Below are 113,692 nucleotides of genomic sequence, written 5' to 3' on the forward strand. Positions count from 1 at the left end.
TCGCGGCCACGACCGGCGGGCCGAGCGTCTCGGCGAGCGAGGCGATGCCGAGGACCGTCATCAGCGCCTGCCGGCGCCGGGTCGGTTCGGCCTCCTCCTCGCCGGTGATCGCCGAAAGGCTCGCGTCGACCACCTCCGCGTCCGGGGCCGACAGCTGGGGCTGCCGATCATCAACCGCTCGACGCGGACCTGGAGTTCGGACACAGACCGGGATCTGCTCCCAGCCGGCGAGGACGTCGAGCTTGGTCAGGAACAAGCACAGCGGGTGGTTCCAGATGTTCCGCCATCAAGGCGCGACACCCAGCAAGTTGAGGCATCATTCCGGCCCACTCGTGCACGAGTGGAACGGCCGCCGGGTCAAGGAGACGGTACGGATCCCGGACGGCCCTCAGCTGATCGTCTTCGACGAGAGCCGCCACCAGTGGGAACTCGCCCTCGAACCGCTTCCCGTCTCCGCTCCGCCCCGGGCCCGCTGGTGACTCAGCCGCGCTCCGCCACGGCCGCCGCCGCGCGGGCGTAGTCCCGCACGACGGGGCGCCGGTCGCCGGCGCGCCAGGCGAGGGCGAAGCGGGAGGGGGAGACCCCGTCGACGGGGCGGGTGACCACGCCGTCCCGGGCCAGCAGGGGCGCGTTGCCGGCGGCGACGAGGCAGATGCCGAGGCCGTCGACCAGGGCCTCGTACGTCTCGTCGGTGGAGCCGATCTCGGCGCCGATTCGGGGCGGCCGACCGCCGCGTTCAGGCAAAGCCAGCCAGTCGTCGCGTAGTTGGGGGATGGTGGCGGGCAGGGCCAGGAACGGCTCGTCGAGGAGGTCGGCGAAGGGGATCCGTTCGCGGGCGGCCAGCGGGTGGTGGGCGGGCAGCGCGACCAGACGTGGTTCGGTGGCGACGACCACCCAGTCGTAGCGCTCGGCACCGGCCAGCGGCAGCCAGACGAATGCCAGGTCGCTGGAGCCGTCGTCGAGCCCGGCGCTCGCGTCGTCCCAGCCGACCTGGCGCAGCCGGAGCCGCACCTCCGGACGGCCCTCGGTGAAGCGGGAGCGGATCGCGGGCAGCAGACCGCCCCGGCCGGGGCTGGTCGACATGCCGATGACGAGGGTGGCCGCATGGGCGGTCCGCGCGGCCCGTACGGCGTCCTCCGCGCCCGCCCAGGCGGCCAGTACGGCGCGGGCGTGCGGCAGCAGGGCCTCGCCCACCCCGGTGAGCCGGACGCCGGTCCGGTCGCGGTCGAACAGCGGGGCGCCCAGCTGCCGTTCGAGGGCGCGTATCTGCTTGCTGAGCGCGGGCTGCGACACGTACAGCCGCTCGGCGGCCCGGGTGAAGTGGAGCTCTTCGGCGACGGCGAGGAAGGAGCGGAGTTCGCGTCCGTGGACATCCATGCCCATCGGTTATCACGGCAGGTCTTGGACGATCAACACACCTTCGCCGCAGTCTTGTTGCACGGAACGACGGGATGCCAAGGGGCACCGCGGGACACCACGATCTCCCCCACGAGCCCCCTGACGAGAGGACACCGCCATGAACAAGGTCTGGCTGATCACCGGCGCCAACAGCGGCTTCGGGCGCGCCTTCACCGAGGCGGCCATCGCGGCCGGGGACGTCGTGGTCGCCACCGCCCGGCGAGTCGCCGCCCTGGACGACCTGGTGGCCGCCCACCCCGACCAGGTGCAGGCCGTCACCCTCGACGTCACCGACCACCCGGCCGTCGAGCGGGTGGTGCGCGAGGTCGCCGAGCGGCACGGTCGAATCGATGTCCTGGTCAACAACGCGGGCCGCACACACGTCGGTTCGGTCGAGGAGACCGGGGACGCCGAGCTGCGCTCGCTCTTCGACCTCCATGTCTTCGGGCCTGCGGCCCTCGCCCGGGCCGTCCTGCCGTACATGCGCGCCCGCAGGTCCGGCGCGATCGTCCAGCTCAGCAGCGTGGGCGGGCAGATGTCGATGGCGGGCTTCGGCGCGTACTCGGCGACGAAGTTCGCCCTGGAGGGCATGTCGGAGGCGCTGGCCGCCGAGGTGAACCCGCTCGGGATCCGCGTCCTGATCGTCGAGCCCGGCGCCTTCCGCACCGGCCTGTTCGGCAACCACAGCCTCAGCGCGGACGGCATCGCCGACTACGCCGACACCGCCGGCGCCACCCGCGCCTTCGTCGAGACCGGCGGCGGCGCCCAGCCGGGCGATCCGGCCAAGGCCGCGGCGGCGGTCCTGGCCGCCCTCGACGCCGACGAGCCGCCGCTGCGGCTCGCGCTCGGCGACGACTCCATCGACGCCATCCGGCTGCACCTGGACCAGGTGCGGGACGACCTCGCCGCCTGGGAGAAGACCGGCCGGGACACCCGACTGGACGGCTGAGCGGCGGGGCGGGGAGGGGCGGGGCGGTGGGGCGGTGCGGGGCGGCCGAGCGCTGCCGCACCGCCCCGTACCCGATCAGCCGCCGAGCAGGCCCAGGGCGCGGCGGCTGGTGGGCTCCGCCACTCCCCTCAGCGGATCGCGGCTCAGCACCTCCAGGACGCCGTCCCCATTCGTAGCGATGAGGCGCCCGTGAAGGACGTCGCCCTTCCACTCGAACCTGGCCGGCCGCCTCGTTTCACCCGTCAGCCTCATGCCTGAGCCGTATCGCCGTCGGGTGTGAGTCCTGCCTGGCTGTCGCGCTGGGTGGGTCTGTAGCCGGTCGATAGGCACGGAGCTGCGCGCGTCCGGCTCAGCCAAACGTTCAAGCCAACATATGCCTCAGAAGCAGACAGCAGGTTCGGCTTGAATGGGACCCTTTACGGGGGTACAAATTCCGCTCTTTCGAACACGTGGGGGGGCTTATGGCTCGAAAGGTGCCACCCTCAAGGTTTGGTTCCCCGGCCTCGCATGCCTGGTGTACGTTGCGATCACTGCTCCGAATGAGGTCAACACCTCTACGAGGGGGGGAAATGAATTCCATCGCAGCCCGAATAATGGGCACCAAGGCCGCCAAGGGTGTCGCTGTCGCGGCCCTGTCGGCGGCTGCCATCGGTCTTGCCACTCCGGCGTCGAGTGCATACAACGAGTCCACGTGGTACGGCGGTTGCCGGGGCTACTGGTACACGACGGCCGGTCAGGGCTACTGCTACAACGCGCAGAGCCCGAGCGCGTCCCCCGAGACGTTCCTGATCACCTACGACTGCAACTACGAGCTGGACAAGCAGCGATTCAAGCACGTGAAGAACGGGTTCGTGGGGACGTTCGACTCCTATGAGTGCACGTTCAAGATCAACAGCACTCACGTCAAATCGTAGCCGAGGAACGCTACGGTGGGTCCGCCACCCAAGCGGACCCACCGTTCATTTCGGAGAGAAACCATCTATGGCGTCTATTCCTGTTGCCCGATTGACGGCCCTCACGCAGGGATATGGCGGTCGACGCATCATCGAGGATCTCAACCTGTCCATCCAGCCTGGTGTCACAGGTCTGTTGGGTCCTAACGGTGCGGGCAAAACCACGCTGTTCCGTACCCTCGCCACGATCGCTCCGCCGCGAAGCGGGGAACTGGAACTGTTCGGAAAGCCTGTCGCAAGCGAACGGGATGCCCGGCGAGTCCGTCGCCGGATCGGCTACCTTCCCCAGGACTTCGGCTACTACCCGGCATTCTCCATTACCGACTTCGTTCGTTACTGCGCCTGGCTGCGTGAGGTTCCCTCCAAGGAGGCCGGGCCGGCGACCGAGAAGGCGCTGGCAGCGGTCGGGTTGACCGACCGGGCCGGCGACCGCATGAAGTCCTTGTCCGGCGGCATGCTCCGACGGGCCGGCATCGCGGCGGCCATCGTCGGCTCGCCTTCCCTGCTTCTGCTTGACGAGCCCACCGTTGGACTCGACCCGGCGCAACGCCTCGACTTCCGCGACCTCATCCGCTCCCTCGCTCGCTCAGGGACAGCCGTCGTGCTCAGCACCCACCTGGTAGAGGACGTGGGCGCTGCCTGTGACACCGTCCTCGTACTGAGCCAGGGGCAGGTGGTCCACAGCGGTAAGCCACAACAACTGGCGGAACTGTCCACACCCGAGGCCCCGGGGGACAGCCCGCTGGAACGCGGCTACATGACTGTTCTGGGCAGCCGCCGGCCGACCGAGGAAACGGCATGCTGAAGACCTACCGCATCGAGCTGCGACGTTCCCCCCTGCTCACCGCCTTCCCCGTGATGATCGCCGTGGACCTGGCGGTGCTCTTCGGGCGCTCCCAGTACTGGATAGGCGTCTGGCCCGAGGCGAGCGTGGCGGCGCAGATCGTCACGCTCTTCCTGGGGCCGGTGCTCGCCGGAGTCTCCGCGTGGCAGGCCGGACGCTCCTCACGGTCGGGGATGCCCGAGTTCCTGCTCGCGGCCGCCCGGCCCGGCTGGCGGATCGAGGCCGAGAGACTGGCCGCCACCCTCACACTCGGATTCCTCGCGTACGGGATCGGGTGCCTCACCGCGGCAGCCGTCTCGTTCAAGGATGCGGGACCTGGCTTCCTATGGCCTTCGTACCTCCTGCTGGGCGCCGCGACTCTCACCATCTTCGCGTCGGTCGGGCACCTGGCCGGTCGCTGGTGGCCCTCGCCTGGATTCACGCCCGTCGTCTGCGCGTTGGGCTGCTTCATCAGCATGCTCGGCCTGCCGTTCAAGTTCAACGTCCTGGCCGGGCCCCCGGACACTCACGTGAGCCTGCCGCCGCTCGTCGTTCGCCTGCTCCTGGCCCTTGCCCTCGCCACGCTCGCCGTGACGGCACCACCGCGAACGAGCAAGGCCGACCGTGAGATGCCCCGCCGGGAGCTGCCACGACACACCCGCGTCGTTGCCATCGGCTCGGTGCTCTGCTCCTTGTTCGCACTGGCCGCGGCCCTTTTCGCCGGCGAACTGCGCGTGGAGCGGCCGGCTTCGGCGACCGAACCGCTGTGTGACCGCGCCGACGAGAGTGCCCCGCAGGTCTGCGTATGGCCCGAGCACCGGAAGTACCTGCCATTGCTGACCGAGATGGCTCAGCGCCTCGACCGGCCCGGTCAGCCGTGGGTCAAGACGCCGAGCGAGTTCTACGAGGTCGGACTGCGGCGAGGTCAATGGGGAGATCGAGGATTCGACATAGCTGAGGGGCATGTTCGCACCGCGGCGATCGCTATGGCCGACCAGGTGTTCACCACGTCACTCGGCCGCTGCGTTCCCCCGCTCAAGGAACGCCGAGCGTGGCAGGCAATCGACAACATTCACCTTTGGCTGGAGTATCAGGCTGTGGGGCAGGATCCGGCAGCCGCAGACGAAGGGCTGCACCTCACCGGTGTCACGACCGCCCAGCGTGAGGCCACCGAAGCGACCCGGAAGACATCGGCCGAGCAGGAGAAATGGATCGCGCAGGAGCGCGGTCGGCTCGGCGAGAACCGCTGGTGTAAGCCTGATGACTGGCACTGACCTGCTCCGCTACGCGAGAGTCCACCGGGCCGGAACCATTCTCGCCGGAGTCACGGTCGTCGCCCTCCTCTCGGCGTTCTTCGGTGGCACCCGCATCGCGCTCCCGTCCATCGGCAGCGCGAGCCTCTCCACGGCCGTGCCCTACCGGCAAGAGCTTCCGCTCCTGTCGGCCGTCTTCCTCACGGCAGCATTCGGCGGAGCGATGTCGGCCCACGAGGAGACCGGCGCGCGCACCATGCATCGTCTCCACAGCGCGTACTGCGTCGCTCTGACTCTGACGACCTGCGCTCTCTCCTTCGGCACCGAGGCTCTCGCCGTCGGACCGGAGCACGGGGTCGTCTTCGTTCGCTCCGTGCTGATCTGGCTCGGCCTCGCTCTGCTGTCGATCAGGCTCCTCGGACAGCAACTCGGATGGGCCCTCCCCACGGCCTCGGCCTTCCTTCTGATCTGGTACCCCCTCAACTGGTGGGACTGGACGGTCAATCCGGCCACCGACCTCCTCAGTTGGGTTCTTGCCGCGACCGCGCTCGCCGTGGGAGTCGTCGCGACCGCTGCGACTCCCTGGCGAAGGCGGGTTCTCCTCCTCAGGAGGAGATGAGCAGACGGTCGGCGCCGCACCGGATGGTGTGGCTCGTGACAGCGTGGGATTGGGCTCGCGCTCGGCGACGACTCCATCGACGCCATCCGGCTGCACCTGGACCAGGTGCGGGACGACCTCGCCGCCGGGGAGAAGACCGGCCGGGACACCCGGCTGGACGGCTGAGCAGCGGGGCGGGGCGGGGAGCGGCGGTGCGGGGCGGTGGGGCGGTGGGGCGGCCGAGCGCTGCCGCACCGCCCCGTACCCGATCAGCCGCCGAGCAGGCCCAGGACGCTGCGGATCGCGGCCACGACCGGCGGGCCGAGCGTCTCGGCGAGCGAGGCGATGCCGAGGACCGTCATCAGCGCCTGCCGGCGCCGGGTCGGTTCGGCCTCCGCCTCGCCGGTGATCACCGGAAGGCTCGCGTCGACCACCTCCGCGTCCTGGGCCGACAGCTGGGGCCGGAGTTCGGCCAGGAGACGGACAAGTTCGCCCACCGCTCGCGCCAACTCCGGGTTTTCACCGGCCGCATTGACGTTCTGCGACTGGACGACCATGCCGGTGTTGCCCGAACCCCCGTGCATGTTCACGGTGTTGCCGTAGAAGAAGTTGTTGCCGCTGCCTTCGCTCACGCCGCCATCCCCACGTTGCCCGAACCGCCGTACATGTTGACCGTATCGCCGAAGTAGTAGTTGCTGGGGCTACCGATCATCAACCGCTCTACGCGGACCTGGAGTTCGGACTCGGGGTGCTCGATCGCGTGGGCGATCGAGCCGACGAGACGATCGAGAGTGGCCGGATCCGGTGCGGTGACCAGGGCCGTAGACTGGCCGTTCGACTCGACCGCGAGAACATAACGGACGGGAGCGGTCGCCACCTTGAGCATGTCGGCGAAGAACCAGAGAGTCGCCGCGCTCGCGGCCAGCCAGACGAAGGTGATCATCCCGCTGGAATCCGACTCCCTCCCGAGGGTGGAGAGCCCGGCGATGATCGTGAGCGCGGTCGCGGCGGCGAAGGTGAGACCCGTGTACATCACGAAGCGCCGCACGGCCCTGCCTCTGCGCGGGCGCAGCATGAACGTGTAGACGCGGGCGATGTTGTGCAAGGGGTACGCCGCTCCGGCGACCCACAGCAGCCGCTTGCTGATGATCAGGTCCACCCCGAGAGCGGGTGGCGCGTGCGCGGGCGGAGGCGGCGCCGGGGGCGCCGAGGGTGCGGGCGGTGGCGGTGCACTCGCCGGCGGCGTGCTCGGTGGTGGCGGCGGTAACGACGAGGGCGGAGTGTGCGGCTGGTCGGGTGTGGTCATCATGTCCCCCTGAGGCCACGTGGACGGGAAGCCGAGACAAGCGAAGTCTCCGCCCGCGCGCAACGCGCGAACAAGCCGTTTTCCCACCGCCCCCACGCGCACGGAAGGGGCCCGCGTCCCGGCCGAAGCCGGGGCGCGGGCCCCTTCTCTCATCCGTGCGCGGAACGCGGATCCCTCGCCGGAACCCGCCCGCCGCGGAACGCGGATCCCTTACAGGAACGAGTTGATCTCGATCGTCTCGTCACGGCCCGGGCCCACACCGATCGCGGAGATCGGGGCGCCGGACATCTCCTCCAGAGCCTTCACGTACGCCTGGGCGTTCTTCGGCAGCTCGCCGAAGGTCTTGGCCTTGGTGATGTCCTCGGACCAGCCCGGCAGCATCTCGTAGATCGGCTTCGCGTGGTGGAAGTCGGTCTGGGAGTACGGGAGTTCCTCGACGCGCTTGCCGTCGATCTCGTACGCGACACAGACCGGGATCTGCTCCCAGCCGGTGAGGACGTCGAGCTTGGTCAGGAAGAAGTCGGTCAGACCGTTCACGCGGGTCGCGTAGCGGGCGATGACCGCGTCGAACCAGCCGCAGCGACGGTCACGGCCGGTGGTCACACCGCGCTCGCCACCGATACGGCGCAGCGCCTCGCCGTCCTCGTCGAACAGCTCGGTCGGGAACGGACCGGCGCCGACACGGGTCGTGTACGCCTTGAGGATGCCGATGACCCGGCTGATCTTCGTCGGACCCACGCCCGCCCCCGTGCAGGCACCGCCGGCGGTCGGGTTCGAGGAGGTGACGAAGGGGTACGTGCCGTGGTCGACGTCGAGCAGGGTGCCCTGGCCGCCCTCGAACAGGACGACCTTGTCCTCGTCCAGCGCGTTGTTGAGGATCAGAGTGGTGTCGGCCACGAAGGGCTTGATCTGCTCCGCGTACTGGAGCATCTCCTCGACGATCTGACCGGCCTCGATCGCGCGGCGGTTGTAGAGCTTGGCGAGCAGCTGGTTCTTGCCCTCCAGCGCCGCCTCGACCTTCTGCTCCAGGATCGACTCGTCGTACAGGTCCTGGACCCGGATGCCGACGCGGTTGATCTTGTCGGCGTAGGTCGGGCCGATGCCGCGACCGGTGGTGCCGATCTTGCGCTTGCCGAGGAACCGTTCCGTCACCTTGTCGAGCGTGACGTTGTACGGCGTGATCAGGTGGGCGTTTCCACTGATCAGGAGCTTGGAGGTGTCGACGCCGCGCTCGTTCAGTCCGCTCAGCTCGGAGAGCAGGACCGCCGGGTCGACGACGACGCCGTTTCCGATGACCGGGGTACATCCCGGGGAGAGGATTCCGGACGGGAGAAGGTGCAGCGCGTACTTCTGGTCGCCGACGACGACCGTGTGGCCGGCGTTGTTGCCGCCCTGGTAACGCACTACATAGTCAACGGACCCACCGAGCAGGTCGGTGGCCTTTCCCTTGCCCTCGTCACCCCACTGAGCACCGAGCAGCACAAGTGCGGGCACAGGCGTACACCCCTTCCGGGCGGGGCATGTCCAAGGTCAGGGGGCCGAACGCCGCCTCACCGGTGTGCCCCGGAATAGACGAAGCCCCTGGCGCAATAGCGCAAGGGGCTCTTGCACAAAGAGACTACCCGAGGAAGGACCGAGGTGTCGGATCACGACCAGCTACTGGTCCTCGTCGACCCGGTCGCCCGCCGTGTGGACGGCGAGTCCGTACGGATCGCGAAAGACGTGCTGTCAGCGGGTGCGGACACGAAGATCTGCCTGCCACAGGGCCCCCAGGAATTCGCCCGCGCGCTGGCCCGGCGCGGCCACCGGCGCCCCGTCGTCGTCGGCGACGACCGTGCGCTGCTGCGCCTTGTGACGCTGCTCCAGCGCGAGCGGGACGGCCGCGACTCCACCCTGATGGCCGTCGCGCCGATGGACGTGCCGGAGCCGGACACGGCTGTGGCGGTGGTGCCGATCGGGGCGCCGGACGGGCTGGAGACGACCCGGGCGCTCGGGGTCCCGCAGGGCGCGGTGGGCGCGGCGCGGGCGGTGCTCGACGGGGTGGTGCGGCGGCGGGACCTGCTCGTGGACGATGTCGGGGGGATCGTCCTGACGCGGCTCGACGTACCGGCCGCGCGGGCCCTGGTCCCGGCGCAGCCGACGGTCTGGGACACCTGCCGCTCGCTGGTCCGCACCCTGGTGCGGCCCGCCCCGGCGCCGGCGGGCCTGGCGGTGGGGACGCACCGGCTGCGGATCGAGGCGGACGGGGTGCTGCTCTGCGACCTGGACACGCCGCTGGAGGGGCTGAGCGCGACGGACCTGGGCGACGGGACGGCGGCCCTGACGCTGGTCCCGGCCGACGCCCCGGCCGTCCACACCTCCGCCCGGATGCTCACGGTCACCGGCCCGGACTTCCGCTACCGCACCGACGCGCTGGTGGCGGGGCCGGTGCGGCGGCGGACCTGGACGTTGCGGGAGGGGGCCTGGGGGCTGATGGTTCCGGCCCCCTCATAAGCTCCGCCTCAGGGACCGTTTCCGCAGGTCCCATGAGGCCTGGGGGGGCTTGATGACGGAAGGAAACGGTCAGACGCGCGCGGCGACCGCGCTCGATCTGCCGGCGACGAGAGACGCGCTGACCGCGTACCGGGCACGGGCCCGGCTCTGGTCGGGCAGCGGGTTGCTCGCCTTCGTGACCGGGGTGGTGCTGTTCGGTGTCCTCAGCGGCGAAGGGCTGGCCGAGGACATCGCCGGCGGGTGCGTGATGGTCGGCCTGTGCGCGATGGTGCTCGGGCTGTCGGGGATGACGGCGGGGCGGCGGATGCGGCGCGCTCTCGCCGCCGGGCCGTGGACCGCGCATTCCGCCGTCACCATGCCGCGCGGGATGGGGTCGGCGAAGATCGTGCTGAGCGACCCGGCGACCGGGGAGGCGTTCGCCCAGGTCCTATGGGCGGTCGAGCCGCGTTTCCACCTCGCGCAGCCGGACGCGAGCGGCGTGATGTGGTGGTGCGGCGATCCGCTCCGGGGCGGGGTGCTGTCCCAGCCGGGCGGCGGGTCGCTGATCTGGACGGCGCGGATACGCAGCGAGGGGATCCGACGGCGGGCCGTTGCCAGGGCGATGGGCGGGGCGGTGGGCGGGGGGCTGCTCGGCCGTACGGCGGAGGGTCGTACGGCGGAGGGCCGGCCGCAGGGCGGGGCGCTGCCGCAGGGTGGGGCGCTCTCGTACGACGGGTCCGAGGCGAAGGCTCGGCCTTCGGCGTCGCGGCGGCGGGTGGGGGTGTGGCGCTGGGTGATCCTTGTGGGCGCGGTTCTGCTCGGTATCACCCTCTGGTTCGATCAGGCGGCCCAGGACGATCCGCGCATCGACGTCTTCATCACCAGCATGCGGCCTGACCACAGCTGCACGGTCACCTGGGAGGACCCCTTCGACGGGGAGAGCCGGACCGGGCCGTTCCGCTGCTCGGACGACGCGGACCCGGCTTACTCCATAGACGAGCGGGCCTATGTCGTCTCGTACGGGCCGTGGAAGGGCGAGCTGTACCCCGTGCCGGAATCGGGAGACGGGCCGGCCGTCGCCGACCATGTCGTGTTCATGGGAGTCTCCGGGCTGTTCGTGCTGTTCGTCGGGCTGGTGGGCGGCACGGTGGGCTATGTACGGCGGCTCCGGCGGGAGGAGCGGCTTGAGGAGGCGTACCTCGGCACTCCCGCTGTCGGCCCGGCGTACCCGGTGCGCCCGGCGGCTGCTGGAGGCAAGGGCGGGGGCGTGTCCGGGGGCGGGGGCGGATCTGCCGCCGAGGTCACGTACGCCCGGATCGCGGCCCGCGCGTGGACCGGCAAACTGCCGAGCCCGCCGCGCCGCCCGGAGCCGGACATCCGGCAGGGGGTGCCGTGGTGGCGGATCCCGGGTCTGCGGCGCCTCTCCGGGCTGCACGCCCTCCTGATGAGCCTGGCCGCGACGGCCGGCTTCGTGACGATGTGGCGGCTCGGCTTCGGCGAGGTGTGGTTCGGCGGGCTGTTCACGCTGGTCGTAAGCGTCGTCAACGCCACCTGGTTCGTACGGTGCGGCCTCCCGGTCGCCCGTGTCCTCGCCCGCGCCGCGAGCGCGCCCGTTCCCGTACCGAAGCGCTATGTGCTGCTCGGCCACTTGGGCGGCACCGCGCCGGTGCTCGTCGTCTTCTCCGCGCACGGCGGGCCCGACGACCGGCCCGAGGGGCTGCTGCGGCTGCTGCGGCAGAATCTGCCGGACGCGCCGACCGGCACGCTGGAACTGCGGGGCTGGCAGGACGTGGGCGTGGACGGAAGCCCGGCCGTCGTGGCCCGGGCGGGCGACCGGACGCTGTGGCCGCTGGAGCCCTACCTGGAAGCGGGGACGTCCGAGTTCGCCGCGTTCACGGAACAGCTGGCTCTGACGATCGGGGCGGGCTCCTGGACGGCGGAGGGTTCGGGGCCGGCGGAGGGCTCGGGGCCGGGGCTGGCGGCAGCGGCGGGCGCTGGCTCTTCGGCGCCGGTGGATTCGGACGGCTCGGGCGAGCCGGTGGATTCGCCTCGGTAGCCGGAGGTCCGTAGGGAGTCGAAGCCGAAGAGCGGGTCCTATGGGCGGCGTGTCTGGTGGGTTCGGGTGGTGGCCCACCCTCTCTCCGAGTGTGGCCCCCTTCGCCGGGCCCTCAAGGGCGCTCCCTTCGGTCGCGTCGCTGCGCGATGGGCTACGCCCACCCTTGACCGCCCGGCTACGGGAGCCTTTTCACACTCGGAGGGCGGGCCCGGGAAAGGGTCCACGCGACACCGTTGGTTGTTGCTGGCCGTCGTGGGCGGCTGCGGGGTCGGGGGCGGTGGGGTCCGGGTATCGCTCCGGTCGGCCTGATGTCCGTCCGCCGGTGGGGTGGGGCTCGGCTTGTGGCCGGGATGGGTGGGACCGTGTGTCCGCTGGTTCGGGGTGCGCGGTCGTGGAATGGGGCGGCCCGGGCCGTCTCGGCGGCCGGCCGCCGTCGGTTGGTCGGGATTCATGCCCCGCTGGTCACCCTTGGCGGGTGGGGCGGGGGAAACCCCTCTCGCGTGGAGGGAAGGGTCCCTGGAATCGCCTCTGGAGTCACAGGAGTTCACTCCGACCCCATTTTCGGCGGGGATTTCGGCTTACCCATCCGCCGGACGAAGGAACTGCGCACGCGAGCACCCCCGTTCGCCCCGCCGAGGGGCGGAGCGACATCTTCCGCCTGACCGCGCGAGTTAGTGTGCTCGCGAGCGCCCGGGAGGGGTCTCTGAAGTCACAGGAGTTCATAATTGCCCCATTTGGGGATGGAATGTTGGCTTAAGTCGTGCCTTGGTAAAGTGGGTAAAATCCGGGGTCTGGCGATGTGAAGCCGCAGGTCAGCTCCTGTGATCCCCGCGCATGCGGGGGTGGTCCCTTGAAGGTGAGCTGGACGTTCATGACGTCGGAGTGATCCCCGCGCATGCGGGGGTGGTCCCCGGGGCAGCGTCTTTACCACGTGCCGCTCGACGTGATCCCCGCGCATGCGGGGGTGGTCCCTCGTAGGTGTCCAGGGCGTTGGCGATGTCGTCGTGATCCCCGCGCATGCGGGGGTGGTCCTTCGTCGGGTTCCATGCCGAGCTGGCGCATCGTGTGATCCCCGCGCATGCGGGGGTGGTCCCCTCATCCTTCAAAGCCGCATGGACCAACTCGGCGTGATCCCCGCGCACGCGGGGGTGGTCCCCAAGAGTCCGGCGTTTTGGGGAGAGTCCCGAGGTGATCCCCGCGCACGCGGGGGTGATGCCCGTGCGCTCGGCGGTTCTTCAGTGCCACCGGCGGTGACCAGCGGGGCATGAAGCCCAACCCGACGACGGCGGTCATTCGCTGAGCCGTGCCGGGCCGCCCCATCCCACGACCGCGCACCCCGGGCCGGCGGGCACGGTCCCACCGGCCCGGGCCGCGAGCCGAGCCCCACCCCACCGGCGGACGGACAGCAGAACCGCCGGAGCGATACCCGGACCCCCGACCCACCGGCCCGCCGCCCGCCTACGGCGGCCAGCGGACAAGACCGCCCCGCGTGGACCTTTCCCCTGGGCCGCCCTCCGAGAGTGTCTTTCGCGCCTGGAAGCGCCGGGTCAAGGGTGGGCGCAGCCCATCGCGCAGCGACGCGACGAAGGAGCGCCCTTGACGCGGCGCTGGAAGGCACGACTCTCGGAAGGAGGGCGGACACCACGTCACACCCACCCGCACGTCGCGCTCAGACACGTAGGCCCCACCCGCCCCGTGCGGGCTACCCCCGCTCCGCGTCCTTCAGCTCCCGCCAGCGGTCCATGATGCGGGCCATCTCGTCGTGCAGGAAGTCGAAGAACTCGGCCGTCTCCGCGACCCGGTGGCCCGCCGCCGTGTCCGGGCCCAGCGTCTCCGCGCCGTCCCGCAGCATCCGTCCCCACCGGCTGAGCAGCTGGTCCCGGCGGGTGAAGGTCTCGAACCAGACGTGGTTGTGGAGCACGTACCGCTCCCGCCGCGTGCCCGGCACGTGCTCCCGGCCGACCAGGTCGACCTGGCCGAGGTAGCGCACCGCTCCCGACACGGCGGCCGGGCTGATCTGAAGCCGTTCGGCCAGCTCCGCCGAGGTCATCGCGCCGTCCTCGGAGGCGAGCAGCGCCACGAAGACCCGGGACGCCATGCGCTGCATCCCGGCCTGGCTCAGTTCGGACGCGAAGCGTTCCACGAAGCGCCCGGTCTCCTCGGCCCGCTTCCCTGCCTCACGGCCCTCCGAATCCCCCTGGCCTCCCCGGCCTTCCTGGCCCCCCTGGCCTTCACTGCCGTCACGGCCCACGCGGTCGTCTATGCGGTCGGTCATGTCTTCCACTATCTCACCCCCGCTTTTTACGCTTCCTTAACTTCACAAGTTTGTGAAAGAAGCGTACGTTCAGAACCATGACGAAGGCAATCAGCGTCGCCGGACTCCACAAGGCGTTCGGCCGCACCAAGGCACTGGACGGCCTCGATCTCCACGTCGAGACCGGCGAGGTCCACGGCTTCCTCGGCCCCAACGGCTCCGGGAAGTCCACCACCATCCGCGTCCTCCTCGGGCTCCTGCGCGCCGACTCCGGCGCCGTGCGCCTCCTCGGCAAGGACCCCTGGAACGACGCCGTCGAGCTGCACCGCCGCCTCGCCTACGTCCCCGGCGACGTCACCCTCTGGCGCAACCTCACCGGCGGCGAGGTCATCGACCTCTACGGGCGGCTGCGCGGCCCGCTCGACCCCGCCCGGCGCGCCCGGCTGATCGAGCGCTTCGAGCTCGACCCCACCAAGAAGGGCCGCACCTACTCCAAGGGCAACCGCCAGAAGGTCGCCCTGGTCGCCGCCTTCGCCGCCGACGTCGACCTCCTCGTCCTCGACGAACCCACCTCCGGCCTCGACCCCCTCATGGAGGAGGTCTTCCAGGAGTGCGTCGACGAGGCGCGCGAGCGCGGCCGGACCGTCCTGCTGTCCAGCCACATCCTCAGCGAGGTCGAGACCCTCTGCGACCGGGTCAACATCATCCGCAAGGGCCGTACCGTCGAGTCCGGTTCGCTGGCCGAGCTGCGCCACCTCACCCGTACCAGCGTCGTCGCCGAACTCGCCGCCCCGCCGAACGGCCTCACCCGCCTCCCCGGCGTCCACGACCTCGACGTCCAGGGCAGCCGCGTACGCCTCCAGGTCGACACCGACAAGCTCGACGCCGTCCTGCGCGCGCTCACCGCGTCCGGCGTCCGCAGCCTCGTCAGCACCCCGCCCACCCTGGAGGAACTCTTCCTCCGCCACTACACCGACGAGACGGGCCAGACGGAGGAGGTGCCCGCATCATGAGCGCGACCAGCGGCACCCTCCCCCGGCGCCGGCCCGACCACCACCCCCGCACAGGCCCCCTCACCGGCACCGGCCCCCTCACCCGCCTCGCCCTGCGCCGCGACCGGCTGATGATCCCGCTCTGGGTCCTGATCACCGGCGGCATGGTGGCCAGCGGCTCCGGCTCCCTCGGCGCCCTGTACGCGACGGCGGCGCAGCGCGCCCAGCTCGCCGCCTCCATGACCGCGAACAGCTCGATGCGTTCGTTCTACGGTCCGGTCCTCGACGACTCCCTCGGCGGTCTCGTCGCCTGGCGGTTCGGCACCTTCGCCGCCGTCCTCGCCGCCGTGGCGAGCCTGCTGATCGTCGTCCGGCACACCCGCGACGAGGAGGAGTCGGGCCGTCAGGAGATGCTCTCGGCCGGCGCGGTCGGCCGCCGCGCCCCGCTGACCGCCGCCCTCCTCGCCGCGCTCACCGCCAACGCCGCCATCGCCCTCCTCGTCACCGCCGGCCTCGCCGGCCAGGGCCTCGCCGGGGCCCTCGCGCTCGGGCTCGCCATCGGCGGCACCGGGATGGTGTTCGCGAGCATGGCCGCGATCGTCGCCCAGCTCACCGAGAGCGCCCGGCTCGCCAAGGGCGCGACGGGCGCCCTGCTCGGGTTCGCGTTCGTGCTGCGCGCGGCGGGCGACGCCGGCTCCGCCTCCGGCGACTCCGCCCTGACCTGGCTCTCCCCCATCGGCTGGGCCCAGCACGTCCGCGCCTTCGCCGGCGAACGCTGGTGGGTACTGCTGCTCATCGCGGCGGCCGTCGTCGTCCAGACGGCGGTGGCGTACGGGCTCACCGCGCGGCGCGACGTCGGCATGAGCTTCCTGCCCACCCGCCCCGGCCCGGCCGACGGCCGGCTCGCGACCACCGGCGCGCTCGCCTGGCGGCTCCAGCGCGGCACCCTGATCGGCTGGTCCGTGGGCTTCCTCGCCGCCGGGCTGGTCTTCGGCGGGATGGTCGGCGGCGCGGCGGACATCGTCGGCGACAACGAGCAGGCCCGCGAAATCTTCGAGCGGATGGGCGGGCAGAGCGCCCTCACCGACGCCTTCCTGGCGACCATGGTCGGCATGCTGGGCATGATCGCGTCGCTGTTCGCGGTCGGTTCCGTGCTGCGGCTGCACGGCGAGGAGACCTCGGGGCGCGCCGAACCCCTGCTCGCCGCGCCCGTCGGCCGGCTGCGCTGGGCGGCCGGGCACCTGGTGATCGCGTTCGGCGGCTCGGTGGTGATCATGCTGCTCGGCGGGCTCGGCCTGGCCACGACGTACGGGAAGGACCTCGGTCCGATCCTCGGCGCCGCGCTCGTCCAGCTCCCCGCGATCTGGACGCTGGCCGGGCTCGCGGTGCTGCTGTGGGGCGCGTTCCCGAAGGCCGCCCCGGCCGGGTGGGGCGTGGCCGGGCTGTTCCTGGCCATCGGCTGGGTCGGCCCCGCGCTGAACCTCCCGCAGATCGTCCTCGACCTCTCCCCGTACGGGCACCTGCCGAAGCTGCCGGGCCAGGAGATGGCCTGGGGCCCGGTCCTCGCCCTGACGGCCCTCGCGGCGGTCCTGCTGACGGCGGGGCTGGCGGGCCTGCGGCGCCGGGACCTGCGGAACTGACACCACCCGCACCGATCCTTAAGAACGCGAACGGGCCCGAGCCGGGACACCCCGGCTCGGGCCTTCGCCGCTTCGACCTCCCCCTCTACCGAACCCGCGTCAGTCCCCCACCCGCACCAGCCGCGCCTCGTACGCGAAGATCGCCGCCTGCGTCCGGTCCCGCAGCCCGAGCTTCACGAGGACGCGGCTGACGTGCGTCTTGATGGTCGACTCGGCGACGACGAGGTGGTCGGCGATCTCGGCGTTCGACAGGCCCTGCGCGATGAGGACGAGGACCTCCGTCTCGCGCTCGGTCAGTTCCCCGATCCGGGCCGCCGCGGGCAGCCTCGGCCCGTCGCCGGCGGACCGGGCGAACTCGGTGATCAGCCGCTTCGTGACGGTCGGCGCGAGCAGCGCCTCGCCCGCCGCGACCAGCCGGACGCCCTCCGCGAGCTGCCGGGCCGAGGCGTCCTTGAGCAGGAAGCCGGAGGCCCCGGCGCGCAGCGCCTGGTACACGTACTCGTCCAGGTCGTACGTGGTCAAGACCAGCACCTTGGCCTCGCCGTCGGCGGCGCAGATCTCGCGGGTGGCGTCGATGCCGTTCATCTCCGGCATACGGATGTCCATCAGGACGACGTCGGGACGCAGGGCGGTGACCTGGTCGACGGCCTCCCGGCCGTTGACGGCCTCGCCGACCACCTCGATGTCCGGCATCGCGCCGAGCAGCACGGAGAAACCCTCGCGGACCATCATCTGGTCGTCGACGATCAGGACGCGGATCACGGCCGGGACTCCTCGCGCGTCTCGCCGGCCCGTGCCGGTCCGGATTCCGGCCCCGGTTCCGTCCCCGGTTCCGGCCGCTGCTCGGGCTTCCCGAGCTGTACGGGCTTCTCCTGCTTCTCCTGCTTCTCGTGCTTCTCAGGCCGTACGGACTTCCCGGGCTGCTCGGACGGTACGGACTGCTCAGGCTGCTCGGCCTGCTCGACGCGCGCCACCGGCACGTACACCGCGATCTCGTACCCGCCGTCCGCCGCCTCCCCCGCGGTCATCTCCCCGCCCAGCATGGCGACCCGCTCCCGCATGCCGGTGATGCCGTGGCCGGCGCCCGGCGAGGGCTTCGTCAGGCCGCGCGCCGGGCCGTTGACGATCCGCAGGCCGAGGCCGCCGAGCACGTACGAGACCTCCACGGCGGCGGTGGCGCCGGGCGCGTGGCGCAGCACGTTCGACAGGGCCTCCTGCACGATCCGGTACGCCGACAGCTCGACGCCCTGCGGGAGTTCGCGGCGCGCGCCGGTCACCGTCCGGGTCACGTCGAGTCCGGCCTCACGGACGTTGGCGACCAGGTCGTCGAGGTCGGCGAGGGTCGGCTGCGGCGCGTCGGGGGCCTCGTAGTCCTCGGCGCGGACCACGCCGAGGATGCGGCGGAGTTCGGAGAGCGCGGCGACGGCGTTCTCGCGGATGGTGGCGAAGGCCTTCTCCAGCTCGGGCGGCGGGTTCTCCACCCGGTACGGGGCGGCCTCGGCCTGGATCGCGACCACCGACATGTGGTGGGCGACGACGTCGTGCAGTTCGCGGGCGATGGTCGTGCGCTCTTCGAGGACGGTCCGCTTGGAACGTTCGACGGCCGTCACCGTCTGCTCGGCGGTGACCTGGCGCTTCGCGTCGCGGCGGATCTGGACGACGGAGACGGCGAGCAGGGCGAGGGCCGCGAAGAACAGGAACGGCAGGGAGTCCGAGCCGAGCCCGTACCCGAGGAACGTCTCCATGAACAGCGTGGCGGCGGCCGTCACCGTCCACATCCAGGCCGCCACCCGGGGCCGGGTGCGCGCCGCGACGACGGCGAGGACGACCAGATGGGCGGCGAAGGCGTTGCGCGACCAGGGCCAGCCGTCCCAGCCGGTGAAGTACCCGACGAACGGCGCGGCGAGGAGCGAGGCCCAGAAGGCCAGGATCGGCCGCACCAGGGTGAGCAGCACGATCGCGGCCGGCGTGCAGGAGATGAAGAGGGCGGGCACGCCGACATGGCCGGAGGTGACGCCGAACCCGATGGCGAAGACGATCACGGCGAGGAGCGTGACGACCGCGTGTGGGAACAGCCCCAGGTACGTCCGTACCTTCGGCGGGAGATAGCGGGCCGGGCCGGTCTCCGTATCCATGCGCGTCAACGGCCGGTAGGCGAAGGCATTCTGGAAGAGATCGGCGCGCAGCCCGCCGAACGCGTCCAGTGTCAGCCGGACCTCGGGGCTGCGTTCGGCGAGGCCGGAGGGCGGGGCGGGGGCGGCGGATGCGGGGGTGGTCCGGGTCGAAGTCACGGTCCCACGGTACGAAAGCCGTCCGCCGGGGTCGTCCGGCTGTGTACGGATTTCCCGGCGTCCCCCTTGAGGACTACGCGCCCGCCCGCCAGGCCTGTGGTCCGGCCTACCGACCTGGCCTGATGTCCCGTCGGCGGCCACCGGCCACCAGGCACCTCACCCCTGGCTGCCCGGCGCCTCACCCCTCCGCCCGGCGCCTCGCCCGCCGCTACCAGGCGAGTTGGGCGATCTCCTCCGCGACCACCGCGCACGCGTCCGCCGCCGGGTCGATCAGCGGGAAGTGCCCGACGTCCTCCAGGAGCGTGAAGCCGACCATCTCCCCGGCCTCCGCCGCCGCCGTCACGTACGCCTCGGCGACGGCGTGCGGCACGACGATGTCACCGCGGCCCTGGACGACGGTGGTGGCGATGCCGGTCGGCACCAGGACGGACGGGTCCGCGAAGGGCATCCGGTCCGCCAAGTGCCCCTTGCCGCCCAGGAATTCGGTCACGCCGCCACCGCACACGTCCAGCTCCACCGCGCGGCCGAAGTGCGCGATGGGAGCGAGGGCGACGACACCGCGCAGCGCGGGTGGTGCGGGCAGCCGCCAGGCGGAGCCGGCCGGCAGGACGTGCCGGGCGGCGGCCCACAGGGCGAGGTGTCCGCCCGCCGAGTGTCCGGTGAGCACGATCCGGCGCGGGTCGGCCGACGGCAGGTGTGCGGCGGCGAGTTCGGGGATCGCGTCCAGCGCGGTGGCGATGTCGTCGAAGGTCTCGGGCCAGCGCCCGGCGACCGGGGCGGTACCGCCCTGGCGCGGGATGTCGCTGCCGCGCCGGTACTCGACGTTGGCCACGGCGAAGCCGCGGCGGGCGAGGAAGTCCGCGAAGGGGCTGACGTGTTGGCGGTCGTACGGTGCGCGCCAGACGCCGCCGTGCAGGGCGACGACGAGCGGTGCGGAGGTACGTCCGTCGCGCGGCGCGTAGAAGTCGACGACCTGATCGGGATGGTCGCCGTACGCGGCGGAGGCATCGGGGGCGACGGCCGGATGGGAGAGGGCGGACGCCTCTTCGGCTGCGTCGCGCGCGGCGGGGTCCGACATCTGCTCAACCTCTCCTCGGACGGGGCCGATCGGCCCGGTCAGCGGGGACGGTACCAGGCGTACCGTCCCCGTGAGCAGGGGCTCAGGCGTTGGAACGGGCCATGAGCGAAGGGGCGTCGGACCGCCAACAGGCGGTGGTCGGAATCGGGTCCGACTATGCCCGCGGTATGTCCCTCAGCACCTCGCCCAGGACGCGCGCGGCGCGCTCCACGTCCGCGAACCCGACGTACAGCGGCGTGAATCCGAACCGCAGGATGTCGGGGCGGCGCAGATCGCCGACCACTCCGCGCCGGATCAGCTCGTCCATGACGGCGGGCGCCTCGGCGCAGCGCAGCGCGACCTGGCTGCCCCGCTCCTCGTGCGCCTCGGGGGTCACGGACTCGACCCGGCCCTCGGGGGCGTGGGCCCGGACGCACTCCAGGAAGAAGTCCGTCAGGGCGAGGGACTTGGCCCGTACGTCCTCGATCCGCACCCCGTCCCACACGTCCAGGGCGGCCTCCAGGGCCAGCATGGACAGGATGTCGGGAGTGCCGACGCGACCGCGCACCGCGCCCTCGGCGGCCTCGTAGCCGGGCGTCATGCCGAAGGGATCGGCATGCGAATTCCAGCCCGGCAACGGGGAGTCGAAGCGGTCTTGGTGGCGCTCGGCGACGTACAGGTACGCGGGCGAACCGGGGCCGCCGTTCAGGTACTTGTACGTGCAGCCGACGGCAAGGTCCACGCCGTGCTCGTCGAGACCGACCGGCAGCGCGCCCGCGCTGTGGCACAGGTCCCAGACGGCGAGCGCGCCCGCCGCGTGCAGCGCGGCGGTCAGGCCCGGCAGATCGCGGAGCCGGCCGGTGCGGTAGTCGACGTGGTTGACCAGCGCGAGCGCGGTGCGGTCGGTCACGGCGGCGGCCATGTCGGCCGGATCGAGGGGCACGATCCGGTGGCCGGTCAGCCGCGCGGCGGACTCGGCGATGTAGCCGTCCGTGGGGAACGTCGTCGCGTCGACCAGGATCTCGTCGCGGCCCTCGCCCGCCAGCCGGGCACCGGCGACGACGGCCTTGAAGACGTTCACGCTGGTGGAGTCGCCGACCACGATCCGGCCCTCGGCGGCGCCGACGATCGGGGCGATCCGGTCGCCGATCCGCTCCGGCGCGGTCCACCAGCCGGACTCGCTCCAGGAGCGGATGCGCAGCTCGCCCCACTGGCGGGAGATGACATCGGCCATCCGGGCGGGGACGTGCGCGGGCAGTGCGCCGAGCGAGTTGCCGTCGAGGTAGACGGTGTCGTCGAGGGCGAACTTCTCGCGGTGCTTCGCCAGTTCGTCGGACGCGTCCAGACGGGTGGCCCGCTCGGCAAGCGAGGGAGCGGAGTTGGCGGTCCGGGCGGCCGGAGTCGCGGCCGGGGCCGGGGAGGAGCCGGAGGCCCGGTCGGACGCCTGATCCGATTCCTGGCCCGAAGCCTGGCCCGAAGCCTGGGGGAGGTCGGAAGCCTGGGAGGGGTCGGAGGTCGCGGAAAACTCTGTGGTCTCAGTGGTCTCAGACATAACTGCGCGCCGTCCACAGTTCGGGAAACACGTTCTTCTGCGCCCGCTTCTCCAGCCAGGCTACGCCTGCGGAGCCGCCGGTTCCCGTCTTGGCGCCCATGGCGCGCCGAGTCGCCACCAGATGGTCGTTGCGCCACCGCCAGACGAGTTCGGCCACATCGCTCAACACCTCGCCCAGACGGACGAGTTCGGCGTTCTGGTCGGAGTCGGCGTAGATCTCGGTCCAGACCCGTTCCACCTCGGCGGACGGCTCGTAGCGCTGCGAGAGGTCGCGCTCCAGGACCTCGGCCGGCACGGGCAGGCCGCGCCGGGCGAGCAGGCCCAGCGTCTCGTCGTACAGACTCGGCTCCTGGATCGCCTTCTCCAGCTCGGCGTGCACGCGCGGCGCACCGCGGTGCGGCACCAGCATGGACGCGGACTTCTCGCCGAGCAGGAACTCCATGCGCCGGTACATCGCCGACTGGAAGCCGGAACCCTCACCGAGCGCGCCCCGGTAGGAGTTGAACTGCGCGGGGGTGAGCTGGGCGAGCGGGCGCCAGGAGTGGTTGAGCGCCTCCAGCTCGCGCAGGGAGCGCTTCAGCGCGTCCATCGCGACGGGAACGTCGTCGCCGCGCAGGGCGTGGCACGCGGTCTCCCACTCGTGGACGATCACCGTGAACCACAGCTCCATGACCTGGGTGGTGACCAGGAAGACCATCTCGCCCGGGTCGTCGGAGCGCAGGTGCTGGAGGTGCGTGAGCACGTCGGCCTGGACGTAGTCCTCGTACGGGGTCGTGCCCGCGAAGTCGAGGTTCGGCGCGTCGGTGGCGGCGACCGCACCGGCTCCGGAGTGATCGGGGGAACCTGGGAAGGTTGACATTTCTGTCTCCTCGATACGAACTACCGGGTAGCGGTCTGCTCCTCTCGTCCGGCCCGTCTCACGACGTCCGGCCCGGGAGCCCCGGTCCCCTCAGGAGGCGTGCGTCGTCGCACGTGCTCCCACGCGCATCATTACACGGCCGGACCGGTGATGTAGATCCCCTGTTCGGTATACGGATAGGCGTTCGATATGCAGCCATGAAGCCCCTTGATCTGCTGCATCATCACGGGTGCGGGCTTGCCCGGCCCCGGGCAGCCCATGTGCGTCCGGATGCCGATCTCATGGCCGACCTCGTGGTTGATGAGCAGATGCCGGTACTCGGCGGGCGGGCCCGCGAAGTTCGGCGAGCCGGTCATCCAGCGCTTGAGATTGACCACGACGCCTGTGGTGGTCTCGCAGTTCAGCTCACCGTGGGTGTCCAGACCGTTGGCGAGACAGAGCTTGTCGGCGGTGGCGGGCGTGGCGATCCGGATGATGAAGTCGGCATTCGAGGAGACCAGCTGGAACCGGCCCCGGCCGTGCGCGGCCCAGCCGCGCGGGTGCGCCAGGATCGCCTGGATCTCCTGGGCGGCCTCGTGCGCGGAGAGGTCGACACCGTCCTCGACCTGCACGCGATAGCGGCGCAGGGTGCCCGTGGTGCCGACGGCCTCGCCGTCCGCCTGGGCCGTGGTGAAGGTTCCCGGGCCGGACGCCGGCACCACGATCTTCTTCTCGGTCGGCGTGGGCTTCGGCTTGGGTTTCGGCTTCGGCGTGGGCGTGGGCGACGCGGTGTCCGGACCGTCCGCGGCCTTCGGGTCCTTCGCCGTGTCCCCGGTCGGCTCGGCGGCCGCCGCCGTGGCCGGGCCCGTGTGCTCGTGCTGGTAGCGCGCGAGCCCGATGCCGCCGACGAGCGCGACGGCGACCAGGGCGAGCACGGGCAGCGCGCGGCCCCGTCGCGTACGCCGACTGCCGCGCCGCTGGCGGCCGTTGCCCGCGCTACGCCTTCCGGTGGATCCGGTGGATCCGCGGTATCCGGTGTTCCGGCTCTGCTGCCGGCCCCGTCCTCTGGTTCCCACGACGGTTTCCCCCCTGGCTCGCGGTACGGGGGATGGTATCCATCGCTCGAACAACATCGAACATCGTCCCCCCTGTGGGGGAAGGACGGGGTCCCCCGGCGCAAGGTTCCGGCCGAACAGGGGCCGCACAGAAGGGAAATCGGGACGGAAGCGAGGAAGGCGGGCACGGGTGAGACGCCAGAGGTACGGCAAGGGGCGCGGCTCGCGCGCGGGCGGGCCCGTCGCGGGCCGGTGGCAGACTTCCCCCATGACGACCCACACGCACAAGAACCTGCTCGGCGGCCCCGAGCCGACGCTGCTACCCGAGACCCCCGAGTACAAGGACGCCTCCCGGCTGCTGGCCGACGGCTCCGCCACCCCGGCCGAGGTGGCCGGCCGGTACCCGACGTTCTCCCTCGCCTGGGCCACGCTCGCCGAGGACGCCTACGCGGGCGGGCGCGTGATCGAGTCGTACGCGTACGCCCGCACCGGCTACCACCGCGGCCTCGACGCCCTGCGCCGCGCCGGCTGGAAGGGCCACGGCCCCGTGCCGTGGAGCCACATTCCCAACCGCGGCTTCCTGCGCTGCCTCGCCGCCCTGGCCCGCGCCGCCAGTGACATCGGCGAGACGGAGGAGCAGGAGCGCTGCCGGCAGTTCCTGAAGGACAGCAGCGAAGAGGCGTACACCGAGCTGCTGAACGCCTGAGGACCGTCCCCGAGGGCGACGCCCGGTCCACGCCGGCGGCGCCCCGGGGCGCCCGGGCTCGCCGGGCTCCCCGCTCAGGCCGGGCCCGGGGCCGCTGCCGGCCCGCTCGTACCGCCGCCCTCACCGCTCGCCTCGTTCACCCTCCCCGGATCCAGCGGCGGGGCCCCGACCCCGCAGTGCATCTGGCACTCGGGGCGCAGCTCCGGCCGGGGCGGGGTGCGCAGGGTGATCCAGGCCAGCAGCGAGCCCGCCACCAGGACACCCGCGCAGATCACCATCGCCCGCCCGAACGCCGCGTCGAACTGGGTCGCCGAGCGGTACGCCTCCGGCCCCATGCCCGCGAGCAGCGGCAGCGCGGCCACCGCGATCAGGCCCGCCGCCCGGGCCGCCGCGTTGTTGATGCCGCTGGCCAGGCCCGCCCGGGAGACGTCCACGGAAGCCAGCACGGTCGCGGTCAGCGGCGCCACCAGGGTGACCATGCCCAGTCCGAGGACCAGCAGCGCGGGCAGGACCTCCGTCAGATACGCGGCGTGCGGGCCGACCCGCAGCATCAGCAGCATGCCCGCCGCGCACAGCAGCGGCCCGACCGTCAGCGGCAGCCGGGGCCCGGTCTTCTCGCCCAGTTCGCCGGACTTCGCCGACAGCAGCAGCATGAGGATCGTCGTCGGCAGCAGGGCCGTACCGGCGGCGAGCGCCGAGTAGCCGGACACCACCTGGAGCTGGAGCGCGGCCAGGAAGAAGAAGCCGCTGAACCCCGCGTACACGCACAGCGTCACCAGGTTGATCGAGGTGAAGGTGCGGGAGCGGAAGATCGACGGCGGCACCATCGCCCGCTCGCCGCGCCGCCGCTCCGTGAGGACGAACCAGGCACCGACCGCGAGCCCCGCCACGCCCGCCCACCACACCCGGACGATCAGCGCGTACGTCACGAGCGCGAGCCCCAGCGCGCCGAGCACCGCGCCGAGCACGTCGAACCGGCCGCGCGCGGCCCCGTCGTGGGACTCGGGGACGTGCCGCAGCGCGATCGGCACACAGATCAGCGCGAGCGGAACGTTCAGGAAGAACACCCAGCGCCAGCCGGGCCCGTCCACCAGCCAGCCGCCGACGAACGGCCCGATCGCCGCGCCCACTCCGCCGAACCCGGACCACAGGCCGACCGCCTTCGCCCGGTCGTCCTCGTGGAAACTGGCCTGGATCAGCGCGAGCGACCCCGGGGTGAGCAGCGCCCCGCCGACGCCTTGGAGGGCGCGGGCCGCGATGAGGACGCCGCTGGTCGGGGCGATGCCGCAGAGCAGCGAGGCCGCCGCGAACCACACCACCCCGATGACGAACACCCGCCGCCGTCCGTAGCGGTCGCCGAGCGAACCGCCCAGCAGGATCAGGCCCGCGAGGGTGACCATGTAGGCGTTGACGGTCCACTGGAGGGCGGCCAGGTCGGCGCCCAGCGATCTGCCGATGTGGGGCAGGGCGACATTGACGACGGTGGAGTCGAGCATCGCCATGCTCGAACCGAGGACCGTGGTGACCACGATCCACCGCCCGGTCCCGGAGGCCAGCCGGACCCCGCCCGGGAGCGGTCCGGATCCGGGTCCGGGGCCGTGCCCCGGTCCCGGCGCCGGTCCGGTGTTCCCGTGCGGGCCGGGGCCGGGGTCCGGACCCGTGCCCGGATCCGGACCCTTGCCCGCTGCTTCCGCGCCGTCACCCATGGCCATGCCTGCATGCTCCCCCGGACGGCCCGGCTCCGCAGCCGGGCGACACCCTCTCGGGGCGGGGGGCCGCCGTGCCGAGCGCAGGTCCCGTGGCGGGGTTCCCCTTGCGGGAGCCTCCCCGTGGTCGGGTCAGTCCCGCAGCCGCTTCGCCGCGCGGATCAGCGCGTCCACGCCCCGTTCGGCCTTGGCGCGGGTGCAGCCGACGTTCAGCCGGACACAGCCCGGGGTGCCGTACGTGGCGCCCGGCATGATCGCGACCTTCTCCCGGAACACCAGCTCCTCCTGGAGGGCGGCCTCCCGCTCGGGGCTGTCGATGCCCAGCGGGCGCAGGTCGATCCAGGCCAGATAGCCGGCCTGTGGCGGGGTCCAGCCCAGCTCGGGAAGACCGTCCTTCTCGTCCGCGAGCCGGTCCCGGACCAGTTCCAGGTTGCCGGCGACATAGCCGCGCAGCGCGTCCAGCCAGGGGGCGCCGTGCCGGTAGGCGGCGATGTGGGCGGTGAGGGAGAGCACCGCCGGGGAGGCGAGACCCTGCCCGGTCTCCATCCGCTGGACGAACGCGGCACGGTCGGCCGGGTCGCCGATGAAGCCGTACGAACCGGAGAGCGCGGGGAAGTTGAATGCCTTGGTACCGGAGGTGATCAGGGCCCAGCGCCGGCCCGCACCCGCTTCGGCGACCTCGGTCCACGGGAGGTGGCGGTGGCCCGTGCTCGTCAGGTCGGCGTGTATCTCGTCGCTGACCACGGCGGCGCCGTACCGCTCGGCCAGCCGCGCGAACCCGGTCAGCTCCTCCTCGGTCCACACCCGGCCGGTCGGGTTGTGCGGGGAGCAGAGCAGCAGCATCCGGCTGTCGGGCCGGGCCAGTTCGCGTTCCAGGGCCTCCGGGTCGCCGACCGGGACACCGCGCAGCTCGCGGCCGAGACCGGTGACGGCCTTGCGGAAGCCGTCGTAGGTGGGGGTGTGCACGACGACCCCGTCGCCGGGCTCGGTCCACATCTGGAGGAGCTGGGAGAGCTGGCTGAGCACGGAGGGCGCGTAGACCATGGCCTCGGGGTCGACGGCGGCGCCATGGCGGGTCGCGTACCAGTCCCGTATGGACTCCCGGAACTCCCCGAGCCGCCAGTCGGTGTAGCCGAAGACGCCGTGCCCGACCCGGTCGCACAGCGCGTCGAGGACGGCGGGCGGGGACGCGAAGTCCATGTCGGAGATGGTGAACGGCAGCAGATCGGGGACGGGGAAGCGGTCGGCGATCCCGTCCCACTGGATGGACCAGGTCCCCCGCCGGTCTATCTCCCGGTCGAAGTCGAACGCGGGCGCAGACGGAGATGCGGGCGAGGGCTCGGGCGCGGACGCGGGCTCGGGCGCGTGGGCGGATTCGGCCGCGGGGACGGTCACGGAGTCGGTCTCGAAGTCGGACACGATGCCTCTTTCCGGTGGTGGGAACGGCTCGGATACGGCGAGGGCCCGGCCCCGTCGAGACGGTGCCGGGCCCTCGTGAACGGAGGCGAATCGCCCCCTTACTTCATCTTCTGACCGGCCGAACGGAGCGCGACACACGCCTCGGCGACGCGCGTGGCCATGCCCGCCTCGGCGAGCTTGCCCCAGGTGCGCGGGTCGTAGGTGGACTTCTTGCCGACCTCGCCGTCGACCTTCAGGACACCGTCGTAGTTCTTGAGCATGTGGTCCGCCACCGGACGCGTGAACGCGTACTGGGTGTCGGTGTCGAGGTTCATCTTCACCACGCCGTTCTCGATGGCGATGGCGATCTCCTCGGCGGTGGAGCCGGAGCCGCCGTGGAAGACGAAGTCGAACGGGGCGGCGTTGCCGGACTTCGCGGCGACACCCGCCTGGAGGTCCTTGAGCAGCTCGGGACGGAGCACGACGTTGCCCGGCTTGTACACGCCGTGGACGTTGCCGAAGGAGGCGGCCAGCAGGTAGCGGCCCTTCTCGCCCAGGCCGAGGGCCTCGGCGGTGCGGAGGGCGTCCTCGACCGAGGTGTACAGCTCGTCGTTGATCTCGTGGGTGACGCCGTCCTCCTCGCCACCGGTCGGGGTGATCTCGACCTCAAGGATGATCTTGGCGGCGGCGGCGCGGGGCAGCAGCTCCTGGGCGATGGCCAGGTTGTCGGCGAGCGTCTCGGCCGAGCCGTCCCACATGTGCGACTGGAACAGCGGGTTGCCACCGGCCTTGACGCGCTCCTCGGAGAGGGCGATCAGCGGGCGGACATAGCCGTCCAGCTTGTCCTTGGGGCAGTGGTCGGTGTGCAGCGCGATGTTGACGTCGTACTTCGCGGCGACGATGTGAGCGAACTCGGCCAGGGCGACGGCGCCCGTGACCATGTCCTTCTTGTGCTGGCCGCCCAGGAACTCGGCGCCACCGGTCGAGATCTGGATGATGCCGTCGCTCTCGGCCTCCGCGAAGCCGCGCAGGGCCGCGTGCAGGGTCTGGGACGAGGTGACGTTGATGGCCGGGTAGGCGAACTTGCCTGCCTTCGCCCGGTCGAGCATCTCGTTGTAGACCTCGGGGGTTGCGATGGGCATTCGTCCGCTCCTTGTGATGTGCGGGTATGTGCGTTGCTGTCCCTGACCTGGGGGCGACGTCATCGTCGCCCATATCCTCGCAGACTCCGGTACGGGGTCCCACGGCCCCGTACGCGCCGAGGGGTGGAGCGTTTCACGTGAAACACTCCACCCCTCGAAAAAACACCAGGTCAGAACCGTGTCCCAGGAGGCCGGCAGGGCTCTGGGACCCGGTGTGCCGGCGTCTCGGCATGCGGTCCGATCAGGCGAGACCCAGCTCGCCCAGCGCGTACGCGTAGAGGTACGGCACCCCGGCCGTACCGCTGATCTTCTCGCCCGCGCCGGTCGCACGGTCCACGATCGTGGCGACGGCAACGACCTCGGCGCCGGCCGCCCGGGCCGCCTCGACGGCCGTCAGCGGCGAACCGCCAGTGGTCGAGGTGTCCTCCACGATCAGGACCCGGCGGCCCTTGATGTCCGGGCCCTCGACCTGACGCTGCATCCCGTGCGCCTTGGCGGCCTTGCGCACCACGAAGGCGTCCAGGCGCTCGCCCTGCGCGGCGGCGGCGTGCAGCATCGAGGTGGCGACCGGGTCGGCGCCCAGGGTCAGACCGCCGACCGCGTCGAACTCCAGGCCCTCGGTCAGCTCGCGCATGACCTGACCGACCAGCGGCGCCGCCGCACCATCGAGCGTGATCCGGCGAAGGTCCACGTAGTAGTCGGCCTCAAGACCCGAGGAGAGGGTCACCTTGCCGTGCACCACGGCCTTGTCCTTGATCTGCTGGAGCAGCTCAGCACGTACGTCAGTCATGCTCACGAGCTTAGGGCCTGGGTGCGGGGCCGCTGGTCACGGCGGTCGGAGTGACGGCTTGGGTGACGATCGGGGCGGCGGTCGGTGTGACGGTCAGAGCCGGCGCCAGGCCCACGTCGTCGCGACCTCCAGGGGGTCGATCGGGGTGACGAGGCGCGGGTGGGTGTTGAGGCCGTTCGGCGGGCCCGACTGCGGCTCGACGCAGACGGAGTCGGCGGGCTCGTCGTAGACCACCACCCACTCGGCACGGCTGGTGATCCGCAGCTCCAGCAGCTCCGGCCAGGTGAGGGTGACGTCGACACCGTCCGGCATGCCGAAGCAGTCGTCCCAGGGACCGGGGAGCGGGTCGATCCGGCGGCCGGTCGGGAGGTGGTCCGTACCGCGCTCCTCCTGCCAGGCGGGAGCGAAGTCGATCCGCACGTCCTGACCGCCGTCCAGCGAACGGCGGAACCAGGGGTGCCAGCCGGCCTGCGCCGGGAACGACTCGCCGTCGGCCTCGACACCGAGCTGAAGAGTGAGCGAGTCCTCGGTCAGCTCCACGGTCTGGGTGACCCGTCCGGCGTACGGCCAGGGGTCCCCGAGCACGGTGGTGAAGGCGGCCGTCGTGTCGGTGACGTGGGCCGTCTTCCACTGCTGGTCGCGCACGGTGCCATGGATGGCGTGCGGCGCCGCGTGTCCGGAGACGGGCAGCTGGTGGACGGCGGCGCCGTCGCGGAACCGTCCGTTCCCGGTCCGGCCCGCCCAGGGCACCATCACGAAGGAGCCGAAGTGCTCGCCGCTCACGAGGAGTTCGGTGCCCCCGAGGCGCAGGCTCTCGATGCGGCAGCCGTGGTCCGGGTCGATGGTCAGCTCGGCGTCGCCGGCCGTCAGTCGCGTCAGATTGCTCACGCCCCGACCCTAGGGCATGTCTTTTGACCCGGGCCCGATCCGTGAACGGGCTCCTGCCCTGGGCTCGCTTCACTCACCTCGTACCGGCGCTTCGACTCGGCCACACGCAGAGCTACGGGGAAGTCCGCACCGAGGCCCGCGAGACCGCCGCGTCACGGCGTCCCGGACCACAGGCCCGGACGCCCGGCCCGATTCCGGTGGCTCAGCGGCGACGGCGCAGGGCGCGATGGACGACGACGGCGGAGGCGACGGCGAGCGCGGCGGCGGGCGCGATCCAGCGCAGGGTCGCGCCGGCGTGGGAGTTCTCGGCGGCGGGCACGGGGGCGTACCGGCCGCGCGGCGGGGCGTGGTCGACCTCCTCGGCACTGCGGCCGATCATCGTGCGGCGGGCGTGGGCGGCCTCGGCGGGCTGCCGGGTGCCCCGGCCGGATGCGGCCTCGTCCCGCTTGCCGTTCTTCGGGGCGCCCTCCCTGGAGGATCCATTCTTCGACGGGCCGCCGGGCTCGGCGGACGGGGTACCGTCCACCGCCTTGCCCTTGTCCCTGTCCCTGTCCCCGTCCCTGTCCTGCCCGGTGCCCTTGCCGGAGTCCCCGTCGAACTCCGCGTCGGCGCGCGGGTCCAGGGACGGCGGTGGGACCGGGGTGTCGAAGACCGAGGGACGCCCGCCGGGCTCCTCCGCACCGTCGTCCACCCCGTCGTCGTCGGTGGCGTCGGTAGCTGCCTTGTCGTCGGCTTCGGTGCCGGCGTCGGCGTGCCCGGGGTCCCCGGGCACGGTCTCGTGCGCGTCCTCGGCTGCCGTGTCCTCGGCGGCCAGTTCGGCCTCGACGTCCGCGACGGCGGCCAGCGCCTCCGCGAACCGGTCGAGCAGCCGGGCGCCGGCCGTGTTCCGGGCCTCCGCGCCCGCGTCGGCGAGCCGCCCGGTCGCCGTGACCGAGCCGGTGAAGCCGAGCAGGGTGCCCCCGGAGGCCGGGCCGAGCGTCAGGGTGATCTCGCAGGTCACCGTGCCCTTGCCGCGCACCTCGGTGCCCTCGCCCTCGACGGCGAAGCCGCCGGGCCGCCCGGTGACGCGCCACGTGCCCCGGTAGGTGATGGTGTTGCCGCCGACACGGACCTTCAGCCGGCCCGTGAGCGGGCCGGACGCCGCGTCGGCGTCCGGCTGGAACCCGGGGACGCAGCGCGCGAGCCGCGCCGGGTCGGCGAGGGTGGCGCGCAGGACCTCGGCGGGGACCGGGACGTACACCTCATGCTCCATGGGAGTCGAGCCTACTCAGCGCGGCCCCGCCCGTCGCCTGTTGCCCCGCCGCCCACGCCGGACGGCCACCCGGCGGGCCGGGTCGCCCACCCTCATCGCCCGCCCTCATCGCCCGCCCTCATCGGCAGCGTTCTCGGTGGCACGCTCTCCAGCGCTCTCAGTAGCGGGGGTGGACCAGAGTGGAGGGCGGCAGCCGGGGCGGGGCGTCGGCGCGGGTGCGTTCGGCGCGGGCCGCGGCCTCGGCGAGGACGCCCGGGGTGAGCGAGCGGGGCCGGGGAATGTCCGTGGCGAGTCCGAGGGCGGGCGCCCGGCCGCCGGGCGCCGCCAGCAGAAAGCCCCAGTCCTCCCCCTTCCCCGCCCCTCGTCCCAGGCCGCTTCCCGGGCGCGCCCCCGGATCGGTCTTCATCCCGTACGGCCGGGTGGCGAACCCGGCCGCGCGCAGACTCGCGTCGACGGTCCAGTACGTGGCGGGCCGGGCGGCGGCCGGGCCGGCGTGGACGACCAGCCGCCCGCCGTCCGCGAGGACTCCGGCGGCGAGCCCGTAGAACTCCTCCGAGTAGAGCGTGGTGCCGGCGGTGGTCGAGGGGTCCGGCAGATCGCAGATCACCACGTCGAACCGTTCCCGCACCGCGCCCCGGCCCTCGCCTCCCCCACCACTCGCACCGTCTCCGGCGCCCCCACCACCTCTGCCGTCGCCGCCTCGGGCGCGCAGCCAGCGGAAGGCGTCCTCGTATGCGACGGTGACCCGGCGGTCCTGGAACGCCCGCCCGTTGAGCGCCGCCAGGTCCGGGTCGGTGCGGGCGAGCCGTACGACACCGGGGTCGCGCTCGACGACGGTGAGGGAGCGGACGTCCGGGTGGCGCAGCACCTCGCGGGCAGCGAGCCCGTCGCCGCCGCCGAGGATCAGGACGCGCGTGTGGCGGCCGTTCATCGCCGGGTGCACCAGGGCTTCGTGGTAGCGGTACTCGTCCCGGCCGCCCACCCAGAGCCGGCCGTCCAGGAACAGATCGGGCGGGCTGCCCCGCCGGCCGGTGACCACCACTTCCTGGAGTCCGGTGTGTTCGGCGACCAGGACCCGGTCGCCGTAGACGGCACGGCGCGCGGCCTGTTCGAAGGGGGCGGCGAGGATGGTCGCGGTGCCGAGGAGGGCGAGCACCGAGACGTTCGCGCCGATGAGCAGCTTGCGGGAGCGGCGCGTCAGGTCGTACCGGAACAGCCACAGGACGAGCCCGCCGCCCGCGAACGCGTTGACCGCGCCGGTGACCAGCGCGCCGGTGAGCTGACCGAACCAGGGCAGCAGCAGGAACGGGAAGGCGAGTCCGCCGACCAGCGCGCCCACGTAGTCGGCGGCGAACAGATCGGCGACCGTCCCGGCCGCGTCGTACGGATCCCTCGGCGACCGCGCCGCCCTGCGCGCGCGCCACCGCCGTCCCCACGCCGAGCGGCCCAAGCGACCCGGGCGGCCCGAGCGGCCCGAGGACCGTCCCGGACGGCCCGGTCTCCCCGGGGACACCCCGAGGTCCGCTTCCTCGCCCCGCCCCGGGCCCCGGCCCGGACCGAGTCCCGCGCCGCGCGAGCGGGACGTTTCCGCGCGCTGGATGAGCGACATCAGGAGCGGGATCTCCGCCCCGATGAGCACGCCGATGGCCAGCGCGAACGCGACCAGTACGTACTGCGACGCGCCGAACCAGGCGAAGGCCGCGTACAGCGCCATCGCCGAACCGCCGCCGACCAGCGCGAGACCGGCCTCGATGAGCCCGAAGCCGACCGCCGCGCGGCAGCGCAGCCGCTTGGCGAGCAGCGAACCGATGCCCATCGCGAAGACCATGACGGACAGCACGACGGACGCCTGGGTGACGGAGTCGCCGATCAGATACGAGGCGAGCGCGACCAGTTCGAGCTCGTAGACCAGTCCGCAGGCGGAGCAGACGAACACCACCGCGAGCACCGGATACCGCACGGCCCCCGGCCGGACAGGGGGACGCACCACCTGACGAGGTGGCCGGGGCAGGGTGGGCAGGGTCGGCAGCGTCACGGGCGGGTCGATCATGCTCGTAACGCTACGTCACACCCAATGCGCGAACAGTCACCCACACGAGTGCATCTGAGGCGTACGCCCCCACGCCCCGGGGTCAGAGCATCGCGGGCATGCGCGCCCCGATCCGGGTTCTGGTCACCACCAACTGCCCTTCCTGCGGGTACGCGTGCCAGGTCCGCCAGCGCACCTGCCCCTCGTGACGCTGCGCGAGCATCGCCGTGAAGGCGTGCGGCGAACCGGGAAACGTTCCGGCGAGGCCGTTCGGATGGTCGGCGACGAGTGCGAGCAGTTCCTGCGCGCGGCCGGCGAACGAGCCCTGGTTCAGGGTCTCGACACGGGCCGCGAACTCGTACTCCCACTCGCCCACCCGCTTGGACACGCCGAGCGGCAGCGGGGTGCTGCTGCCGGGCATGCAGGCGACGGTCTCCGAGCAACTGCGGTCCGCCTCCTCCAGGAGCACCTGGTGAGAGGCGCCGAGCAGCCGTAACTGCAGCTTCGCTCCGGCGAGTTCGAGATCGAGCACGGCCAGCGCGGGCAGGGGTTCGCGCCCCAGCGCCCAGGCCAGGTCGGCCGCACGCGTATCGGTGTAGGAGGTTTTCAGGGTCGTGAGCATGAGTCGGCTCCGCAAACACACTTGGCGGGTGGGCCGGGGCGTCCTGGTGAAGGATTTCGGCCAGGAGTGGGGATCGCCGGCTCGGTTCCACACGGTCCGAGGGCTGGATGTTCTCCACAGCGAGGGAATCACGAACCGCGGGTGGCTCACAGGGTTTTTGCCCAACTTGACGGGGTTTCCATCCCCCCGGGGGCTCCACGGTTCACGTGTTCAAAAGGATTCGAGCGCCGGTTCCCACCACGGTCGGCGGATCGCCCAACAGGTCGGATACGGACGCCTGTTGTACGTACCAAGCGGTGTCGCGCGACGCGCATCCGCGCCGCGCGAACCCCCCGGCGCCCCTCGCGTCACACCGGTCGGCGTCACACCGGTCGGCGCCGGCCCGCGTCCTTCGCGGTCCGGCGCCGTCGGCCCTTCTCCCCACCCAACAGGCCCCGTCGGGCCCGTCGGGCTCCGTCAGCTGCCGCCCCCACCGCCGCAGCCGCCCCCGCCGCCACCACAGGACGACGAGGACGAGCCACAGGACGAGGAGGAGGAACCGCAGGACGACGAGGACGAGCCACAGGACGAAGAGGAGGAACCGCACGAGGAGGACGAACCGCAGCCGCCGCCGATGTACGTACCTCCACCACTGGAGGCCCCGCCCCCGCCCGCCCAGCCGCCCCGCCGCTTGCGCCGCCGCTGCTTGCCCGACCGCCCGCTCGCCACCGCCAGGCAGAAGCCGACGACCACGAGAAGCCCCAGCCCGATGATCGGAAAGATCTCCATGTCATCCCCCGTACGTTTGTCCGAGCCCGCCGTGTCGCCGCGGGCCGTGCGAGGGGGATGCCCGCCCCCGAACCGCCCAAAGCACACTTGAGCAACTCCAGAGCTTCGCCCCAGGATGGCGTCATGACCAGGACACTGCTCAACCGCCGCCTCGCGGAGTTCGGCACCACGATCTTCGCCGAGATGTCCGCGCTCGCCACCCGCACCGGGGCGATCAACCTGGGCCAGGGCTTCCCCGACACCGACGGCCCCGAGGAGATCCGCGAGGCCGCCGTCCGCGCCCTGCGCGAGGGCCGGGGCAACCAGTACCCGCCCGGCCCCGGCGTCCCCGAACTGCGCACCGCGATCGCCGAGCACCAGCAGCGCCGTTACGGCCTCGCCTACGACCCCGACAGCGAGGTCCTGGTCACCGCCGGCGCCACCGAGGCCATCGCCGCCACCCTGCTCGCCCTGCTCGAACCCGGCGACGAGGTCATCGCCCTGGAGCCGTACTACGACTCGTACGCCGCCGGCATCGCCATGGCCGGCGGCACCCGCGTCCCGGTCACCCTCCGCCCGCGCGACGGCGCCTTCGCCCTCGACCTCGACGAACTGCGCGCGGCGATCACCCGCCGCACCCGGCTCATCCTCCTCAACACCCCCCACAACCCCACCGGCACCGTCCTCGACCGCGCCGAACTCACCGCGATCGCCGAACTCGCCCAGGAACACGACCTGCTGGTCGTCACCGACGAGGTCTACGAGCACCTGGTCTTCGACGACGCCGTCCACATCCCGCTCGCGACCCTGCCCGGCATGCGGGAGCGCACCGTCACCATCGGCTCGGCCGGCAAGACGTACTCCTTCACCGGCTGGAAGGTCGGCTGGGTCACCGCGAGCCCGGAGCTGACGAGCGCGGTGCGCTCGGCCAAGCAGTTCCTCACGTACGTGGCCTCCGGGCCGTTCCAGTACGCCATCGCCGAGGCGCTGCGGCTGCCCGACTCGTACACCGACACCCTGCGCGCGGACCTCCAGGCCAAGCGGGACCTGCTCGTCGACGGCCTGACGGCGGCGGGCTTCGGCGTCCACCGCCCGGCCGGCACCTACTTCGTCACCACCGACATCCGCCCCCTCGGCGAGAAGGACGGCTTCGCCTTCTGCCGCGCCCTCCCCGAACGCGCCGGCGTCGTCGCCATCCCCAACGCCGTCTTCTACGACAACCGCGACGAGGGCGCGCCCTTCGTCCGCTTCGCCTTCTGCAAGAAGGAGGCGGTCCTGCGGGAGGCGGTGGAACGGCTGGGGCGGCTGGCGCCCTGACGGAGCGCGGGGAAGAAATCCCGCCGGATGGCAGGGGCGGGGCCTGCTCACGGACCCCGCCCCGGACATGCCCGAGGCTTACTCGGTGTCGAGGGGCGGAACGCTGACCCGATCCCCCTTCTTCGGACTCACTCACGCACCTCGACCGGGCCGAGGACGTCACCGTCGAGGGGACGCACGGACTCCCTGAGCTGCTCGGGATCGGCATTGATCCGAGCCGTGGCACACCAGGAGACAATCGCGCGATGCACGGCCTCTCCCGCGCCCAGTTCAGCGGCGTCCGACAGCGCTTCAAGGAGCTCGACGGTGAAGGCCCGGACCTCTTCCGCGTCCAGGTGCCGCACCCAGGGGAACACTTCGGGGAGCGCGAGAAGGAGCGACTTGGCGCCGTCGTCCTGCTTCATCAGGGCGAGAAAGAGCCGCGAGGCGGTGGTCAGGTTCTCTTCGGCGTACTCCGCCCGTACGGCCGTGGTCAGCACCATGTCCGGCGCGTCCCGATGGGTGACGCGGAGACGCCCCAGGGCGGCCGCTCTGGCCGCGACACCCCTGGGGTTGCGGGAGAGGTCGGTGAAGGAGACGGACTCTGTCTCTGATCTCAGACGCGTGGCAGCCATAACTCAGCATCGGTTCTTCATCGGCTCCCGCCTACGTTCGACCCGCTCGACACGCCCCACGGGGCCGGTCCGGGCACGACAGGAGGCGGGAGATCCGATGAGGACGAAGCGGGTACTGATGGCCGTGGTGGCGGCGTCGGTGATGGCCAGCGCTGTGAAATGCCTGCGGGACACCGGCGCCCCGGAATTCCCACCTCCGCGATGGCCGCCCGGCGCGCGCGTACGAGCCTTTCGGCCAGTACGCGCGAAGCCCCGCCGCCCGCGATGCGGGGCGACGGGGCAAGGGGGCGGCAGGGCCGCCGAATTACGCGGTGACGAGGGTCATGTGCGGCCCGGATCCTAGTACTTCAGGTCCTTCTGGTCCGTGATCACGCGACCGGCGATGTAGAGGTCGCCGTTGGAGTCCAGGATCCCGATGATCTTCTTCGTGCTGCCGTGGTGGGTCGTGAAGTAGATCTTGTCGGCCTCCTGGGAGGAGGAGAAGTTCGTGTTCACCGACAGTTCGATGCTCACCGGCGAGCCGATGAGCATGTCCTTCTTGTCCGTGCCCGGGTAGACCCGGCTGTCCACGAGCTTGATCCGGGCGTTGGGGTCCCCTTCGGACCAGTCCGACGCGCGTCCGAGATCGATATCCGCCATGAGGCTTCCTCTCGACTTGCGGGCAGGACATCGCCTGCCATCAGCGATGGAACTCCCTCGTTCGATTGGCATGTGCACCACTCGAACAGATCGAGAACCTACACAGCCCGTTCACGATATGGGCACCTCTATCCGAAACTGTCCGGTCTTGGTCAAAAATGCCGTTCATTTGATCGAATTTAGATGACTAGCGACCGAAAATGCCTGCATCCCCGCATCTGCCGGACATCGTGACCGGAGCCAGGCCGGGCTCCCGGCCCTGGCCGCGCCCCCTCCGCCTGAGTAGGGTCCCCCCACGCCGTACGAAACGATCATCACATTCCCGGAACCTGGGGGGTATCCGCGCATGTCGACACCGAAGTTCCAGCCGAGCCGCAGAGCGGCCCTGTTCGCCCTCGCCGGTACGGCGGCGGGCGGAGCACTGCCGCTGACCGCCGCACCGGCCGCACAGGCCGCGCAGGCGGCGGAAAGCGCCCCGGCGAGCCCGGCCGTCCCGGCCGCCCTCGCCAACCCGACCGCCGCCACCACCACCACCGCCACCGGAACCGCCACCGGGACAGCCGGACCGCAAGGCCCCTGGACGCGGCTGCCGATGCTGGCGGACCCGACCGACCCCTGGCACATCGCCCCGCACCCGGCGGGCGCCCTGACCCCCCGTACGGTCCCCAGCGGGGTCGAGGTCTCGGACGACCGGGGCGTGCTCGCCACGCTCACCACCGATGCGCGAACGGTGACGCTGCGCGGGCCGAGGCGCTGGTTCACGGAGCAGCCCAAGACCGTCGACGACCCGTTCTCCCGGACCCTCACCAGTGGCTGGGGCCAGTCGCCGAACGGCGGCACCTGGACGCACCACAACGGCACCGCCACCGACTACTTCGTGGAGCAGGGCCGGGCGGCCATCACCCTTTCCCCGAACCAGAGCCGGTTCTCCCTGCTGGCCGACCGCGCCATCGGCGACGTGTACGCCGCCGCGCGGTTCTCCTTCGACCGGCTGCCGGTCGGCGCGACCGCCTCGCTCGCCCTGGTCTTCGCCGCCGAGGACGTGAACAACCACTACCGGGCCCGCCTGATCGTGACGCCCGCGGGCGAGGTGCGGCTCGTCCTGGAGAAGGAGCTGGAGAACTCCGTGAAGGAGCTGAGCGCGGCGGTCACCGTCGGCACCGGCTTCGCGGCGTTCGACCACTGGTGGGTCCGGGTCGAAAAGGCCGGCGATCTGCTGCGGGCCCGTGCCTGGAAGCACGGCGCCGGGGTCGAGGAACCCACCACCTGGCACCACAGCATGAGCGACCAGGGGGAGCCCCCCTCCTACCGGGTCTTCCGGACCGGCCGCGTCGGCGTCCGCGGCCTCGCCTCCGTCGGCGCCACCGTGGCCCCGCAGGCCCGTATCTACGACTTCAGGGTCGACTCGGCCGTCTGGACCGACGCGCCGCTGATCACCCACGACACCTGGGTACGGGTCCTGCCCGAGCCCTTCGACGGCGCGTGGACCCCCGCGATCGAGCAGCGGATCCGCGCCTGGGCGGGCGACACCTCGCCGGACGCCCTCGCGTACTCCTGCATGTACCGCCCCTCCTTCCCCGACGTCACCGACCCCGCCCGCCCGGGCACCCGGGTCCTCGGCGAGGCCGGCTACAGCCCGGCCGATCCGGTGACCGGGCTGCGTACCGTCGGGGCCGACTTCCACGAGTACATGGGGCGCGACTGGACCTTCGAGGCGAGCGGCGAGACCCGTTCCGCCAGGCCGGAGTTCGCCGGCCAGCTGGACTGCTCGGGCTTCGTCCGGATGGTCTACGGCCACCACATGGGGCTGCCGATGGTCCGCTACCAGCAGTTCGACGGCCGCAACCTGCCGCGCGAGTCCCGGCACATCGCCGCCTCCGGACCCGGGGTGAAGATCGCCGAGGGCGCGGCCGGGCAGGTGCCGCCGCTGAACGGGCTGCGGATCGGCGACACGGTCTTCTTCGACACCGACGAGGACTCCGACCAGGGCGGCCACATCGGCATCTACCTGGGCCCGGACCAGCACGGCCAGATGCGTTTCGTCTCCAGCCGCAAGTCCCCGAACGGGCCGACCATCGGCGACATCGGCGGCAAGTCCATCCTCAACGGCACACCGAAGTCCCCGACGGTCAACGGCGACCTGTACACCAACACGCTGCGGGTGATCCGGCGCTTCTGAGCCGCCGCCCTCGAAGCGGGCCGGGACTTACGGCGCACGCGCACGGGACCGGCGGGGGCACCCGGGCGGCGAGGCCCTTGCCGCCCCGGCGCCTCCTTACGTGCGACTTCTTGTACGTGAGGAGGGCGATGATGAAGACCATGACCCCTCCAGAGTCACGCGCGCGGTCCGCCGAGGTGCTGAACTCCGTCACCGACGACCTCGAAGAGACCGGCATCACCCGGGCCGGGCACGAGCCGGTCGTCATCGTCTCCCCCGCGGACTACGAATCCGTGAAGGAAACGGCGTACCTGCTGCGAAGCCCGGCGAACGCCCGCCGACTGCTCGCCTCCATCGACGAGCTGGAAGGCGGTGGCGGCACCGTACGCGAACCGGCCACGGACGGCTGACGAGGCCTGACGAGCCCCACGCCCGAACACACGAGAGCCCGGCCGGGCCCGCGATCACAGCAGTGATCGCGGCGCTCCGGCCGGGCTCTCGTACGCGCGCGTGGCGGCGGGGCGACTACTCGGAGTCGGTCTCGCCCTCGGCGCCGTCTTCCTTGTCCTCCGGCGCGGCCAGACCGAACTGCTCGACGATCCACTTGTCGAACTCGATCGACGCGCGGACCCAGCTGACGGTCGACGAGACGAAGTGCTCCAGCGCCACGCCGGTGCCGATCAGCATCTGCGCCTCGCCGATGAGGCGGAGGGTGGCGGAGCCGTCCTCTTCCTCGTGGAGGTGGGTGTAGACCTTGGGCCACAGGGTGCGGCGGTTCCAGTCGTCGATCGCGTCGAGGATCTTGGCGCGGTCGTCCGCGGCGTGCGGCCGGTCGTAGAACGTCCGGACCGAGAAGACCTGCTGCTCGGCCTCGCCGCGGAACATGAAGTACGTGCGGAAGTCCTCCCACGGCGCCGCGAGGTCACCCTCGTCGTCGACGACGTACTTCAGCTCCATCTGCTCGAGGAGCTGCTTGACCAGGTCCTGGTCGGGAACGACGGGGCCCGCCGGTCCTCCGGCCTGCGGCTGGGGCTGGGCCCCGAAATTAGGAATCGAGGACGGGTCGATGCTCACCGGGTTCTTCCCTTCGTACGGATTGCCGCCATCCTCTCCCATGGCAGGCGGTCGCTGGCAAGTCCCCACCGCGCCGGGTCGGCGAGATCCGCTGCGGGCGGACAGGGACAGGGGCCCGGCCCGCGCCCGGATCGGGCTACTCGCCCCGTACGACCACCCCCGGCTGGCATGATCCCGTCCATGGGGGAGAAGCAGCACGACCATCCGACCCATCCACCCCATCCGACCCGTCCGGCGCGTCCGACCCGCCCCACCCGACGGCGCTGGTGGCCCCGGTGGAGCCAGTGGAGCCGGCGGACACGGATCTGGACCGTCGTCTCGGTCGTGGGGGCGGTCGTGGTCGGCGGGCCCGTGGCCCTCATGGTGTGGGCCATGCTGGCCCTGGACGAGGCCGGCGAAGCCCGTCCGCTCGACTGCGCCCTGGTGATGGACTGGGCGGGCGCGACGCTCCCGAAGAGCGCCGAGGGCGCCCGCTGCACCGAGGCGACCTGGCTGGACGTCCACGACCAGGCCGACTTCCGGATGCCCGCGGCCGAGGTCGCGGGCTGGGTGGCCGGAACCTGGCCGGGCATCCGGAGCGAGACCGCCCCGCACTGCTCGAAGGGCGAGGACTTCTGCCTCCACCTGCTGTCGGACGAGCACGAGATCGCCTGGTACGACGGTCCGGGGCAGAACGCGGCCGGCGTGAACGTCTCCGTGCGGTACGAGGACGGGGGCACCGCCCTCGTCACCGTCACGGCCTACACCATCTGAGCCCGGCCCGGGCCTGCCCCGGCCCCGGCCCGCACCCGATCGGCAGACCTGCCCCGTACGACCGCCCCGCACGACCGCACCAGCTGGCATGATCCCGTCCATGGGGGAGAAGCAGCGCATCCGTTCGAACCACGGGGGCGATCCGACGCGTCCGCCCCACCCCACCCGGCGGCGCTGGTGGCCCCGGTGGAGCCGACGGACATGGACCCGGATCGCGGTCTCGGCCCTGGGGACGGTCGTGCTCGGCGGGCCGGTGGCCCTCGTGGGGTGGACCATGCTGTTCTGGGACGGCCCCGGCGAACCCGAACCGACCGACTGCGCCCAGGTGATGGACTGGGCGGGAGCCACGCTGCCGAAGAGCGCCCGAAGCGCCCGCTGCACCGAGGCGACCTGGCTGGACGTCCACGACCAGGCCGACTTCCGGATGCCCGCGGCCGAGGTCGCGGGCTGGGTGGCCGGAACCTGGCCGGCCGTCGAGGTCGAGCCCCAGGGCTGCGACATGGACGCGGACTTCTGCGTCGACCTGGATGCGGAGAACTCTCCGATCGCCTGGTACGACGGGGAGGGGCCGGCCGCCGTGAACGTCTCCGTACGGTACGAGGACGGGGGCACCGCCCTCGTCCTCGTCACGGCCTACACCATCTGAGCCCGGGCCGGGCCCGCACCGGACCCGGCCCCGGCCCGCACCACGTAAGCCCGCCCCTCCCCCTACTCCGCTACTCCGCCCGCCCCACGATCAGCCCGTCCTCGAACCGGTCGACCCGCACCGTGTCGCCGTCGCGGACCTCGCCCGCCAGGATCTCCTTGGCCAGGCGGTCGCCGATCGCGGTCTGGATCAGCCGGCGCAGCGGACGGGCGCCGTACGCCGGGTCGTTGCCCTCCTCGGCCAGCCAGGCCAGCGCCTCGGGCGTGACGTCCAGGGTGAGCCTGCGGTCCGCGAGACGGCGGGCCAGCCGGTCGATCTGGAGGCGGGCGATCCGGCCCAGCTCGTCCTGCTCCAGGGCCGAGAAGACCACGGTCTCGTCGAGCCGGTTCAGGAACTCGGGCTTGAAGCTGGCCCGGACGATCTCCATGACCTGCCGGTGCTTCTCCTCCGGCTTGGTCAGCGGGTCCACGAGGAACTGGCTGCCCAGGTTGGAGGTGAGGATCAGGATCGTGTTGCGGAAGTCGACCGTGCGGCCCTGGCCGTCGGTCAGCCGGCCGTCGTCGAGGACCTGGAGCAGGATGTCGAAGACCTCGGGGTGGGCCTTCTCCACCTCGTCCAGGAGGACGACGCTGTACGGACGCCGGCGCACGGCCTCGGTCAGCTGGCCGCCCTCCTCGTAGCCGACGTAGCCGGGAGGCGCGCCGACGAGACGGGCGACGGAGTGCTTCTCGCCGTACTCCGACATGTCGATGCGGATCATGGCCCGCTCGTCGTCGAAGAGGAAGTCGGCGAGCGCCTTGGCGAGTTCGGTCTTGCCGACGCCGGTCGGGCCGAGGAAGAGGAAGGAGCCGGTGGGGCGGTCGGGGTCGGCGATCCCGGCGCGGGTGCGGCGCACCGCGTCCGAGACGGCCCGCACGGCCTCGCTCTGGCCGATGAGCCGCTTGCCCAGCTCGTCCTCCATGCGCAGCAGCTTCTGCGTCTCGCCCTCCAGCAGCCGGCCGGCGGGGATACCGGTCCAGGCGCCGACGACATCGGCGATGTCGTCCGGGCCGACCTGGTCCTTGACCATGCTGTCCTTGGCGCCCTCGGCACCCTTGGCGGCCTCCTGGCGCGCCTCGGCCTCGGTGGCCTCCTCCAACTCCCGCTCCAGGGCCGGGATCTCCCCGTACAGCAGCTTGGAAGCGGTGTCGAAGTCGCCGTCGCGCTGGGCGCGTTCGGCGCGGCCGCGCAGCTCGTCGACCTGTTCCTTCAGCTCGCCGACGCGGTTGAGGGACTGCTTCTCCTTCTCCCAGCGGGCGGTGAGACCGCGCAACTCCTCCTCGCGGTCGGCGAGGTCGCGGCGCAGCTTCTCCAGGCGCTGGCGGCTGGCCTCGTCCGTCTCCTTGGACAGGGCCAGTTCCTCCATCCTGAACCGGTCGACGGCGCGCTGGAGTTCGTCGATCTCCACCGGAGAGGAGTCGATCTCCATCCGCAGCCGGGACGCGGCCTCGTCGACGAGGTCGATGGCCTTGTCGGGCAGGAAGCGGGAGGTGATGTAGCGGTCGGACAGGGTCGCGGCGGCCACCAGCGCGGAGTCGTTGATCCGGACCTTGTGGTGCGCCTCGTAACGGCCCTTGAGACCGCGCAGGATGGCGATGGTGTCCTCGACGGTCGGCTCGGCAACCAGGACCTGCTGGAAGCGGCGCTCCAGCGCGGGGTCCTTCTCGATCCGCTCGCGGTACTCGTCGAGGGTGGTGGCGCCGACCATGCGCAGTTCGCCGCGGGCCAGCATCGGCTTGAGCATGTTGCCCGCGTCCATGGCGGAGTCGCCGCCCGCGCCCGCGCCGACGACCGTGTGGAGCTCGTCGATGAAGGTGATGATCTGCCCGTCGCTCTCCTTGATCTCGGAGAGGACGGTCTTCAGGCGCTCCTCGAACTCGCCTCGGTACTTCGCGCCGGCGACCATCGCGCCGAGGTCGAGCGAGACCAGGCGCTTGTCGCGCAGCGACTCGGGCACGTCACCCTTGACGATCCGCTGGGCAAGCCCCTCGACGACGGCGGTCTTGCCGACGCCGGGCTCGCCGATGAGGACCGGGTTGTTCTTCGTACGGCGGGACAGGACCTGGACGACCCGGCGGATCTCGTGGTCGCGGCCGATCACCGGGTCGAGCTTGCCCTCGCGGGCGGCGGCGGTGAAGTCGGTGCCGAACTTCTCCAGGGCCTTGTACGAGCCCTCCGGGTCGGGCGTGGTGACCCTGCGGCTGCCGCGCGCCGCCTCGAAGGCGTCCTGGAGCCGGTGGGCCGTGGCGCCCTGCTGGTCGAGGACCCGGCCGGCCTGGCCGCCCTTGGCGGCGATGCCGACGAGCAGGTGCTCGGTCGACACGAAGTCGTCACCGAGCTTCCTGGCGCGCTCGGCGGCGTCGGCGACGACGGCGAGCAGTTCACGGTTCGGCTGCGGGGGCGCGACCGTGGATCCGGTGACGCTCGGGAGGGCGGCGAGCAGCCGCTCCGCGCCCGAGCGCACGAGGGCCTGGTCGGCCTCGACGGCGGCGAGCAGGTCAGTGATGTTCTCGTTGTCCTGACCCGCCAGCAGCGCCATAAGAAGATGCGCGGGGGTCAGATCGGCGTGCCCCTGGGACACGGCGCGGCTGCTCGCCGCGTTCAGCGCGTCCCGGCTCCTGTTGGTCAGTTCGGCGTCCACGTGCGGGGTCTCCTCCGGTATCCGTCGGCTCTACGACTCCTATGACCCCTCCAACATACACAAAGTTGAGTCCATTCCGCTCAAGGTATTTTCCGGCCACCGGGACGACCCGGCGCCCGGCGGCGCCGCCTCCCCGGGTCGTGTCGCGGGCCCTACGCGGAGTAGTTTCCGGGCATGGCCATCGACCCGAGCAAGCCCGGCGACTCGTACCTCGACTTCTGGCGCGAGTACCGCATCTGCACCCTGACGACCCTGCGCCCGGACGGCACCCCGCACGTGGTGGCCGTCGGCGCCACGTACGACCCCGAGGGCGGCGAGAAGGGCATCGCCCGGATCATCACCAACAAGAACAGCCGCAAGGTCGCCAACGTGCTGGCGGCGGGCCCCGAGGGTGCGCGGGTCGCGGTCTGTCAGGTGGAGGGGGGCCGCTGGGCGACCCTGGAGGGCGTGGCGCGGATCCGTACCGAGGAGGACGTCGTCGCGGACGCGGTCGAGCGGTACGCGGCCCGTTACGACCGGACGCCGGCCCCGAACCCGGACCGCGTCGTCATCGAGATCGCGCTCACGCGCGCGATGGGCCGGGCCTGAGCGCCTGCCGTACGCGCACGCCGTACGCCCGGACACCCGTACGCCCGGCCAGGACGAAACACGAAGCCGCCGGTCCTGTACGCGAAACCGCCGGTCCCGTACGCGCGCGTGGGGCGGGCGTACGGAACCGGCGGTCGGTGAGCGGCGACCGGCAGCCGGTGGCCGACGACCGGTGACTGACGACCGGTGACCGGCGGCTGACGGAAAATGCACAGCGGCGCCATCGCGTTTCAGGTCCGCGATGGCGCCGCTGTGTGGGGGAAGTGCCCGAACGATCTACAACGACGGGGGAATCGTTCAGGCACTGCGGGGGGTGGCGGTGATGGCCTCGGTGGTGACCAGCTGGGGTTCGACCAGTTGATGGTCGCGCTGGTCGAGATTGACGAAGATCATTCCGTAACGGATCGCGCAGCGGACGGGCTGCGGCGCACCTCGCGGGCGGCGCAGGCAGCGATAGGCACGGACGTCCTCGTCCTGTTCGCGGGCGATGACGATCGGCTCTCCGAAGAGGGTCACCATCAACGAGTCACCACGGTGGGGGATTGCCGTGACCAAGTCGATGAAGTGCCATCCGGAGCGGTAGGCCGAGGCCATCTCCCGTCGGAACCGGGAGTCGTCGGGTACGTTCATGCGCCCACGAAGCTCCACCCGGGATCGGCGGCGACGGCGGGGGTGTTCAGGTGCCAGCCCGGGTCGTTGGCGACGGCGGGGGTGGCGACCGACCAGCCCGGGTCGCCGGCCACGGCCGGGACGCTCAGGTGCCAGCCCGGGTCGTTGGCCACGGCGGGGGTGTTCAGGTGCCAGCCCGGGTCGTTGGCGACCGCGGGGGTGGCGACGGACCAACCCGGATCCTTCACGACACCGGCCGGGGCGACCGACCAGCCCGGGTCGGCTGCCGTTGCGAGCGCGCCGGCGGGTGCCGTGTGCCAGCCCGGGTCAAGGGCGATGCCCGCGCCGACTGACGCAGCCGCGATGAAGGCGACTCCAGCCACCGCGCTTATGAGCTTCTTCTTCATCACCGAGCAACCTCACTTGAAGGAAACGTGATTTCCGACCCCCGCAAGTAAGACGATGGCTTACTCTCTGCGCGCGCACCACCAAACCCATGCATCATGTTCCTGAGATGCAGGAGCCTGGGGGTGTACATATGCAGAAAGAGGCGGACGAATTCGGTCACCCTCACTCGCATGAGGAGCTGTGTTCGGCGGGGGCCGAGCTCTACACAGCGGCCTTGCGAACGGGGCGAATACGCCGGTCAGAGGCAGTGGAGGCGCCCTGCCTCCTCGATCTTTCCCTGCTGCACCCGGACCCGGACGACCCTCGGTGGCTGCGGCCCGTCCCGCCGTCCGCCGCCCTCGCGCAACTCCTGCAGCCCATCGAGCGGGAGATCCTGGACCGCCGGCGGCTGACCGTCGCGCTCTCCGACACTTTCGCGCCGTTCATGGCCATCAGCCCCCACGACGCGCCGTCCTCCCACGCCATTTCGGTTCTGGAGGGCATCGACCGGATCAACTCCACGCTGGACCGCGTCGTCGCGAACTGCCGCAGCGAACTCCTCACCATCCAGCCCGGCGGCGGCCGGCCCGCGCACGCCCTCTCCGAGGCCCTGCGCCGGGTCGCCCCGCTGCTCGGCCGGGGCATCCGGATGCGCACGCTCTACCAGCACACCGCCCGGCACACCGAACTCACCCTCGCCTACCTGGAACACGTCGGCCCCGAGGTGCAGGTCCGCACGCTCGAAGAGATCATCGACCGGCTGATCATCGTGGACCGCGAGGTCGCCTTCATCCCGGCCAGCCGCGACCGGCAGATCGCGCTCGAACTGCGCCACCCGGGCCTGGTCGCCTATCTCAGCGGCGTCTTCGACCAGTTCTGGCAGCTCGCCGTCCCGATAAGGGACGAGATCCCCTACGACCTCAAGACGGACGGCATCAGCGGCGTCCAGCGCTCGATCGCCAAGCTCCTCGTCGAGGGCCATGTCGACGAGGCCATCGCGCGCCGCCTCGGCATGAACGTACGTACCTGCCGGGCCCACATAGCCAAACTCGCCGCCGCCCTGGGCAGCGGCAGCCGGGCCCAGCTCGGCTATCTGATCGCCCAGTCCGGCATCCTCGTACGCGAGGCGTAGGCGCGGACCCGGGCGGGCGCCGCTGCCCCACCCCCGCTCCTGCTCCCGCTCCCGCCCCGGCCCGGCCCCGGCCAACGCGAAAGGCCCCCTCCGAAGAGGGGGCCTTCCTGCGATACAGCTCGCCAAGGATCACGAAGGAGCCCGCGCGCGAGGGTGGTTCACTCCCCGCGCTGATGCCCCGGCCGCCACACGACGAGCGCGCTCGTCTGCTGCACATCCGTGTACGGCACCAGATCGCGCCGGTACGAGGCGTGCACCTGGGCCTCGCGCTGACGCATCGCCGCCGCCGCGCCCTCGACCGCGCTGGACAGCTCGGCCACCCGCGACTGAAGCGCCGCGACCTGGTTCTCCAGCTCGATGATGCGCTTGATACCGGCCAGATTGATGCCCTCGTCCTGCGACAGCTGCTGCACCTGACGGAGCAGTTCGATGTCGCGGGCCGAGTAGCGCCGGCCCCGGCCGGCCGTACGGTCCGGCGAGACCAGACCGAGCCGGTCGTACTGGCGCAGCGTCTGCGGGTGCAGACCGGAGAGCTGGGCCGCCACCGAGATGACGTACACCGGGGTCTCTTCGGTCAGTTCGTACGCCCGGTCGGCGAATCCGGGATGTCGGCGGCGTCCTTCCATGTCCTCATGCTCCCTTCGCGGCCTGGAACAGCTCTGCCCTGGGGTCCATGTCCACCATGGCCTCGCGGTATGTCTCCAGGGCCTCGCGGGCCTTGTCGGCCAGCTCCCTCGGCACCACGACCTCGACCGTGATCAGCAGGTCGCCGCGGGTGCCGTCCTTGCGGACCGCACCCTTGCCGCGGGCGCGCATGGTGCGGCCGTTGGGAGTGCCGGCGGGAAGCTTCAGCGTCACCGCCGGGCCGCCCAGGGTCGGCACCCTGATCTCGCCGCCGAGCGCCGCCTCGTCGAACGTGACGGGCACCGTGACGGTGAGGTTGTCGTCCTTGCGGCCGAAGACCGGGTGGGCGTCGACGTGCACGACGACGTACAGATCGCCGTTCGGCCCGCCGCGCTCGCCCGGGGCTCCCTTGCCGCGCAGCCGGATCTTCTGCCCGTCGAACACGCCCGCCGGGATCCGGACCTGCATGGTCCGCGAGGACTTGGCCCGGCCGGAACCCTTGCAGACCTCGCAGGGGTTCTCGGCGATCAGGCCGCGGCCCTTGCAGTCCACGCACGGGTCGGTCAGCGAGAAGCCGCCGCCGCTGCCGCGCGAGACCTGCCCGGTGCCGACACAGGTCGGGCACACCCGGGGGGTGCCGTTCTTGTCGCCGGTGCCGGAGCACGCCTTGCAGGGCTGCTGGCTGGACATCCGCAGCGGTACGGTCGCGCCCTCCATCGCCTCGGTGAAGCTGAGCGTCACCTCGGACTCGATGTCCTGGCCGCGCCGAGGCTGGACGCGCGTGCCCGCGCCGCCCGCGCCCCGGTTGAACAGACCGCCGAACACGTCCCCTATGCCGCCGCCGAAGCCGCCGGGCCCGCCGGCGGCCCCGCCCTGGGTGCCCCCGAAGAGGTCACCCAGGTCGAAGTTGAACGAGCCGCCGCCGCCCGGGCCGCCGGCCCGGAAGCCGCCGTTCCCGAACAGGGCGCGCGCGTCGTCGTACTCCTTGCGCTTCTTGGGGTCGCCGAGGATGTCGTTGGCCTCGGAGATCTCCTTGAAGCGCGCCTCGGCGCCGGCGTCGCCCTTGTTGGCGTCCGGATGGTTCTCGCGGGCGAGCTTCCGGTACGCCTTCTTGATCTCGGCGTCGGTGGCGTCCTTGGGGACGCCGAGAACCTTGTAGTAGTCCTTCTCGACGAAGTCCTTCGTGCTCATCGACGTCCCTCCTCTCGGACGATCGTCGCGTCAGCCCGCCTCGGGGCCACCGCTCTCCTCGTCGGCCTTCTTCTCTTCGTCCTTGCCGGCCGGAGCCGCGCCCGGCTGGGGCTCGGCGACGGCCACGCGGGCGGGCCGGATGGTCCGCTCGCCGATCCGGTACCCCGGCTGCAGGATCGCCACGCAGGTCGTCTCGGTGACGTCCGGCGCGTAGCTGTGCATCAGGGCCTCGTGGATGGTCGGGTCGAAGGGCTCGCCCTCCTTGCCGAACTGCTGGAGACCCATCTTGGCGACGATGCTCTCCGTCGACTCGGCGACCGACTTGAAGCCGCCGACCAGCTCGCCGTGCTCGCGGGCCCGGCCGATGTCGTCGAGGACGGGCAGGAGCTCGGACAGGAGGTTCGCGACGGCGATCTCCTTGACCGTGACCCGGTCCCGCTCGACCCGGCGCCGGTAGTTCTGGTACTCGGCCTGGAGCCGCTGGAGGTCCGCGGTGCGCTCGGAGAGCGCCGTACGGGCCTGGTCCAGCTGGGCCAGCAGGCCGATGTCCGCAGTGTCCCCGGCCGGGGCCGCCCCGTCCGCCTTCGCGGCGGAGTCGGCGGCCTCGGTCTCCTCGGGCGTGCCGTCGGCGGGGACGTCGGGCTTCTCCTCGAAGCCCGCGTTCTCCTCCGACATCAGGCTGCGCCGCCCTTCGGCTTCTCGTCGTCGACGATCTCGGCGTCGACGACGTCGTCGTCCTGGGCCTGCTGGGCACCCTCGGCGCCACCGGCGGCCTGGGCGCCCTGCGCGTCGGCGTAGAGGGCCTGGCCGAGCTTCTGGGAGACGGCCGCGACCTTCTCGGTGGCCGTACGGATCTCGGCGCTGTCCTCGCCCTTGAGCTTCTCCTTCAGCTCGGCGACGGCGGCCTCGACCTCGGACTTCACGTCACCCGGGACCTTGTCCTCGTTGTCCTTGAGGAACTTCTCGGTCTGGTAGACGAGCTGCTCGCCCTGGTTGCGGCTCTCGGCGGCCTCGCGGCGGCGGTGGTCCTCCTCCGCGTACTGCTCGGCCTCCTGGCGCATCCGGTCGACCTCGTCCTTCGGCAGCGAGGAGCCGCCGGTGACGGTCATCTTCTGCTCCTTGCCCGTGCCCAGGTCCTTGGCGGTCACGTGCATGATGCCGTTGGCGTCGATGTCGAAGGCGACCTCGATCTGCGGGACGCCACGCGGGGCCGGCGGCAGACCGGTCAGCTCGAACATGCCGAGCTTCTTGTTGTAGGCCGCGATCTCGCGCTCGCCCTGGTAGACCTGGATCTGCACGGACGGCTGGTTGTCCTCGGCCGTCGTGAAGATCTCGGAGCGCTTGGTCGGGATCGTGGTGTTGCGCTCGATCAGCTTGGTCATGATGCCGCCCTTGGTCTCGATACCGAGGGACAGCGGGGTGACGTCGAGCAGCAGGACGTCCTTGACCTCGCCCTTGAGGACACCGGCCTGGAGGGTGGCGCCGATGGCGACGACCTCGTCCGGGTTCACACCCTTGTTGGCCTCCTTGCCGCCGGTCAGCTCCTTGACGAGCTCGGCGACGGCCGGCATACGGGTGGAGCCACCGACGAGAACGACGTGGTCGATCTCGGAGAGCGCGATGCCCGCGTCCTTGATGACGTTGTGGAACGGCGTCTTGCAGCGCTCCAGCAGGTCGGAGGTGAGCTGCTGGAACTGGGCGCGGGTGAGCTTCTCGTCCAGGTGCAGCGGGCCCTCGGCGGACGCCGTGATGTAGGGCAGGTTGATCGAGGTCTCCGTGGAGGAGGACAGCTCGATCTTCGCCTTCTCGGCGGCCTCGCGCAGACGCTGGATGGCCATCTTGTCCTTGGACAGGTCCACGCCGTGACCCGACTGGAACTGCTTCACCAGGTAGTCGACGACGCGCTGGTCCCAGTCGTCACCACCGAGGTGGTTGTCACCGTTGGTGGCCTTCACCTCGACGACGCCGTCGCCGATCTCCAGGAGGGACACGTCGAAGGTGCCGCCACCGAGGTCGAAGACGAGGATGGTCTGGTCGTCCTTGTCGAGGCCGTACGCCAGGGCGGCGGCGGTCGGCTCGTTGACGATGCGCAGGACGTTCAGGCCCGCGATCTCGCCGGCCTCCTTCGTCGCCTGACGCTCGGAGTCGTTGAAGTACGCCGGGACGGTGATGACCGCGTCGGTCACCTTCTCGCCCAGGTATGCCTCGGCGTCGCGCTTCAGCTTCTGAAGGACGAAGGCGGACATCTGCTGCGGGTTGAAGTTCTTCCCGTCCAGCTCGATCTTCCAGTCGGTGCCCATGTGACGCTTCACGGACCGGATGGTCCGGTCGACGTTGGTGACCGCCTGACGCTTGGCGACCTCGCCGACGAGCACCTCGCCGTTCTTGGCGAAGGCGACGACGGACGGCGTGGTCCTGGCGCCCTCGGCGTTGGTGATGACGGTGGGCTCGCCGCCTTCGAGAACGCTGACGACGGAGTTAGTCGTACCCAGGTCGATGCCGACCGCACGTGCCATTTCGATTCCTCCAGCTGAATCCGAATGCTGTCTGCCCGCTGACGCTGACCGACTTGAGTGAAGCTGACTCAAGGATGCACAACTCCCGCTCTCGCGTCAACAGACTTGAGCCTCACCCGCTCAACTCTTCCCCCTCCCCTCCGCTCAACGAGGGAGATCCGCGCGTCGTTCCCGGACGGAACGGGTACGACATGAGAGGGTCCGGACATATCCCATGTTCTCGCCCGGAACCGGAAGGTGTGGGTGCATGACGGCGAAGCGCGCGCTGGATCTCACGGTCGGACTCGCCCTCCTCGTCCTGCTTTCCCCGGTCGCCGCCACCCTCGCTCTCTCCCTCGCCCTCAAGGACGCACGGAACAGTCGGAATGCCTGGCCCGGGCCCGGGCGGGGCGCGCGGGACATGCGGGAGGCCCGGGACGCTCGGGATGCCCGGGGCCTCGCGCGCGTAGGGCCGCGTACGGGGGAGCCGCGTACGGGAAAGGGGAACGCGCGCGTAGAGGCGGACGCCCGCGGCACCGCGCGCGTAGAGGCGGACATCCGCGGCACCGCGCGCGTAGAGGCGGACATCCGCGGCACCGCGCGCGTAGAGGCGGACATCCGCGGCACCGCGCGCGTAGCGCCGGGAAACGGCGTTCTGCGCCGCCGCCCGGTCGCGGGCCGGGACGACGTCCCCTTCACCCTGCTGACGTTCCGCACGAAGGGCCCGCTGGCCTCGCTGCCGCTCCTGCTGCACGTCGTACGCGGGCATATGTCGCTCGTCGGGCCGTGCCCGCTGGCTCCCGGCCACCGGGAGTCACGCGGCGAGGGGCGCCGGCGGCTCTCCGTACGCCCCGGAATGACCGGCCTCTGGCAGATCAGCGGGCGCTCGGAGCTGCCCTGGGAGGAGCGCGAACTCCTGGATCTCCACTATGTGGACCATCACTGGCTCGGCATGGATCTGGCCATCCTGGCGCGTACGCTTCCAGCAGTCCGTCGCCGTCACTCGACGACCCGCGCGGAGGGCCGCACTTCCGGCCGCCGGGCAAGGGTCGCCTGAGCGATACAGATCACCGTTTGGTCCGCTACAGTACGGCGCCCCAAACGGGTACCCTCGGCACGGACTCAATAAGTTACCGCTTAGTAGGCCCGAAGCTGAGGCCCGCCCGAGGAGCCCCACATGCAACTCGCCGCGATCGTCGTGTCGATCGTCATCACGGTGGTGGCCGTCGCGCTGTTCGGCCGCGCCATCGCGCAGATCTACCGCTTCGTGCGGCTGGGTCAGCCGGTGCCCGCGGGGACGCGCACCGGCGACCCGAAGCAGCGCACCATCACGCTGGTCAAGGAATTCCTCGGCCACACCCGGATGAACCGCTGGGGCGTCGTCGGCGTCGCGCACTGGTTCGTGGCGGTGGGCTTCTTCTCCCTTCTGCTCACGATCGTCAACGCCTTCGGCCAGCTCTTCCAGGCCGACTGGCTGATCCCGATCATCGGCGACTGGCTGCCGTACGAGATCTTCACCGAGTTCCTCGGCCTGATGACCGTCCTCGGCATCGTCACGCTCATCGTGATCCGCCAGCTCAGCAAGCCGACCCAGGCCGGCCGCAAGTCCCGCTTCGCGGGCTCCAAGACGGGCCAGGCCTACTTCGTCGAGGCCGTCATCCTCATCGTCGGCGTCTGCATCATGACGCTGCGCGCCCTCGAGGGTGTCCAGCACCACGTGACCAGCTGGGAGCCGGGCTTCTTCGCCTCGTACCCGCTCATCGCGCTGATCGACGGCGCCGACCTGAGCACGGTCCAGAACCTCACGTACTTCTTCGCCGCCCTCAAGATCGTCACGTCCTTCACCTGGATGATCACGGTCTCGCTCAACACCAACATGGGCGTCGCCTGGCACCGCTTCCTCGGCTTCCCGAACATCTGGTTCAAGCGCAACGCGGACGGCTCCACCGCCCTCGGCGCGCTCCAGCCGATGACGTCGGCCGGTAAGCCGATCGACTTCGAGGACCCGGGCGAGGACGACGTCTACGGCGTCTCCCAGGTCGAGCAGTTCTCCTGGAAGGGCATCCTCGACTTCTCCACCTGCACCGAGTGCGGCCGCTGCCAGTCGCAGTGCCCGGCCTGGAACACCGGCAAGCCGCTCTCGCCGAAGCTCCTCATCATGTCGCTGCGCGACCACGCCCACGCCAAGGCGCCCTACCTGCTCGCGGGTGGCGGCAAGACCATGGAGGGCGAGGAGAAGGCCACCGAGGAGCAGCTGGCTGGCGTGCCGGCCGCCGCGCTCGCCGAGGCCGAGCGTCCGCTCATCGGCACCGCCGAGGAGAACGGCGTCATCGACCCGGACGTCCTGTGGTCCTGCACCACCTGCGGCGCCTGCGTCGAGCAGTGCCCGGTCGACATCGAGCACATCGACCACATCGTCGACATGCGCCGCTACCAGGTGATGATCGAGAGCGCGTTCCCGTCCGAGGCGGGCACGATGCTCAAGAACCTGGAGAAGAAGGGCAACCCCTGGGGTCTCGCCAAGAAGCAGCGCGTCGAGTGGACCAAGGAGGTCGACTTCGAGGTCCCGATCGTCGGCAAGGACGTCGAGGACCTCAGCGAGGTCGACTACCTCTACTGGGTCGGCTGCGCCGGTGCCCTGGAGGACCGCGCCAAGAAGACCACCAAGGCCTTCGCGGAGCTGCTGCACATCGCGGGCGTCAAGTTCGCGATCATGGGCGGCGACGAGAAGTGCACGGGTGACTCCCCGCGCCGGCTGGGCAACGAGCCGCTGTTCCAGCAGCTCGGCCAGGAGAACGTCGCGATGCTGAACATGGCGTTCGGCGAGGACGACGAGGACGAGTCGACGAAGAAGCCGAAGGCTTCGAAGAAGATCGTCTCGACCTGCCCGCACTGCTTCAACACGATCGCCAACGAGTACCCGCAGCTCGGCGGCGACTACGAGGTCATCCACCACACCCAGCTGCTCCAGCACCTCATCGACGAGGGCCGGCTCGTCCCGGTGACCCCGGTCGAGGGCCTCATCACCTACCACGACCCGTGCTACCTGGGCCGTCACAACAAGGTCTACACGCCCCCGCGCGAGATCATGTCGGCCGTCCCGGGCCTGCGCCAGCAGGAGATGCACCGCCACAAGGAGCGCGGCTTCTGCTGCGGCGCCGGCGGCGCGCGGATGTGGATGGAGGAGCGGATCGGCAAGCGCATCAACACCGAGCGCGTCGACGAGGCCCTGTCCCTCAACCCGGACATCGTCTCCACCGCCTGCCCGTTCTGCCTCGTCATGCTCACGGACTCCGTGAACGGCAAGAAGAACGACGGCAAGGCCAAGGAGAGCCTCCAGGTCGTGGACGTGGCCCAGCTGCTCCTCGACTCGGTGAAGACGCCGGCGGACCCGGCCGAGGGCGCCCCGGCGGACGCCCCGGAGCCGGAGCCGGCCGCGTAACGCCGTACGCGGGCACAAGGGAGGGCCGTCCTCGCGCGAAGAGCGCGGGGGCGGCCCTTTCTGCTGCTCACGGGCGTCTTCGCGCGAGGTCTCCGGGGGTTCCCGGAGAGCCCCCGGAGGTCCCCGGAGATCCCCTAGGGGATGTCACAGCTCTGCGGCACTCTGCCCCGGAAGGACCAGGTCACGCCCGGACGGGGTACGTTCATGGACGTGGCTGGATTCAGGAACGGACGCGGCCGGCCGGGCGGCCCCCCGCAGCAACCGCAGCAACCTCAGCAGGCGCCGTACGGGTACCAGGCGCCCCCGCAGTCGTACCCGCGGCAGCACCAGCAGCAGCCGGTGCAGTGGGGTCAGCAGGGGCAGGGCCAGGGTCAGGGTCGGAGTCAGGGCCGGCAGGGTCAGGGCCAGGGCCGGCCTGGGCAGGGACACGGTCAGGGCCAGGGCTACGACCGGGGTCAGGGTCCGGGTCCGGGCTACGACCAGGGTTACGGCCAGGGTCAGGGTCAGGGGCAGGGCTACGGCCGGGAGTACGGCCAGGGTCAGGGGTACGACCAGGGTTACGACCAGGGCCAGGGCCAGGGCCGCGGCCGGCAGCAGGGCGGCGGTCCCGCCGCGCACGGCGAGCCGGAGTACTTCGGCGACCCGTACGCCCCGCAGGCGCCGCACCCGCAGCAGCAGTACGCCGCGAACAACCCGGGCCACACCCAGGCCTTCAGCATCCACGAGGACCCCTACGGGCAGGACGCCCCGTACCAGGAGGGCCCCGGCCCCGCCCCCGTCCCGGTCGGCCCGCGGCTGCCCTGGAAGGCCCTGCTGAGCGGCATCGTGACGCGCCCCGCCGATACGTTCCTGCAGATGCGGGACCACCCGGTCTGGGGCCCGGCGCTCATCGTCACGTTCCTGTACGGCCTGCTCGCCGTCTTCGGCTTCGACCAGGCCCGCGAGGACGCGATCAACGCGACGCTGTCCACGGTCGTCCCGTACATCCTGCTGACCGGCGTCGGCTTCGTCCTCGGCGGACTGGTCCTCGGCATGGTCACCCACACCCTGGCCCGCCAGCTCGGCGGCGACGGCTCGTGGCAGCCGACCGTCGGCCTGTCGATGCTGATCATGTCCCTCACGGACGCCCCGCGGCTGCTCGTCGCCCTCTTCGCGGGCGGCGACAACGCCGTGGTCCAGATCCTCGGCTGGCTGACCTGGCTGGCGGCGGGCGCGCTGTTCACGGTCATGGTGAGCCGCTCGCACGACCTGCCCTGGCCCAAGGCGCTGGGCGCCTCGGCGATCCAGCTGGTGGCGCTGCTGAGCCTGATCAAGCTGGGCACGCTGTAGGAGTCCGCCCGCCACGCGCGCGTACGTCTCGCTTCACAGATCGCTTCACAGATCGCTTCACAGAGGGGGAAGGGCCCTGCCGGAACGTTCCGGCAGGGCCCTTCCTCGTCCGTACGGCTGCGGACACGAATGCCTGTGATCAGGCGTCGAGCACCTGGCCCACACGGCTGACGACGGGCGGCTGGACCGACCAGGGGAAGTTGATCCAGTCGTCGGTCTTCTTCCAGACGTACTCGCACTTCACGAGCGAGTGCGACTTCTCGTAGACGACGGCGGAGCGGACCTCGGCGACGTGGTCCTTGCAGAAGTCGTGCACGAGCTTGAGCGTCTTGCCGGTGTCGGCGACGTCGTCGGCGATCAGGACCTTCTTGTCGGAGAAGTCGATCGCGTTCGGGACGGGCGCGAGCATGACCGGCATCTCGAGCGTGGTGCCGACGCCGGTGTAGAACTCGACGTTCACGAGGTGGATGTTCTTGCAGTCCAGGGCATATGCCAGACCGCCGGCGACGAAGACACCGCCGCGGGCGATGGACAGCACGATGTCGGGCTCGTAGCCGTCGTCGGCGATCGTCTGGGCCAGCTCACGGACGGCGAGGCCGAAGCCCTCGTACGTCAGGTTCTCGCGTACTTCAGTCATGCCGGCTGCCTCACACCTGGGTCCGATGGAAGTTCAAGAAGGAGCGCGAGGCCGTCGGCCCCCGCTGGCCCTGATACCGGGACCCGTAACGCTCGCTCCCGTAGGGGTGCTCGGCCGGCGAGCTGAGCCGGAACATGCACAGCTGCCCGATCTTCATCCCCGGCCAGAGCTTGATCGGCAGGGTGGCGAGGTTGGACAGCTCCAGGGTCACGTGCCCCGAGAAGCCGGGGTCGATGAACCCGGCGGTCGAGTGCGTCACCAGACCGAGCCGCCCCAGCGAGCTCTTCCCCTCCAGGCGGGAGGCGATGTCGTCCGGCAGCGTGATGACCTCGTAGGTCGAGGCGAGCACGAACTCGCCCGGGTGCAGGATGAACGCCTCGTCGCCCTCGGGCTCGACCTCTCGGGTGAGGTCGGCCTGCTCGATGGCGGGGTCGATGTGCGGGTAGCGGTGGTTCTCGAACACCCGGAAGAAGCGGTCGAGCCGCACATCGATGCTCGAGGGCTGCACCATGGATTCGTCGTACGGGTCGATGCGCACCCGGCCTGCGTCGATCTCGGCCCGGATGTCCTTGTCTGAGAGAAGCACCCTCCCACGATACGCAGAGGGCGCGGAGCTCCCCCAATCGGGAAGGCCCCACGCCCCGGATTCCCCGGGAGACCCCGGTCACCTCAGCCGCACGTCAGCCGCATTCCGGCCGCGCGTCAGCGCTGCTCGAACTCCACCGGCACGGCGTGCCGCAAGCGTGCACACTGTGGACACCGGATCAGCCGCCCGGGCCCCAGCCGCCCGGCACCGAGCCGCTGGAGCGGGAACGAAGCAGTACTGAACACGTGCCCTTCGGCACAGCGGACGACGGTGCGTTCCATCGAACCCATCAAGTCCCTTCCCCGACAAGTGGTGGACGAGACAGCCACATTAGGGGATCAAGAGGACCCCACCCGACCCGGCACCCCGGGAATCCGAACTTCGCCTGGCGTGCGGGATGGGGTACAGTGTGCGACGATGCGGCTTCGATCTTCGAGCGGCATACGCGCGGATGTAGTTTAATGGTAGAACATGAGCTTCCCAAGCTTATAGCGCGGGTTCGATTCCCGTCATCCGCTCTTGAACGAAGGCCCAGGTCAGCGACCTGGGCCTTCGTCGTTGTCCAGACCTCCTGGGGGCTACCGCGCCTTCCGCGTGCCCCAACCCCCAGGAATGCCCTGTCTGGAGAGGTGTCCGCGCACCACCCCCGCCGCACAGGACGGGCCGACGCCCCGATGCACGGGACAGGCTTCACGTGACCTGACCTGCCTTACGCTGCGCCATGGATTCCCGCATTCGCTCGGCAAACAGTCGGCGACCTTACCCGGCACGCCGAAGGCGGCCGGCGACTCCAGAACGAGGACGACTGGGACAGCGGCCGTCAGCGCTCAACACGGAACGGCGCCCCGCCCGAAACAACCTGAGGCGGGACACCCTCCTGACGCGAGAGTCAGGGAATGATCAGGTCGAAGACGTCACCCCCCGCTCCGTTGGTGACGCCGGCGAGGATGAGCAGTCCGTCCAGGCAGTGGTTGTGCCTGCGGTACAACACGGCGGAAGCGCCATCGGGCCCGCTTTCCACGCTGGCCACCGGGACGGCCCGGTCGAAGTCGACCGTCTCCTCAAGCTCGCGCCGCGGACCGACCGACGCAAGATCACCCACACCCCCTGGGGCATCCCCGACCGCCTCCTCGCCCGTCCGCCCACCCGGCCCGCCCGAACCTCGAAGAGACACCTGCGGCTGCTGTACGCGGGCCGGCTGACCGCGGAGAAGGCCGTCGAGGCCCCGATCCGCAGCCTGGCCCCGCTCCAGGGCGTCAAGCTGTCGATCACCGCCCCAAGAGCCCGGTTCCATGCCCTCGAAGCCCAAGCCTGCGGACTCCCGGGCGCGGTTTGGGCCGTCGGCGACTCGGGTGGAGTCCGGGCGACGGGCGCCACCGGCGTCCTGGACCCCGACGAACCGGGCGACCCTCGCCGTCTGGGCCCCGTCGGAGCCTTGCGGGAGGACGGTGTCCTCGACCTCGACGCCCCGCTCGGCAGGTTCTGGGACGAGGCCGCCGGCCACCCGCTCGCGGTCGTAACCGCGCGACAGCTTCTGACCCACACCGCAGGCCTCCCTCTCCGGGCCCAGTTGAAGAACCTCTACGGCACCGCCCCCGCCGACATCCGCCGCGGAGTCCTGCACGAAGCCCTCAACCGGCCGCCCGGCGAAGCGGTCGAGTACACCGACCGGGCCGCCCTCATCCTCGGCCACCTCGCCGAATACCTCTCCAGCCGACCCATCGACCAGCTCTCCGAGGAGAGGACCTGGCGCCCCCTGGGCATGGACTCCACGCACTTCGGCCCGCTGCCCGCCGATATGCCGTCCAGGTGCGCCCCCACCGAACTCGACCAGAACACCGGCACCCGCCTCAAGGGCATCGCCCGCGACTTCTCAGCCCGGCTGCTCAGCGGGGTGTGCGGCATCGCCGGCGTCTTCACCATCCTCGACGACCTGGCCGTCTTCCTGCGCTACATGCTCGACCACGCCACAGCCCCCGCCACGGCTGGCTTCGGCGTGGACTGGACCGCCCACATTCCCTCACCGTGCAGACCGGCGGCCTGCAGCCCGAGCGCGGCCTGTTCTGGCACCCGGCCCCCGGCACCACCGCCGAGCAGGACGTCTGGGTCCACTACGGCTTCACCGGCACAGGCATGTGGATCTCCCCCACCCAGGACCGGTGGGCCGTGCTGCTGACCAACAAGCTCTACTACACCCGCGACCGCCGGCCGCTGACCGATGTCCGCACCACCTTCCGAGAGCTGGCGTTCTGAGAATTCCGGCCGCCCCAACAGAAACGACCACCTGGCTCGCTTCGGCCCAGAGTGGCCCGACTCGTTGCAGAGAAAGCCCAGTTGGCCTCCTACACCCGAGACCATTCAGGCGAGACGGCACGACCCCCAGCAGTGAGCTCCACGTGTCGCACAAGCCCGATTACGGCTCGAGTCCTGGCGCCTCCGCGTCAACCGGCGGGTAATCGGCACCCGCCTCTCCTCGCCCATTGGCTCGGCCTGAGGCTGATCAAGCTCTCTGTGGTCGTTGTCCACGACCTGGCCTCGGCACTCGGCATCGAGCCAGTCGCACGGGCTGCGACGCACTTCCTGTGGGTTTTACGCCCCGAATCCATGAATCAGCCAGTGCATGGGTGGGATGCACTGATCTATCTGATCACTTGGGTGACTGCTCTGATCACGCCGGTCTGGTGGCTACTGAAGCGGCGCCTGGCCCGAGGAGCCGTCTTGCGACACCGGGTGACCCTCCAGACCGTGGAGGAGCTCAACCTCTGCGCCGAGGCAAACAGCCGGCAGCCCGGATAGCGTGCTTCGCCGCTTCGAATGTTCGACCTTGCCCTCCGTGCGACCGAAAACGCCATCCTTCGTGCCCACCGATACGTGGGAACCATGCCCCGCCGCTCCGCCAGGAGGGCAGCAGCACGTATGCGTGCATCGCGGGTCGCGGGTGCGCTCCGCGCAGAGTCCCCAAGGATGGACCTCCATCCAGAGACCGCGCTGCCCCGCCTGGGTGCCAGGTCGGCGGAGATCGGCGAACGGTGTGCGGAGGGCCGCGTCGGATCCATGCTGCCAGTGGAGTCCTTGGTGGACATCGCGCCAGTGCCCGCTGCACGCACAACAGTCCGGGAATCAATCCACGTGGCTGTAGTCATCATCGCCACCATGGCAGCTGCCGTCGGGGCTTCCGCTGCACTGCCCGCCCTCGAAGTGAACAACGACCTGCACCCGCGGCTCATCGCAAGGTGCGCCGTGCCGGCTGTGCCCTGCCGGACAGCGAGAGCAGCATGGAACAGGTGCACAAGCGCTTGGAGAAGGCCCACAAGTCCGTCCTGCGGTGGCTGCACTGTCACACCCATCCAAGTCGGCGCATCCTGCCAGAGAACGCCTGCCCCTTGTGTACCGAGACGAATACCGATCTTGCGACGGCAGCCGTCCTGATTCGGCAGCACCTGGACGCCGCCCACCGGGTGCCCGTGTCCTTCTCCGTGCGCCGTCCCGCCAGTTCTCCCCAAAGCAACGTCCGGCATCCGAGGCGCTCGTGCCGATCTGCGGTCAAGTCCGGCATGGAAAGAGCGCGCCGCTCAGGTCCGGCAGCACCGGAGCCAGGCCTCTATCCGTGATGACGTCAGCCACCAACCAAGTGGATCGACAAGACCGACCCGAAGATCGAACATTTAATCGACATTCGATAATCATTTTACATTAAATCGCCCTTTCCTTATCCCCCCAGCCGCAGACTCGTCGACTCGCTTGACCCCTCACGCCGAAACGAGTAACCATCTGCCTTGCGAAACCCCTAAAGAAGGAAACAATGACCACCCCACAAAGCATTTCGAACGAAGAACCCGCAGAACCGCTGTACAGCATGGCCAGATTCGCGGAAACCGTCTGCTCGTGTCCGGGATTCTCGATGAGTCGGCACGGCGACCACTGGGAAATCCGAGGAGAAAGTTCGACGAAACCCCTCTTCGTGCCCGAGGTGGTGACCGGCACCCAGTATTTGGAATTCACGCGCAAGCTCTACAAAATGAATTGGCGCCCCACGCCCCGTCTCTGGTCCGGTGCCCCCTCCTTGTCGTTCGAGGACGTCTCTGCGATGGATGCGTGCGAGCTGCTGCTCCGAATCCCGTGGTACCAACGCGCCCTGGACGAACGCAAGGTCGAGGAATGGGTGGGCGCGATGCGCCGCAAAGAGTGGAGAACCACCCATCAGGGGCTGGCGAGCGACCAGCAGGGGATGCTGTACGACGGTCAGCACAGGCTGGCCGCTCAGGTGATCGTGGGGATCACGCTGCGCTACAGCGTGGCACGTGGCATCGAGGGCGAGACTTTCAATGTGGTCGACCGCGGGAAGATGCGCAACAGCTCGTACACCTTCGCAGCCGCCGGCGAGAAGGACGCCTTCAACCTGTCCGCCGCTCTGCGCCTACTCTGGATGTGGGAAAATCATCCGCTCGAGAAGTGGAAGAACCGGTATCCGGTGTCGGATGACCAGCTCAAGGTAGTGCTGGACCGTCACCCGGGAATCCGACACTCGGTGAAGCGGGGAAAGCCGATCCCGCGCGCGTCGGCACGTGCGACCACTCTCGTTCACTACCTGGCGACCCAGGCATGCGGATCTCCCGAGGTCCCGGACCAGTGGTACGCACAGCTGGGCACCGGGGAGAATTTCCAGCGACGCGACCCGGGACTGGTGCTGCGCAACTACTTCCTCGGCGGAGAAATGAACGAGAAGGGAAATCGGTCGCCGGTGAAGGGTATGCAATCGGCTATCCAGGTCATGCACCTTTTCGCGACGGCATGGAACAACACATGCACCGGCCAGCATCGCACTATTGCAAAAGCCTTTGTCAACTACGGTGTACCGGCCCTCAAGAGGCCGGGACCGAACCACCTCTTTCGCTTCCCTATGAGTCCGGGAGAAACAGACATGCTGTCCTAGACGAACGCACGTAGGGCACTTCACGCAGAAGCCTCAGGCCGGTGGCCCGGGGCTTCTGCTGTTGCCCGGGCTGTCTCCGGACCCCGTAGTGGCGACACACGAGCACCGCGACTGGGCTTCCTGCCGGGTTTGACAGCCGTGCCGGCCATCAGCATTCCTCGGCGCTCGGCTCGACGCGAAGCAGTGGGAGCCTCCTTTGTGTGTCCCGCCCATGGCGGCTTCATGTGCCGCCGGTCGGGAGGGCCGTGTACGCGGCCGGCCCCTTGCGGGGCTCCGGCGTCCGACAGCATCCGGCTCACGCCCCGGCACCGGCTCGACGTAACCATGCGATCGGACTCCTCGGCACGCGCGGTGCGCCCGCCGCGGCGAAAGTGGTCCTTGGAATCGGCAGGCTGGGCCACGTTGACGACCTGGTCCAGGTCATCGATGTGGATGCGTCGGCGACGACATCGGCGGCCCCGTCCGCTCGCAGCCGTCCAGTCCTCGAAGCCCAGATCACCACTCTGCCGGAGGCCTACCCTCTCCTGACCTCGCTGCCCGGCGTCGGCCCCATCCATGCCCTGCAGGAGCGGACAACAGCGGTCGGATACAGATCCCTGGCGACCGGGGCCATTCACCTGCCCCAAGCGAAACCGCAGGTCAGAGGCCAAATAGGAGCCCGGGTACCGGGTGATTCCCAAGCTTATGGCGCGGGTTCGATTCCCGTCATCCGCTCTTGGATGAAGGCCCAGGTCAATGACCTGGGCCTTCGTCGTTGTCCCGGACCCTCGCCGATCTGGGGCGGGGCCGGGGTTCAGTGTGGCGGCTCTCCGGTGGCGGGGGTGTCGCGGAGGGGTGTGCTCGGGTGGACCTCGCGCTCGACGCGCGGCAGGATCTCGGGGATGTAGATCTCCTGGATGGCCGCTCCCTCGCCGTGCGCCTCCCAGTGGGCGCGGGTCGCCCAGCGTTCGACGAGGACGAAGCGGAGCGGGTCCTCGTCCGAGTGGTACGCCTCCCAGGCGACGCAGCCGTCCTCGGCGAGGCACAGCGGGCGCATCCGGCGGAGCGCGGCGGCCACGGGCTCGGCGTCGGCCGGGTCGGGCACGCGGACGATGACGATCAGGTCGAACATCAGGCGGTCTCCTTCGCAGGGGTCGGAGCGGGCATCAGACGGTCTCCTCGGCGGCGGCGATCCGGACGATCTCCGGGAGCCACCGGGCGACCCGGGCCAGGTCGACGCCCAGCGCGAGCGCCCGTCCCGCGTCCATGCCGAAGTCGGCCGGGCAAGAGTACGGCGAGAGCGCCGGGTCACCGGCCGGGTCGTCCTTCTCCACCACGGTGGTCGCCTTGCCGGTGACCCGCTCCACGGCGGCGCACACATCGTGGACATCCACCGGGTCCGGGGACGTCACGTTCACGACGCCGCCGAAGACGCCGCCCACTCCCAGGAGTTCGCCGGCCGCGGCGCGGGCGAGGAACGCGGCGACGTCCGGGGCGTGCACCAGCGACGTACGGCCCGGGCGGGCGTGGGCCGTGACGGGCTCCCCCGTGCGGGCCCGGTCGAGGTGGAACCGCAGCCGCCCGGTGAAGTCGTCGGTGGCGGCCAGGACATGGGCGACCCGGGCGATGGTGACGGGCACCTGCGCGTTCCGCACCAGGGCCGATTCGGCCTGCCGCTTACCCTCGCCGTAGTTGCGGCCCACGAAGTCCGGGTCCTGCCACGGGAGTTCGATGTCGTACGTGTACTCCTCCGGCCGGAGTTCGTCCTCGCGGGCGAAGGCGCTCATGGGCGGCGCCGGGATCCGGTGGCGGAAGGTGTCGGCGTTGTACACCTCCATGCTGCTGGTGAGCACGAACCGGCCCGCCCGGTCGCCGAAGGCCGTACAGGCGTCCAGCGCGGCGGCCGGCGTGTAGCACGCCTGGTGGACCACGGCGTCGAACCGCTCGCCGGCCACCGCGGCGGCCAGCTCGCCCGGCCGGCCGACGTCGGCGGTCAGCCGCCGCACGGCCGGGCCGAACGGGTCGGCCGTGCGGCCGCGGGTGACCAGGGTGACCCGGTGACCCTCGTCGAGCAGCCGCCGCACCAGGAGCTTCCCGAAGAAGCGGGTGCCTCCGATGACGCAGATCTCAGCCATCCGTCTCGCCTTTCTCTTCCGTCCGGAGGGAGATCACGCCGTGACCGGCTCGGCCGGCGAAGCCTCCGCGGCCCCGGCGTCCGCGCTGTCCGTGGTACCCGCGGTGTCCCCGGCCTTCGTGGTGTCCGTAACCTTCGTGGTGTCCGTGCCGGAGTGGTCCTGGTCGCGGCTGACGAAGCAGATCACGGCGCAGAGCGCGGCCACCGCCGCAGCGACGTACCAGTTGGCGCCCGGCAGGTCGGCGGAGACCGACACGTCGAACATGACGCCCGCGAGGAGCGCGCCGGCCATGTTCCCGGCGCTCCGGAAGAAGTGCATGGCGCCCATGGCGCGGGCGAGTTGCTCCTCGGGCACCTTGCGGGAGACCCACATGTCGAAGGACGGCACGAAGAGGATCTCGCCGAAGACGACGACGAAGCAGCCCGCGGCGACGGCCCACAGTGCGGCGGGACCGGAGCCGAAGAGGGTGTAGGCGAGGGCCATGGCGGTCAGGCCGATGCCCATGACCACGCCCGGGCGCAGGTGCTTGATCGCCAGCTTGAAGACCGGGTACTGGAGGACGAGCAGGCTGAGGCCGGTGATCCAGAACGGGGCGGAGGGCGCCCACTGCGGCAGGTACTTCCCCATGTGCAGCGGGATGCCGACGACGAAGCTCAGGGAGAGGAACCAGAACACCGACGACAGCAGGAAGTAGCGGGTGGCGCCGCCGACTTCGACGGACTTGAGCCCGGCCAGGCTGAACAGCGGCGCGCGCTCGGCGCCGGCGTCCTTGCGCGGTGCGGCGGTTCCGTCGGCCTGGAAGCCGTCGCGGGGGATGAAGAGGGAGGCCGACAGACAGAAGCCGACGAAGAGCACGAAGACCGCGGTGAACACGAACCGCAGATCCATGCCGAGGAGCAGACCGCCGGCGAGCGCACCGCCGAACAGGCCGACCTGCGCCGCCATCTGGAAGGTCGAGAACGCCTTGGCGCGCTCGCCCTCCGGGTAGGACACGAGGATGTTCTTCAGGCCGGGGAAGGCCGTGCCGGAGCCGAAGCCGATGAACAGCGCCAACACGCTGTAGAAGGCGACACCGCTGGTGAAGCCCATCAGGCCCAGCGAGACGGCCTCAAGACCGGTGCCGACGAACACCGCGCCGCGGATGCCGAGCCGGGCCGAGAAGCCCTCGTAGGAGAAGGTCGCGGCCAGTCGTCCGACGTACGTCATACACATGACCACGCCGGCCCAGAAGCCGCTGCCGCTGTCACCGAGCGAGGCCACCAGGATGGGGAACCAGATGTAGTTCCCGATGTGGGCGAGGAAGATCCCCGCGTTGAGCCCGAAGAGGGCGCTTCTGCGCTCGCTGGTCACAGGCTTGCCTTTCCTTCCGAAGTGGCCGAGCGGAGCTCGGAGATGGCGCGGGCGAGAGCGGCCCGGTCGATCGGCACGCCGTTCACGACGGTGGCCAGGGGCAGCGCCGGCAGCGGGCCGCCGGCGGTGTGGAGGTTGAACGTGGCGGCGGCGCCGGCGCGCAGCGGCGGCTCCGCGGCGCGCACACCGCTCAGCTCGTCGAAGTGGCGGCGGCCCGTGACGGTGGCCTGCCGGCGCAGTTCCGCGGTGAGTCGCTCGTCGTCGCCGGAGAGCAGGGCGAGTTCGCCGAGGAACGAATAGCCGTGGTACGCACCGGTGTTGCCGGAGTCGGTGCCGATGAGGAGCTCGCCCCGGCGCAGCGCCGCGAGGGCGTTGCGGCGCATGTCGGCGAGGGCCGCGGTGCGGGTCTCCTGACAGTCGTACGCGATGCCGAAGGGCTCCTCGACGGTGCGGACGAACTCCAGGTTGCGGGGGTCCTGGGTGTCGAGGAAGCCCTCCCGGCCGTACTCGGCGAGGAACTCCTCCCGGGTCATGACCATCGGCCGGAGTCCGGCGAGCGTGGAGACGAAGCGGGCGCCGTCCAGTTCCTTCCAGTCGGCGTCGTCGAGGGTGCGGTCGCGCACGCTGTGGGCGAAGAGCCGGAAGCCGCACGCGTAGGCGAAGCGCGTCTCCTCCAGGGTGTTGCAGTCGACGATCGCTCTCACCCCGCGCTCGGCGGCGATCCGGGCGGTGAACCGGAGCACCCGCTCGGAGAGCCGGGAGAACCGGACCCGGCTGCCCGGCTGTTCGGTGCCGTCGGTGAACATCACCTTCAAGAAGGTGCCGCCGCGTTCGGCGTTGGAGCGGAGCGCGTGCTCCAGGTCGGCCTCCACGGCGAGCATGTGGACCGGCGCGGGGAACTCCACACCGTGTCCGCTGCGCCCGGCCGTGTCGGTCGTCGCCGTCACCGCGTACCCGCAGTGGACGACCTCGGGGTACGGCCATGGCGACGCCTCGCGGCCGGCCCGCCAGGCGTCGTCCACCAGCGGGAAGCCGAACATGTCCACGACGTGGGTGACCCCGTGGTACAGGTACTGGAGGGCGACGATCCGCGGGTCGTCGACCGAGTCGTCCCAGTTGGCGGGGAGCGAGACATGGGCGTGGGTCTCGGTGTAGCCGGGCCACAGCTCGGGCTCCGAGCCGGTGCGGCGGCCGGCCGGGGTGAAGGCGGTGAACACGCCGTCCTCGGCCGTCACGTCGAACAGCGCCTCGTCGTCGAGGAGGGGGATCGCGACCCCCTGGACGGTGAGGGTCCCCGCCTCCTGCCGGATCGGAGCCGGGATCACCGGGCGACCTCGACGCTCATGCGCAGCTCGATCCGGCCCAGGGACTCCTCGCAGCGCTCGTTGACCTGCTCGCGGCCCTCGCCCGTGAAGACGAGGTGGCCGATCCAGTCGAAGTTGCTCTTGGCGAGCCGGGCGACCGCGGTGCCGGGCTTCTTGTACGCCTGGGCGCTGTGGAAGCCGGGGAGTCCGTCCAGGCCGTCGAAGCCGATGGACTCGACGGTGCCGGCGACGGGCGCGCCGAACCAGCGGCCGCCGGCCGTGGTGTCGCCGGGGAAGGGGAGTTCGGGGCGCTCGCCGAGGGCCTGCCGGATGACCTCCAGGTAGGCGTCCACGCCGGAGGAGATCTTCATCAGGGTCGGCACGATGCCGCCGATCAGCCGCCCGTTGACCTCGCAGAGCACCGGGCCGTCGGCACCGAGGAAGAACTCGGTGTGGATGAAGCCGAAGTCCACGCCCAGCTCGTCGAGGACCTTGGTCGTCATGGCGTACAGCTCGTCCTGGAGCGGGTGGCCCTCGAAGTAGGTGGCGCCCATCTCGATGAAGTGCGGGAAGCCGCTCAGCAGACGGTCGGTGAGGCCCAGGTGGACGACCTCGCCGCCGGCCAGCACGCAGGACTCCACGGAGATCAGCTCGCCCTCGACGAACTCCTCGATGAGGATGTCGGGGATCCGCACGACACCGCGCCCGTAGTCGGTGACCCGCTCCAGCTCGGCGAGGTAGTCGCGCAGGTCCTGCTCGTCCTTGAGGTGCAGGACGTGGAGGCTGGCGGTGCCGTCGGACGGCTTGACCACGCAAGGGAAGCCGACCTCGCGGACGGCGGCTTCGACCTTCGCCGGGTCGTCGACGTGCACGAAGCGCGGCTGGCGGACGCCGGTGCCGTCCAGGGTGAGGCGGGTGCGGTGCTTGTGCCGGGCGTTGCGGGCGCCTTCGACGCTCATGCCGGGCAGGCCGAGGGAGCGGGCGACGGTCGCGGTGTGCACCGTGTGGTACTCGCTGTACGTGGTGACGCCGTGCACCGGGTTGGCCGCGTGGATCTCCTTGGCGATCCGCTCCAGTTCGTCGATGGAGAACGCCTCGGCGCTCTTCACGACCTGGCAACGGGGGTGCGCGAAGGCGTCCTTGGCGAGCGGCGAGGCGGCCAGGTAGAAGTCGGGGTCGGCGGAGACGACGGTGACGTCGTGGCCGAGCTCCAGTGCGTTGGCGATGCCCTGGATGCCGTTCGGGTTGCACTCGATCATCAGGATGTGCATGGCGGAACTCCTTGCGTACGTGGGGTGGTTGGCGGCGGCGCGTGGGCGTGGCGGATCAGGCGGCCGGGCTGATTGGGGGCGGATCGGGGGCAGATCAGGGAGCGCGGCAGACCAGGAAGCGGGGTGGATCAGGAAGCGGGGCGGTGCGGGGCCGCCGCGGCGAGGACGGCGTCGACGTCGAGGCCGAGCCGGGCGAGGACTTCGTGGTGGTCGCCGCCCTCGCAGGGCCAGTCGTGGCCCGCGTTGACGCCGACGACCTCGCTGCCGGGCAGCAGCAGCGCCAGCGCCTCGGCAGCGCCGCCCTCGGCCCGGTGTTCCTCGACGACCACGAACCGCCGGTGAAGACCGGCCAGTTCGGCGGCCGAGCGAGCGAGCCTCGCATGGTCGAGGTGGACCAGGTGGGCGTGGGCGAGCTCAGGGCGCCGCTCCCGTGCGGCCAGGGCCAGCCGGGTGCCCTCCTCGCCGACGGAGACCAGGCAGGGCGTGCCGGCGTCGCCCCGGGCGTCCCACACGACGGGCGGGACGCCGCCACCGTCCGTGCCGCTTCCCGGCAGGGAGGCGTAGGCGGCATTGCGGCCCGTCCGGATGTAGGTGGGCGTGCCGGTGCGGGCCGCCTCGCGGACCACCGCGCGGGTCTCGGCCTCGCCGTACGGGGCGGCGACGGCGACACCGGGGATGCTGCGCAGGACCGCGAGGTCCTCCAGGCAGTGGTGGGTGGTGCCGAACCAGGCGCCGGACACCCCCGCGTACGGGGCGACGACGGTGACGCCGGCCTTCAGATAGCCCAGCGTCAGCTTGAGGCTCTCCGCGGCGCGCAGCGCGGCGAAGGGCGCGAAGGTGGAGACGAAGGGGCGGTAGCCGGCGGCGGCGAGCCCGGTCGCCATGTCGATCATGGCGCCCTCGGCGATCCCGATGTTGAAGAAGCGGTCCGGGTAAGCCAGTTGGAAGGGGTGCTTCTTGCCGCCGAGGTCCGCTTCGAGGCAGACGATACGGGGGTCGAGGGCGGCGAGCTCGGTGAGCTCGGCGCGGTAGGCGTCCCGTCCGCTCAGCGCGGGGGCGGCCGGGGGCGTGGCGGCCGCCGGGGATGCGGGGGTGGAGGGGGGCGTGGGGGTGGCCGGCGGCGTGAGGCCGGCCGGGGAGGTGAGGGCGGTCGGGGTCATCGGATGGCTCGCTTCCACTGCGCGGCGCGCGCCGCGTCGATCGTCACGTAGTGCGAGGCGGCCTTGCCCTCGACCGCGCGGACACCCTTGCCCTTGACGGTGTCGGCGAGCACGGCGAGCGGCCGGCCGGCGCCGGCGCGGTCGCCGGCGAACACCTCGGTCAGGGCGGCGAGATCGTGCCCGTCGACCGTGACCGTGTCGAAGCCGAAGGCGGCGAAGCGCTCGGCCAGCCGGGGCAGCGGGGAGATGTCCGCGACGAGTCCGTCGTTCTGGCCCCCGTTGCGGTCCACGACGAGGACGAAGTTGCCGAGCCGCTGGGCGGCGGCGACCTGGACGGTCTCCCAGACCAGGCCCTCCTGGAGCTCGCCGTCGCCCGCGACCGCGATCCCGAGGCCGCCCTGGCCGCCGAGCCGGCGGGCCAGGGCCCAGCCCGCCGCGTACGGCACCCCGTGGCCGAGGCTGCCGGTGGGGAAGCGGACGCCGGGGACCTTCGGTCCCGGGTGCCCGGTGTACGGGTGTCCGGCGAGGCCGTAGAGCGGCGCCGGGTTCTCCGGAAGGACGCCGCTGACGTGCAGCGCGGCGTACAGTCCGGCGGCGGCGTGGCCCTTGCTGAGCACCACCTCGGTGCCGTCGCCGCGCGCGGCGCGGTGCAGGGCGGCGATCAGGATGTCCAGGACGGACAGGCTGCCGCCGAGGTGGCAGCCCCGGGGACCCGCGGCCATGTCGACCACGAGCCGCCGGGCCTGCCGGGCCCGCTCGGCGAGCAGGGCGAGCGTGGCGTCGTCGGCGGACGTGCCCGCGAGGGCCGGTGCATCGGTGGCGGACGTACCCCCGGCGAACGGAGCGCCGTCGCCGGACGTACCCCCGGCGAACGGGGCGTCGTGCACGGCGGTCATCGGGTGCTCTCCTCGCCGAGGGCGAACCAGCGGTTCACGGCGTCCGCGAGGATCGAGCGGGAGGTCCGGTACGCCATGCTGCCGATCCGCTCCTCGTCGGTGTGGTCGAGGGCCGCGTCGCCCGGGCCGTACGCCACCATGGGGACGTCCTTCCAGGTCGTGGCCAGGGTGTTCATGTCGGAGGTGCCCTTCTTCACGACGAACCTCGGCCGGATGCCGGCCTGGGCGAAGGCGCGGGTGAACACCTTGACGAGCGCGCCTGACCGGCCGGCCGCGTGACCGGGGGTGGCCCGCAGGATCTCCGCCTCCACGCCGTCCCGGCCGGCGGCGGCGCCGAGCGCGGCGGTGCGCAGCAGCTCCAGGTCGGCCGAGGGCGGGACGCGGAAGTTGAGAATGCCGACGGCCCGGTGCCGGGCGCGTCCGGTCTCGCAGTGGATGTCGATGACGGCACTGAGCGCGTCGGACGCCTCCTTGAGGACCGCCGTACGGATGGTGTCGAGGACGTCCATCAGCAGGTCGGGCGCGGACAGGGCGTCCATGCCGGCCGAGTGGCCGCTGGCCACCGACGCGGTGACACGAAGCTTGAACAGGCCGAAGTAGCCGAGCGTCAGGGTCTCCGCGCCGCTGGGCTCCCCGATGACGACGGCGTCGGCGGGGTAGTGGTCGCGGGCGTGGAAGGCGCCCTTGGAGGAGGACACCTCCTCCTCGACCGCGCCGACGACCCGCAGTTGGCCGTTCTCGGGGATGTCCGCGTGGGCGAGGACCTCCAGGAAGTTGGCGAGGCTGCCCTTGGCGTCCACACTGCCCCGGCCCCACAGCTCCTCGCCGCGCCATTCGACGGGCCAGCGGTGCGGCACCGTGTCGAGGTGCCCGAGGAGCAGCATCCGGCGGGGGCCGTGGCCGCGGGTCGCAACGAGGTTGCCGACGGCGTCGATCTCCGCGTCGATGCCCCGCTCACGGCACCAGTCGGCCAGGTAGACGGCGAGTTCGGCCTCGTCGCCGGAGACCGAGGGCACCGAGACGACCTTGGTGAGCAGCCCGAGGTCGGCGCCCGGCTCGCGGGTGCGCCAGAAGCGGGTCCACTTCTCCGGTTCGGCCATGGTGTGCGGGCCGGTGATGGCGACGTCGGCGCTGCCGGCGAGGGCCATCTCGGCGGCCCGGACCTTCTGCCGCATCCTGCCGCCCGCGTACCGCGCGCCGTCGCCCGGGTAGGCGTGCGGCAGGGTGGAGGCGGGGTCCTCGGGGTCGGTGAGGAGTCCGGCGCTGCCGGTGACCAGCCGCAGATGGTCGGCGTCGAGGGCGTTGCTCAGCGCGGCGGCGAGCACGTCGGCGTCGACGTTCAGCGGGGCGCCGCCGGCCTCGTCGTGCACCGGCGGGGACACGCAGACGACGTCGTACGTGTCGAGCAGCGCGGTCAGCCGGACGGTGTCGACGTCCGAGGGGACGCCGGCCCGGTGGTCGCGGACGATCACCGGGCGGCCGTCGTCGTTGACCGCCTTCAGCGGCCGGTTGGCGCGGCCGCTGACGAGCCGGTTGCGCGCCGCGACCGAGGTGAAGACCCGCAGGCCGTGGGCGGCCAGGCCCTGCTCGACGGCGGGCAGGGTGACCTGCTCGTACGCGTCGACCAGGTGGCGCATCTCCTCCGGCGGGCAGTAGCGGACCTCGTCGCCGTTGGTGAGGCGCAGATGGGGCATCGGGCGGCCGGTGGAGCGGTAGTGCCGCTCGATGCCGGTCGCACCGCCCGCCACCAGGAGCACCCGGGCGCCGCGGGCCACCAGGAGCGCGAGCTCCTGGTGGACGGTGCCGAGGTCGAGGGTGGCGCTGCCCGCCTTGATCACGTACAGGGGCCTGGTCACGGCGACACCGCCGTGGTGGGCAGGCCCGCGGTCTCGTCGAAGCCGCAGATCAGGTTCATGGCCTGGATGGCCTGGCCGGCGGCACCCTTGACGAGGTTGTCGAGCGCGGCGACCGCGACGCACTGCCCGTCCCGGACGGCGATGGCGACCTCGGCCACGTTGGAGCCGACGACGGCCTTCAGCATCGGGAAGTCCTGCGGCGCCTTCGGCGCGGTCCGGACCCGCACGAACGGCTTGCCGACATACGCCTTGGCGTAGGCCCGCTTGACGTCGAGCGGCGAGACGCCGGGCAGCAGGTCGGTGTAGGCGGTGACCATGATGCCGCGCGCCACGTCGAGGCTGTGGGTGGAGAACCGCAGGTCCATGGTGGCGCCGGTGAACTCGGCGATGGCCTGGCCGATCTCCGGCGCGTGCCGGTGGCCGTACAGCTTGTGCACCCGGAAGTTGCCGCTGCGCTCGGCCGGCGGCTCGCCGCTGCCGCGTCCGCCGCCGGTGGAGCCGGTCTTGGCGTCGACGACGACCCGGGGGTCGATCAGGGAGGCGGCGAAGAGCGGGTAGAGCGCGTAGATGGTGGTGACGGCCATGCAGCCGGGCAGGCTGATGAACCGGCTCTCCGGTACGGAGGGGCTCAACTCCGGTACGTAGTACGCGAAATCCTCGATCGGCGGGTTCTTCGCGGTCTTCGGGTAGTACGCCTCGACCTCGGCCTGGTCGCGCAGCCGGAAGTCGCCGCCGAGGTTGAGGACGCGCCGGGCGCGCTCGGCGATGAGCGGCAGGTGCTCGGGCAGCGCTCCGGTGGGGAGGCAGCCGAACGCGATGTCCACCTCCTCCAGTTCGGCCAGCGGCCGGAACTTGAGGCCGGCCGCGGCCGGGTGGTTGCGCAGCCAGGGGTGGACGGAGCCGAGGGTGGCGCCCGCGTTCCGCTCCGCGGAGAGGAAGGCGAGTTCGACGCCGGGGTGCTCCAGGAGCAGCCGGATGACCTCGCCGCCGGTGTAGCCGCTGGCGCCGACGACGGCGACGCGCACCTTCCGCCCGCCGCGCCTGGGGTCGTGGCTCTGACTCTGGCTCTGGTCGTGGTCGTGGTCGTGGTCAGCCAAGGCGGGCCGCCTTCTCGTACGGGCGGCGGTGGTCGCCGGTCTCGACGAGCTTGCGGATGGCGTCGGGGCGCCGGGCCACCTTGCGGAAGGCGTCGGCGTACCGCAGGGCGCGCTCGAACTCGACGGGGGAACGCAGTTCGCGGCAGAGCACCAGGGTGCTGTCGAGCATCCCGAGCGTCACCGGGAAGTCCTCCGGGCGGTGGTCGCGCACGGCGCCCGGGTTGAGCGTGAACGGGTAGCCGTTGCCGAAGCCGTCACGGTGGCGGAACGGCAGGTGGCAGGGGATGGGGGTGTTCTGCCACTCGCGGGCGGGCACGCCCTCGGCGACGAGCAGCTCGTGCACGGCCTCCTTGACCGCGTACACCGGCAGGTCGTCGAGGCCGACGGCCTCAGGGTGCAGCGTCACCCGGTACATGTTGTACGCGTGGGTGTGGCCGTCCGGGACGTGCGGCGGGGTGAACAGGCCGGTGCCGTCCAGGGCTTCGCCGAGCAGGGTGGCGTTGCGGGCCCGGATCGCGTCGTAGTACGGCAGCCGCTTGAGCTGGCTGCTGCCGAACGCGGCGGCCACCCAGGACATGCCGTAGTCGATGCCGTGCCGCTCCAGGTAGGCGGCGGCGCGGTCGTACGCCTCCCGCGTGCCGAAGAAGGCGATGCCGCCCTCGCCGCCGAGCGGGAAGTTCTTGTCGGCCATGAGGCTCTGGCCCGCGGCGTCGCCGAAGGAGCCGGCGACCCGGTCGCCGATCTTCGCCGAGTGGGCGTGCGAGGCGTCCTCGACCAGGGCGATGCCGTGCCGGTCCGCGAGTGCCCGCAGGGCGGGCACGTCGGCCGGGAGGCCGTGGACGTGGACCGGCATCAGGGCGCGGGTGCGATCGGTGATCGCCGCGGCGGCGGCCTCGGGGTCCATGCAGTACGTGACCGGGTCGATGTCCACGAAGACGGGGACGGCGTGCGCGGCGACGACCGCCTGGGCGGTGGCGATGAAGGTGAACGCCGGGACGATGACCTCGTCGCCCGGCCGCACACCGGCGCCGACGAGCGCCATGTGCAGGCTGGAGGTGCCGCTCGCGGTCGGCAGCGCGAACTGCGCGCCGACGTAGTCGCGGTACGCCTCCGCGAAGTCGGCGACGACCTTCTTCGGGTCCTGACGCTGGGCCAGCATCAGGTTGAACACGTCTTCCTTGGTGATGACCGGGAAGATGGTGCGGCGCAGGGCCTTGGGGATCAGCGCGTCACCGCCCAACGCGGCGAGCTCGGCGTCGAGTTCGGCCTCGGACGGGAGGGGCAGCGGCGCTGCCGGGAAGTCAGTGATCACGAGTGTGCTCCGAGAGTGGCGGCCGGCCGGACCGCGTGGGTGAGGGCCATCCGGGCGCAGGCGGCCACCAGCGGGCTGAGGCGGTAGTTGAACTGGACACCGGGCACCAGCTCCGCGTCGGCCTCCTCCTGGGTCCACATGGTCCGCAGGTCGTAGGCGCCGAAGATCTTCAGACGCTCGGCGCGCGCCCAGACCTCGGCGGAGTCGGTGAGGACGGCGGCGGCCGGGCCGAAGCCGAGGCCGGTGAGGTCCACCACCAGGACGGGGGCGGTGGCCTCGGCGGCGAACTCCGGCAGCCGGTCGGCGTTTTCCGGGGTGAGCTCCACGTAGTCGTACGCGGCGGGCCCGCCCGGTTCGGCGGTGAGGCCGAGCCAGGCGAGGAACGCGAGGGACTCGCGGTCGGTGTGGGGCACGGACACGGTGTCGCCGTGGCCGAGGCCCTGGCCGGCGAGGGCGCCGTGCAGGGCGCCGGTCCGGCTGTTGAACAGAGCCGCCTTGGCGCGGCCGGTGCGCTTGGTGAGCAGCCGCTCCAGGCCGGGCAGCTCCCGGTCGCTCTTCTCGATGCTCATGACGACGCCCGAGGTGAGGACGCGGGTGAGCACGGTCGCGGTGTCGAACAGTTCCATGGTCTTCTCCGGTGTCTCCGTCTCGTGTGACGGTGCGCCGTTGATGTGACGGGGCGCCGCTGCCGGTGTGATGGGCGGCTGTCGGTGTGGTGAGCCGCCGCCGGGCGGTGTACTGCCGGGCGGGCGGTACACCGCGGGCACGGCGGTACGGGCGTACCGACGCGGGTACGCCGACGCGGGTACACCGACGCGGGTGTGCCGGGCCGGGCGGGCCGGTACGGGCGGGCCGAAGCGACGCCGCCGCGGCGGCACGCCCGTACCGGCCGAAGCGTCACCGGCAGTGCGGCGCGGTGCCGAAACGGCGGTGCGCGCTTACGCGGCGGTCGGCAGGTCGGCGGTGCGCCCGAGCAACTCCATGACGTATGTGGCGAGATGACCGGCCACGTCGACGCCGTGCTGGGCGGAGGAGCGGGCGAATTCGGGGTTGGCGTTGACTTCGAGCACCAGCAATTCGCCGGTGGTGCGGTCCTCGACGAGGTCGACCCCGTAGAAACCGTCACCGAGGGCGTCGACGACCTGGGCGCAGAGCTTCTCGATCTCCCGTGTGATCTCGGTGCGGTGGACCTCCGCGCCGAGATGGGTGTTGGTACGGAAATCAGGCGAGACCCGCTGGATCGCGACGACCGGGGTGCGGCCGACGACGACCACGCGCAGATCGTGGCCGGGCTTGTCGATGTACTGCTGGACGACGACCGGGAAGAGCTTGCCGGCCGCGTCGGTGGACTCACGGCCGCCGACCCAGGCGTCGACGCACTCGGGATTGACCATCCGGGTGACGCCCCGGCCCCAGGAGCCGCTGACGGGCTTGACGACGGTCGGCAGCCCCATCCGGGCGACGGTCTCGCGCACCTGGTCGTAGCTGAAGGCGTGCAGGGTGAACGGGTGCGGGATGCCGTGCCGGGCGAAGGCGAGGGCCTGGAGTCCCTTGTCGTTGCAGGTCTCGATGGTGGCGGCGCGGTTGAGGGTGGCGACACCGCGGTGTTCGAGCCGGCGGGAGACGCTGATGGCGTCCTGGTGGGAAAGGTTCCTGATGAGGGCGAGGCCGGGCGGGCGCGTGCCGCCCGCCACCACCCCCGCGAGGTCTTCCCGGAGCAGCGGAGCCGCCTTCAGCCCCCTGGCGCGCAGGGCCTGGAGAAGGAGCTTCTCGTCCGGCCTCAGCATGGTCGCCGAGACGAGGACCTCTGCGTCCTGGCTCACTCGCCCCAGTCCTCCTCGACCTCCGGCGCGAGGTCCAGACGGACCAGGTCACCGTTCTTCTCCAGGACCTCGTGCTCCTGCCCGCAGGCGGTGCATTCGGTGATCTCGCCCTTTTCCCAGTCGGCCTGCACCTCGAATTCGGTGTCACAGACGAGGCATTTGGGCGCCGCGATTGCGGTGGTCATAGTGGAAATCTCCTTCTGAAAATCGGCATGGCGGTTCCGCCCCTGAAAATGCCGATCGGTGAGAGAGGACCCGCCGGAATTCCGGCGGGGTGATACGCGGCAGGACCGGTGCCGCGAAGGGTGGGAGGTCAGCCCCAGCCCTGGTCTTCCTTGCCGTCACCACCGGGGAGCACGGTGGTCGCGATCTGGTCGCCGGCCGTGGCGCGAGTGGCCGCGCCTCCGGTGGTGGTGGAGATCCCGGCCATCGCGACAGCGGTGAGAGCGAAGACGGCAAGGACTCTCACTGCGCTCGGAAAAACGTTGGTCTGCACTTTTGTCCCCCTGGTGTTCCGAACCTCCAGCGGCTTGCTGGTTTCGATAGGAGGAGCATGCCCCGATGTGAAGGTTGCGTGAAGTGATCACAGGCATCAAGATCAGGCACTGCAGAAACATGAAGGGGGGAGAATCAATGTGTCCCATACCTGATAACTCGGGCAAACCGTTTCAGGGGGAGTCGTCGACCGCGCCGTTCCACACCGGCGTCTGCCCGGAAGGCCTGGCGTTCTACGAGGCGGCGCTCACGGCCGGCTCGGCCCGGGGAGAGGCACCCGCGTGCCTCGTGGCGCTGGGGCTGATGATGCCCGCCCCGGACGCCTCCGACACCCTCGTTCCGGTTCCCCCCGAGGTCGCGGCGGCGGCCCTGGCTCACCCGGTGGAGCGGGCCATCATGGAACGGCAGCGGGCACTGAGCTCCATGCGGACCGTGATGGCGCAGGTGGAGAGCGTCTACCGGAACGCCCGCCGGGACACATCCGTCGCCATCCAGCGGCTGAACGGCCCCGCCGTCATCAGCGCCGCGCTGGAGGAGGCCGCGCAGTCCTGCCGGCGGGAGGTGCTGACCGCCCAGCCGGGCGGCGGGCGCCCCGCGGAGATCCTGGAGGAGGCGCTGCCGCGCGCGCTGGAGGCCCGCGACCGCGGGGTGGACCAGCGCACGCTGTACCAGCACACGGTGCGGGCCCACGGCCCGACGCTCGACTACATCAAGCGGGTCACCGAGGCGGGCGTCCAGGTGCGCACCATCGACGAGGTCTTCGAGCGGCTGATCGTCTACGACCGCTCGCTGGCGTTCATCCCCGACAGCCAGGGCGCCCGCCACACGTCCGCCGTCATGATCCGGGATGCCGCGGTCGTGCGCTACCTGACCTCCGTTTTAGACCACGCCTGGGAGCGCGCCGAGCCGGTCACGTACCGCTCGGACTACCAGCGCCCGGAACTCCTCACGGAGGCGACCCGGCTCAACGTGCTGCGGCTGATGGTCGACGGCTACACGGACGCGGCCATCGCGAGCCGGCTGGGCATGAGCGCGCGGACGGTCGCCGCGCACATCAAGAAGGCGTCGGACCTCCTCGGCAGCAACAGCCGTGCCCAACTGGCCTATCTCACCGCGCGGGCGGGCCTCCTGGACCCGGCGGCCGCGCGGAGCCGGGTGGCGGAAGGGGCGTGACGGGCGGCCGGGCGGCCGGGCGCAGCGGCCGGGCGGCCACCCACGGCCCCCTACGGATCAGGGGCCGGACCGCGCGTCGCGGTCCGGACCCTGCCCCGTGCGGTGCCGCGCCTCGGCGGCGGTGTGTCAGCTCTCCGGGGTGTCGCCGTCCGTCTGTCCGGCGTCCCCGGCGGCGGCGCCGCTCGTCTTCTCGCGCATCTTGCGCAGCAGCTCCGCCTTCTGGTCGGCGGCGTTCTTGCGGTCGAGGTTGCGGTGCGGACCGTTGTTCTGCCGCTCGGCGCGGGACTGCCGCTTGCGCTGGCCGCCGCCCTGGCCCACGGGGTTGTTGATGTTCTTGCTGTCGGTCACGGGTTCTCCCGGTGGTGAAGTGAGGTGATCTGCGGATTCATCGGTGAAGTCGACGGGCGCGGCGGCGTCGGGGACGCCGGCAGGGGCCCGTCACGCTCTCACTCGTGAATCGGCGGCTGGAAGAACATGACAAAGACGGTACCCGGTCTCGTCGGCCCCGCGCACCGGGCGCCGGTCGCGGTCCGAGCCCGGGGGCTCTACTCCGGCCGGCTGGTCCCGCCCTTCCGGGCGCCGCGTCCGACGCCGGCCCGCCCCGGGGGCAGCAGGGACTCGGCGGCGACCTCCGCGACCGCGGACAGGGCCGGGGAGTCCAGCTTCCACTGCTGCCAGTAGAGCGGGACGTCCAGGGGGCGGTCCGGGGCGAGTTCCACCAGGCGGCCGGTGCGCAGGAGCGGTGCGGCCTGGGGTTCGGGGACCAGGCCCCAGCCGAGGCCCGCGGCCACGGCGTCCCGGAACGCGTCCGAGGCCGGCACCATGTGCCGGATCCGTCCGGCCCCCGAGCGGCCCCGGGTCAGGGAGCGGACGAAGGTGTCCTGGAGTTCGTCGCGCCGGTCGAAGACCACGGTGGGGGCCTCGCTCAGGTCCTCCGCCAGGGATCCGGTCGGGGAGCCGGGCAGTGAGCCGGTCAGGTGTCTGGCCGCGAACTCCGGTGTGGCCACGGCCAGATAGCGGGCGAGCCCCAGCATCCGTACGGTGCAGCCGGCCACCGGATCCGGCGAGGAGGTGACGGCCGCCATCACCCGCCCCTCCCGCAGCAGCGCGGTGGTGTGGGACTCGTCCTCCCGGTAGAGCTCGAAGCAGACCGGCCGCTCCTCGGGCACCCGGGTGAGCGCGGGCAGGAACCAGGTGGCCAGGGAGTCCGCGTTGACCGCCACCGGGATCCGCGCCGGGCCCCGCTCCGCCGCGAGCCCCAGCTCGGCCAGGGCATCCCGTTCCAGCCGGGCCAGCTGCCGGGCGAACCGCAGCACCACCTCGCCGGACTCGGTGGCCCGTACCGGCTTCGTCCGCATCAGCAGCACCCGCCCGGTGCGCTGCTCCAGGGCCTTGATCCGCTGGCTGACGGCGGACGGGGTCACGTGCAGGGCGGCGGCCGCGGCGTCGAAGCTGCCCTCGTCGACCACCGCGAGCAGGGTCCTGACCTGGTCCAGGGGAAGTTCTTCCATAAGTGTGGCTAAGGGTACGTAAGAATCCTTAGCTGTACTCATCCACGGGGTGGTCCGTACGGTCGAAGACATGATCAGCAGCATCGCCGCCGCCGTCCTCGCCGGGTTCGGTACGGGGCTCTCCCTCATCGTGGCCATCGGAGCCCAGAACGCCTTCGTCCTGCGCCAGGGCGTCCGCCGCCACGCCGTCCTCGCGGTCGTCGCCATCTGCGCCGTCTCGGACGCGGTGCTGATCGCGCTCGGTGTCGCCGGGGTGGGCGCGGTGGTCACGGCCTGGCCGGCGGCGCTGACCGCGGTCGGTCTCGCGGGCGGGGCGTTCCTGCTCTGCTACGGATTCCTCGCCGCCCGGCGGGTGCTGCGGCCGGATCCGGCGGCAGCGCTCTCGGCCGGCGGCCCGGACGCGGGATCCGCCCGGCGCGCGGTCCTGACCTGCCTGGCCATGACCTGGCTGAACCCGCACGTGTACCTGGACACGGTCCTCCTGCTGGGCTCGCTCGCCTCGGACCGCGGCGACCTGCGCTGGGCCTTCGGCGCGGGCGCGGCCCTGGCCAGCCTGGGCTGGTTCCTCGCCCTGGGCTTCGGCGCCCGCCTACTGTCCGGCGTCCTGGCGCGGCCCAGGGCCTGGCGGGTCCTGGACGGGCTGGTCGCCGCGACCATGCTGACGATGGGCGCGATGCTGGTCGCGCGGGCGTAGACCGTCCACGGACACGGGCCGCCCCAAGCTCCGAGCGGCTGAGCCTCGGATCACCGGGCCCGAGCGGCCGGGCCTCGGGTCATCGGCCCGGGGCTTTCGTGGTGCCGGTGTCGCGGGGGCCGCGCAGGGTGAAGATCACCGCGGTGATGCCGGCGGCCAGGACGAGGATGCGGGGCAGCGGCTGCGCGTCGTGCGGCAGGGCACCGAGGGCGATGACGGCGGCCAGGGTGAGCACCACGGCCAGGGCGGCGGTGATCAGGGCGCGGGGTTTCACTGCGGGGCTCCTTGGGAGGGGGCCGTGAGCCGTGCGCTACGGGGGCGCGCACGGCTCACGGGGGCGGGAGGGGAGGGGCGGGCGGGTGCCGGCTCAGGCCCGGGAGAGCAGGCCCTCGCGCCACAGCAGGCGGACGACGTCGTCGGCCATGGGCAGTTCGGCACGGGTGGCCCGGGTACGGTCCAGGGTCGCCGCGAGGGCCGGAGCGGCGGACTCGGGGAGGGTCAGGACCCGGTCGGCCAGGTGGAGGAGGAGGTGCTCGCCCTCCTCGACGGCGCTGAGGACGACCTCGCGGTGGACCGTGAAGACCGTCTCCGGGGTCAGGCGCTCGTCGGCCAGGACGGCCGAGACCTGGCGCATCGGCGGCGGGAACTCCCGGATCGCGGCCTTGCGCAGGGCCGCGGCGATCTCCTCGTCGGAGGACTCCGCGAACCAGTCGGCCAGCCCCCGGCGCAGGGCGGCCACCGCGTCGACGGCGGCCTCGGGATCGCGTACGAAGTCCGCGGGGAAGCTCGTACGGCCGGGTACGTCGACGACACGGGACAGGAGTTCGCCCACCGCCCAGTGCTCGGTCCACGCCGTCAGGCTGAGGGTGAGGTGCAGGGAGGAGACGCCCTCGCTGCGCGCCGAGTGGACCCAGCCGCGCGGCAGCCACAGCACGTCGCCGGGTTCGAGGGTGAGCACCTTCCACGGCTCGATGGCGTCCAGCCGCTCGGTGGTCCACTCGCCGCGTTCGCGCAGCCGGTCCCAGGACTCGTGGGCGAGGGGGGCCGGGAGGACCGGCTTCCCGAGCGTCCACACCTTCGTCCCCTCGACCTGCACGATGAAGGCGTCGCGCGGGTCGAAGTGGGCTTCGAATCCTTGGGACTTGGGCGGGGTGATGTACGCGTTCACGTGCACGGGGCGCGAGGTGTCGTGGGCCAGCTCGCGGGTGAAGCGGGCGAGGGGTTCGCTGTATTCCTGGAGGCCCTGCATCACCAGGGAGGCGCCTTCGGCGAGTTCACCGGTCGTCTTGCGTACGTCGGGAGCGTCCGCGTACATGAGTGTGGCGCGGGTGTAGCGGCGGTCGGCGATCTGGGCGCCGTCGCGGATCACCCGGAAGTCGGGGAGCCGGCGGCCGGACGCCGCCAGCGAGGCGTCCAGGGCCTCCCAGCCGAACAGGTCCGCGAACCGGTCCGAGGCCCGGCCCGAAGTCCCGTCCGAGGCCCCGTCCGAGGCCCGGCCCGAAGTCCCGTCCGAGGTCCGGTCCGCAGCCCCGTCCGACGCCCCGTCCGCGGCCCGGAACACCACCGGTTCGGCCGGGGGGTTGGCGCGGAAGTCCTCGGGAGCGGCGGTCAGCCTGCCGAGCGCGCCGAAGGCCGGCCGGGAGAGGGGGGAGATACCGGGTGTCGTCATGCCGTCCTCGCTGCGGTCGGAAGGGGAGTGGGAAGGGTGGAAAGGGTGGGGAAGGTGGCGCCTTCGGGGCCGGCCTGGCGGGCCAGCAGGCGATAGCTGCGCAGCTCGTCGAGCGTGCTCAGGCCGAGCCGGTTGTGGAGCATGTGGACATGGGAGAAGACGATCCGGGCCGTGTAAGCCTGCTCCGGGCCGAGCCGGTGTCGCACCGCCTCGGACAGGGCCGCCCGCCAGCCGCGCAGCGGGCCCGGCGCGATGGTGGCCTGGGCGAGCAGGTCGTGACCGCCGGCGGTGAGACGGTCGGCCGCGAGGGCGCACTCCTCCTCCAGCGCGCCCAGCGCCGTCGCCGGGTAACCGGCCCGCGCCGCCCAGTCGTTCCAGGAGGTGGCGCCGAACGCGGTGAAGGCGGGGGCGTCGAGCACGGACGCCGCGACGGCGGTGGCCCGCAGGGCGAGTGCCGTCCGCGCCCGGTCGGAGGGCCGGGTGCGCAAGAAGGCCAGGCACAGCTCGCTGGAGGTGCCGAACAGGTCCTCGGAGGCGGCCATGAGGGAAGGCCCGCCGTAGCGCTCGTACTCGGGGACGTACACGCTCTCGTACACCCCCGGCGGCAGCAAGTCCCGCTCCTCCACGGGGACTCCGCCCTCCCCCGCCGTGGCCAGGCGGCGCGACTGTACGGCGAACCGGTCGGGGTCCAGCGGCTTCTCACCGGGCAGGAGCGTGCCCGCGACCGCGAGCCGCTGCTCCAGGGTGCGGGTCAGCGCGGCGGCGGCGCCCGCGTTCAGGTCGCGCACGCGCAGCCGGATGTGCGGTCCGCCCTGCCAGTACCGCATGAAGAACCAGCTGCCGGACGGCACTTCGGCCATGGCCGGGCCGACCACGTCCGTGACGACCCGGTCACCCGGCGAGCGCTCCCCGGACGCGAGGTGCAGGTGCCAGGAAGTCCACGTCGTCATGTCACAACCTCAGATCCAGGGGAAGCCCGTTGTAGCGGGGGGTGCCGCTGATGACGGACAGCAGGACGGTCTCGTCGGGCGCCAGGCCCAACGGCCGCAGGACGTCGAGCCCTTCGAAGGCGCGCGCCGGGCGGGCGTAGAGCCCGTGGGCGGCGGCATTCAGGCACAGCCCCTGGGTGATCCAGCCCGCCACGTACTGGGCGAGGGTCCAGGCGGCGGGCCCGAGTTCGTCGACCAGTTCACGCTGGCGCACGGAGCAGAACCAGACGGCGGAGGCGTGGCGGACGTCGCAGCCATTGCCGGGGGCGAGCTTGTAGCCGTAACCCTGTTCCAGGGCGGCCAGGGCGCTGGGGCCGGGGCGGTGCGGCAGCAGCCGGTCCCCGGCGAGGCGGTGGACACCGTCCTCGAATCCGTCCGTGGCCTGGACGGCGACGGTGACGTTCACCTTCTCGGCCACCCGGCGCAGCAGTTCGCCCGGAGGCGGTACGGCCGCCCAGGCGACGGCTCCGGTCAGGGAACCCGCCGGGACCCGGCGCGGCCGGCCCGCCATGCCGGTGAGCCCGCGCGGCATCCGGCCGGAGCCGCGCTCCCACAGCACCTCCGCCCAGGACAGGTCCCGGGCGGCCGCGCCGGTGGCGATGGCGGGGCCCAGCGGGACCGGGCCGGTGTCGCCCGCGGCGGCCTGCGCCCGGTTGACGGCCCGTATCTCGTCCAGGGACGGGTCGGGGAGGACCGGCTCCGAGGCAGAGACGAACGGCTCCGCCGGGGCGGGGACGCCCGCCCGGGTCGCGGAGTCCGCCAGGTCCACGGCCAGCGGCCAGCTCCACTCCCGGTCCGCGAGACCGAGTCCGGCGAGGAGCTCGCCCGAGGTGGGCAGGGTGAGCCGCCCCTCCAGGCCGTACAGCTCCAGCGCGACCGCCAACGACCGCAGCGAGATGCCCAGTTCGAGCTCGGTCAGGGTGCCGCGGAGCGCGCCGTAGAAGGCCGGCAGCCGGGTGTAGCGGCCGGCCAGCAGGATCCGCGAGACACCGCCTGGACCCGCCGAGACCGTGCCCGGCGAGGCGGCATCCGCCGAGACCGCATCCGCCGGGACCGTGCCCGGCAGTTCCGTCAGCGCGTGCCGGTGCACGTCGAGCACCCGGGGGCGGCCCGCGCCGGTGACGAATGCCTGCACCGGGAAGAGGCTGCGTACGGAAGGCAGCGTGCGGTGCTCGAAGTACGGGTTGGTCAACTCGCCCCGCTGGAGCCCGAACGCGGTGATCAGCGCCCGCTCCGGCGCCCGGTCCACCGTCCCGTCCGCCGCCCCCGGCACCCGCCCCGCCGGGAACGCGGCGCGCTCCAGCAGCTCGGTCGTGCCGTACGGCAGCGGGGTGCGGGCCGCCGAGGTCCGGTCCGCCCCGTCGGGAAGCGGGCCGGCGGCCTCGGCGACCTGGGACGGGGTGGGGAACTGGGACCGGCCGGTGCCCTGCGCGTGGGCGTACCGCAGCACGCGGCGGGACAGGGTGTCCGTGTCCGAGTCCGTGGCCGTGGCCGTGGCCGGCGTCATCGGGTGCGGGTCCGTCGCGATCGGGTGCGGGTCCTGCGTGATCAGGTCTGTGTCCGTCGTCATCGGGCGCGTGCCTCCTCTCATGGGAACGGGTGGGGGTCGTAGGGCGGCTGCCGGTGCTCCTGCGCGGTGCCGCGCAGCGCGGCGGCGAGCCGGGGCAGGCCGGCCAGGCGCTGCTGGCTGTGGCCGAAGCACATCGGGAGGATCCCGGGCACGACCGCCTTGGCCACGGCCACGCCGAGGTCGGTGTGGTCACGGGTGGACTGGTCGACGAGGACGATCCGGTCCAGGCCCGCGTCGGCGAACCGGGCCCGTACGAAGTCCAGGGCGCCCCGCACCGTGCCGCCGGCGGCCCGCACCAGGCGGTCCGGCCAGTCCGGGAACGCATCGCCCAGGGCGACCCGGGGGCCGCCGAGGACGGCCGTGACCCGGGGCAGGGTCTCGGGCCGGTTGTACAGGTCGACGTGGTCCTCCAGTACGTCGACCCGCCAGGGGTCGGCGACCATGGACGCGCCCGCCTCGGGGTCGCCCGGCGGCCGGGTGACCATCTGGGTGAGCTCCCACAGCGCGGCGCGCGCGGCGGACTCCGGGTCGGTGCCCGAGCCGGCGGCGGACCAGCTGGCGGGGTGGCCGCCGGTCCGGTTGACGGCCAGGGCCCACACCACGGGGATGTCGATGTCCTGGGTGGCCACCAGCAGATGGGCGTCGTAGCCGTGGATGTCGATGGTGTCGAGGAGCCGGTGCGAGAGCGTGTCGCCAAGGCTCGCCGGGTCGATGGCCGGAAGCGGCTCGGCCCGGTGCCAGGCCAGCAAGAACGCGTCGCGCTCGGCCAGTTCGAGGAGGGAGTGCAGGGCCGCCTCGGTGAGCCCGGAGCCGAGGGCGCAGCCGCTGGAGGAGTCCGGGAAGTGGCTGCGGCGGCGCTCGCCGTGCAGGTCGCGGCGGGCGCCGTGGCGGTCCTGGCGGTGCAGGTACTCGTAGCGGTAGAAGCCCACTTCGGCGGGGACGAGGACCGCCTCGCCCGTGTCGAGGTCGTGGCCCCACACCCAGTCCATGGGCGTGTCGGCGGTGGACGGCACGACCCGCGACAGGGGGTGGGCGAGCTGCTCGTCCGTATAGGTGCCGAGCGAGGCGGGGTCGAGGGCGCGGTCGGCGACGTCCTGGTAGGCGAGGCCGGTGAGGACCCGCCCGTGGTGCGGGAAGCTGCCCATCCGCTCGTACGCCTCCAGGACCGCGACCGACTCGGCGCGGCCGAAGGTCAGGGCCCGGCCGTAGCCGTGCGCGGGCGATTCGGGGAGCACCGCGTTGCTCATCGCGTACGGGGCGTCGATGTCGCGCATGATCTGGAGGACCGGGCCGTAGCGCGGATCGACCAGGCGCCGGCGCAGCGCGCCCGGGGCGAGCAGCGCGTCGCCGCCGGTGCCGCGCACCGGGTCGTCGGAGGAGGCCGGGGGGTCGTCGAGGACCAGCCGGGGCGGCCGGGCGGCCGGATCGGGCGCGGCGGAGGCGCGCGTGGCGGCGGGCGTGGGCTCCGCGCAGACGGGGCAGTTGAAGGTGCGCGGGACGCGGTGGCGGGAGACCCCGTCGGCGCGCACCGCGAGGAGCTCGCCGGGGGCGAGCGGGCTGCCGGTGAGGGAGTCCAGCGCGGCGTCGACGGCCTCGGCGAGGAAGGGGGCCGGCGGGCGGGCCGCGCGGCAGGGTTCGTCGAGGCGGTCCGTCAGGGGGTGGTCGACGGCGATACGGGACCGGGTCTCGGCGCATCCGGGGCAGCCGGAGTCGGTGCCGGGCGCCCAGAGGGGGCCGACGAACGCCTCGTCGCCGGCGAACCGGACGGACAGGTAGGGCGCCCGCGCGGCGCGGGCCCGCTCGTGGGCGGCGCGCTCGCGGCCGAGGTCCCACTCGGGGTGGACGGCGACCGCGTCGGCGGGCAGGCCGACGGCCCGGGCGATCCGGTCCGGGTATCCGAGGAGGTACCCCGGCCCGAGGACGTCCGCCGGCCCGAGGAGGTCAGGGGCGGCGGTCATGCCACGGCCTCCTTCACACGAGCCTCGGTGCCCACGGAGACGGGGGCGGAGGCGGGAACGAGAGCGGGGACGGGGACGGGGCCGAGGTCGGGGGCCTCGACGGCCGGAAGGCCGGCCACTGCCCCGTACCAGAACGGGGTCCGGCCCATCACCGGGTCGGCGGCGCGCTCGCCGTGCGGGACGAGCCGCAGCCGGGTCTGCGCGGCCAGCACGGCCACCTCGGCGTCGGTGGCGTGCAGCAGCGCGGTGGTGTCGGGGCCGGCGCCGACGAGGTCGTGCCCGCGCAGCCGCCGGGTCTGGACCCGGGTCAGCGCGGTGCTGAGGGCGGCGACGGCCGCGCGGGCCGGGCCGGGGCCCCAGGCGGAGGCGACGTCCTGCCCGGTGACCCGGTCGCGGACCAGGGCCAGCGGCCAGTCCACGCCCGGCACCCGGAGCAGGCGCAGCTCCACCGGCAGGAACTCGTGGTCCTCCAGGGTGCGCCAGAGCACCTGCGCGGCCTTGTCGAGGTCCTCGAACGCGGGGACGTCCCCGGCGGGTTCGGCCCGCCCCGCGAGCAGCCGCAGCGTGCCGTCGAGCAGCCACCGCTCCTCGGTGGTGCCGGCCGCGGCGACCGCGCCGCCGGCGGGTGCGGGGGCGGCCTGGGCGCGCAGCGCGGCGAGGGCGACGGACACCGAGGAGGAGCGCTGGTTGCCGCCCCAGGCCGCGACGGAACCGGGACGACCGTCCCGGTGCTCGGCCTCGGCGACGCACAGCGGCAGCTGCGGCAGGTTCTCGGGGGTGACCAGCTCGAAGGGGCCGGTCCACTTCGCGGCGACGGCCTGGACGTGGGCCATGGCCTCGTCGAGGTCGGCGGCGGGGGCGCTCGGACCGGGGCCGTGGACGGGGGCGCTCGGACCGGCGGGCGCCAAGTCGACCCGCGTGGCGTTCAGTTCGGCGCCGTGGACCACGTACGCCGTCTCGCCGGGGGCTTCCGCGGTGCCGGTCAGCACCCGGTAGGCGAGCTGTCCGGCGAGCGCACCGGCCAGTGCGGCGGCGCCCGCGCCCAGCGGGGCGGGTGCTTCGGCGGCGGCCTCGGCCGGCACCCAGCCGGCGATCCGGGCGGCCACCGCCTCCCGGTGCCCGGCGGTGCCGGTCGCCTGGGGGCCGACCAGGTGGAAGCGCTCGTCCTGCCGTACGGGGACGATCGCGCAGCCGGGCGGCAGCAGCGCGGTCTGCCGGGCCACCGCCTCGGCGAGCAGCTCGCCCGGGGCGAAGACGATCGCGGCGTCGGCCGCCACCGGGGCGCCCTCGGGCGTGAGCGGCAGGACCCGGGCGCCCAGCCGGGCGGCGGTGTCGGCGACGGCGTCCGCATCCGTATCCGTATCCGCGTCGGGTACGGCGAGCACGAGCCGGCCGGCTCCGGCCCGCGCGAGCCCTCGGGCGGCGGGCAGGACGGACAGGGCGGGACCGGAGACGAGCACGGTGGCCGCGCGCAGCCGCTCGAACGCCGCGTACGGGTCCGGGTGCAGCATCTCCAGGTCGGCGAGCACGTCGCGGTGGCGCTCGCGGGTCTCCGCGTCCGGTTCCGGGACGCTGAGGGCGTCCAGGTCGAGGAGCAGGCCGTGGCGCCGCCAGGTCTCCAGCAGCTTGGCCACGACGGGCCGGGCGGCCTCGCTGCCGAGCGCCGCGACGAGGGAGTCCTCGCTCGCGCCGTCCTCCAGCAGCGGGACGCACACGTCGGTCACCTTGAACAGCGCCGCCGGACCGCGCACGACGAACGACGTGCCCTCGGCTCCGAAGTAGACGCCGTCCCGCACCGGTGCGTAGTGCAGGGCCGGGCGCAGCCTCATTCGCATCCTTGTTCTCCCTGGTCCTTGAAGTACCGGTGCCGCTCGGGTTCCCGGTCGTCGGCGGGCCCGTCGCCGGGCCGTGCGTAGGCGAACCGTCCACCGGACGGCCTGCTGATCTCGACCGCCCACTCGTAGGCGTGCGGTGAGGCGCCCGCGGCGGGCAGCGCCTCCTCCACGTAGCCGCTGCCGTCGCGGTCGAGGAAGCGCGGCAGCGCCCTGGTGAGCAGTGCGCTGGTGAGGTCGACGTACTGCGGTTTGCGCTGCTTGGCACTGGAGCGGCCGGAGCCGGACTCCGCGCCCGCGCCGTTGCCCAAGGCGGCCGGGGGCTTCAGGACGACCTCGGCCGGCACCCCGTGCCGGGCGCGCCAGCGGGTGAGCGCGAGCATCCGGTCGAGGTCGCCGCTCCCCTGCCGCACAGCCTGCTCGAACTCCTCGTCCGGATACCAGCGTTGGCGCTGGAGGACGATCGAGCCGGCGCACAGCCGGGGCGTGCGCGGCGCGGTGGGCGCGCCGCCGGGGCCGTCCGGGCCGGGTCCGCCGAGGCCGCCGGGCATGCCCAGGTCGGGCAGCATCCGGCCGCCGCTGACCAGCCAGTTGGCCACGCGCAGCGGGGGCGGCAGCACCTCGGGGTGACCGGTGCCGAGGGTGAGGACGTGCAGCGGGCGGCCGTCGGTGTCGACGACCCGCAGCCGGTCCTCGTCCGGGTCGTGGACGAGCCGGAGGCCGTACCAGTCGTCGGCACGCAACCGCCGGTCGAGAACGGGCGCGTGGGCGTTGACACTGACCCCGTGCAGCCCCCGGTCCTCGGCGACGACGGTGCCGTCGGCCCCATGCCGTTCGAGAAGGCGACGGCGCAGCCGGGACAGGGCGTGGCCGCCGAGTTCGGCGTCGTGGCCGAGGAAGCGGCCGTAGAGCATGCCGTGGCCGGGATACGAGTCGTTGAACACCAGCCGCTCGCCGGCCGGCTGGACCACCACGCTGTACGCGATGGCGTCCCGGCGGAACCGGTCGGGCAGCGCCGCCGCCAGCTCCGCCAACCACTCGGCGGACCACACCACTTCGGTGTCGTCCCGGCGGCCCGCGAGGTCGGCGCGGAGTTCGCCGAGCAGACGGGTGCGCAGCCGGCGCAGCGGGGCGAGGCTGTCGCAGCCGGCGATCACCCGCTGGTTGACCGCGCGCACCAGGTGGCGGGCCTGGTCGGCGAGGTCGACGGAACCGCCTCGGCCGTGGCGCTCCACGAACACGTCGGTGAGCACGGCACGGATGTCGTGCAGCCGGTCGAAGGCGGACAGGAACTCCATCACCTGGGCCAGATCGCGCAGTTGGCGCTCGTGGCCGCTGGTGTCGATCCGGGCCGGCGGCAGCAGATAGTTCTCGGCGACGGTGAGCACGGCCGGGCGCCGGGCCCGCTCGCTCAGCGCCGAGGTGAGGGCGTCGATGCCGCGCAGGGCCGCGCCGCGCTCGGCGTGGCCGGTGTCGGCGATGCCCGCCACGGCGGCCCGCAGATCGGCGTGGGGAGCGGCGGCCAGCGGGTCGTCCGCGCAGTCCTCCGGCCCGTGCGTGGTGCACAGGAGCCCGGAGGCCAAGGCGCCCAGGACCACGCCGGTGGCCCGCTCGGGGGTGGTGCCGAGGGCACGGGCGACATCGCCGGCGATCGCGCCGACGGTACGGGGGCCCATGTCCGTGGCGTTGAGCAGCCGGCGCAGGGGGTCGGTGAGGGAGGCCGACAGCAGCCGGCTGTCGGCGTCGCCGACCTTCACGAAGGAGATCCGGTCCGGGCCGGGGCCCGGGGAGAGGCTGGGCGTCTGCCGGACCCAGGTGTCGGGCCCCGGCGGGGTTTCCCGGCCGGCCCCGGCAACATAGCCGAGCATCGCCTGGTCGAGGTGCGGGAAGGACCGGGCCCCGGTGAAGGCGACCTCGTCGGGGCGGGTGCCGCCGGGTGCGGGAACGGCCAGCCCGACCGCCGTGAGGCGGGCGAGGGGGCTGGTGCGCATCATGGCCCGGGTCACGTACTGGAGCAGCCCGCGCTCGGACTTGGCGGCCCGGGACAGGGTGCCCTCGCGGTAGCGGACGGCCGCCCGGTGGACCTCGGGGGACAGCAGCGCCAGCGAGCGCAGCAGGTCCTCGTCCCCGAGGAGACCGGACAGGGTGCCGCGCTCGCGGGCCAGCGCCCCGGGGTGTTCCTCGGCCGCCTCGGCGAGGAGGCCGTCCCGCAGGACGCGCAGCTCCAGCCAGGCGAGGAACTCCGGCGGTGCCGGGTCCGGCGGGGTGGCCGGCACCCGGTCGTTGTGCACGGCCCGGCGTACGGCGACCAGCGCGGACCGCTCGCCGGCCGGAGCCGCGCCGATCCGCTCGTACAGCGCGTCGGTGCAGGCGACAGCTCGTACAGCCAACTCGCCCTCCACCCTGGCCAGTTCGTCGAGGACTCCGGCGAGGGCCGGGTCGGCGAGCCGGGCGCGCCGCAGGGGGTTGAGCCGCAGCATCCAGACGGGCTCGGTCCGCTCCGCCGGGGGGCGCCCCGGGGTGTGCGCGGAGACCGAGGCCGTGGTCGTGTCGCCGGTCGTGGTCGAGTCGTCGGCCGTGGTCGAGTCACCGACCGTGGCCATGTCCCCGGCCGTGGTCATATCCCCGGCCGTGGTCGTGGTCGTGTCGCCGATCGTGGTCGCCTTCGTGGCGGGGTCCGGCGGGGCGATCAGGGCGCGTTCTTCTGTGACGGTCACCGGAAGTCCCTCCGGATCCGGTGCGTGCGCGCGGCGACGCACAGCAGCGTCCCGCCGACCACCCAGGCACCCAGCACCAGGGCGACCCGGCCGAGTTCCCAGCTGTGCGCGGGTTCCAGCGCGGCCATGTCGTCGGGCAGCAGAGCCGCCCGCATGCCCTGGGCCATCCACTTCAGCGGGAACAGCGCGCCGACGCGCTGCACGCTGTCGGGCAGTCCGGAGAAGGAGTAGTAGACCCCGGAGACGAACTGGAGCAGCACGAACGGGAATTGGACGGCGGCGGTGATGGTCCGCCGGTCGGTGATCAGGGAGCCGACGGCGATGCCCAGCAGCGCGGTGGCCGCGGAACCGAGGAGGAACACCCAGGCGAGCGTGGCCCAGCGGCCCGGGGAGGTGGGCAGCTGGAAGTCGAACACGGCGACGGCCAGGGCCAGTACGGCGACGGACTGGAGCAGCGCCAGCACGAGCACCACCACGGTCTTGGCCAGGAAGTAGCCGCTCGTCGCGAACGGGGTGCCGCGCAGCCGCTTCAGCGAGCCGTCACCGCTCTCCAGGGCGATGCCGGTGGCCAGGACGCCGAACGCGGCGGACATGACGCCCGACGCGAGGACACCCGCCACGACCACCTGGTGCATGGAGACGGTGCGATCGCCGGTCTTCATCGTGAAGATCGAGCCGAAGAGCAGCATCAGGACCACGGGAAGGGCCATGTTCATGGCGACCGCGGTGCGGTTGCGGAAGAAGACCCGCAGTTCGGCGCGGGCGCGCAGGACGCCGGTGCGCCAGACGCCCGGCAGCGGGCCGCGGGCGGCCACCGCGCGGGCCGTCCCGCCGGTCGTCACGCCGGTCGTCGCCTTCACCGGGACTGGGGCCGGTGCCTGGGCCGGGGCCTGGAGGGGCGGGGCGGGCGTCACCGGGTCACACTCCTTTCGTGCGGGCCGTCGCCGTCACCGCGGCGGGCGTGGTCGACGGCCTCGATCAGCCGCAGGTAGCGGCTCTCCAGCGAGGGGCGGCGGATCTCCAGTCCGGGCACGTCCGCGCCCAGCCGGACTCTCAGTTCCTCCAGGACGGGTCCGACCTCGGCGGTGGTGACGGTGCGGGTACGGCCGTCCTCGCGCCAGGACACCTCGCTCCCGGCGTCGCCGCCGCCCAGTTCGGCGGGCGGCGCGACCTCGCGTACCCGGCCGTCCGCGAGGACCGCCACGCGGTCCGCGAGCCGTTCGGCCTCGTCCAGGTAGTGGGTGGTGAGCAGGACGGTGGTGCCCTCGTCGCGCAGCCGCTCGATCATGGCCCAGCACTCGCGCCGGGCCTGCGGGTCGAGGCCGGTGGTCGGCTCGTCGAGGAACAGCAGCTCGGGCCGGCCCACGACCGCGAGGGCCAGGTCCAGGCGCCGGCGCTGTCCGCCGGAGAGGGAGCCGAGGACGGCCCGGGGGCGGTCGGCGAGGTCCACCAGCTCCAGCGCTTCCCCGACGGGAAGCGGGTCGGAGTAGCACCGGCCGATCTGCTCGACGAGTTCGCCGACCCGCCAGCCCTCGTGGTCGGTCCCGCTCTGCGGGACGATGCCGATACGGTCGCGCCACGCGCGCCCGGCCTTGCCGGGGTCCTCGCCGAGGACGGTGACCGAGCCGCCGGAGCGGTGCCGGAAGCCCTCCAGGATCTCGATGGTGGTCGTCTTGCCCGCGCCGTTGGGGCCGAGCACGCCGAACACCTCGCCGCGGCGCACCTCCAAGTCCACCGAATCGACGGCGACATGGTCGCTGTACGCCTTGCGCAGGCCGGCGACCCGGAGGGCGAGATCGGTGTCGCCCGTGTCACCCGTGGCGCCTGCGGGCCGCGTCGCCACTGAGGTTCCGGTCAGACCGAGCGTGCTCACGCCGCCTTCCTCTCCGCCGCGCGCCGCAGCCGGTCGCGCCAGCTCTCCCCGTACACCTCGTCGACGGTCTCGGCGATGGCGAAGCACAGGTAGTAGCGCTGGACGGGGGTCACGCCGAGCAGCGGGAGACGGCTGTAGAACAGGTTGATGAGGAGCCGGTACGAGGCGAACCAGGCCGGGGTCCGGTCCGCGACCCGGCTCTCGGCGACGGTCGCGTGGAACGCGCTGCGGCCGTCGCCGACGGGTCCGCGCTGTCCGGGCGGGGCCGTGGCCTGGCGGTCCGTGACGGGCGCGAGCTCGTCCAGCAGGCCGGCACTGAGGTCGCCGCGGGCCGCCGCGGTGTCGAAGACCCCCATGCCGTAGGCGAACGCCGCCCGGAATTCGGCGGCTTCGGCGCTCTCCGCGCCGTCCCGGGCCCGCTCGACGACCGCGCGCAGCATGGGCGCGTCGGCCTCCAGACGGCGGGCGAAGGAGGGGCGCGGGTCCTTGACGGAGCTCGCCCAGTGCAAGAACGCCTCGGTGTGCGAGCGCAGCGAGAACACCCCGTAGGCGGGGCCGCCGGGGTGGGCCGTGCACAGGGCGGTGAACGCCTCGGCGAGGGCCGTCACGGGAACGCCCGCGTCCCGGTCGGCCGCGAGGTCCAGCAGCCGTGCCAGGGGGGCGAACATACGGGTCAGGACCAGGTCGCGGGGGGCCTCCAGGCCGGCGGGCCAGGTCATGCCGGGCAGCTCTTCGAAGAACTCGACGGTGCCGCGGGGGTGGAGCGGGAGATACGGGGGCTCCACCCGCTCCAGCCGGCCCAGTTCACGGGCCTGGGCGAGATACTCTCCGCCGGACATCGGTTCGGGGAGTTCGTCCGGCCGCCAGTCGATGGAGTCCGCGATGTCCTGCCACGGAATTCCGTCCGGACCGTGGGCGACGAGTTCGACGTGGGGGCCGTGCTTCCAGCCGCGTGCCAGATAGGCCACGGTGGCGTTGTGTTCGATGCGCAGGGATCGCACCACGGGCACCATCACCCGCGAAAGCCAGGCGGGTTCGATCGGTGATCGCGTATGAAAGCGCATGCCGATCGTGCGCTCGTTCGGGGCGCCTTTCATGTATGTCACCTCTCGTTTTTCGACGATGCCCCTCTTCACCGCGTGCACGGATCGTGGTGCGCACGGATCGCAGCGTGCGCGGATCGTGGGCGTGCGCGGATCACGCGGGGCAGGCGCCCGCCCACCGTCTTTCGACGGAGGGCGGGGCGCCTTGCTCAGTTACGCCTGGGGCGTACCGCCGTCGTCAGCTCAGCAGCAGGACGAGGAGGACGACGAGGAGCAGCACAGCCAGTCACCGCTGGAGGCGCCGACCTCGGGGAGGGCGACACCCTCGGCGGTGTCCAGGACCTCGATCTCCTCGAGCTCGAAGGAAGCGAAGTCCTCGGTGGCCAGGTTCTTGTCCATGTGAATTCCCTTTCAGGTTTTCCTTTTCCGACCGGTCGGCCGGACAAGAAGAATCATGGCCCGTCGGCAATGGCTTCCGGAAGGCTTTGCGGGATACCCCTGACACGGATAACGGGGCCCCGTGACATACGTCATGGGGCCCCGTACGGACCCCCGTACGCGTACGCGCGCGCGAAGAGGAGAAGTAATTCCCGGGCCCGCCTCCGGCCCGCCCCGCAGCGCCCCGCATCGCCTCGCATCACCCCGCCCCGCATAGCCCCGCGGCACGACGCGGCACGACGCGGCACGGCCCGAAGACCCACCCACGGACGGTTTCCCGGAATTCGTTCCCGGCGCCCGGCCGGCCCGACCGGACCGCCGGAAATGACAAACGTCACGACCTCACGTGATCCCCGTCAGGGGCTTTCCGGAAAGCCTTGTCCGGGCCCCTTTCCCGGCCAAACATAAGAGGGACCCGTCTTCACAGGGAACGAGAATGGCGTGACCGGACGATCCACTACGCAGGGCCACTACGTCACCCGGATGCTCGACGTACTCGCCCGGGCTCCACGGCAGGCCGTCGTCCAGGGCCGGGCCGGCTCCCTCACCGGGACCGCGCTCGTCCGCTCGGTGCACCGGGCCCACGACGCGCTCCGCGCGGCGGGCGCCGGGCCGGGCGCCATGGTCGGGATCCTCACCGCGCCCAACCACCCGCTGACCTTCACCGCGCGGTACGCCGCCCATCTCCTGGGCGCCGGCGTGATGTACGTACGGTCGGTGAACCCCGGCACGGACCTGCCGCTGCCGGCCGCCGAACAGGCCGCGCTCCTCGCCGAATGCGAGGTCTCCGTCCTCGCGGTGGACCCTGCCCACGCCGAGCGCGGCGCCGAACTCACCCGCCTGCTCCCGGAGTCGACGGCCGTCACGGTGCTCGACGTCGAGACCGACGGCGGCTTCGACACCCCGGCCGCGCCGGCGCCCCGGGACCCCGAGTGCGCGGTGATCACGTACACGAGCGGGAGCAGCGGCCGTCCCAAGGGCGTACGCCAGCCCTTCGCCGCCTGGAACCGGCTCGTACTCCTCGACGCCGCCTCGCTCGCGGGCGGGTCCCCGGAGCGGATGCTGATCGTCACCCCGACCAGCCACACCGTCGCCGTCATGGCCGATGTGGTCCTCGCCGCCGGCGGCTCGCTCGTCGTCCACGAACGCTTCGACGCCGGCGCGGTGCTCACCGCCCTCGCCGCCGAGCGGATCACCCGCGTCTATCTGACGGTGCCTCAGCTGTACCGGCTGCTGGACCACCCGGACGCCGCCGGCACCGATCTGTCCGCGCTGCGCCAGCTCATCTACAGCGGCTGCATGGCGTCACCGGCCCGACTGGCCGCCGCCGTACGGGTCTTCGGCCCCCGCCTCGTGCAGTGCTACGGCTCCACCGAGGCGGGCCGGATCACCCTGCTGGACCAGCTCGACCACTTCGAGGAGGAGCTGCTGCCCAGCGTGGGCCGGCCCTTCCCCGGCGTCGAGATCCGCGTCGTCGACCCCGGCACCGGCCGCGAGGTCCCGCCGGGCACGACCGGCGAGGTCCACGTCCGCTCCCCGTACGCGATGAGCGGCTACCAGGGCCTGCCCGCCGAGAGCGCCGCCGCCCTGACGCCGGACGGCCGGCTGCGGACCGGCGACCTCGGGTACCTGGACACGTACGGATATCTGCACCTCGTCGACCGGGTCGGGCGGGTCGTCAAGGCGGCCGGCGTCAAGGTCCGTCCGGCCGAGGTGGAGCGCGCCCTGCTCACCCACCCCGCCGTGGCCGACTGCGCCGTCTTCGGGCTGCCGGACCCCGACACCGGCGAGGCCGTGCACGCCGCCGTGGTGCTCCGCACCCCTCAAGAATCCGACGCCCTGCGCCGGCACGTCACCGAAGCCCTCTCCGCCGCCCACGCCCCCACGCGGATCGTGCGGTGGCCCGAACTCCCCCTGACCGAATCCGGAAAACCCGACCTCGGACGCCTGCGCGTCGCGGCGGTCGCCGGCGCGGCCTCGACCCTCGAAGAAAGCGAGCTGTCCTCGTGACGACCACCCTCACGTCCACCCCGGCCCACCTGGCGTTCTTCACGGACCGCGCCGCCACCGCGATCGCGGACGGCAAGCGGGAGTTCTTGAAGCTGGGCCGCCGGGCGGGCCACTTCCCGGCCGCCTCCACCTCCACCGACCCGGCGGACACCACGGCCGAGATCAGCGTCTGGTGCAGCAACGACTACCTCGGCATGGGCCAGCAGCCGAAGGTCATGGCGGCGATGCGGGAGGCCGTGGCGCGCTTCGGCGCCGGCTCCGGCGGCTCCCGCAACATCGGCGGCACCCACCACGCCCACGTCGAGCTGGAGGCCGAACTCGCCGCCCTGCACGGCAAGGAGGCGGCGCTGCTGTTCACCTCGGGCTACACCGCGAACGACGGTGCCCTGACGGTGCTGGCCGGCGCGGTCCCCGACTGCGTGGTCTTCTCGGACGAGCTGAACCACGCCTCGATCATCGACGGACTGCGGCACAGCGGCGCCGCGAAGCGCATCTTCCGCCACAACGACGCTGCCCACCTGGAGGAGTTGATCGCGGCCGAGCCGGCCGACCGGCCCAAGCTGATCGTGCTGGAGTCGGTGTACTCGATGTCCGGTGACGTGGCGCCGATCCTCGAAGTCACCGAGATCGCCCGGAAGTACGGCGCGACGATCTTCCTCGACGAGGTCCACGCGGTGGGCATGTACGGGCCGCGCGGCGCGGGCATAGCGGCCCGCGAGGGGCTGGCCGACGAGATCGACGTGGTCATGGGCACGCTGGGCAAGGGCTTCGGCACCGCCGGCGGCTACATCGCGGGCCCGCACGCGCTCATCGACGCCGTACGCACCCTGTCGCGGCCGTTCGTCTTCACGACCTCGCTGCCGCCGGCGGTCGCGGCGGGCGCGCTGGCCGCCGTACGCCACCTCGCCGGCTCGGAGACCGAGCGGTCCGCGCTGCACCGCAACTCGGTTCTGCTGCACGGCCTGTTGAGGGAGTACCGGATCCCGTTCCTGTCGGACGAGTCGCACATCGTGTCGGTCCTGATCGGCGAGGACGCGGCCTGCAAGAGGGCCTCGGCGCTGCTCCTGGAGCGGTACGGCATCTATGTGCAGGCCATCAACGCGCCGAGCGTGCGCACCGGCGAGGAGATCCTGCGCATCGCGCCGGGAGCGGTGCACGCGGCGGACGACGTGGTGAAGTTCGCCGAGGCGCTCGACACCATCTGGCTCGAACTCGGCCTGCCGCGGACCGCCGCGTGAACCCCTCGTCCTCGTCGGTGGCGTCCGTCCTGGCCGAGGCGGCGGCCCGGCGGCCCGCGCATCCCGCGCTGGTCTTCGGGGACCGCTCGTACTCCTACGCGGAGCTCTGGGACGGCGCCCTGCGGTACGCGGCCGCGCTGCGCGCCCGGGGCCTCGGACCCGGTGACCGGGTCGCGCTGCTGCTGCCCAACACCCCGGCCTTCCCCATGGCCTACTTCGGGACCCTCGCCCTGGGCTGCACGGCCGTACCGGTCCACGAGCAGTCCCGGGCCCCCGAGATCGGCCATGTCCTCACGGACTCGGGCGCCGCGGCGCTGATCTGCGCGGGGTCCCTGCTGCCCGAGGCGGCCGACGCCGCCCGGGCGGCGGGCACCATGCTGCTCGGCGTCCACGACGAGGGCGACCGTACGGAGGAACTCCCCTGGCTCGACCGGGAGTCCGCGTACGCGTCGCCCCTCGACGGGCTCGTCCCGCGCGCCCCCGAGGACATCGCGGTCGTCCTCTACACCTCGGGCACGACCGGCGCGCCCAAGGGCGTCATGCTCACGCACCGCAGTGTGCTCATGAACATCACGACCACCGCGCGCACCCCCTTCGCCTTCGACCAGGACGACGTGCTCCTCGGCACGCTGCCGCTGTCCCACACCTTCGGCCAGATCTGCGGGATGGGCGTGTGCTTCCACGCCGGCGCCACCCTGGTGCTGATGGACCGCTTCTGCGGGACGCGCGCGCTCGACCTCATGGCCTCCCATGGGTGCACGGTCGTCATGGGCGTGCCCACCATGTACCTGGCCCTGCTGGACGCGGCCGGACCGGACGCGCGCGAACTCCCCCTGAAACGCGCCTACTCGGGTGGCTCCTCGCTGCCGCCGGCGGTGCTCCGGCGGGTCGAGGAGACGCTGGGCGCCCCGGTCTACGAGGGGTACGGGCTCACCGAGACCTCTCCCAGCGTGAGTTACAACCAGCCGGGCAGCGAACGCCGGCCCGGGACGGTCGGCCTGCCCATCCCCGGCGTCGAGGTCGGGATCGCCCCGGCGAACACGGCGAACACGGCCGACACGGCGGACACAGCAGACTCGGCGGACTCGGCGCACTCGGCGAACACGGCGGACCGGATCCGGCTGCTGCCGGCCGGCGAGCCCGGGGAGATCGTCGTCCGGGGCCACGGCCTGATGGCCGGCTATCTGAACCGTCCGGAGGCCACCGCCGAGGTGCTGGTCGACGGCTGGCTGCGCACCGGGGACATCGGGGTCCGGGACGAGGACGGCTATCTGCGCGTCCTGGACCGCAAGAAGGACGTCGTCATCCGCGGCGGCTACAACGTCTATCCGCGCGAGGTGGAGGAGATCCTGCTCGGCCACCCGGCGGTGGCCCAGGCCGCGGTGGTCGGCGTCCCCCACGACCGGCTCGGGGAGGAGGTCTGCGCAGTGGTACGGACCGTGCCGGGGGTACGGCCGGATCCGGGGCTGGCGGAGGAGATCACCGCCTGGTGCGGAACGCGGCTCGCGCGCTACAAGAGTCCGCGCAGGATCGCCTTCACCGGAGCTTTCCCCGTGGGCGCCACGGGGAAAGTGCTGAAGGGCGAACTGGCCGGGATCTTCCGGTAGATGGCCCTTCGGACTCTCACGTCACGTAGTGGATGGCACACACACGGCCGCCGCGAGAAGATGTGACGTACACGTACCAACAGGAGGCAACACCCGTGGAAAAGACCGCCGTCCGTCCTGTCTTCCGGACCCGACAGGAGCAACTCCGCAACGGTGGCCGGGGGGCACTGATCGGGACGGCCTTCGGCGCGATGTGGTTCGCCCTGGCCCAGTCCGCCGTCCACGGGGCGGCCCGCCCGGTCGTCCTCGGCGCCGGCCTGCTGCTGTTCGCCGCGAGCGCGGCCGCCGTGGTCCGGCTCTTCGTCCTGGCCCGGCAGACCCCCGCGACGGAGAAGGGCGCGCCGGTGCCCCCGGGCGGCGGCGGTCCGAAGTTCCTCACCGTCGTCCTGGTCGAGGCGGTCGTCCTCGGCGTCGGCAACAACTACGCGCGCACCAGCCTGCACCGCCCGGAGCTGATGCTGACCTGGTCCGCGCTGGTGGTCGGCGCGCACTTCTTCCCGATGGCCCGGAGCCTGCGCGCCCCGATGCTGCGCTGGGTCGGTGCCGCGATGCTGGCCACCGTCGGCCTCGCGGCGCTGGCCACGCTGCTGCCGGGGGCGACCGAGGACGTCTGGCAGACCGTACCGGGCATCGGCTGCGCGGCCGTGCTGTGGGCGGGGGCGGCGTTCACCGGGCTGCGGGCGGGGCGCCGGCGGGCGTAACGCGGCGGCGTAGTGCCGGGGCGTGGCACCGGCGGGAGTGGGGTGCGGCGCCGATGCGAGTGGCAAGTGGCGCCCCTGGGCGCGGCAGCGTACGCCGGTGAGGCGCCCGGGTCCGGTTCCCGGGCGCTCCGTCACGGCGTACTCCCGCTCTCCCGCTCAGATCCAGCCCTGCTCCACGGCGATACGCGCCGCGTCGAAGCGGTTGCGGCCGCCGAGCTTCTTGATCGAGGCCGAGGCGACGTTGCGTACCGTCCCCGCGGCCAGGTAGAGCTCCGCCGCGATCTCCTTGACGGTCGCCCCGCCGGCCGTGAGCCGCAGCACCTGGGACTCCCGGTTGCTGAGCGGGGCGGCGGCCCCCGGCCCGGCGAAGCCCATGGCGGCGTCCGCCAGGGACGGGGCGAGGGTCACGCAGCCCGCCGCCACTCCCCTGAGCGTCGCGATCAGCCGGGCCAGGCCCGTGTCCATGGGAACGATGCCGTGCACGCCCGCCGCGACGGCCCGGCCGACCGCCGCCGGACGTGAGCCGGACATCATCAGCGCGATGCCGCAGGACGGCACCCGGGCCCGTACCGCGGAGACAAGACGCAGGACGTCATCACCCACCGGGGTGTCCTCCAGAAGAAGGACGTCCGGCGAATGGCGGAGCACAAGTCCGAGGATGTGCTGGTGATCGCTGTCCGCGGCGATGACGTCGATGCCGTCGACCGATCGGAGCGCCTCGACAAGAGCGTCGAGGAAGAGAACGCGGCTGCCGCCGACGATGACACTGATAGCCATTGAATCCCCCCCTGAGCGGTTCCGAGAGCCGTGTTCTACCGTCCGGTTTCCACGGTCCAGCCACTGAGCTGCCGGGTTATCTCAAGTGCCCTGCGGCAAATAGCGATTGCCGGGGCCGGTGGTTCCGTCGCGTCGGGGACGGTCTGGAACAGCACGAGCTCGATCTGTTCGCCGGAAGGACGGACCGCGACGTGCTCCAGACCGTCCGCGGGCGAGGCCACGGCCCTCAGCAGCGAGGCGAGGAGCAGCGGATCCGGCCGGCCGCCCGACTCCGTGCGCGGCGAGCGCATGACAATCGATGTCATATACATACGAAGGGTCAGTCCCAGTTCAGGTTGTCGTGCGGCTCCTCGCCGGCGCCCGGCTCGACGTCGGCGGCGCCCGGCACGTCCCAGTTGAGGTTCGGGTCGGCGGGGTCGGTGGGGCCGCCGGCGGAGGCGGTGGAGACTGCGGCGGCGGTGGCCTGGATCGCCTGGTTCGGCTCGTTGTGCGAGGCACCGAGGGCGATCAGCGCGGCGGCCAGAGCGGCGAGAGAAGCGGCCCGGGAAAAGCGACGGAAGAACAGCATGAGAATCCCCCTGTAAAGCGTATGCAAAGCGTGTTTGAAGAGCGCACCATCTCTGGCGTTCGGTCCGGGGCGCCGCTTCGTTCTGGAACCAGCTTGCTTTACGGAAGGAGGGGTCCGGAAGCGGTTCGGCTGGCAGGAAGAAGCCCGTGGCAGGTCGGTGCCAACCTCGCCACAGAACCCCATCCGATGTAGCCAGCCACCTGCGCCCTCTCCTATGTTGATTACATCGGAGCAGCTCGAAGAAGAATGAGCGGCGGGGGACCGAACGAGGACGTCAATGCTGGAACTACTGGGGCTGGACGCGCAAACGGCGGATGTGTACGAACACCTGCTGGCGAACCACGCCTGGGGTGTCGCCGAGATCGCCCGGCGACTCAAAGTGTCGACGGTCGACGTCCGCGCGTCGCTGGAGAAACTGACCGATCTGCGACTGCTCCACCGCTCGGCCACGGGCGACGAACTCCAGCCGAGCGACCCTGCCTTGGGCCTGCGGGAGCTGCTCAACCAGCACAAGCGGGAACTGGAGAGCCGGCAGGAGGCCATCGCGCGCTGCGAGGCCGACATGACCGCGCTGGTCAGCACGTACAGCGCGCTCTACACCGGCCAGGCCCAGCGCGTGGCCCAGCAGTTCGTGGGCGTGGAGTCCGTCCAGAACCGGATCCGGGAGCTGGCCTCCGAGGCCACCTCCGAGTGCCTGACCTTCAACCCGGGCGGCGCCCAGTCCCGGGCCAGCCTGGAGGCCAGCAAGCCCCTCGACAGCCAGATCCTCGGCCGGGGGGTACGGATGCGGACGGTGTACCTGGACAGCGTCCGCAACGACTCGGTCACCACCGAGTACGCCGAGTGGCTCACCGACCTCGGCGGCGAGGTGCGCTCCGCGCCCTCGCTGCCCGTACGCATGCTCATCTTCGACCGCAAGACGGTCATCGTGCCGGCCGACCCGGAGAACACCCGCAAGGGCGCGGTGCAGCTGACCGAACCGGGCGTGGTCGTCGGCCTGTCCGGCCTCTTCGACCAGATCTGGAAGTCGGCCGCGCCCCTGGGCACCGGCCAGGACCGCGACGACCGCGGCCTGACCCGCCAGGAGAGGGAACTGCTCCGCCTGCTGGGCAGCGGCCTCACCGACGAGGCCGCCGGCCGCCAACTGGGCCTCTCCCTGCGCACGGTCCGCCGCATGATGGCCGAGCTGATGAAGCGCCTCGGCGCGGGCAGCCGCTTCGAGGCGGGGCTGCGCGCGGCGCAGCGGGAGTGGATCTGATCCCTGCCGGGCGGGCGGACACCGGGGCGGGCGCCGAGGTCGGCCTGCCGGGCGGGCCTGCCGGGCGGGCGGGCGGGCAAAGGCCCGCGTTTCCCCCGCGCCGATGTGGCCGAACCCGAGCGGCCCGGGCCCGGCGCCCTTCCGCGCCGGCGGCGCGGTGGGGTAGGGGTTGTCCGGCGGATCGCCCCTCAGCCTGGGGGACCGTCAAAGGAGGCCCTGATGCCCACGGCTCGTGACCCTCACCACTCGGGTACACCCGCGCGGATGACCAGCTTCGACGACATCTACGAACAACCGGACCCCCGCGCGTACTTCGCGACCCTGGGAGCACTGGGGTACGAGACGCCCCAGCACGCCCAGTGGATCTTCCGCCGCCTGCTGCCCCTCGCCGACGGGGGCGGTGAGGGCGGCGGGGCCGGCCGGGACGGTGGGCCGCGGGCCTCGGTCCTGGACATCTGCTGCTCGTACGGCATCAACGCGGCGCTGCTCAACCACCATGTGACGTTACGGGAGTTGACCGACCGCTACACCTCGCCGCGGGTCGCCGGCCTGACGACCGCCGAACTGATCGAGGACGACCGGGCGTTCTACGCGGCGCGGCGCCGCGCCGACGCCGTACCCGTCGTCGGCATCGACATCTCCGCGCCCGCCATCGCGTACGCCCGCGCGGCCGGCCTGCTCGACGAAGGGTTCGCCGAGAACCTGGAAACCGCCCCGCCCAGCCCGGAGTTGCTGAAGGCCGTCGGCGACATCCGGCTGATCACCGTGACCGGCGGGGCGAGCTTCCTCTCCCCCCGCACTTTCCGGCCACTCCTGGACGGCCGGCAGGACCCTCCCTGGGTGGCCGCCCTCGTACTGCGCACCGGCCGCTACGACACCATTGCCGACGGCCTGGCCGCGTACGGCCTGACCACCCGGAAGGACACATCCCGCACGTACGTCCAGCGGCGCTTCACCGACGCCGACGAACAGCGCTACGCCGTCGCCGCGGTGTCCGCCGCCGGTGACGATCCGCGCGGCAAGGAGACCGACGGCCACTTCCACACGGCCCTGCACCTGTCCCGGCCCGCCGCGCACACCGACGCCCATCCGCTGCACACCCTGCTGGGCGACGCGTAGACACCCTGCGGCCACCCCGGCCTCCGCCCGGTTGCTTCGGGGCGGGGGCCGGGGGATTTCCCGTGGGGCATGACCCTTTCTGACTGCTCAACTCCTCGATGAGTCAGGTGAGTTGAACGCGTCAGAGGATTCGTCCGGGCTCCTCGCCGGTGGCCACCGGGCGGGCGGAGGGCAGGCCCCACTCGCTCCACGAGCCGTCGTACACGGCAAGGTCCCGATAGCCGGCCAGGGTGGCACCGAGGGCGAGAACGCAGGCGGTGACCCCGGAGCCGCAGCTGAAGTACAGCCGCTCGCGGTCCCCCGCCGCCGCCCCGAACGCCGTACGCAGCTCGTCCACCGGCCGCATCTTCCCACCGTCCCGCTGGAGTTCACCGAAGGGCAGGCTGACCGAACCCGGCATATGACCGCCGCGCAGACCCGGGCGCGGCTCGGGCGCGGTGCCCGCGTACCGCTCGCGGGTGCGGGCGTCGAGAACGGCGGCCGCCGGGTCGGCGAGAGCGGCGGCGACGGCCTCGGCGTCCACGATCAGGCCGGGCCGGGGCCGGGCCGTGAAGGTACCGCGCGGGCCGTCGTACGCGGCGGGCACGGGCTCGACGGGGTGACCGGCGGCGATCCAGGCGGGCAGCCCGCCGTCCAGGACGGCGACCCGGTCGAAGCCCATGGCACGCAGCATCCACCAGGCACGGGCGCTGGAGTAGACACCCTGCGCGTCATAGACGACGACCGTGTCCGTGTCGTGCAGGCCGAGCGCCCGCAGGGCCTCGGTGAACGCCGCGGCCCCGGGCATGGTGTGCGGTACAGCGGAGGCGTGGTCGGACAGGGACCCGTCGAGATCGAAGGGCCGGGCCCCGGGGATACGGGCCGCCGCACCCCGGTGGGCACCAACGGAAGCATCCAGGAAGACCACCCCAGGGACGCCGTGCCATGCCGCCGCCTGGTCGGCGCCGACCAGCGGGGCGAGAAGGCCGGGCGGGGCGGGCGGGGCGGCGGTCGCGGGTGTCGGGGGGATGGGGGTTGCGGGCGCGCCCATGCGAGTCCTCCAGGTGAATCGGCGCACCCCGGGCGGGTGTTGCCGGTACGCCGGAGGTCCGCCGCGTGGTCGAGATCGGCTGCCCCATCTTCCCCGGCGCGCTCGACGCCCCCGCAACCGGCCCGGGAACCTCCTGACTTGGCCCGTTGGCAAGCCACCCAGCCGTGGAGCCCCGCTCACTCCTCCGAGGACGGGGGCGGCGCGGGCGCCGGGGCCGGAGCCGGGGCGGCGCGGCGGCCGTCGGCGGCGAGGAGGGCGATGATCGCGAGCGCCGCGAGGAGGATCAGGACCAGGAGCAGCACCGTGAGGACCGTGGGGTGGTTCCAGAGGGCGAAGACGAGAGCGACGACGAGGACGACGCCCAGGGTCAGCCAACGGCGGTGGTCCCGGGTCCAGGTGCCCGCGGGGCCGGTGGTGACGCCGTGGCCGCCCCACCAGCCGGCCGCGGAGTCGGCGGCGCGTTCGGAGGCGGAACGGGTGGCGGTCGCCAGACGGCCGGGGCCCACGAAATAGGCGCCGAGGGCGAGGACCACACCGAGCACGATCGCGGTGCGCAGCGCGACCCGCAGGAAGCGCACCAGGTCGTCGAAGGCGGCCGCGGCGGCCGCCTTCGAATGGACCTCGGGCGGGAGGTGGTCGAGGTAGTAGCGGCGGGCCACGACGAGGGCGAGGGCCACGACCAGACACGCGAAGGCGGCGCCCAGCGCCGTACGGGCCAGGGCGCGTCGGCGCCGGTGGGCGAGGACGACGCCCGCCGCGGCGAGCAGCACGGTGAGCACGGGCAGCCAGTTGCCCAGCGCGTCGAGGGCGCGGGCGGCGCCCTGGAGCTTCTTCAGCTGGTCGGAGTGGAACAGGACCAGCTGTTTCTTGACCTCGGGGATCTTCGCCGCCGGTTGCAGTCCGGCGTCCACCAGGTCCTTCTTGACCTGGTCCACGGCGGCGCCGAGGTCGAGGGTGACCGTGCCCTGCGAGACGTCGAGCGCGCCTCGGCCCTTGCCGGTCAGGGCGTGCACCACGGCCGTGTGGGCGGCGCGGTTGGCGGTGACCCACACCTTCTCGAACCGGTCGCTCCGCACGAACCGGGTCGCCACCTTGTCGGCGGCCCCGTTCACGGCGGCGTCCAGCTGCGGGGCGAGGCCCTTGACCGCGTCGGCCGCGCGCGGCGGCAGGCCCTGGGACCGCAGCCAGGCCGCGATCTCGGCGGTGACCTGCTTGCCGTCGACCCGTACGTCCACCGCGTGCACGATCCGGTCGTGGGCCGCCGCCTCGATCGCCGGGTCGGAGGCGAGCGGCTTCATCGTGGCGACGTAACGGTCGGTGTCGAGGACGATGTCGTGCACCCACACCGTGAGCACGCTGACGGGCACCAGGACGCACGCGAGGACGATCAGCACCGCCGACGACACACTCCGCAGCGTCCTCGTCATCCGTCCTCCGTGCTTCGTGCTTCGTGCTTCGTGCTTCGTTCGTGGCCGGGCGCCTGCCCGCATTTCCCGCCCGGGTCATGTCCATTTCCGTCCATGCGCGGGCGTACGGCATCCCGGCCTGGGCCGTTCGGAGGCCACGCGCCCACCCGCCCCCAGCGCGATGACGGCGAGGGCGGCACACGGGTACGCGCACCGGCCCGCGCGCGTGGCGGGGCCGCATGGCGGGCCCGCGTGGCGCGTGTTCCTCTGGGGGCGAGTGAGGTGAGCGATGCGGACGGACGCGGCGGGGCGATGAGCGCCGGCGGCGGGTGGGCGGTCGCGGCCGTGGCCGCCGTGACGGCCGGGTACGCCCTGGTGTCCCGGCGCCTCGCGACCACCGTCGTGTCGGCGCCGATGGTGTTCACCGCCTTCGGCGTGGCCATCGGCCCGGCCGGGCTCGGCCTGATCAGCCTGGACCACGACGCGGGCGCGATCCTCACCCTGGTGGAGGGCACCCTGACGCTGGTCCTGCTGACCGACGCGATGTCCGTACGGCGCCGGGATCTGCGGGCCGGCGGCTTTCTGCCCGGCCGGCTGCTCGGGCTCGCCCTGCCCCTGACCCTCGCGGCCGGCTGGCTGCTCGCCTGGCCCCTGCTGCCCGGTCTGACCCTGTGGGAACTCGCCCTGGTCGCCGCGATCCTCGCCCCGACGGACGCGGCGCTTGGCGAGTCGGCGGTGGCCGGTCCCGGGGTCCCGCCGCTGGTCCGGAACGGACTCAAGGTCGAGAGCGGTCTGAACGACGGACTGGTACTGCCGTTCTTCGTGGTCTTCCTCGCGGCGATCCCCGGGACGGCGGCGTCGGCGGAGGGGATCGCGGGCACGTTCTGGCGTTCGCTCGTCCTCAGTACGGCCCTGGGGCTGGCCATCGGCGGGTCCGGCGGGTGGCTGCTGTCCGCCTCGCGCGCGAGGGGCTGGGTCACCGAGGAATGGCGCCAGGTGTTCGTGCTGGCCGTCGCCGCCGGCTCGTACGCGCTGGCGGCCGTCATCGACGGCAGCGGGTTCATCGCGGCCTGGGTGGCCGGGTTCGCCCTCGGGACCACGCTGCGGCGGGGCGCGCGGGCGGCCGTGGTGAAGGCGGCGGCGAGCGGCGGGGTGGTGGGGACGGGACCAGAATCGGAATCGGGACCGGAATCGGGACCGGGATCGGGACCGGTCGAGGACGGTGACGACACGGCCCGGCCCGCCGCGCGGCTCGGCGACTTCCTCGCGGCGCTGAGTTTCCTGGTCTTCGGGGCCGTCCTGCTCGGTCCGCAGCTCCAGCACCTCGACTGGCGGATCGTGGTCTACGCCGTACTGAGTCTCACCGTGGTCCGGATGCTGCCCGTGGCGCTCTCCCTGGCCGGGACCGGTCTCGCCCTCCCCACCGTCCTGTACGCCGGGTGGTTCGGGCCGCGCGGGCTCGCCTCGGTGGTCTTCGGGCTCCTCGTGGTGGAGGAGCACGTACCCGGCACCGCCCTCATCGGCCGCGCGGTCGCCCTGACCATCGGCCTGAGCATCCTGCTGCACGGTCTGACGGCCCACTTCCTCGCCGACCGGTACGGGGCCTGGCACCGGGCCGCCTCGGCCCGGCGGCCCGGGATGCGCGAAGGCCCGCCCGCCGTCCCGGCGCCCCTGCCTGACCGGGGCCCAGGGCCGGGGACGGGAACCTGACCGCCCCGGGCCCGGCTCCGCCCGTCAGCTCGCGAGCACCTTCTCCTTCGCCCGCTGGTACTCCTCGTCCGTGAGATGACCCTGTGCCTTCAGCTCGGCCAGCTTCGACAGCTGGTCGGCGTGCCCGCCGCCGGACGGCCCGGACGGGGTCGCGGCGGCCCGGATGTACTCCTGGAACTCCTTCTCGTTGGCCTGGGCCCGGTGCAATTCGCGCTTGCCCATGCCCTTGCCGCGGACCAGGAGGTAGACGAAGCAGCCGAGGAACGGCAGCAGGACGACCAGCACGGCCCATCCGGCCTTGGCCCAGCCGCTCAGATCGTCGTCGCGGATGATGTCGCCGATGATCCGGAAGAGCAGCATGAACCACAGGACCCAGAGGAAGATCCACATGATGGTCCAGAAGGCGTTCAACAGTGGATAGTCCACGGTCTCTCTCCTCTCGCGACCCCGTGCGCCGCGTCACTCACCGCGCACGGCTGCCCGGCCCCCCTCCTCCCCCAGTCTGCGACCGGAACCGGGCCGCCGCATCACCCGTGGGCGCGCTGGCCATCGGATCCGCGAAACCGCAGGTCAGCCGTTGACAGCGGTACGGAATTCGCTGACCGTCATGACCTTCGACGCGGGCGGCATGGTGATCGAGAAGGACTTGCCGAAGGAGTCGTACGTGGTCGTGCTCGTGCGGCCGTCGCGCGTCGAGTCGAGGCGGAGGATGTTCAGGCCCCCGATGTAGTAGACGTCCTGGGTCTGGCCGTTGCCGCCCTCGTAGGCCTCCGCGTCCTGGCCGCCCACGGTGCGGTCCTTGTCCTTGGCCCGCTGGACGAACTCGGGGATCAGGTAGTAGATCTCGCAGCCCGAGTTCAGGACGGTGGACACGTACCGGTCCTTGAGGTAGTCGGGGACCTTGATGGACTGGCCGCGTTCGTTCAGCGCGGCGGCGAACAGCGGCGCGCTGGTGTAGGAGGTGCCCTTGTCGCAGTAGACGTCGCCGGGCTGGGAGCCGGTGACCCGCATGTGGAATCCGTCGGCCGGGTCCGACCACATCTCCTGCCTGGCGCCGGAGAAGGCGGTGGTGTCGCCCGAGGCGTGCCAGGACTCGCGCATCATGTGGCTGTTGGTGGACGTGATCATGGAGTCCGGCTCCGTCGACGACGCGGATCCCGGGCCGCCGGCGGAGCCGCCCCCGGACGTACCGCCGTCCGATATCGCGCCGCCCGACGTCCCGGCGGTCGTCGGGTCGGCGGACACCGACCGTCCTTCCTCCTGACCCGCGCACCCTGTCAGGGCCAGCGCCGCGGCGAGCAGGGTCAGTACCGCGGTGGACCGGGGAAGGACGTGCGTGACACGCATGGAACACCTCTCCTGTGGATCGGGGTTGGCCCCTCCACCCTCCCATCCGGATTCCGGAAGGTCATTGCCGGGTTCCGGCAATGAAAAGGGGAGATGAGCGACAGCCGGGGCAAGGGGGCGGGATATGAGGCCACTTGGATGGCGAGAGTCCGGCATATGCCGTCCCGTCACCCCAGCCATTCGGCATATGCCCTGCCGCTAAAGGGCCGTTGGCGGCCACTCCGGCGCGATGACCGACATCACCGTGGCGTCCACCCGCTCCCCCTTCCACAGCAGCGCCCCGCGCAGCACCCCCTCCGCACGGAAGCCGGCCTTCTCGTAGGCGCGGCGGGCGCGCGGGTTGAACGCGTACACCTCCAGCCAGACCCGGTACAGGCCCAGCTTCTCCAGGGCGTGGCCGACGATCAGCCGGGTCGCCTCCGTACCGAGACCTCGGCCGAGCACGTCCGGGGCCAGGCAGATCCGGAAGCCACAGCTCTCGTTGGGCCGGTCCCACGCGTTGAGGACGGCCTCGCCGACGACCCGGCCGCTCGCCCGCTCGACCACCGCGAGGTCGAGCCGGTCGGGGCGCGCGCCGCGCGTCGCGTACCACTGCCGCAGCGCCGCCTCGGTGAAGTCGGCGTGCGAGCCGGTCAGCCGCGTGATCTCCGGGTCCGAGAACAGCGGCAGGAAGGCGGGGACGTCGTCCTCGGTGACGGGACGCAACGTGACGAGCTCGCCGGTCAGGGTGGGCTTGTACGAGAAGTCGGTCATCCCGGCATTCTGCAAGGCGGAAGGGGCGAATTCCCCTGGTTTTCCGGGCCGTTACGGGTCCCCTGCGAGTCCCTCGCGGGTCCCCCACCCCGTACGGGCTCCCGTACGCATGCTCACGCACGTACGCACGCACGCGCACGCCCCGGCGGCGCCCCCGACCCTCACCCCTACCGGACCCCTATGACCCCCTACGCTCCCCCCTACGGGTCCTTCGGTCCTCGCGCCGCCGCCCGCCCGACCACCACGCCCGCCCGGTCGACGCACACCACGTCCACCGCGACCGGCGCACCGCGCAGCACCGCCAGCGCCTCGTCGCGGGCGCGGGCGGCGACGAGGTCGCCGAGGGGGACGCCGGCGGCCTCGCACAGCCGGAGCGCGGCCAGGCCGGTGTTGGCGGCGGCGACCTCGGCGGCGAGCGCGCCGTCCGCCCCTCCCGCGCGGGCCAGGTCGGCGAGGAAGGTCTTGTCGACCTGGGAACGCGCCGAGTGCAGGTCGAGATGGCCGGCGGCCAGCTTGGAGAGCTTCGCGAACCCGCCGCAGACGGTGAGCCGGTCCACCGGGTGACGGCGCAGGTACTTGAGGACGGCGCCCGCGAAGTCGCCCATGTCGAGCAGCGCGATCTCCGGCAGCTCGTAGAGCTCGGTGACGGTCCGCTCCGAGGTGGAACCGGTGCAGCCCGCGACATGGGTGATGCCGCCGGCGCGCGCCACGTCGACCCCGCGCCGGATCGAGTCGATCCACGCCGAGCAGGAGTACGGCACGACGACGCCGGTCGTCCCGAGGATGGACAGGCCGCCGAGGATGCCGATGCGCGGGTTCCAGGTGGAACGGGCGATCTCGGCACCGTCGTCGACGGAGATCGTGATCTCGACGTCGGCGGACCGGCGGCCGTGGGCGGCGGCCACCGCCGTCACGTGCTCGCGCATCAGCTGCCGGGGGACGGGGTTGATCGCCGGTTCGCCGACCTCCAGCGGCAGCCCGGGCAGGGTCACGGTGCCGACCCCCTCCCCGGCCCGGAACACGACCCCGGAGCCGGGCGGCAGCGCCCTTACCGTCGAGCGGATCAGCGCCCCGTGCGTGACGTCCGGGTCGTCGCCCGCGTCCTTGATCACCCCGGCCGTCGCGAAGCCGGTGCCCGTCGCCTCCACGGCAAGCGCGAAGGCGGGCGTCTGGCCCTTGGGCAGGGTGATCGTCACCGGGTCCGGGAACTCGCCGGAGAGCAGGGCGGTGTACGCGGCGGTCGTCGCCGCCGTCGCACAGGCGCCGGTCGTCCAGCCGGGCCGCAGACCGGTGTGCTTGAGTTGGGCCGCCCGCCCGCCGCCGCTCACGAAGGAACCCCCATGCACGTACTCGTCCTCGGCGGGACGACCGAGGCCCGTGTCCTGGCCGGTCTGCTCCACGAGCCCGGCGCGCCCGACGAGGGCGAGCCGCACCCAGCGGTCCCGGGGGTGCGCGTGACCAGTTCCCTCGCCGGGCGGGTCGCCGCCCCTCGGCTGCCGGCCGGTGAGGTACGGATCGGCGGCTTCGGCGGACCGGCCGGGCTCGCCGCGTGGATACGGGAGCACTCCGTGGACGCGGTCATCGACGCCACCCATCCCTTCGCCGAGCGGATCAGTTTCAACGCGGCCGAAGCGGCCGCCACCGCCCATGTTCCCCTGCTCGCGCTCCGCCGCCCCGGCTGGGTCCCGCGCGCCGGGGACGTCTGGCACGAGGTGGATTCGCTCGCGGGGGCGGCGCGGCTGCTGGGTGATCTTGGCGCTTCCGGCGGTCCTGGCGGCTCCGGCAGTTCCGGCGGCCCCGGCGGACACGGCCGTACGGACACTCCCGCCGCCCCCGGCAGCCCCTCCCTTCACGCCCCTCTCGGCGAGCGCGTCTTCCTCACCACCGGCCGGATGGGCCTGGCGGCCTTCGCGGACTGCCCGCAGTGGTTCCTGGTCCGCTCGGTCGACGCGCCCGAGGGCGCGATGCCGGCCCGTACCGAAGTCCTCCTGGACCGGGGCCCGTTCACGCTGGAAGGCGAGCGCGAACTCCTCGCCCGGCACCGCGTCGACGTCCTGGTGACGAAGGACAGCGGCGGGGCCGCCACCGCCCCCAAGCTCACGGCCGCCCGCGAGGCGGGCATCCCGGTCGTCGTCGTCCGCCGCCCGCCGGTGCCGCCGGACACGGCGACGGCCGCCTCCCCGGAGGAGGCGGCCGTCTGGGTGCGGGAGCTGCGCGAGGGTCGGACGCGGTCGGCGTAGACCACCCGCGCCCGGCGCGCTCCCGGCTTTCCCTCCCTCGTTTCCCTACTGGGCGGGACGGACGTACGGATCGGTGACGGGCACGATCATGACGCCCGAGGCCGACGGGTGCAGCCTGTTGGACCAGCGGTCCTTGGCGACGACCGCGTACACGCGGTTCTCCTCGCTCTGCACCCCTCGCTTGCACAGAACCGTGGTCCGAGCGCCGTCGACGGAGTCGCAGGTGGTCGAACCGGTCCACTTGACGGTGCCATCCGCCTGCGGGACGCCGGTCCACACCCAGTAGGGCGAGATGTCGTCGAGGTCGTCGGCGGTGGAGGCGTCCCAGCTCAGCAGGATGCCGTCGGCGCGCGGGGTGGCCGTCACGCCGGTGAGCGGCGCGGGGGCGACACGGTCGCCCGTACGGACGGTGAGCGGCGCCGACAGCGGGCCCTCGTTGCCGCGCGGGTCCACGGCCGCGACGGCGTACGTGTAGTACGCGCCCTGGTCCATGGTCAGGTCGTTGCAGTTTCCGCGGTTGTTCGAGAAGCCGCTGCCCTCGCCGCAGGTCACCCGGGTGAGCGCCGACTTGTCGAAGGTGCGGCCGGGCGAGCGGTACAGCCGGTACGAGCCGCCGTTGTCCCAGTCCGAGAAGAAGCTGCCGGGCATCGACCAGTACACGTCGGTCGTGCCCGGGCGGACCACGGCGTTCGGGTTGGTGGGGCTGTCCTTCGGCCCGATCCGGTCGACACCGTCACTGGCGAACACGGCGGAGTACGCGGACGGGTTGCCGACCTGGTCGAAGCCCTGCACCCGGTAGAAGCGCGGGGTGTTCTCGCGGGATTCCACGAGGACCGTCGTGTCCGTCGTCCTCGCGATCACGCTGTACGGGCCGGCCGCGTCCGGGGCCGCCGACACCTCGTAGCGGACCGCGTCCTTGACCGGGCCCCAGCTCACGGTGGCCATCCAGGCGTCCTGGCTCACGGTCACCCCGCCCGGGGCGGCCGGGCCGGTCTTGTCGGCGGTCGTGACGTACACGTCGGTCGAACCGGCGGACTCGTTGCCCGCCTTGTCGACGGCACGGACCTCGTAGGCGACCTCCTCGCCGGTGGCCGGTGCGGAGGTGTCGGTGAAGGTGGTCTTGGTGACCAGGCTCGCGCCGCTGACCTTCGTCCACGTCGTGCCGGGCGACGGACGCCGGTA

103 protein-coding genes, 1 tRNA gene, 3 pseudogenes and 1 CRISPR repeat array (1 of these 108 cut by a window edge) are annotated in these 113,692 nt (G+C 72.1%); of the genes and pseudogenes, 36 read left to right on the top strand and 71 right to left on the bottom strand.

Translation table 11 applies throughout. The features are described from left to right. Positions 1-256, bottom strand: a 256-nt coding sequence (locus ABZ990_RS11035; RefSeq protein ID WP_361228703.1) for a hypothetical protein, incomplete at its 3' end; no start/stop codon positions are given. Positions 257-332: 76 nt separating this feature from the next. Here ABZ990_RS11035 and ABZ990_RS11040 point away from each other — a divergent pair. After that, the gene (locus ABZ990_RS11040) at positions 333-479 is read left to right on the top strand and encodes a hypothetical protein (RefSeq protein WP_361228706.1); all 147 of its coding nucleotides are present in this window, start codon (positions 333-335) and stop codon (positions 477-479) included. Between the two features lies 1 nt (position 480). On the opposite strand, the gene ABZ990_RS11045 is transcribed toward ABZ990_RS11040, so the two are convergent. Further along, a complete protein-coding gene (locus tag ABZ990_RS11045; protein ID WP_361228709.1) occupies positions 481-1,383 on the bottom strand; it encodes a LysR family transcriptional regulator in 903 nt (300 codons plus the stop codon). Positions 1,384-1,516: 133 nt separating this feature from the next. Between ABZ990_RS11045 and ABZ990_RS11050 the strand changes: the two genes are divergently transcribed. From ABZ990_RS11050 to ABZ990_RS11070, 5 genes are all read left to right on the top strand, one after another. Beyond that, entirely contained in the window at positions 1,517-2,347 is an 831-nt protein-coding gene (locus tag ABZ990_RS11050) for an oxidoreductase (RefSeq protein WP_361228712.1), read from the top strand. A 569-nt stretch (positions 2,348-2,916) separates the two neighbouring features. Further along, positions 2,917-3,261: a hypothetical protein gene (locus tag ABZ990_RS11055; protein WP_361228715.1), complete on the top strand. Its 345-nt coding sequence runs from the start codon at positions 2,917-2,919 to the stop codon at positions 3,259-3,261. A gap of 67 nt (positions 3,262-3,328) precedes the next feature. Continuing rightward, on the top strand, positions 3,329-4,105 hold the full coding sequence (locus ABZ990_RS11060; protein WP_361228718.1) for an ATP-binding cassette domain-containing protein: 777 nt from the start codon (positions 3,329-3,331) through the stop codon (positions 4,103-4,105). Continuing rightward, positions 4,099-5,397 (top strand): ABC transporter permease, encoded by a 1,299-nt coding sequence (locus tag ABZ990_RS11065; protein WP_361228721.1) that lies wholly within the window; start codon positions 4,099-4,101, stop codon positions 5,395-5,397. The genes ABZ990_RS11060 and ABZ990_RS11065 overlap by 7 nt, the downstream gene beginning before the upstream one ends. Further along, positions 5,384-5,995: a hypothetical protein gene (locus ABZ990_RS11070; protein ID WP_361228724.1), complete on the top strand. Its 612-nt coding sequence runs from the start codon at positions 5,384-5,386 to the stop codon at positions 5,993-5,995. The genes ABZ990_RS11065 and ABZ990_RS11070 overlap by 14 nt, the downstream gene beginning before the upstream one ends. A gap of 248 nt (positions 5,996-6,243) precedes the next feature. Here the strand turns inward: ABZ990_RS11070 and ABZ990_RS11075 are convergent, their stop codons facing one another. The 3 genes from ABZ990_RS11075 to ABZ990_RS11085 all read right to left on the bottom strand — a co-directional run bounded on the left by ABZ990_RS11075 (position 6,244) and on the right by ABZ990_RS11085 (position 8,774). After that, positions 6,244-6,606 carry a hypothetical protein gene (locus ABZ990_RS11075; RefSeq protein ID WP_361228727.1) on the bottom strand — a complete coding sequence of 121 codons (363 nt, stop codon included), beginning with the start codon at positions 6,604-6,606 and terminating at the stop codon, positions 6,244-6,246. Beyond that, positions 6,603-7,133 carry a DUF6232 family protein gene (locus ABZ990_RS11080; RefSeq protein ID WP_361228730.1) on the bottom strand — a complete coding sequence of 177 codons (531 nt, stop codon included), beginning with the start codon at positions 7,131-7,133 and terminating at the stop codon, positions 6,603-6,605. Before ABZ990_RS11080 ends, ABZ990_RS11075 begins: the two co-directional genes overlap by 4 nt. Before the next feature lie 357 nt (positions 7,134-7,490). Beyond that, the gene (locus ABZ990_RS11085) at positions 7,491-8,774 is read right to left on the bottom strand and encodes an adenylosuccinate synthase (RefSeq protein WP_361228732.1); all 1,284 of its coding nucleotides are present in this window, start codon (positions 8,772-8,774) and stop codon (positions 7,491-7,493) included. A gap of 144 nt (positions 8,775-8,918) precedes the next feature. On the opposite strand from ABZ990_RS11085, the gene ABZ990_RS11090 reads away from it, so the two are divergent. Both ABZ990_RS11090 and ABZ990_RS11095 read left to right on the top strand, forming a co-directional pair. Further along, on the top strand, positions 8,919-9,773 hold the full coding sequence (locus tag ABZ990_RS11090; RefSeq protein WP_361228735.1) for a diacylglycerol kinase: 855 nt from the start codon (positions 8,919-8,921) through the stop codon (positions 9,771-9,773). A gap of 52 nt (positions 9,774-9,825) precedes the next feature. Continuing rightward, on the top strand, positions 9,826-11,808 hold the full coding sequence (locus ABZ990_RS11095; RefSeq protein ID WP_361228737.1) for a hypothetical protein: 1,983 nt from the start codon (positions 9,826-9,828) through the stop codon (positions 11,806-11,808). Positions 11,809-12,629: 821 nt separating this feature from the next. Continuing rightward, positions 12,630-13,024: a CRISPR direct-repeat array (repeat unit 28 nt; unit sequence GTGATCCCCGCGCATGCGGGGGTGGTCC). Between the two features lie 486 nt (positions 13,025-13,510). On the opposite strand, the gene ABZ990_RS11100 is transcribed toward ABZ990_RS11095, so the two are convergent. Beyond that, entirely contained in the window at positions 13,511-14,083 is a 573-nt protein-coding gene (locus ABZ990_RS11100) for a MarR family transcriptional regulator (RefSeq protein WP_361228740.1), read from the bottom strand. A gap of 77 nt (positions 14,084-14,160) precedes the next feature. Here ABZ990_RS11100 and ABZ990_RS11105 point away from each other — a divergent pair, with 77 nt between their 5' ends. Both ABZ990_RS11105 and ABZ990_RS11110 read left to right on the top strand, forming a co-directional pair. Then, positions 14,161-15,075 (top strand): ABC transporter ATP-binding protein, encoded by a 915-nt coding sequence (locus ABZ990_RS11105; RefSeq protein ID WP_361228743.1) that lies wholly within the window; start codon positions 14,161-14,163, stop codon positions 15,073-15,075. Continuing rightward, positions 15,072-16,694 (top strand): ABC transporter permease, encoded by a 1,623-nt coding sequence (locus ABZ990_RS11110; protein WP_361228746.1) that lies wholly within the window; start codon positions 15,072-15,074, stop codon positions 16,692-16,694. Before ABZ990_RS11105 ends, ABZ990_RS11110 begins: the two co-directional genes overlap by 4 nt. Positions 16,695-16,793: 99 nt before the next feature. Here the strand turns inward: ABZ990_RS11110 and ABZ990_RS11115 are convergent, their stop codons facing one another. The 6 genes from ABZ990_RS11115 to ABZ990_RS11140 form a co-directional block, all read right to left on the bottom strand. Beyond that, positions 16,794-17,456, bottom strand: coding sequence for a response regulator transcription factor (locus tag ABZ990_RS11115; RefSeq protein WP_361228749.1), 663 nt, complete (start codon positions 17,454-17,456; stop codon positions 16,794-16,796). Continuing rightward, positions 17,453-18,904 carry a histidine kinase gene (locus ABZ990_RS11120; RefSeq protein WP_361229147.1) on the bottom strand — a complete coding sequence of 484 codons (1,452 nt, stop codon included), beginning with the start codon at positions 18,902-18,904 and terminating at the stop codon, positions 17,453-17,455. Before ABZ990_RS11120 ends, ABZ990_RS11115 begins: the two co-directional genes overlap by 4 nt. A gap of 289 nt (positions 18,905-19,193) precedes the next feature. After that, entirely contained in the window at positions 19,194-20,063 is an 870-nt protein-coding gene (locus ABZ990_RS11125; protein WP_361228752.1) for an alpha/beta hydrolase, read from the bottom strand. Between the two features lie 154 nt (positions 20,064-20,217). Further along, positions 20,218-21,594 carry a kynureninase gene (kynU, locus tag ABZ990_RS11130; protein ID WP_361228755.1) on the bottom strand — a complete coding sequence of 459 codons (1,377 nt, stop codon included), beginning with the start codon at positions 21,592-21,594 and terminating at the stop codon, positions 20,218-20,220. Then, positions 21,587-22,453 carry a tryptophan 2,3-dioxygenase family protein gene (locus ABZ990_RS11135; RefSeq protein ID WP_361228758.1) on the bottom strand — a complete coding sequence of 289 codons (867 nt, stop codon included), beginning with the start codon at positions 22,451-22,453 and terminating at the stop codon, positions 21,587-21,589. Before ABZ990_RS11135 ends, kynU begins: the two co-directional genes overlap by 8 nt. A gap of 131 nt (positions 22,454-22,584) precedes the next feature. Continuing rightward, positions 22,585-23,508 (bottom strand): DUF3152 domain-containing protein, encoded by a 924-nt coding sequence (locus ABZ990_RS11140; RefSeq protein ID WP_361228761.1) that lies wholly within the window; start codon positions 23,506-23,508, stop codon positions 22,585-22,587. A 247-nt stretch (positions 23,509-23,755) separates the two neighbouring features. Here ABZ990_RS11140 and ABZ990_RS11145 point away from each other — a divergent pair, with 247 nt between their 5' ends. Further along, positions 23,756-24,193: a DUF3151 domain-containing protein gene (locus tag ABZ990_RS11145; protein ID WP_361228764.1), complete on the top strand. Its 438-nt coding sequence runs from the start codon at positions 23,756-23,758 to the stop codon at positions 24,191-24,193. A 74-nt stretch (positions 24,194-24,267) separates the two neighbouring features. Here the strand turns inward: ABZ990_RS11145 and ABZ990_RS11150 are convergent, their stop codons facing one another. The 9 genes from ABZ990_RS11150 to ABZ990_RS11190 all read right to left on the bottom strand — a co-directional run bounded on the left by ABZ990_RS11150 (position 24,268) and on the right by ABZ990_RS11190 (position 34,788). Then, on the bottom strand, positions 24,268-25,905 hold the full coding sequence (locus ABZ990_RS11150; RefSeq protein WP_361228767.1) for an MFS transporter: 1,638 nt from the start codon (positions 25,903-25,905) through the stop codon (positions 24,268-24,270). A 126-nt stretch (positions 25,906-26,031) separates the two neighbouring features. Further along, a complete protein-coding gene (locus ABZ990_RS11155) occupies positions 26,032-27,189 on the bottom strand; it encodes an aminotransferase class I/II-fold pyridoxal phosphate-dependent enzyme (RefSeq protein WP_361229149.1) in 1,158 nt (385 codons plus the stop codon). A 227-nt stretch (positions 27,190-27,416) separates the two neighbouring features. Continuing rightward, complete coding sequence (gene fbaA, locus ABZ990_RS11160) at positions 27,417-28,439, bottom strand: class II fructose-bisphosphate aldolase (RefSeq protein ID WP_361228769.1); 1,023 nt, start codon at positions 28,437-28,439, stop codon at positions 27,417-27,419. A gap of 241 nt (positions 28,440-28,680) precedes the next feature. Then, positions 28,681-29,229 (bottom strand): orotate phosphoribosyltransferase, encoded by a 549-nt coding sequence (pyrE, locus tag ABZ990_RS11165; RefSeq protein WP_361228772.1) that lies wholly within the window; start codon positions 29,227-29,229, stop codon positions 28,681-28,683. A 93-nt stretch (positions 29,230-29,322) separates the two neighbouring features. Then, entirely contained in the window at positions 29,323-30,117 is a 795-nt protein-coding gene (locus ABZ990_RS11170) for an aldose 1-epimerase (RefSeq protein WP_361228775.1), read from the bottom strand. A 202-nt stretch (positions 30,118-30,319) separates the two neighbouring features. Next, on the bottom strand, positions 30,320-31,369 hold the full coding sequence (locus ABZ990_RS11175; RefSeq protein ID WP_361228778.1) for an SRPBCC domain-containing protein: 1,050 nt from the start codon (positions 31,367-31,369) through the stop codon (positions 30,320-30,322). A 157-nt stretch (positions 31,370-31,526) separates the two neighbouring features. Next, on the bottom strand, positions 31,527-33,359 hold the full coding sequence (locus ABZ990_RS11180; RefSeq protein WP_361229152.1) for a spermidine synthase: 1,833 nt from the start codon (positions 33,357-33,359) through the stop codon (positions 31,527-31,529). 142 nt (positions 33,360-33,501) lie between these two features. After that, positions 33,502-34,020: a DUF2617 family protein gene (locus ABZ990_RS11185; RefSeq protein ID WP_361228781.1), complete on the bottom strand. Its 519-nt coding sequence runs from the start codon at positions 34,018-34,020 to the stop codon at positions 33,502-33,504. A gap of 456 nt (positions 34,021-34,476) precedes the next feature. Beyond that, positions 34,477-34,788 (bottom strand): hypothetical protein, encoded by a 312-nt coding sequence (locus ABZ990_RS11190; RefSeq protein ID WP_361228784.1) that lies wholly within the window; start codon positions 34,786-34,788, stop codon positions 34,477-34,479. A gap of 123 nt (positions 34,789-34,911) precedes the next feature. Here ABZ990_RS11190 and ABZ990_RS11195 point away from each other — a divergent pair, with 123 nt between their 5' ends. After that, positions 34,912-36,084: a pyridoxal phosphate-dependent aminotransferase gene (locus ABZ990_RS11195; protein WP_361228787.1), complete on the top strand. Its 1,173-nt coding sequence runs from the start codon at positions 34,912-34,914 to the stop codon at positions 36,082-36,084. A gap of 128 nt (positions 36,085-36,212) precedes the next feature. Here the strand turns inward: ABZ990_RS11195 and ABZ990_RS11200 are convergent, their stop codons facing one another. Further along, positions 36,213-36,698 carry a prevent-host-death family protein gene (locus ABZ990_RS11200; RefSeq protein ID WP_361228790.1) on the bottom strand — a complete coding sequence of 162 codons (486 nt, stop codon included), beginning with the start codon at positions 36,696-36,698 and terminating at the stop codon, positions 36,213-36,215. A gap of 339 nt (positions 36,699-37,037) precedes the next feature. Further along, complete coding sequence (locus ABZ990_RS11205; RefSeq protein WP_361228793.1) at positions 37,038-37,337, bottom strand: DUF6342 family protein; 300 nt, start codon at positions 37,335-37,337, stop codon at positions 37,038-37,040. A 346-nt stretch (positions 37,338-37,683) separates the two neighbouring features. Here ABZ990_RS11205 and ABZ990_RS11210 point away from each other — a divergent pair, with 346 nt between their 5' ends. Together ABZ990_RS11210 and ABZ990_RS11215 are read left to right on the top strand one after the other, a co-directional pair. Next, a complete protein-coding gene (locus ABZ990_RS11210; protein WP_361228796.1) occupies positions 37,684-39,516 on the top strand; it encodes an NlpC/P60 family protein in 1,833 nt (610 codons plus the stop codon). Between the two features lie 131 nt (positions 39,517-39,647). Then, entirely contained in the window at positions 39,648-39,905 is a 258-nt protein-coding gene (locus ABZ990_RS11215) for a type II toxin-antitoxin system prevent-host-death family antitoxin (RefSeq protein ID WP_361229155.1), read from the top strand. Between the two features lie 115 nt (positions 39,906-40,020). On the opposite strand, the gene ABZ990_RS11220 is transcribed toward ABZ990_RS11215, so the two are convergent. Further along, a complete protein-coding gene (locus tag ABZ990_RS11220) occupies positions 40,021-40,569 on the bottom strand; it encodes a YbjN domain-containing protein (protein WP_361228799.1) in 549 nt (182 codons plus the stop codon). Between the two features lie 180 nt (positions 40,570-40,749). Between ABZ990_RS11220 and ABZ990_RS11225 the strand changes: the two genes are divergently transcribed. Continuing rightward, on the top strand, positions 40,750-41,322 hold the full coding sequence (locus tag ABZ990_RS11225) for a hypothetical protein (protein WP_361228802.1): 573 nt from the start codon (positions 40,750-40,752) through the stop codon (positions 41,320-41,322). A gap of 100 nt (positions 41,323-41,422) precedes the next feature. Beyond that, positions 41,423-41,968, top strand: a complete 546-nt coding sequence (locus ABZ990_RS11230; RefSeq protein ID WP_361228805.1) for a hypothetical protein — start codon at positions 41,423-41,425, stop codon at positions 41,966-41,968. A gap of 70 nt (positions 41,969-42,038) precedes the next feature. On the opposite strand, the gene clpB is transcribed toward ABZ990_RS11230, so the two are convergent. Next, a complete protein-coding gene (gene clpB / locus ABZ990_RS11235) occupies positions 42,039-44,648 on the bottom strand; it encodes an ATP-dependent chaperone ClpB (protein WP_361228808.1) in 2,610 nt (869 codons plus the stop codon). 174 nt (positions 44,649-44,822) lie between these two features. Between clpB and ABZ990_RS11240 the strand changes: the two genes are divergently transcribed. Then, positions 44,823-45,236, top strand: coding sequence for a pyridoxamine 5'-phosphate oxidase family protein (locus tag ABZ990_RS11240; protein ID WP_361228811.1), 414 nt, complete (start codon positions 44,823-44,825; stop codon positions 45,234-45,236). A gap of 297 nt (positions 45,237-45,533) precedes the next feature. Here ABZ990_RS11240 and ABZ990_RS11245 read toward each other — a convergent pair whose 3' ends face one another. Both ABZ990_RS11245 and ABZ990_RS11250 read right to left on the bottom strand, forming a co-directional pair. Continuing rightward, positions 45,534-45,866, bottom strand: a complete 333-nt coding sequence (locus tag ABZ990_RS11245) for a (2Fe-2S)-binding protein (protein WP_361228814.1) — start codon at positions 45,864-45,866, stop codon at positions 45,534-45,536. Continuing rightward, a complete protein-coding gene (locus ABZ990_RS11250) occupies positions 45,863-46,252 on the bottom strand; it encodes a hypothetical protein (protein ID WP_361228817.1) in 390 nt (129 codons plus the stop codon). The genes ABZ990_RS11245 and ABZ990_RS11250 overlap by 4 nt, the downstream gene beginning before the upstream one ends. 131 nt (positions 46,253-46,383) lie before the next feature. On the opposite strand from ABZ990_RS11250, the gene ABZ990_RS11255 reads away from it, so the two are divergent. After that, entirely contained in the window at positions 46,384-47,364 is a 981-nt protein-coding gene (locus ABZ990_RS11255; RefSeq protein ID WP_361228820.1) for a helix-turn-helix transcriptional regulator, read from the top strand. A gap of 158 nt (positions 47,365-47,522) precedes the next feature. Here the strand turns inward: ABZ990_RS11255 and ABZ990_RS11260 are convergent, their stop codons facing one another. The 4 genes from ABZ990_RS11260 to dnaK are packed head-to-tail and all read right to left on the bottom strand — an operon-like array spanning position 47,523 to position 51,695. Beyond that, complete coding sequence (locus ABZ990_RS11260) at positions 47,523-47,990, bottom strand: helix-turn-helix domain-containing protein (RefSeq protein ID WP_361228823.1); 468 nt, start codon at positions 47,988-47,990, stop codon at positions 47,523-47,525. A gap of 4 nt (positions 47,991-47,994) precedes the next feature. Next, a complete protein-coding gene (gene dnaJ / locus ABZ990_RS11265) occupies positions 47,995-49,179 on the bottom strand; it encodes a molecular chaperone DnaJ (protein ID WP_361228826.1) in 1,185 nt (394 codons plus the stop codon). A 30-nt stretch (positions 49,180-49,209) separates the two neighbouring features. Next, a complete protein-coding gene (gene grpE / locus ABZ990_RS11270; protein ID WP_361228829.1) occupies positions 49,210-49,854 on the bottom strand; it encodes a nucleotide exchange factor GrpE in 645 nt (214 codons plus the stop codon). Beyond that, positions 49,854-51,695 carry a molecular chaperone DnaK gene (gene dnaK, locus ABZ990_RS11275; protein WP_361228832.1) on the bottom strand — a complete coding sequence of 614 codons (1,842 nt, stop codon included), beginning with the start codon at positions 51,693-51,695 and terminating at the stop codon, positions 49,854-49,856. The genes grpE and dnaK overlap by 1 nt, the downstream gene beginning before the upstream one ends. Before the next feature lie 625 nt (positions 51,696-52,320). Between dnaK and ABZ990_RS11280 the strand changes: the two are divergent. From ABZ990_RS11280 to ABZ990_RS11290, 3 genes and pseudogenes are all read left to right on the top strand, one after another. Further along, positions 52,321-52,731 (top strand): annotated as a pseudogene (locus ABZ990_RS11280) (sugar transferase); the annotation flags it as partial. A 120-nt stretch (positions 52,732-52,851) separates the two neighbouring features. Continuing rightward, positions 52,852-55,116 carry a (Fe-S)-binding protein gene (locus ABZ990_RS11285; protein WP_361228835.1) on the top strand — a complete coding sequence of 755 codons (2,265 nt, stop codon included), beginning with the start codon at positions 52,852-52,854 and terminating at the stop codon, positions 55,114-55,116. A gap of 210 nt (positions 55,117-55,326) precedes the next feature. Further along, positions 55,327-56,445 (top strand): Yip1 family protein, encoded by a 1,119-nt coding sequence (locus tag ABZ990_RS11290; RefSeq protein ID WP_361228838.1) that lies wholly within the window; start codon positions 55,327-55,329, stop codon positions 56,443-56,445. A gap of 139 nt (positions 56,446-56,584) precedes the next feature. Here ABZ990_RS11290 and ABZ990_RS11295 read toward each other — a convergent pair whose 3' ends face one another. Next, positions 56,585-57,082, bottom strand: a complete 498-nt coding sequence (locus ABZ990_RS11295; protein ID WP_361228841.1) for a phosphoribosyltransferase — start codon at positions 57,080-57,082, stop codon at positions 56,585-56,587. Positions 57,083-57,092: 10 nt separating this feature from the next. Further along, the gene (dcd, locus tag ABZ990_RS11300) at positions 57,093-57,668 is read right to left on the bottom strand and encodes a dCTP deaminase (RefSeq protein WP_361228844.1); all 576 of its coding nucleotides are present in this window, start codon (positions 57,666-57,668) and stop codon (positions 57,093-57,095) included. A 447-nt stretch (positions 57,669-58,115) separates the two neighbouring features. Here dcd and ABZ990_RS11305 point away from each other — a divergent pair. After that, positions 58,116-58,186: transfer RNA gene (locus ABZ990_RS11305), tRNA-Gly, on the top strand. Between the two features lie 371 nt (positions 58,187-58,557). Here the strand turns inward: ABZ990_RS11305 and ABZ990_RS11310 are convergent. Next, entirely contained in the window at positions 58,558-58,770 is a 213-nt protein-coding gene (locus tag ABZ990_RS11310; RefSeq protein WP_361228847.1) for a hypothetical protein, read from the bottom strand. Here ABZ990_RS11310 and ABZ990_RS11315 point away from each other — a divergent pair. From ABZ990_RS11315 to ABZ990_RS11330, 4 genes and pseudogenes are all read left to right on the top strand, one after another. Beyond that, positions 58,720-58,985: pseudogene (locus ABZ990_RS11315) on the top strand (glycosyltransferase); the annotation flags it as partial. The gene ABZ990_RS11310 and the pseudogene ABZ990_RS11315 overlap by 51 nt on opposite strands. Before the next feature lie 4 nt (positions 58,986-58,989). Continuing rightward, positions 58,990-59,921: pseudogene (locus tag ABZ990_RS11320) on the top strand (serine hydrolase domain-containing protein); the annotation flags it as partial. A 402-nt stretch (positions 59,922-60,323) separates the two neighbouring features. After that, positions 60,324-60,464, top strand: a complete 141-nt coding sequence (locus ABZ990_RS11325) for a hypothetical protein (protein WP_361228850.1) — start codon at positions 60,324-60,326, stop codon at positions 60,462-60,464. Positions 60,465-61,470: 1,006 nt separating this feature from the next. Beyond that, entirely contained in the window at positions 61,471-62,601 is a 1,131-nt protein-coding gene (locus tag ABZ990_RS11330; RefSeq protein ID WP_361228853.1) for a hypothetical protein, read from the top strand. A gap of 793 nt (positions 62,602-63,394) precedes the next feature. On the opposite strand, the gene ABZ990_RS11335 is transcribed toward ABZ990_RS11330, so the two are convergent. From ABZ990_RS11335 to ABZ990_RS11400, 14 genes are all read right to left on the bottom strand, one after another. Beyond that, the gene (locus ABZ990_RS11335; RefSeq protein WP_361228856.1) at positions 63,395-63,712 is read right to left on the bottom strand and encodes an antibiotic biosynthesis monooxygenase; all 318 of its coding nucleotides are present in this window, start codon (positions 63,710-63,712) and stop codon (positions 63,395-63,397) included. Between the two features lie 34 nt (positions 63,713-63,746). Further along, positions 63,747-64,715, bottom strand: coding sequence for an NAD-dependent epimerase/dehydratase family protein (locus tag ABZ990_RS11340; protein ID WP_361228859.1), 969 nt, complete (start codon positions 64,713-64,715; stop codon positions 63,747-63,749). Between the two features lie 33 nt (positions 64,716-64,748). Then, complete coding sequence (locus ABZ990_RS11345) at positions 64,749-66,065, bottom strand: MFS transporter (protein ID WP_361228862.1); 1,317 nt, start codon at positions 66,063-66,065, stop codon at positions 64,749-64,751. Next, the gene (locus tag ABZ990_RS11350) at positions 66,062-67,390 is read right to left on the bottom strand and encodes a hydrolase (protein WP_361228865.1); all 1,329 of its coding nucleotides are present in this window, start codon (positions 67,388-67,390) and stop codon (positions 66,062-66,064) included. Before ABZ990_RS11350 ends, ABZ990_RS11345 begins: the two co-directional genes overlap by 4 nt. Then, complete coding sequence (locus ABZ990_RS11355) at positions 67,387-68,640, bottom strand: ATP-grasp domain-containing protein (RefSeq protein ID WP_361228868.1); 1,254 nt, start codon at positions 68,638-68,640, stop codon at positions 67,387-67,389. Before ABZ990_RS11355 ends, ABZ990_RS11350 begins: the two co-directional genes overlap by 4 nt. Before the next feature lie 128 nt (positions 68,641-68,768). After that, positions 68,769-69,800: a transketolase gene (locus ABZ990_RS11360; RefSeq protein WP_361228871.1), complete on the bottom strand. Its 1,032-nt coding sequence runs from the start codon at positions 69,798-69,800 to the stop codon at positions 68,769-68,771. Further along, positions 69,797-70,696 (bottom strand): thiamine pyrophosphate-dependent enzyme, encoded by a 900-nt coding sequence (locus ABZ990_RS11365; RefSeq protein ID WP_361228874.1) that lies wholly within the window; start codon positions 70,694-70,696, stop codon positions 69,797-69,799. The genes ABZ990_RS11360 and ABZ990_RS11365 overlap by 4 nt, the downstream gene beginning before the upstream one ends. After that, the gene (locus tag ABZ990_RS11370; protein WP_361228877.1) at positions 70,693-72,552 is read right to left on the bottom strand and encodes a M20/M25/M40 family metallo-hydrolase; all 1,860 of its coding nucleotides are present in this window, start codon (positions 72,550-72,552) and stop codon (positions 70,693-70,695) included. Before ABZ990_RS11370 ends, ABZ990_RS11365 begins: the two co-directional genes overlap by 4 nt. Then, positions 72,549-73,649 carry an N-acetyl-gamma-glutamyl-phosphate reductase gene (gene argC, locus ABZ990_RS11375; protein ID WP_361228880.1) on the bottom strand — a complete coding sequence of 367 codons (1,101 nt, stop codon included), beginning with the start codon at positions 73,647-73,649 and terminating at the stop codon, positions 72,549-72,551. Before argC ends, ABZ990_RS11370 begins: the two co-directional genes overlap by 4 nt. Continuing rightward, complete coding sequence (locus ABZ990_RS11380) at positions 73,642-74,961, bottom strand: DegT/DnrJ/EryC1/StrS family aminotransferase (protein WP_361228883.1); 1,320 nt, start codon at positions 74,959-74,961, stop codon at positions 73,642-73,644. The genes argC and ABZ990_RS11380 overlap by 8 nt, the downstream gene beginning before the upstream one ends. Continuing rightward, entirely contained in the window at positions 74,958-75,587 is a 630-nt protein-coding gene (locus ABZ990_RS11385) for a degT/DnrJ/EryC1/StrS aminotransferase (RefSeq protein WP_361228886.1), read from the bottom strand. Before ABZ990_RS11385 ends, ABZ990_RS11380 begins: the two co-directional genes overlap by 4 nt. A 312-nt stretch (positions 75,588-75,899) precedes the next feature. Continuing rightward, the gene (locus ABZ990_RS11390) at positions 75,900-76,784 is read right to left on the bottom strand and encodes a RimK family alpha-L-glutamate ligase (protein ID WP_361228889.1); all 885 of its coding nucleotides are present in this window, start codon (positions 76,782-76,784) and stop codon (positions 75,900-75,902) included. Next, the gene (locus tag ABZ990_RS11395; RefSeq protein WP_361228892.1) at positions 76,781-76,969 is read right to left on the bottom strand and encodes a lysine biosynthesis protein LysW; all 189 of its coding nucleotides are present in this window, start codon (positions 76,967-76,969) and stop codon (positions 76,781-76,783) included. The genes ABZ990_RS11390 and ABZ990_RS11395 overlap by 4 nt, the downstream gene beginning before the upstream one ends. 128 nt (positions 76,970-77,097) lie before the next feature. Next, a complete protein-coding gene (locus ABZ990_RS11400) occupies positions 77,098-77,253 on the bottom strand; it encodes a hypothetical protein (RefSeq protein ID WP_361228895.1) in 156 nt (51 codons plus the stop codon). A gap of 164 nt (positions 77,254-77,417) precedes the next feature. Here ABZ990_RS11400 and ABZ990_RS11405 point away from each other — a divergent pair, with 164 nt between their 5' ends. Next, entirely contained in the window at positions 77,418-78,452 is a 1,035-nt protein-coding gene (locus ABZ990_RS11405; RefSeq protein WP_361228898.1) for a LuxR C-terminal-related transcriptional regulator, read from the top strand. A 126-nt stretch (positions 78,453-78,578) separates the two neighbouring features. Here ABZ990_RS11405 and ABZ990_RS11410 read toward each other — a convergent pair whose 3' ends face one another. Next, positions 78,579-78,800: a DUF6243 family protein gene (locus ABZ990_RS11410; RefSeq protein ID WP_361228901.1), complete on the bottom strand. Its 222-nt coding sequence runs from the start codon at positions 78,798-78,800 to the stop codon at positions 78,579-78,581. 197 nt (positions 78,801-78,997) lie between these two features. Next, the gene (locus ABZ990_RS11415) at positions 78,998-79,963 is read right to left on the bottom strand and encodes a LysR family transcriptional regulator ArgP (protein ID WP_361228904.1); all 966 of its coding nucleotides are present in this window, start codon (positions 79,961-79,963) and stop codon (positions 78,998-79,000) included. A gap of 70 nt (positions 79,964-80,033) precedes the next feature. On the opposite strand from ABZ990_RS11415, the gene ABZ990_RS11420 reads away from it, so the two are divergent. Then, positions 80,034-80,657: a LysE/ArgO family amino acid transporter gene (locus ABZ990_RS11420; protein WP_361228906.1), complete on the top strand. Its 624-nt coding sequence runs from the start codon at positions 80,034-80,036 to the stop codon at positions 80,655-80,657. A 79-nt stretch (positions 80,658-80,736) separates the two neighbouring features. Here the strand turns inward: ABZ990_RS11420 and ABZ990_RS11425 are convergent, their stop codons facing one another. The 11 genes from ABZ990_RS11425 to ABZ990_RS11475 all read right to left on the bottom strand — a co-directional run bounded on the left by ABZ990_RS11425 (position 80,737) and on the right by ABZ990_RS11475 (position 94,707). Further along, entirely contained in the window at positions 80,737-80,931 is a 195-nt protein-coding gene (locus ABZ990_RS11425; protein WP_361228909.1) for a hypothetical protein, read from the bottom strand. A 93-nt stretch (positions 80,932-81,024) separates the two neighbouring features. Continuing rightward, complete coding sequence (locus tag ABZ990_RS11430; RefSeq protein WP_361228912.1) at positions 81,025-82,326, bottom strand: cupin domain-containing protein; 1,302 nt, start codon at positions 82,324-82,326, stop codon at positions 81,025-81,027. Continuing rightward, positions 82,323-83,276 (bottom strand): thiopeptide-type bacteriocin biosynthesis protein, encoded by a 954-nt coding sequence (locus ABZ990_RS11435; RefSeq protein ID WP_361228915.1) that lies wholly within the window; start codon positions 83,274-83,276, stop codon positions 82,323-82,325. Before ABZ990_RS11435 ends, ABZ990_RS11430 begins: the two co-directional genes overlap by 4 nt. A gap of 1 nt (position 83,277) precedes the next feature. Continuing rightward, positions 83,278-84,885 carry a hypothetical protein gene (locus ABZ990_RS11440; RefSeq protein ID WP_361228918.1) on the bottom strand — a complete coding sequence of 536 codons (1,608 nt, stop codon included), beginning with the start codon at positions 84,883-84,885 and terminating at the stop codon, positions 83,278-83,280. Positions 84,886-84,902: 17 nt separating this feature from the next. Next, a complete protein-coding gene (locus tag ABZ990_RS11445) occupies positions 84,903-86,843 on the bottom strand; it encodes a TOMM precursor leader peptide-binding protein (RefSeq protein ID WP_361228921.1) in 1,941 nt (646 codons plus the stop codon). Then, complete coding sequence (locus tag ABZ990_RS11450) at positions 86,840-88,672, bottom strand: hypothetical protein (RefSeq protein ID WP_361228924.1); 1,833 nt, start codon at positions 88,670-88,672, stop codon at positions 86,840-86,842. Before ABZ990_RS11450 ends, ABZ990_RS11445 begins: the two co-directional genes overlap by 4 nt. Then, a complete protein-coding gene (locus ABZ990_RS11455; RefSeq protein WP_361228927.1) occupies positions 88,669-91,392 on the bottom strand; it encodes a hypothetical protein in 2,724 nt (907 codons plus the stop codon). The genes ABZ990_RS11450 and ABZ990_RS11455 overlap by 4 nt, the downstream gene beginning before the upstream one ends. Then, entirely contained in the window at positions 91,389-92,306 is a 918-nt protein-coding gene (locus tag ABZ990_RS11460) for an ABC transporter permease (RefSeq protein ID WP_361228930.1), read from the bottom strand. Before ABZ990_RS11460 ends, ABZ990_RS11455 begins: the two co-directional genes overlap by 4 nt. Continuing rightward, positions 92,303-93,265, bottom strand: a complete 963-nt coding sequence (locus ABZ990_RS11465) for an ABC transporter ATP-binding protein (protein WP_361228933.1) — start codon at positions 93,263-93,265, stop codon at positions 92,303-92,305. Before ABZ990_RS11465 ends, ABZ990_RS11460 begins: the two co-directional genes overlap by 4 nt. Further along, on the bottom strand, positions 93,262-94,266 hold the full coding sequence (locus tag ABZ990_RS11470) for a hypothetical protein (RefSeq protein ID WP_361228936.1): 1,005 nt from the start codon (positions 94,264-94,266) through the stop codon (positions 93,262-93,264). The genes ABZ990_RS11465 and ABZ990_RS11470 overlap by 4 nt, the downstream gene beginning before the upstream one ends. A gap of 285 nt (positions 94,267-94,551) precedes the next feature. Continuing rightward, positions 94,552-94,707 (bottom strand): thiazolylpeptide-type bacteriocin, encoded by a 156-nt coding sequence (locus ABZ990_RS11475; protein WP_361228939.1) that lies wholly within the window; start codon positions 94,705-94,707, stop codon positions 94,552-94,554. Positions 94,708-95,187: 480 nt separating this feature from the next. Here ABZ990_RS11475 and ABZ990_RS11480 point away from each other — a divergent pair, with 480 nt between their 5' ends. From ABZ990_RS11480 to ABZ990_RS11495, 4 genes are all read left to right on the top strand, one after another. After that, positions 95,188-96,756 carry a fatty acid--CoA ligase family protein gene (locus ABZ990_RS11480; RefSeq protein ID WP_361228942.1) on the top strand — a complete coding sequence of 523 codons (1,569 nt, stop codon included), beginning with the start codon at positions 95,188-95,190 and terminating at the stop codon, positions 96,754-96,756. 29 nt (positions 96,757-96,785) lie between these two features. After that, positions 96,786-97,994, top strand: coding sequence for a 5-aminolevulinate synthase (gene hemA, locus ABZ990_RS11485; protein WP_361229158.1), 1,209 nt, complete (start codon positions 96,786-96,788; stop codon positions 97,992-97,994). Beyond that, on the top strand, positions 97,991-99,601 hold the full coding sequence (locus tag ABZ990_RS11490; protein ID WP_361228945.1) for an AMP-binding protein: 1,611 nt from the start codon (positions 97,991-97,993) through the stop codon (positions 99,599-99,601). Before hemA ends, ABZ990_RS11490 begins: the two co-directional genes overlap by 4 nt. A gap of 95 nt (positions 99,602-99,696) precedes the next feature. Further along, positions 99,697-100,302 carry a hypothetical protein gene (locus tag ABZ990_RS11495; protein ID WP_361228947.1) on the top strand — a complete coding sequence of 202 codons (606 nt, stop codon included), beginning with the start codon at positions 99,697-99,699 and terminating at the stop codon, positions 100,300-100,302. 156 nt (positions 100,303-100,458) lie between these two features. On the opposite strand, the gene ABZ990_RS11500 is transcribed toward ABZ990_RS11495, so the two are convergent. From ABZ990_RS11500 to ABZ990_RS11510, 3 genes are read right to left on the bottom strand one after another with little or no spacing between them, the layout of a single operon-like run. Continuing rightward, positions 100,459-101,079, bottom strand: a complete 621-nt coding sequence (locus tag ABZ990_RS11500; RefSeq protein WP_361228950.1) for a response regulator transcription factor — start codon at positions 101,077-101,079, stop codon at positions 100,459-100,461. A gap of 35 nt (positions 101,080-101,114) precedes the next feature. Continuing rightward, positions 101,115-101,384, bottom strand: coding sequence for a hypothetical protein (locus ABZ990_RS11505; RefSeq protein ID WP_361228953.1), 270 nt, complete (start codon positions 101,382-101,384; stop codon positions 101,115-101,117). A gap of 14 nt (positions 101,385-101,398) precedes the next feature. Continuing rightward, positions 101,399-101,647: a hypothetical protein gene (locus ABZ990_RS11510; protein ID WP_361228956.1), complete on the bottom strand. Its 249-nt coding sequence runs from the start codon at positions 101,645-101,647 to the stop codon at positions 101,399-101,401. A gap of 277 nt (positions 101,648-101,924) precedes the next feature. Here ABZ990_RS11510 and ABZ990_RS11515 point away from each other — a divergent pair, with 277 nt between their 5' ends. Then, complete coding sequence (locus ABZ990_RS11515; protein ID WP_361228959.1) at positions 101,925-102,905, top strand: helix-turn-helix transcriptional regulator; 981 nt, start codon at positions 101,925-101,927, stop codon at positions 102,903-102,905. Positions 102,906-103,169: 264 nt separating this feature from the next. After that, positions 103,170-104,024: a hypothetical protein gene (locus ABZ990_RS11520; RefSeq protein ID WP_361228962.1), complete on the top strand. Its 855-nt coding sequence runs from the start codon at positions 103,170-103,172 to the stop codon at positions 104,022-104,024. 121 nt (positions 104,025-104,145) lie between these two features. Here ABZ990_RS11520 and ABZ990_RS11525 read toward each other — a convergent pair whose 3' ends face one another. After that, complete coding sequence (locus ABZ990_RS11525; RefSeq protein ID WP_361228964.1) at positions 104,146-105,054, bottom strand: sulfurtransferase; 909 nt, start codon at positions 105,052-105,054, stop codon at positions 104,146-104,148. A 176-nt stretch (positions 105,055-105,230) separates the two neighbouring features. Next, positions 105,231-106,481: a hypothetical protein gene (locus ABZ990_RS11530; protein ID WP_361228967.1), complete on the bottom strand. Its 1,251-nt coding sequence runs from the start codon at positions 106,479-106,481 to the stop codon at positions 105,231-105,233. A gap of 261 nt (positions 106,482-106,742) precedes the next feature. On the opposite strand from ABZ990_RS11530, the gene ABZ990_RS11535 reads away from it, so the two are divergent. Then, positions 106,743-108,170 (top strand): cation:proton antiporter, encoded by a 1,428-nt coding sequence (locus tag ABZ990_RS11535; protein WP_361228970.1) that lies wholly within the window; start codon positions 106,743-106,745, stop codon positions 108,168-108,170. Between the two features lie 24 nt (positions 108,171-108,194). Here ABZ990_RS11535 and ABZ990_RS11540 read toward each other — a convergent pair whose 3' ends face one another. From ABZ990_RS11540 to ABZ990_RS11555, 4 genes are all read right to left on the bottom strand, one after another. Next, complete coding sequence (locus ABZ990_RS11540) at positions 108,195-108,560, bottom strand: SHOCT domain-containing protein (protein WP_361229161.1); 366 nt, start codon at positions 108,558-108,560, stop codon at positions 108,195-108,197. A gap of 180 nt (positions 108,561-108,740) precedes the next feature. Continuing rightward, the gene (locus ABZ990_RS11545) at positions 108,741-109,517 is read right to left on the bottom strand and encodes a hypothetical protein (protein WP_361228973.1); all 777 of its coding nucleotides are present in this window, start codon (positions 109,515-109,517) and stop codon (positions 108,741-108,743) included. Positions 109,518-109,715: 198 nt separating this feature from the next. Next, positions 109,716-110,270, bottom strand: a complete 555-nt coding sequence (locus ABZ990_RS11550; RefSeq protein ID WP_361228975.1) for a GNAT family protein — start codon at positions 110,268-110,270, stop codon at positions 109,716-109,718. Positions 110,271-110,470: 200 nt separating this feature from the next. Next, complete coding sequence (locus tag ABZ990_RS11555) at positions 110,471-111,616, bottom strand: cobalt-precorrin-5B (C(1))-methyltransferase (protein ID WP_361228978.1); 1,146 nt, start codon at positions 111,614-111,616, stop codon at positions 110,471-110,473. On the opposite strand from ABZ990_RS11555, the gene ABZ990_RS11560 reads away from it, so the two are divergent. Next, positions 111,611-112,510, top strand: coding sequence for a cobalt-precorrin-6A reductase (locus ABZ990_RS11560; protein WP_361228981.1), 900 nt, complete (start codon positions 111,611-111,613; stop codon positions 112,508-112,510). The genes ABZ990_RS11555 and ABZ990_RS11560 overlap by 6 nt on opposite strands. Before the next feature lie 45 nt (positions 112,511-112,555). Here the strand turns inward: ABZ990_RS11560 and ABZ990_RS11565 are convergent, their stop codons facing one another. Continuing rightward, positions 112,556-113,692, bottom strand: the 3' portion of a protein-coding gene (locus tag ABZ990_RS11565) for a PA14 domain-containing protein (protein WP_361228983.1). Its footprint extends 936 nt past the window's final position; 1,137 of the gene's 2,073 nt are visible here — the last part of the coding sequence; its start codon lies off the right edge, out of view — the gene reads right to left on this strand; it ends in the stop codon at positions 112,556-112,558.

It is taken from the genome of Streptomyces sp. NPDC046203, from assembly GCF_040646255.1.
GTDB lineage: Bacteria > Actinomycetota > Actinomycetes > Streptomycetales > Streptomycetaceae > Streptomyces.

Excerpts from the sequence above, each read along its gene's own strand:
- ABZ990_RS11045 (WP_361228709.1), bottom strand. The coding sequence starts at position 1,383 with ATGGGCATGGATGTCCACGGACGCGAACTCCGCTCCTTCCTCGCCGTC.
- ABZ990_RS11050 (WP_361228712.1), top strand. The coding sequence starts at position 1,517 with ATGAACAAGGTCTGGCTGATCACCGGCGCCAACAGCGGCTTCGGGCGC.
- ABZ990_RS11055 (WP_361228715.1), top strand. The coding sequence starts at position 2,917 with ATGAATTCCATCGCAGCCCGAATAATGGGCACCAAGGCCGCCAAGGGT.
- ABZ990_RS11060 (WP_361228718.1), top strand. The coding sequence starts at position 3,329 with ATGGCGTCTATTCCTGTTGCCCGATTGACGGCCCTCACGCAGGGATAT.
- ABZ990_RS11065 (WP_361228721.1), top strand. The coding sequence starts at position 4,099 with ATGCTGAAGACCTACCGCATCGAGCTGCGACGTTCCCCCCTGCTCACC.
- ABZ990_RS11070 (WP_361228724.1), top strand. The coding sequence starts at position 5,384 with ATGACTGGCACTGACCTGCTCCGCTACGCGAGAGTCCACCGGGCCGGA.
- ABZ990_RS11095 (WP_361228737.1), top strand. The coding sequence starts at position 9,826 with ATGACGGAAGGAAACGGTCAGACGCGCGCGGCGACCGCGCTCGATCTG.
- ABZ990_RS11100 (WP_361228740.1), bottom strand. The coding sequence starts at position 14,083 with ATGACCGACCGCATAGACGACCGCGTGGGCCGTGACGGCAGTGAAGGC.
- ABZ990_RS11105 (WP_361228743.1), top strand. The coding sequence starts at position 14,161 with ATGACGAAGGCAATCAGCGTCGCCGGACTCCACAAGGCGTTCGGCCGC.
- ABZ990_RS11110 (WP_361228746.1), top strand. The coding sequence starts at position 15,072 with ATGAGCGCGACCAGCGGCACCCTCCCCCGGCGCCGGCCCGACCACCAC.
- ABZ990_RS11125 (WP_361228752.1), bottom strand. The coding sequence starts at position 20,063 with ATGTCGGACCCCGCCGCGCGCGACGCAGCCGAAGAGGCGTCCGCCCTC.
- kynU (WP_361228755.1), bottom strand. The coding sequence starts at position 21,594 with ATGTCTGAGACCACTGAGACCACAGAGTTTTCCGCGACCTCCGACCCC.
- ABZ990_RS11135 (WP_361228758.1), bottom strand. The coding sequence starts at position 22,453 with ATGTCAACCTTCCCAGGTTCCCCCGATCACTCCGGAGCCGGTGCGGTC.
- ABZ990_RS11145 (WP_361228764.1), top strand. The coding sequence starts at position 23,756 with ATGACGACCCACACGCACAAGAACCTGCTCGGCGGCCCCGAGCCGACG.
- ABZ990_RS11150 (WP_361228767.1), bottom strand. The coding sequence starts at position 25,905 with ATGGCCATGGGTGACGGCGCGGAAGCAGCGGGCAAGGGTCCGGATCCG.
- fbaA (WP_361228769.1), bottom strand. The coding sequence starts at position 28,439 with ATGCCCATCGCAACCCCCGAGGTCTACAACGAGATGCTCGACCGGGCG.
- pyrE (WP_361228772.1), bottom strand. The coding sequence starts at position 29,229 with ATGACTGACGTACGTGCTGAGCTGCTCCAGCAGATCAAGGACAAGGCC.
- ABZ990_RS11175 (WP_361228778.1), bottom strand. The coding sequence starts at position 31,369 with ATGGAGCATGAGGTGTACGTCCCGGTCCCCGCCGAGGTCCTGCGCGCC.
- ABZ990_RS11185 (WP_361228781.1), bottom strand. The coding sequence starts at position 34,020 with ATGCTCACGACCCTGAAAACCTCCTACACCGATACGCGTGCGGCCGAC.
- ABZ990_RS11190 (WP_361228784.1), bottom strand. The coding sequence starts at position 34,788 with ATGGAGATCTTTCCGATCATCGGGCTGGGGCTTCTCGTGGTCGTCGGC.
- ABZ990_RS11195 (WP_361228787.1), top strand. The coding sequence starts at position 34,912 with ATGACCAGGACACTGCTCAACCGCCGCCTCGCGGAGTTCGGCACCACG.
- ABZ990_RS11200 (WP_361228790.1), bottom strand. The coding sequence starts at position 36,698 with ATGGCTGCCACGCGTCTGAGATCAGAGACAGAGTCCGTCTCCTTCACC.
- ABZ990_RS11205 (WP_361228793.1), bottom strand. The coding sequence starts at position 37,337 with ATGGCGGATATCGATCTCGGACGCGCGTCGGACTGGTCCGAAGGGGAC.
- ABZ990_RS11210 (WP_361228796.1), top strand. The coding sequence starts at position 37,684 with ATGTCGACACCGAAGTTCCAGCCGAGCCGCAGAGCGGCCCTGTTCGCC.
- ABZ990_RS11215 (WP_361229155.1), top strand. The coding sequence starts at position 39,648 with ATGAAGACCATGACCCCTCCAGAGTCACGCGCGCGGTCCGCCGAGGTG.
- ABZ990_RS11225 (WP_361228802.1), top strand. The coding sequence starts at position 40,750 with ATGGGGGAGAAGCAGCACGACCATCCGACCCATCCACCCCATCCGACC.
- ABZ990_RS11230 (WP_361228805.1), top strand. The coding sequence starts at position 41,423 with ATGGGGGAGAAGCAGCGCATCCGTTCGAACCACGGGGGCGATCCGACG.
- ABZ990_RS11240 (WP_361228811.1), top strand. The coding sequence starts at position 44,823 with ATGGCCATCGACCCGAGCAAGCCCGGCGACTCGTACCTCGACTTCTGG.
- ABZ990_RS11245 (WP_361228814.1), bottom strand. The coding sequence starts at position 45,866 with ATGAACGTACCCGACGACTCCCGGTTCCGACGGGAGATGGCCTCGGCC.
- ABZ990_RS11250 (WP_361228817.1), bottom strand. The coding sequence starts at position 46,252 with ATGAAGAAGAAGCTCATAAGCGCGGTGGCTGGAGTCGCCTTCATCGCG.
- ABZ990_RS11255 (WP_361228820.1), top strand. The coding sequence starts at position 46,384 with ATGCAGAAAGAGGCGGACGAATTCGGTCACCCTCACTCGCATGAGGAG.
- ABZ990_RS11260 (WP_361228823.1), bottom strand. The coding sequence starts at position 47,990 with ATGGAAGGACGCCGCCGACATCCCGGATTCGCCGACCGGGCGTACGAA.
- dnaJ (WP_361228826.1), bottom strand. The coding sequence starts at position 49,179 with ATGAGCACGAAGGACTTCGTCGAGAAGGACTACTACAAGGTTCTCGGC.
- grpE (WP_361228829.1), bottom strand. The coding sequence starts at position 49,854 with ATGTCGGAGGAGAACGCGGGCTTCGAGGAGAAGCCCGACGTCCCCGCC.
- dnaK (WP_361228832.1), bottom strand. The coding sequence starts at position 51,695 with ATGGCACGTGCGGTCGGCATCGACCTGGGTACGACTAACTCCGTCGTC.
- ABZ990_RS11285 (WP_361228835.1), top strand. The coding sequence starts at position 52,852 with ATGCAACTCGCCGCGATCGTCGTGTCGATCGTCATCACGGTGGTGGCC.
- ABZ990_RS11295 (WP_361228841.1), bottom strand. The coding sequence starts at position 57,082 with ATGACTGAAGTACGCGAGAACCTGACGTACGAGGGCTTCGGCCTCGCC.
- ABZ990_RS11330 (WP_361228853.1), top strand. The coding sequence starts at position 61,471 with ATGACCACCCCACAAAGCATTTCGAACGAAGAACCCGCAGAACCGCTG.
- ABZ990_RS11335 (WP_361228856.1), bottom strand. The coding sequence starts at position 63,712 with ATGTTCGACCTGATCGTCATCGTCCGCGTGCCCGACCCGGCCGACGCC.
- ABZ990_RS11340 (WP_361228859.1), bottom strand. The coding sequence starts at position 64,715 with ATGGCTGAGATCTGCGTCATCGGAGGCACCCGCTTCTTCGGGAAGCTC.
- ABZ990_RS11355 (WP_361228868.1), bottom strand. The coding sequence starts at position 68,640 with ATGCACATCCTGATGATCGAGTGCAACCCGAACGGCATCCAGGGCATC.
- ABZ990_RS11360 (WP_361228871.1), bottom strand. The coding sequence starts at position 69,800 with ATGACCCCGACCGCCCTCACCTCCCCGGCCGGCCTCACGCCGCCGGCC.
- ABZ990_RS11365 (WP_361228874.1), bottom strand. The coding sequence starts at position 70,696 with ATGACCGCCGTGCACGACGCCCCGTTCGCCGGGGGTACGTCCGGCGAC.
- ABZ990_RS11385 (WP_361228886.1), bottom strand. The coding sequence starts at position 75,587 with ATGGAACTGTTCGACACCGCGACCGTGCTCACCCGCGTCCTCACCTCG.
- ABZ990_RS11395 (WP_361228892.1), bottom strand. The coding sequence starts at position 76,969 with ATGACCACCGCAATCGCGGCGCCCAAATGCCTCGTCTGTGACACCGAA.
- ABZ990_RS11405 (WP_361228898.1), top strand. The coding sequence starts at position 77,418 with ATGTGTCCCATACCTGATAACTCGGGCAAACCGTTTCAGGGGGAGTCG.
- ABZ990_RS11415 (WP_361228904.1), bottom strand. The coding sequence starts at position 79,963 with ATGGAAGAACTTCCCCTGGACCAGGTCAGGACCCTGCTCGCGGTGGTC.
- ABZ990_RS11420 (WP_361228906.1), top strand. The coding sequence starts at position 80,034 with ATGATCAGCAGCATCGCCGCCGCCGTCCTCGCCGGGTTCGGTACGGGG.
- ABZ990_RS11430 (WP_361228912.1), bottom strand. The coding sequence starts at position 82,326 with ATGACGACACCCGGTATCTCCCCCCTCTCCCGGCCGGCCTTCGGCGCG.
- ABZ990_RS11435 (WP_361228915.1), bottom strand. The coding sequence starts at position 83,276 with ATGACGACGTGGACTTCCTGGCACCTGCACCTCGCGTCCGGGGAGCGC.
- ABZ990_RS11440 (WP_361228918.1), bottom strand. The coding sequence starts at position 84,885 with ATGACGACGGACACAGACCTGATCACGCAGGACCCGCACCCGATCGCG.
- ABZ990_RS11445 (WP_361228921.1), bottom strand. The coding sequence starts at position 86,843 with ATGACCGCCGCCCCTGACCTCCTCGGGCCGGCGGACGTCCTCGGGCCG.
- ABZ990_RS11450 (WP_361228924.1), bottom strand. The coding sequence starts at position 88,672 with ATGAGGCTGCGCCCGGCCCTGCACTACGCACCGGTGCGGGACGGCGTC.
- ABZ990_RS11475 (WP_361228939.1), bottom strand. The coding sequence starts at position 94,707 with ATGGACAAGAACCTGGCCACCGAGGACTTCGCTTCCTTCGAGCTCGAG.
- ABZ990_RS11500 (WP_361228950.1), bottom strand. The coding sequence starts at position 101,079 with ATGGCTATCAGTGTCATCGTCGGCGGCAGCCGCGTTCTCTTCCTCGAC.
- ABZ990_RS11505 (WP_361228953.1), bottom strand. The coding sequence starts at position 101,384 with ATGACATCGATTGTCATGCGCTCGCCGCGCACGGAGTCGGGCGGCCGG.
- ABZ990_RS11510 (WP_361228956.1), bottom strand. The coding sequence starts at position 101,647 with ATGCTGTTCTTCCGTCGCTTTTCCCGGGCCGCTTCTCTCGCCGCTCTG.
- ABZ990_RS11515 (WP_361228959.1), top strand. The coding sequence starts at position 101,925 with ATGCTGGAACTACTGGGGCTGGACGCGCAAACGGCGGATGTGTACGAA.
- ABZ990_RS11520 (WP_361228962.1), top strand. The coding sequence starts at position 103,170 with ATGACCAGCTTCGACGACATCTACGAACAACCGGACCCCCGCGCGTAC.
- ABZ990_RS11525 (WP_361228964.1), bottom strand. The coding sequence starts at position 105,054 with ATGGGCGCGCCCGCAACCCCCATCCCCCCGACACCCGCGACCGCCGCC.
- ABZ990_RS11530 (WP_361228967.1), bottom strand. The coding sequence starts at position 106,481 with ATGACGAGGACGCTGCGGAGTGTGTCGTCGGCGGTGCTGATCGTCCTC.
- ABZ990_RS11540 (WP_361229161.1), bottom strand. The coding sequence starts at position 108,560 with ATGTGGATCTTCCTCTGGGTCCTGTGGTTCATGCTGCTCTTCCGGATC.
- ABZ990_RS11545 (WP_361228973.1), bottom strand. The coding sequence starts at position 109,517 with ATGCGTGTCACGCACGTCCTTCCCCGGTCCACCGCGGTACTGACCCTG.
- ABZ990_RS11550 (WP_361228975.1), bottom strand. The coding sequence starts at position 110,270 with ATGACCGACTTCTCGTACAAGCCCACCCTGACCGGCGAGCTCGTCACG.
- ABZ990_RS11560 (WP_361228981.1), top strand. The coding sequence starts at position 111,611 with ATGCACGTACTCGTCCTCGGCGGGACGACCGAGGCCCGTGTCCTGGCC.